Raw genomic sequence first — 107,956 nt, 5'->3', positions numbered from 1 at the left:
TTGTTATTTTAGGCATTTTATTCCAATGGCTTTTCCCCGGTGCAGCTGTGGGGGCAATTCCCCGGTTCCAGCCGCGCCGGAATTTTCCACAAAAGGAGGGGATTCGGTGGAAACCATCGGTCTTTATGTCCATGTGCCCTACTGCGTGTCTAAGTGCCCATACTGCGACTTTTACTCCTTGCCGGCGGGGGAAGAGGGGATGGACCGGTATACCCAGGCGGTGATCCGCGCCCTGAAGGACAACCCCTTCGGCCCCCGGAACGCCGACACCCTCTACTTTGGCGGCGGTACCCCCATTTTATTGGGGGCCCGGCGGCTGGGGGCCATCCTGGAGGCGGCCTCATCCCAATACGGCCTCAGCTCCGGGAGCGAGATCACCCTGGAAGCCAACCCCTACTCCACCCTGCAGGGCACCCTGCGGGAGCTGAAGGCAGCGGGGTTCAACCGGGTTTCCTTCGGCCTCCAATCGGCCATCCCCTCCCAGCTGAAAATCCTGGGCCGCCGCCACACGGCGGAAGATGCCAGGACCGCGGTGGAGGACGCCTTCCGCGCCGGGTTCCAAAATGTCTCCCTGGATTTGATGCTGGGTATTCCACAGCAGACGGCGGAAGATGTGGAAACTTCCATCCAGTTCTGCGCCGATACCGGGGTACAGCACATCTCGGCCTACCTTTTGAAGATCGAGCCGGGCACCCCCTTCGCCGCCCGCTACCGGGAGGAAGACTTTGACCCCGATCTTCAGGCGGACATCTACCTGCGGGCGGTGGACCGGTTGGAGTCCCTGGGCTACCGGCAGTATGAGATCTCCAACTTCGCCCGCCCCGGGTTCGAAAGCCGCCACAACCTGAAGTATTGGCTCCTAGAGCCTTATTTGGGCGTCGGGCCTTCGGCCCATTCCTGCCTGGACGGCCGGCGGTTCTATTTCCCCCGGGATGTGGAATCCTTTTCGGCTGCTCCATCCCCCTTTTCCCTGGCGGTAGACGACGGGCCCGGCGGCTCCTTGGAGGAGTACCTGATGCTCCGGCTGCGGCTCACCCAAGGGGTTTCCCTCCGGGAGGCACAAATCCGCTACCCCCAGTTTGACCCCGCCGGGTTTATCCGCCGGGCAAGGCCGCTGGAGGCCGGGGGCTTCCTGTGGGCCACCGAAGAGGGCTTTGCCTTGACCCCCCAAGGGTTTCTCGTCTCCAACGAAGTCATCGCCCGGCTGATTCTATCCGAATCCACCAACTGCAATTAAAAAGGAGGCGTTTTCTATGGTTTCCATCACACCCTGGATGGAGGAGTTCACTGCAGCTGTCCGCGCCGCATTTGGCGAGCGGGTCTACTGTATCGGATTGCAGGGGAGCTACGGCCGGGGCGAGGCTGGCCCGGACAGCGACATCGACGTGGTGGTCATCCTGGATCAACTCAGCCCCCGGGACATCAAGGACTACCAGTCCCTTTTAGCCGCCCTCCCCCACCGGGCAGAGGTCTGCGGGTTTCTCTCCGGCAAAGGGGAGCTGCTGGGCTGGGAACCCTCCGACCTCTTCCAGTTCTACCACGACACCACCCCGGTCTGGGGGAGCCTAGATGAACTTCTCCCCCGCATCGGCCCCGAAGATGTGGACCGGGCTGTGTGCATCGGCGCCTGCAACATCTACCACATGTGCGTCCACAACATGCTCCATGAACAGGATCCTTCCATCCTGAAGGGGCTGTACAAATCAGCGGCCTTTGTCCTCCAGGCCAAGCACTTTGGGGTGACCGGCCAATACCTGCGCCGGCAGGGGGACCTTCTCCCCCTCCTTTCGCCGGAGGACCGGGGCATCCTGGAAATCTCCCTCGCCCTCAAAAAGAGGGATTTGGCCGAAGGGGAGCTGGAACCGCTGTCGGAGAGGCTGTTCCTTTGGGCAGGGGCTTTGATCCGAAAAGGGGCATGATCTATCCATGAAAAAACCGGGCTGGGGATGAAATCCCAGCCCGGTTTTTGCCATGAAAGGCGTTATTCTTCTATAAAGGTAAACCGCTGGATGGCTTTGCCGTCCCGCTCCACCAGTTCGTTCCACATGGAGGCGGGGCGAACCCATATGCCGCCCTCCCCGTACAGAGCTTGGTAGACTACATAGGGTTCCAGGGTCTCACTGTGGGTAGCGGTGTACAGCACCCGGTATTCCTTGCCTTTAAAGTGCCGGTACCGGCCGGGGCGTATGGTCTCTTCCAACGGGGGTTCCTCCTTTTCCTATCCGGTTATTTCAGCGGCCCAAAATTGTCAAGGGGCCAAAGGGTAAAGTGGGCCTGGCCGTAGACCTTCTCTGCCGGGATATAGGGGTCTTCCCAGAACCGGGCATCCAACGAGCCGCTCCGGTTGTCCCCCAGGAAGAAATAGCTCCCCTCAGGCACTTCAAAGTGGCCGCTGACCCCTGAGTGATAGACCACATACTCTTCGTTGAGCAGCTCGCCGTCGATGTAGACCTGGCCGTCGTCGTCGATGTCCACCGTCTCCCCCGGCAGGCCGATGCAGCGCTTAATCAGCATCTTGTCCAGCTCGTCAGAGTAAAAGGCGATGATGTCCCCCCGCTCCACCCGTTTTTCTGGGTTGTGGATGCGGGTTGCCACCAGCCAGCTTTTTTCGTCGATGGTGGGGATCATCGAGCCGGTGGGCACCCGGATGAGGAACGCCACATTTTTGACAAAGAACAGGACAACGATGATCTCCAGCACCACCGGGATGACCCATTCCTTCATAATTTTTCGGAACTTTTGCTGATTGTCCATACTGCGCCTCCAAGGCCGTCAAAATTCTCCCCTATACGGGCACCGGGGGAAGGGCTTTGGCCAATCCCCCGGGATGAACGAGGGCAAACCGGGGCTTAGTCCAGCTTGAGGACCGCCATAAACGCCTCCTGGGGCACTTCCACCGAGCCCAGCTGGCGCATCCGTTTTTTGCCTTCCTTTTGTTTTTCCAACAGTTTCTTTTTCCGGGTGATGTCGCCGCCATAGCATTTGGCAAGGACGTCCTTGCGCATGGCCTTGACCGTCTCCCGGGCGATGACCTTGCCGCCGATGGACGCCTGGATGGGCACCTCAAACAGCTGGCGTGGGATGTGTTCCTTGAGCTTTTCCGCCATTTTGCGGGCCCGGCTGTAAGCTTTGTCCGCGTGGACGATGAAGGAGAGGGCGTCCACCACCTCCCCGTTGAGGAGGATGTCCAGCTTGACCAGCTTGGAGGGCTGGTAGCCCGCCAATTCGTAGTCGAAGGAGGCGTAACCCTTGGTCCGGGATTTGAGTGCGTCGAAGAAATCGTAGACAATCTCATTGAGGGGCAGCTCATAGTGGAGCTCTACCCGGTCGGTGTCCAGGTATTTGGTGTCGAAGTAGACGCCCCGCCGCTCCTGGCACAATTCCATAATGTTGCCGATATACTGGCTGGGGGTAAAGATGCTGGCCTTGACCATCGGCTCCTCCGCCGAGGCGATGAGGGCTGGGTCGGGGTAGTTGGTGGGGTTGTCGATCTCCACCGTCTCCCCGTTGGTCAGATGGATCTTATACACCACGCTTGGGGCGGTGGTGATCAAGTCCAAGTTGTATTCCCGCTCCAGCCGTTCCTGGATGATCTCCATGTGAAGCAAGCCCAAAAAGCCGCAGCGGAAACCAAAGCCCAGGGCAACCGAAGTCTCCGGTTCATAGCTGAGGGAGGCATCGTTGAGCTGCAATTTTTCCAGGGCGTCCTTTAAATCGGGGTATTTGGCGCCATCCACCGGGTAGATGCCGGAAAACACCATGGGGTTGACCTTGCGGTAACCCGGCAGGGCCTCTAGGGCAGGGTTGTCCGCATCGGTGACAGTGTCGCCCACGGCGGTATCCTGCACCGTTTTGATGCTGGCGGCGATATAGCCTACCTGGCCGGCGTAAACCTCCTTGGCGGGGCGCAGGCTGGTTGGGGTCAGGTACCCGGTCTCCACCACGGTGAACTCTGCGCCGGTGGACATCATGCGGATGCGCATGCCGGGGCGGATGACCCCATCCATCACCCGGACATAGACGATGACCCCTTTGTAACTGTCATAATACGAGTCGAAGATGAGGGCTTTGAGGGGGGCGTCCTCCTCCCCTTTGGGGGCGGGGATGTCGGCGACCACCCGCTCCAGCACCTCTTCGATGTTGATGCCATTTTTAGCGGAGATCCGGGGCGCATCCAAGGCGGGGATGCCGATGACATCCTCAATTTCCTGGGCCACCCGCTCCGGGTCGGCAGAGGGCAGGTCGATTTTGTTGATGACCGGGACGATCTCCAAATCATGCTCCACGGCCAGGTAGGTGTTGGCCAGCGTCTGAGCCTCAATTCCCTGGGAGGCGTCCACCACCAGGACCGCCCCCTCGCAGGCGGCCAGCGACCGGGAGACCTCATAGTTGAAGTCCACATGGCCGGGGGTGTCGATCAGGTTCAGGTCATACTCCTTGCCATCCTTAGCGGTGTAGAGCATCTTGACCGCACGGGCCTTGATGGTGATGCCCCGCTCCCGCTCGATGTCCATATTGTCCAGGAGCTGTTCCTCCATGTCCCGCTGGGCCACGGTGGAGGTGCACTCCAAAAGCCGGTCGGCCAAAGTGCTTTTGCCGTGGTCGATGTGGGCAATGATACAAAAGTTACGGATATTTTCACGTCTGTTGGACATTGTTGTTACTCCACTTTCTATTCTGCTTGAATGTTATGTAGATCCGGGGAACCCCTTCCGGTATCCCCATCATCTGCCTGCGGCCAGGATGTTTCCCCGACGCCTGCAATGCAATCATTGTAGCACATATTCCCGCCCCAGCGCAATTGCCGCTTTGTAAATTCTCCCTGCATTTCCCCTACTTTTACGGGATTCGGGGCTTCGCCAAAGCCAGCACCCCCACGGTGAACCGCACCGACCGGGGGATAAAGACGGTGGGGTATTGCTCCACCAGATGGCGCAGCTGTTCCAGGGGGGTGATGCGGAAGGAGAACTCCTTGCCGGAAAGGGAGAGCCGCAGCGTCTCCCCTTCCCGGGCCAATTCCACCCAACCGTCGGCGGGGAGGGCCTGACTGGCTTGGTATCCCACGGCGGTCATCCCCGCTATCCCACCCACAAAAAGGAGGGTCAGAAAAAAGGCGGCGGCAAAGCCCCGCAGTTTTTGTCTCATTGGTCTTTCACATCCTTTTGCTTTCTTAAAACACAGTTTACAAGAGGGCCGGAGGCATCCCCGGCCTGACTATGCAAGGCGCTACGCCCCCTACACCCCCAGCTCGTGGAGGAGGTCGGCCAGGGATTGACCCACCAGTTCCGCCGTATAAATGGCTTCCTCTAAGGTGTTGGCCTGGCTGCCGAATTCCAGCAGCAGGGAGCCTGGGGCCAGATCCTGGTTGTACTTGCGGTAGCAGAACATCACCGGGCGCATCAGGGTGGGGGAATCGGTCTCCACCGCGTCCACCAGCCGGCCGGCAAACCGGAGGTTTTCACTCCAACCCGGCATATTCATGGTGCCGTCGTCACACCCGGCAATGATCATCAGCTGGGCCGCCTTTCGCCCATTGATCACTGTGGTGGGTTTGACAATTAAGGTGTCGGTGCGCTGGATACCGTCCCGGTGGACGTCCAGCACGATGCGAATGCTGGGGTTTTGGGCCAGGTGCTTTTTGATGGTTTCAGCACTGCGTTGGTAGGAGCCGTTGTAGGACGGGTAATCGTGCTGCGTGGCGTCGTGAATGACCCCAATGCCATTTTCCTCTAACTTCTTGGCCAAGGCATTGCCCACTGCTACCATATTCTCACTGTCGTCGGTGCTGCGCCAGCCGTTGCGGGTATCGTAATAGCCGGTGTCATACTCCTCATAGCTCTCGGTGGCATGGGTGTGGATGATCAGCACCTGAGGTCCGCCTGGCACAAGCCCCAGATCGATGGGCTTCTCCAGTTCGGCGGCGATTCGCTCCCCTGTGAGTTTGGTATAGTTGCGGATTCTCCCGTTGCCTGCCGCGATCAGCGCCGCGCCTCCGGCCCCGGAAAGGTCCTCTTCCGATATGTTGCCCCGGTATCTCTCCTCAATTTCAGGGGGCGGATCTTTTTTCTTTTCCGGCTGGGCACTGCTGGAATTTTCACTGGGCTTGGGGGAGGGCACCGGCGTTTCCAGCAGGGGATCGGGGACTTCATCCTTGGTGAACAATTCGGAATTGAACCGCTCCTCCAACAGGGCGATCCCCCCTTCAGGCATGGATAACGCCACCGAGAGGAATGCCGCCTGGCGGGTCAATTCCTCCAGGGCAGGCATTGCCGCAGTGGAGGAGATCCCCTTGGCCAGGGGCAACATCATAAGGCCCGCTGCCAAGAGGGCTAGAACTGATAGGATTCCCTTGGGATTTGTCTGTCTTTTCCTTCTCAACTGTCCACCCTCCACGTCCGCTGCACTCGGTCTGAAGCGACCTGTCTACCCTCATGGATATTCAGTTCACCCGGCGGATATGACAAGCCCTTACCTGGGGATTTTCTCCCCTAGCGGGGTGGGCGCAGGCCAGCCAGTTAGGCCAGCAGGTAGGTGATCTCCTCGGCAGAAAGGTCCGGCTGGAGGGCCAGATTGATGGCCATGGAGATGAGTTTTGCCCCCCGCTCCACCATCTGGTCCACCTCCCGGGGGGTGACCATCATCGACCGGCCCTGGGGCTGGAACATCTGACGCAGCTGCTCCATACTCTCTTCGCTGGTTCCCTCCGGCCGGTATAACAGGTCAAAGGCCAGGGTCTCCCCATCTACCACCGTGGGGATGCCCATAGAGATCACCGGTACCCCCAAAGTCTCCTGACTCAACTCTTTGCGGCGGTTGGCCACGCCGGAACCGGGGGCGATGCCGCAGTCCGCCAATTGGATGGTACACCCCAGCCGGGAGAGGGACCGGGCCGCCAAGGCGTCGATGGCGATGACCGCCGCCGGCTCTATCTCCCCTACCACCGACCGGATGATCTCGCCGGTCTCCATGCCTGTTTGGCCCAGCACCCCGGGGGCCAGGGACGCCACCGGCCGCAGGGAGGAAAGGCCGCTCTCCTCCATAAGGCGCCCTTCAAAATGGCGGGTGGCCAGCACGTCGGAGATCACCAAGGGGCCCAGGGCGTCGGGGGTGATTTCCCGGTTGCCCAAGCCCACCACCAAAACTGTCCCCTCCTGGGGCAGTAGGCGGCGCAGCTCCCCGGCGATGGCGGCTGCTTCCCCAGTCCGGGCTTCAGCCAGGTCGCTGGGGGAGGAAAGCTCTGCTGTGATATACCGGCCCACCGGCTTGCCGATGGCCTGGGCTGCCTCCCGGGTTTTTACCTCCACTGCGGTAAAAGAGAGCTCTCCCCCCCGGTATTGGTCAATTTCCACCCCTTTTTGGGGGATTCCCCCCTCTATTTTTGTGCTTTCGATGGCCAAATCTGTGCGAATTCCCATTGAACTGACCGCTCCTTTATGGTAAAATATTTTTGTCTGAAAAATTGAAAAATCTTTCAGATCCAGTTGCAATTCCATTAAAAAAATGGTATTATAACTTGTACTGTCATGTAGAGTAAGGAGGTGTAACGATGCCGAACATCAAATCTGCTAAGAAAAGAGTCAAGGTGATTGCCACCAAAACCCAGCAGAACAAAGCTACCAGATCCTACCTGAAAACCGTTCTGAAGAAAGCGGATGTCGCTCTCTCCACCGGAGCCGAGGATAAAGAGGAAGCTGTTAAGCTTGCAATAAAGAAAATTGATCAAGCTGCCGCCAAAGGCCTGCTCCACAAAAACTGCGCAGCTAGAAAGAAGTCCAAACTGGCCAGCAAGCTGAATGCAATTGGCTAATGGACTTTAGATCCTGCATCAAGGCAAAATCAAGCAGCCTCGCAGCCGTGTGCGGGACTGCTTTTTTGCGTCCTTTGACGCCAACAAAATCCCCTAGGGCGAGAAAATACAAAGCGGACCGCTGTGACCACCTGTGTCATGCCGTCCGCTTTTTTGTTTACGCCTTATCGCCGGGCTTGAAGATCAGGGCGACCAACAGGCCGAAGAACACCGCGGCGCCGATGCCGGCGGAAGAAGCGGTGAAGCCCCCGGTCAACGCCCCCAGGAGCCCTTTCTCCTGGACGGCGGTCTTCACCCCTTTGGCCAAAAGGGAGCCGAATCCAGTCAAGGGGACGGTGGCCCCCGCCCCGGCAAATTCGATGAGGGGCTGATACACACCCAGGCCGCCCAAAATCACGCCGGCCACCACAAAGGAGACCAAAATTCGGGCAGGGGTCAGCTTGGTGTAGTCGATGAGCACTTGGCCGATGGCACAGATGGCGCCGCCCACCACAAAGGCCTTCAGATATTCCAAAAACAGTTCCATATTACATACCTCCTGCGGTGGATGGGCGGGTTTTGGTGTCGTCGTCCGCCGAAAGGTGGATCAAATGGGCAATGCCGGGGATGGATTCCCCCTGCTGCACACTGGTGGGGCTTAAAAGGGCACCGGTTGCCACGAATAGCATGTTTTTGATCCGCCCGTCCTTGACTGCGGGAAGGATATAAGAACAGAGCACCGAGGCGCTGCACCCGCAGCCCGAGCCACCGGCGTGGACGTCCTGGGTCTCCCGGTCGTAGATGAGCAGGCCGCAGTCGGCCTGTTTTTTGCCCAGGTGATAGCCCTCCCGCTCCAAAAGCTGGTGGAGCAGATCGGAACCCACCTGGCCCAGGTCGCCGGTCAAAATCAGGTCGTAGTTATCCGGGACGGTGCAAGTGTCCTCAAAGAAGCGCTTGATGGTCGCCGCCGCCGCAGGGGCCATAGCCGCGCCCATGTTGTTGGCGTCTTTGATGCCCAAGTCCTCAATACAGCCCAGGGTCACCGCCTTAATATAAGGGGGGGACACCCTCTCCCCCACGATGGCCGCGCCGGAGCCGGTGACTGTCCACTGGGCCGTCAGGGGGCGCTGGCCGCCGTATTCCAAGGGGAAGCGGTACTGCCGCTCTGCGGTACAAAAGTGGGAGGATGTGACGGCGATGGTTTTTTTCATCGCCCCGCCGTCCACCATGAGGGCGGAGAGGGCCAGCCCTTCCGCCATGTTGGAGCAGGCTCCGTAAATCCCCACAAAGGGGATGCCCATCTCCCGCAGGCCAAAGGTGGCGCCGATGCACTGGTTGAGCAGGTCGCCGGCAAACACACAGTCGATATCCCCGGTGCTCAGCTGGATTTTGGACAGGGCCTTATTGACCGCATCCTTCTGGAGGCGGCTCTCCGCCTTTTCCCAGGACTTTTCCCCAAAGGTAGTATCTTCGTTGATAATGTCAAAATAACTGGCGAGAGGCCCCTCCGATTCCTTTTTGGAGCCGATGGCGGCGTAGGCCAGCACCGATGGCGGGTTGTCCATCCGGTAGGTGTATTTTCCAAGTTTAGACGACATCGCGTTTCCCTCCTTTAATACAGTTTAAACAGGAATATAATGATGCCGTATACGATGCTGGCACTAATGCCGTACACAATAACCGGCCCGGCGATGACGAACATCTTGGCCCCCAAGCCCAAGATCATCCCCTCGCTTTTGAACTCCAGCGCCGGGGAGACCACAGCGTTGGCAAAGCCGGTGATGGGGACCAGGGTTCCTGCGCCGCCGTGTTTGGCGATTTTATCATAGATTTTTAGCCCGGTCAGCAGGGCGGAGAGAAAGACCAAGGTCACGCTGACCACCGCCCCTGCGGTATCCTGCTCCATTCCCATCCCCTGGTAGGTATTGCTCAAAAACTCGCCCAAGGTGCAGATGATTCCGCCGATGAGAAAAGCGTAGGGGATGTTGATATAGCTCTTGGAAGGGGGCGATGCCTTCTTGTTGAGCTGTTCATAGTCCTTGTTGGTCATGGTTTTTTCACCTCATTGTTCTTTTAAACGGGATGCGTTCGCCGTTAGTGTATCCTACTTTTCAAAAACTATGTAAGAATCCCCGCCGCCGCAGGGTGGAGTGAGGGTGGCTGTATTTACCGAAACGGAGATTCGGCAAATTTCGCTGTTTTTCATCCGATGGCGCTCCTCAGAGGGGAAATCCGCAAAAATCCTATCGCAATTTCCCTGGGGTTTTGCTATAATAAAGTAGTGTTTCAAACAGCTTTTATACCCATTGGTTCCCTTGCCTGGCACACCGTTGATTTGTGGATGCCACGGCACAAACGCCGCCCCATGGCTGTTTTGGAAAGATGGGTTTGCGGCAAACCACAAAAATTTTTTAGGCGGCTTGGCCCGTCGGAGCGCCCGCCTTCCGGCGGGGTGGGCGTTGCCATCCCCAGCGCCGGAGAAATGGCGGGTAATGTTTCTATGTCGCTGATTCACCTGTGTGTCACCCGGCCGCTGACCCCTCCGGTGGAGGGCACCGACCTGGTGATTTTTTCCGATATCAAAAACTATGTCGCCCAGTGGGACAACCAGAATTTTTTGGCTTCCTGTAAAAAGTATGCCCAAAGTTATGGGGTTTACCTGCTCACTAGCCGGGTGGTGGCCGACGGCTACCTTTGCCTCTTTTTGTTTGACGACAAGGGGAAGATCATCGGCGGGCAGCGGGCGGTATCTCTCAACCTCTCCTACCGGGGGACGCTTAGCCGCTCCACCGACCTGAATATCGTCCGCACGAAGTTCGGCAACCTGTTCTTGGCGGTGGATGTGGACATCTACCGGCCGGAAATTCTGCGGGCAGCAGCCCTATCCGGGGCGGAGATCATCCTCTCCAGCCAGTTCATCCCCCTCTATGACTACCAAAGCCAAAAACTGGGCCAGCTGGCCTTCCAGGCGGCGGACAATGGGGTGTATATCGTCAATGTCAGTAATGCCAGCACCTCGGTGATCGCCCCGGTGGAGACCGCCTCCTGCCCTGGCGGTTTTTTGGTGCGGGAGGACGATTCGGTCCCCCTTTTCTATTCACTGGACACCGGTCTGTATAAAAAAAGCAGCGACCCCGCCTCTCCCCTTGCCAGGCTGCGGCCAGCGCTGTATGAAAAATACGCATCCTATTTGGGGAGGTGATCGTTGTGCTGCCTGTCAAACTGAAATTGTCGTCCTTTGCTATCTCCTTGAAGTTTTCCCCCCGGCGGGTGGAACACATCGTCGCCAAAAAGAACAGCGAACGGTCCCAAAATCTCGCCGCCTGCTCCCGGGATGGGGTGCGGGTAGGGGCCGCCCAGGTGGAGGTCCGCCGGTACCGCACCTTGGCCGAATACGTGGAGGATATGGACCGGTATGTGGCCAAAGCGGTCCACGCAGGGGCGCAGATTGTCGCCTTCCCCCACGGCTGCGGCCTTCTGCCCATCGGCATCACTCCCTACTTCGACACCCTGCTGGAGGAGCTACAGCGGGTAAAGGACAATTCTGAAGAATTGACCGCCCTTCTCCTACAGCTGCTGGATGAATTTTCCTCCAGCCTCCAGGAGATTTTCCTCACCACCTTCTCCGCCCTGGCCAAAGCCTATGGGGTATATATCATGGCGGGGAGCACCTATGTGCTGGAGGGGGACAAGCTTTACTGCCGCTCCTACCTCCTGGATGAAAACGGCTTGGTGCTGGGCACCCAAGACCTCCTGCACCGCAGCCCCTTGGAAAAAGCCTTGGGCGTTGTGCCAGGGGAGGAGATCCGGGTGTTTGACACCAAAGCGGGCAGGGTGGCTATCCTCATCGGACAGGACGGCCGCACCTTGGAACCACTGCGCATCGCCCGGGGTATGGGGGCGGAGATCATCCTCTCCCCGTCAGGGAGCCTCACCCCCCGGCAGGAATCCTTGGCCGATTGGGGCTACAAGGCGGCAGCTGACGCCTTGGCTGTCTACATAGCGGCGCCGGTGCTCTCCGGCACTATGGGGGTCCGCTTCTGTGGGAGAGCGGCCTGCTACGGCCCCTTGAACATCACCAAAGAGCGGGACGGCATTGTAAACCAGGTGATCTGCGATGACGCAGGCGGCCTCATCGTCTCCCGCCTCAACCTAGAACAGCTCTATGCCGGGTTCGACGCTTACACCGGCGACTCCAACCCGGAATTCATCAAGACCCAGCTGATGAGTGCCTATCAAAAACTGACCAAACGGCTATAACCGCCCGGCCCTCCTAGTTTGGGAGGGCCCTTTTCCTGTGCCAAAGCAAAAAGGGAAAACCTGTGTTAGTTTTCCCCCCTGTTTTACAAAACATTGGCCTCAAAAGATGGGGAAACCTTAATTTTTTATGAATCCAGGCCCCAACGGTTGCATCCTTTTGCGGGAAAATGCTACAATATTTTAAGGGGTTATACCGTTTCGCCCGAGGGCTATAAATTGCCTTCAGGAGACGAAATGCGCCCCCGATCCCCTAAAATACCCAACGCTGCCCTCGCAGCGGGAAAGCCCGAATACAGATTTTTTCCCCGGCGGCTGCCTTATAGCCGTGTTGTCATAAAGGAATTGCCATGAAAAAACGATTTTTAGCGCTGTTTTTGGCGCTTTTCTTTGTCTTCTCCCTCGCCGCCTGCCGCAGCGGTAAGGACGACAGCCTGATATTGCGGTACGACCTTTCCGGGCAGGTGTCCAGCCTCGACCCCCAATTCACCACCAGTGCCGACGCCCGCACCGTCCTCTACAACGCCATGGAGGGGCTGTACCGCCTGTCCGAGGCCGGGGACCTTATCCCCGCTGGAGCCAGCGGGCACACCCTCTCTGCCGACGGGAAAACGTATACCTTCACCCTTCGCCAGGACGCCAGGTGGTCGGATGGCTCCCCGGTCACCGCCAAGGATTATGTCTTTGCCTTCCAGCGGATGTTCCGCACCGACTCCCTCTCCCCTCACGCCGGAAAGTTCGCCTCCATCGAGGGGGCTTCCGCCCGCATGGAAGGCACTGCCCAGCCCCTGGGGGTTTCCGCCTCCGGAGACTACACCTTGGTGATCCGCTTGACCGAAGCGGACCCCCTCTTTTTGCAGCGGCTGGCCGACCCGGCCGCCTTCCCCTGTAAGGAGGATTTTTACAACGAAAGCAAAGGCCGGTACGGCCTCTCCACCCAGACGCTCCTCTCTAATGGACCCTTCGTGGTGAAAAGCTGGGACAACAGCGCCTCTATCACCCTGCGGCCCAACGACCAGTATTCCTCCCAAGAGGAGTCCACCATCGATGGGGTCAATTTTTTCATCGGGCGGGAAAACCCCCTGGAACAGTTCACCTCCGGCAAGAGCGACGCCATCTGCCTGAGCCGGGAGGAATACCTCTCTTTGGGCGGTTGGAATTCTGCCTCCCCACGGGAGGATACGGTTTGGCTCCTGGTGTTCAATACCCGCCATGCCCCCTTCCAAAATGAGACGCTGCGCCGGGCCATCCTCTCCCCCATCGACCGGGAAGCCCTTTCGGATGCCCTGCCGGAGGATATCGACTCTCCCGACGGGTTGATCCCCGCCGCAGTCCGGCTGGCTGGGCAGCCCTACCGGGAGTTGGCCGGCAACGCCGTGTTCCTCTCCTCCCAGGAGCCCCGGGACCTGCTGATCGCCGCCCTCGGGGACCTAGGGCTAGAAAAACTGCCTCGGACCGCCCTCTCCTATCCGGCGGATGCTGGAGTAGAAGATGCCGCCGCCCTGCTGCAAAAAGCCTGGGGAGAGAGTCTGTCCCTCTACGCCAACCTAACCCCCCTCCCCAAAGAGGAGCTGAATACCGCCATCCAATCCGGTGAGTTCGATCTGGCTCTTGTGCCCATCTCCAACCGAGGGGATGGGCACAGGGAGTTTTTGGCCCAGCTGTCCCAGCTGTTTGGCTGGCAAGAGGAAGAGTACCTTTCCCTTCTGGAGGAGGCCCAGCGGGCTACCTCCGCCAAGGCCATGGCTGCCGGATACCACCGAGCGGAGGAATGGCTACTGGAGCATTGCTACGCTTTGCCGGTAGGGGCCTCTTCCTCCTATGAAGCCACCAACCAGGATTTGGAGGGGATCACCTTCCTGCCGGATGGCACCCCCTTCTTCAAACTGGCACACCGCAAATAGAAACAAGGGGCCGCTATGGCCCCTTGCTTTCCATTGGAGGATCTTTTATGGAGTCTCTTTCCATCTATGGCACCCCCTATCAGTTTTCCAGCTCCATCCGGCAGGATAAGCTTCTGCGGGACAGCTTTAACCAGCTGACCCAGCTCACCTTTGGGTTTGACTTTTCCGCCTGGCACAGAGCCGGCCTGTGGACCGACGGGTACCAGCCCCACTGCCTTATAGCAGATGGTCAGGTTGTGGCCAACATCTCAGTCAATCGAATGACCTTTTGCTGGGAGGGGCACCCCCTTTCCATGATCCAGCTGGGGACGGTCATGACCCGCCCGGATTTCCGGGGCAGGGGGCTCTCCCGGTACCTGATGGAACGCATCCTCCAGGTATATGGGGGAACCGTTGACCTCATCTATCTTTTTGCCAACCACACAGTGTTGGAATTTTACCCAAAATTCGGGTTTTCCCCTGTGGAAGAGACACTCTTTTCCCGGGAAATGCCCGCCCCCAGCGGGGAAGTCCCTCGCAGGCTGGATGCCGATGCCGACTTTTCCCTGCTCCTGGAGATGGTCCAGCGAGGCAAACCCCAGGGGGCTTTCCCCATGGTGGGGAATCGGGAACTAAGCCTCTTCCACCTGTTGGGCCCATACCGGGACTGCCTCTACCTCCTGCCAAACCTGGACGTTTTGGCGGTGGCGGAATACCAAGGGGGCTCCCTCCTTCTGTGGGAAGTTTTCTCTCCGCAGAAGCTGTCCATCGGCCAGGTGCTTGCCGCCTTCTCCCAGCCGGGTATTTCCCGGGCCATATTGGGATTTCCCCCAAATGGGCTGGGGGGCTATGCCCTCTCCCCCCTTCCGGGCGGCGATGATATGTTGTTTGTCCAGGGCCCCGCAGAGGAACTCCTCCGAAAACAGCCTTTCCGGTTTCCCGCCCTTTCCCACGCATGACGGCAAAAACACGCAAAAAAGCCCACCGTTTTAAAACGGTGGGCTTTTTTATGCTTAAAAGATCGAACTAGATAAGCTCGATGATAGCCATCTCAGCTGCGTCGCCGCGGCGAGGACCGATTTTGATGATGCGGGTGTAGCCGCCGTTGGTCTCCTTGTATTTGGGAGCAATCTCATCAAAAACTTTTTTCGCAACGGTCTCTTTTGTGACAAAAGAGTACACCTGACGCTTGGAGTGGAGATCATCGTTCTTAGCCGTAGTAATCATTTTCTCGGCCATAGCACGAACCTCTTTGGCTCTGGTAACTGTAGTCTCAATCTTACCGTTTTCCAGCAGATAAGTGACCATAGCTCTCAGCATAGCCATTCTATGATCTGTGCTTCTGCCCAGTTTTCTGGTACCTGGCATCGAATTCACTCCTTTACCTGTGCTTCGTAGGAACTATGTTATTCTTCTTCCTTGCTAAGGTTAAAACCCAAGGACTCTAGCTTGCTGATTACCTCTTCAAGGGATTTCTTTCCGAGATTCCGAACCTTCATCATCTCTTCGGGAGATTTGTTGATCAGATCGTTGACGGTATTCACGCCAGCGCGTTTCAAGCAGTTAAATGCACGAACAGACAAGTCAAGCTCTTCAATGGTCATCTCAAGAACTTTTTCTTTCCCAGTGTCCTCTTTCTTTTCCATGATCTCGGTAGAGCTCACCTCGTCGGAAAGGTCGACGAAGTGGTTGAGTTGCCTATTGAGGATCTTGGCAGCCAGACTGACGGCTTCCTTCGCGGAGATGGTTCCGTCGGTCCAGACTTCGATTGTGAGTTTGTCGTAATCGGTAATCTGTTCCACTCGGGTGTTTTCAACGGTGTAGTTGACCTTGAGCACCGGGGTGTAGATGCTGTCCACAGCCAGGGTGCCAAGGGGCGCTTTCTCCAACTCCAGGGTTTTGTTCCGCTCAGCGGAGACATAGCCCTGGCCCTTTTTCAGGGTGATTTCCATGTGGAGTTTGGCGCCTTCGCCCAAAGTAGCAATATGCATGCTTGGGTCTAAAATCTCGACCTCAGCATCGGTCTCGATGGAACCAGCGGTCACTTCGCACTCGCCCTCGGCGTCGATGACGACGGTCTTAGGGCCATCGGTGTAAAGCTTGGCGGTCAGCCCCTTGATGTTCAGGATGATTTCGGTGACATCCTCCTTCACGCCGGGGATGGTCGAGAACTCGTGTTGGATGCCGTCAATCTTCACAGAAATAACGGCAACACCAGGAAGCGAGGAGAGCAGCACCCGCCGCAGGCTATTGCCCAAGGTTGTGCCGAAACCTCTGTCGAGGGGCTCTGCCACAAATCTGCCGTAGGTGCCGTCAGATTTGAGCTCAGCGGTCTCGATTTTTGGTTCAATAATTTTTACCATGTTCTGATACCCTCCTTTAGAAGCAGAAGAGGCTTCTGCTGTACAATTCGCATTCCCATGCTGATTCAATTAGAGGCATTACTTACTGTACAGCTCGACGATCAGATGCTCTTCGACGTCGAGGTCGATGTCCTCTCTGTTCGGAAGGTTGACAACCTTGACCTGCAGTTTTTCTTTGTCCGCATCCAGCCACTGGGGCACGGGGCGGGCGCCGCAGGATTCCACGATTGCCTTGATCTTCTCACTGGATTTGCTCTTATCGCAGACAGCGATTACGTCGCCGGCTTTGCACAGATAAGAAGCGATGTCCACTCTCTTGCCGTTTACAGTGAAGTGGCCGTGGCCAACCAGCTGACGGGCCTCTTTTCTGGAAGAAGCGTAACCAGCTCTGTAAACGATGTTGTCAAGGCGGCTCTCCAAAATGCGGAGCAGGTTTTCACCAGCCACGCCGGCTCTGCGCTCAGCCATATTGAAGTACTCGGCAAACTGGCTTTCCAGAACGCCGTAGTAGCGTTTGGCAGTCTGTTTTGCGCGCAGCTGGGTGCCGTACTCGGAAACTTTTTTCCGGGCTTTGCCGTGCTGGCCAGGGACAGAAGCTCTGCGGGTGACCGCGCACTTATCGGAATAGCATCTCTCGCCCTTGAGGAACAGCTTTTTGCCCTCGCGGCGGCAGAGTCTGCATACCGAACCGGTATATCTTGCCATTGAATTGCACCTCCTGATAAAAACTGTTATACGCGCCGTCTTTTGGGTGGGCGGCAGCCGTTGTGGGGAATGGGAGTAACATCTTTGATCATGTTGACTTCCAGACCGGCGGCCTGCAGCGCACGGATAGCGGCCTCACGTCCAGCACCTGGACCTTTAACATAAACCTCAACCGATTTCAGGCCATGCTCCATAGCAGCTTTGGCAGCGGTTTCGGCCGCGGTCTGCGCTGCGAAGGGGGTGGATTTCTTGGAGCCTCTGAAGCCCAAGCCGCCCGCGCTGGCCCAGGACAGAGCGTTGCCCTGAGTGTCGGTAATGGTGACGATGGTGTTGTTAAAGGTAGATTGGATATGAGCGGCGCCGCGCTCAATATTTTTACGCTCGCGACGCTTGCGAGTAGTGGCCTTCTTAACGTTAGCCTTTGCCATCTCTCGTATCCCTCCCTAATTACTTCTTCTTGTTGGCGATTGTTTTCTTCGGACCTTTTCTGGTACGGGCATTGGTTTTGGTTCTCTGCCCTCTTACGGGGAGGCCTCTTCTGTGGCGGACGCCGCGGTAGCAGCCAACCTCGACCAGTCTCTTGATGTTCAGGGCGGTGTCTCTTCTCAGGTCGCCCTCAACAACGAGATGTTTGTCGATGTATTCACGCAGCAGAGAAACCTCGTCCTCGGTCAGATCTTTCACACGGGTATCGGGGTTCACGCCTGTGGATTTTAAGATGTCGTTTGCTGTCTTGCGACCAATACCGAAGATATAGGTCAGACCAATTTCAACTCGCTTCTCTCTTGGCAAGTCAACACCAGCTATACGAGCCATATTCCTGTTGCACCTCCATTGTATCGGTTTTGCACAATCCCATTGCGCTGTGGGCGCTTCGGGCGTAAATTCTTTTAGCCCTGGCGCTGTTTATGCTTCGGGTTCTGGCAAATAACCATAATGCGGCCTTTGCGCTTAATCACTTTGCATTTTTCGCAGATGGGCTTAACGGAAGGTCTTACTTTCATTTTGAAACTACCTCCTTATATAGCCTAAAACGGGTTCTATTTGGAACGCCAGGTAATGCGTCCCTTGGTTAAATCATATGGGGAAATCTCAACGGTGACTTTGTCTCCAGGCAGGATTCGGATAAAGTTCATCCGCAGCTTGCCGGAAATGTGGGCAAGCAGCCTGTGGCCGTTGGTCAGCTCCACCAGGAACTGGGCGTTGGGCAGGGCCTCAACAACGACGCCTTCGATCTCGATCACGTCTTCTTTGGACAAGCTATATTCCTCCTTCGCTTGGCAGTTTGCCATAGTTAAATGGATGCAGGGCTTCCCGCAGTTTTTTGTCGGTGGTAAGGGTGTCCACATCCAGTCGGGTATTGGTCCCGCGCAGGTGTTTTTTCCGCTTCCGCTTAGGCTTTTCCAGCTTTCGCTCCTTGCCGTCGGCGATGAAGGCGAAATCCCCTTCCATCTCCAGCACCACGTAGAACCGGTCTGCGTCGTGCCCGGCGATAGACCGGACAACGCTGCCTTTTTCAATGGTCATCATGAAGCGCCCCTTCTCTTATGGCCGGGTCAGGATAACAGGGCCTGACTCGGTGATGGCGATGGTGTGCTCAAAATGAGCCGAAAGGCTGTGACTTGCCGTGACCACAGTCCACTGGTTGGAGAGGACTTTGATCTTCTCACCAACCAGGTTGACCATGGGCTCGATGGCAATGGTCATACCCGGCATCAGCCGGATCCCTCTGCCAGGGGTCCCGTAATTGGGCACCTCTGGGTCTTCATGGAGTTTTGTTCCCACGCCATGGCCTACATACTCTTTGACGACGGCATACCCGAAAGATTCCACGTAGGACTGCACTGCGTATCCCACGTCGCCCAGGCGTGCGCCCGGAACCGCTGCTTGGATCGCCCGGTTGAGGCTCTCCTTGGTGACATCCAGGAGCTGTTGTGCTTCGCTGGAGATGCTGCCAACTGCAAAGGTGTACGCGTTGTCGCCGTGATATCCCTTGTAATAGGCGCCCACGTCTACGCTGACGATGTCGCCTTCCTGGATGACACGGGGACCGGGAATTCCGTGGATGAGTTCATCGTTGACCGAGATGCATGCGCTGGCGGGGAAGCCTCCATATCCTAAAAACGATGGCACAGCGCCCCGCGAACGGATGAAATCGTGGATGGCGTGGTCAATCTGGGCGGTGGTAATACCGGGCCGGATGACCTCGCCCGCACGCTGTAAAGCTTGCGCTGAGATTCTGCACGCCTCAAGCATAGGCGTCAATTCTTTTTTGGTCTTAAGCACTACCATGGCTTAAGCCTCCACAGCTTCAATCACCTTTGCGGTAATCTCGGCTACCGAGCCTTCGCCTTTCACCACATAAAGCTTGCCGGCTTTTTTGTAGTACCCCTCCAGGGGTTCGGTTTGCTCATGGTATACGCTCAAGCGCTGTTTGATGGTCTCCGGCCGGTCGTCCTTGCGGATGACCAGGGCGCCGCCGCATTTTTCGCAGAGGTCGCCTTTGGCGGAAGGTTTGTTGTCGATGTGGTAGCTTGCGCCGCACTTTTCACAAACCCGGCGGCCGGAAAGCCGTTTTTCAATCACTTCATCAGCCACGTCGATGTCGATGGCCTTGTCGATGATGATCCCCATCTGGTCCAGGGCCTCAGCCTGAGGAACCGTCCGGGGGAAGCCATCCAGAATGAAGCCGTTTTTGCAGTCATCCTTCGCCAGGCGCTCTTCGATGATCCCGATGACCACATCGTCGGGTACCAGCTGGCCGGCGTCCATAAAGGACTTGGCCTTAAGGCCCATTTCAGTACCGTTTTTCAGCGCCTCGCGGATGATGTTGCCGGTGCTGATGGTGGGGATGTTCAGTCGTTCACTTAAAATCTCTGCCTGGGTGCCTTTACCGGCACCGGGGGCGCCAAGAAGAATCAGCTTCATATTCATGCACGTTCCTTCCTAACGGTTTATTCCAGGAAACCTTTATAGTGACGCATCATCATCTGAGACTCCAGCTGTCTCACAGTATCCAGAGCAACACCAACGACGATGATAACTGTGGTACCGCCCAGGGCGATGTTCATCTTGGTGATGGCGCCGACTGCGATGGGCAGGGTGGCGATAATACCAAGGAACAAACCGCCGATCACGGTGATCTTGGAAACAATCCGGGCAATAAAGTCCGCGGTGGGCTTGCCGGGACGAATTCCAGGGATGGCTCCGCTGTTCTTCTTCAGGTTGTTGGCGATTTCAATAGGATTGTACTGAATCGCCACATAGAAGAAGTTAAAGCCCATGATCAAGATGAAGTACAAAATGGCATAGGAGGCGGTATCGTAGTTGAACCAGCTCAGGAAGGTGGCAAACCAACCAGTTGCGTTAGGCATAAATCCTCTGATCATACCGGGGATGCCCAGCAGGCTGCTGGCGAAGATAACCGGCAAAACGCCTGTCATATTGACCTTGATCGGGATATGGGTGGATTGACCGCCGTACATTTTCCGGCCGACAACCCGTTTTGCGTACTGAACCGGGATTCTCCGCTCGGCGTTGGTCATCAGCACGATGAAAGCGATGACTGCGATGAAGAGAACCAGGATCAGGGGGACGCTGATAAAGTACTTAGATTCACCAGCCATGGCCAGCCGCATGTATTTCCACACTTCGCCGACCAAGGCGGGACCTCTGGAAACGATACCGGCAAACAGGATCATCGAGATGCCGTTGCCGATGCCCTTTTTGTCGATCTGTTCACCCAGCCAAACCAGCAGGCATGAGCCGCCGGTAAAGGTCAGGATGATAACCGCCGCAGTAAACATCCCCACGCCGCCGTCCACAAACTGAACCGCATTGAAGTTCTTCAGCATCAGGTAGTAAGCAGTTGCCTGCAGAAGGGCCAAGGCCACCATGGTGTACCGGGTGATCTTCTCCAGGCGCTTTCTTCCCTCCTCGCCCTCCTTGGCCAGCCGCTCCAGAGCGGGGATGGCCACGGTGAGCAGCTGGATCACAATGGAAGATGTAATGTGGGGCGAAATGCTCAGCGCAAACAAGGTGCACTGGGCGAACGAACCGCCGCTCAGGATGTCCAGGTAGCCCAGCAGGTTGCCGCTGGTGTGGATCATCGCCGAGATTGCCTCGGGGTTCAGGAAGGGCACGGGAATAGCCGCGCCGATCCGGAAGATGGCAATGATCATCAGTGTGTAAAGAAGTTTTTTCCTTAAGTCAGCAATTTTCCACGCATTTCTTAGGGTCTGAAACATCCTTACATCACCTCTGCTTTACCACCGGCTGCCTCGATTTTCTGCTTAGCAGACGCGGAAAAAGCAGCGACATTCACTGTCAGCTTTTTGGTGATCTCGCCTCTTCCCAGGACCTTGACGCCGTCAAGGGTCTTTTTGAGAAGGCCGGCATCGATCAATGCCTGTGCATCCACAACAGCGCCGTCCTCAAAACGGTTCAGGTCGCTGACGTTGATGGTGACATAGTGGGTGGCGAAGATGTTTACAAAGCCTCTCTTGGGGATACGTCTCTGTAAAGGCATCTGACCGCCTTCAAAACCGGGCCGAATGCTGCCGCCGGAGCGGGCTTTCTGGCCCTTGTGGCCTTTGCCGGCTGTTTTACCGTTGCCGGAACCAGCACCTCTGCCTTTGCGGAAAGCAGCTTTGGTGGAACCCGGGACGGGAGAAAGCTCATGCAATTTCATGTTACCTGCACCTCCTTGCCTTACGCTTCAGTTACCTCGATGAGGTGGGAAATTTTCTTAATCTTGCCCTTGGTGGCCTCGTTGTCGGGCTGGATGGTCTCCTGGCCGATCTTGCGCAGGCCGAGGGACTTGGCAGTGGCGATCTGGTCGTCTTTTCTGCCCACAAGACTTTTTACAAGTTTGATCTTAAAAGCCATTTGAGCGTCCCCCTTAACCTAAGATTTCTTTGACGGATTTGCCGCGGATGGCAGCAACTTCATCTACGTTTCTCAGAGAAGCCAGGCCCTGGATGGTGGCGGAAACCACGTTGCAGGGGTTGTTGGATCTCAGGCACTTGGTGCGGATGTCGCGGATACCGGCAACCTCCAGAACCGCACGGACGGGGCCGCCGGCGATAACACCGGTACCTTCGGGGGCGGGCATCATGAGAACCCGGCCAGCGCCGAACTCGCCGACGATTTCGTGGGGGATGGTGGTACCCTTCAGCGCTACTTTGTGAAGGTTCTTCTTTGCGTCTTCAATTCCCTTGCGGATTGCGTCAGGAACCTCAGAGGCTTTGCCAAGGCCGAAGCCCACGGTGCCGTTGCCGTCGCCGACAACCACCAGAGCTGCGAACTTGAAGATACGACCGCCCTTAACCGTTTTCGATACGCGGTTGATGGCGACGACTCTCTCTTGGAGATCCAGTGTGGAAGCGTCTATACGAGCCAAAGTATTCCCTCCTCCTTAGAATTTGAGGCCGCCCTCGCGGGCACCCTCTGCCAACTCTTTGATACGGCCGTGATAGATATAGCCGCTGCGGTCAAACACGACCTCGGAAATACCCTTCTCGATAGCTCTCTGCGCCAGAGTCACGCCGATCTTGTGAGCTGCTTCCTTGTTACCGCCGTTACCTTCAAAACCTTTGTCCATTGAGGATGCAGACGCCAGGGTGACGCCGTTTACATCGTCAATCAGCTGGGCATAGAGGTGTTTAGCGGAGCGGAAGACATTCAGACGGGGGCACTCTGGAGTGCCGCTGATCTTGGCACGAACTCTTGCATGCCGTTTCAGCCTTGCTTTATTGCTATCAGGCTTTTTCACCATGTCGATTCACTCCTTTAATTACTTCTTGCCTTTACCAGCTTTACCTTCCTTGCGGATGATAGTTTCGCCAACGTACTTAATACCTTTGCCCTTATAAGGCTCGGGAGGACGTTTCTCGCGAATCTCAGCTGCAAATTGTCCAACCTTCTGCTTGTCGGCGCCATGGACAATAATTTTGTTTGGTGCAGGCACGTCAATTGTAATACCATCAATTTCAGGCATGATCACCTGATGGGAGAACCCAAGGGTCATCACCAGGTTTTTGCCCTGTTTTGCTGCGCGGTAGCCGACGCCGTTGATCTCCAGCTCTTTGCTGAAGCCTTCGGAAACGCCTTGAACCATGTTTGCAATCAAAGTTCTGGTCAGTCCGTGCAGACTTCTGTGCTCTTTTTCATCGGAAGGACGGGTTACAACAACCGCGCCATCCTCCACAGCGATCGCCATATCGTGGTGGAACTCCTGGGTCAGGGTAGCTTTGGGGCCTTTGACAGTGACCTCATGGCCATTGACCTTTACTTCCACACCAGCGGGAATCGCAATGTGTTTTCTACCAATACGAGACATCTATTTGCACCTCCTTACCAAATGAATGCGAGCACTTCACCGCCGACCTTCTCTTTACGAGCCTCTTTGTCGGTCATGATGCCCTTAGAAGTGGACAGGATCGCAATGCCCAGGCCCTTCATAACGCGGGGCATGTCCTCGCAGCTGGTGTAAATGCGCAGGCCGGGTTTGGAAACTCTGCGCAGACCAGAGATAACCTGAGTCTTGTTGGGGCCGTATTTGAGAACAATACGGATCACGCCCTGCTTGCCGTCCTCAACGACGGTGTAGCTTTTAATATATCCTTCCTCCAACAGAATGCGGGCAATGGCCTTCTTCATGTTGGAAGCAGGGATGTCTACTGTATCATGTTTTGCAGAATTTGCATTTCTGATACGAGTAAGCATGTCAGCGACTGTATCGGTGATATGCATGCCGTCAACCTCCTTTGCTCGTGCTTACCAGCTAGCCTTTTTCACGCCCGGGATCTGGCCTTTGTAAGCCAGTTCTCTGAAGCAGATACGGCAGATGCCAAATTTCCGAAGATAGGCATGGGGTCTGCCGCAGATTTTGCACCGGTTGTATGCGCGAGTGGAAAATTTCGGTGCTTTTTGCTGTTTTACGATCATAGACGTTTTAGCCATGAAATTTTTCCTCCTACTTCGCAAATGGTGCGCCCATGAGAGTTAAGAGCTCCCGGGCTTCTTCATCGGTTCTGCCGGTGGTTACGAACACAATGTCCATACCGCGAACCTTGTCAACTTTATCGTAATCGATCTCAGGGAAGATCAACTGCTCTTTCAGGCCGAAAGCGTAGTTGCCTCTGCCGTCAAAGCCGTTGGGGTTGATCCCTCTGAAGTCACGAACGCGGGGAAGAGCGACATTGAAGAGCCGATCCAAGAATTCGTACATTCTGTCGCCTCTCAGGGTCACTTTTGCGCCAATGGTCATGCCCTCACGGAGCTTGAAGTTCGCAACGGATTTTTTCGCTTTGCAGGGAACGGCTTTCTGGCCGGTGATTTTGGCCAGGTCGCCCATGATGGCTTCCACAATCTTCTGATTGTCTCTAGCCTCACCGCAGCCTACGTTGACGACGATCTTCTCAAGCTTGGGAATCTGCATGACACTCTTGTAGCCGAACTTTTTCATCAAAGCGGGGGCTACTTCATCAGTGTAGAATTTTTCTAATCTTGCCATGTTCTCTCCTCCTTCACTTAGAATGTCTCGCCGCATTTTTTGCAAAGACGCTCTTTCGTTCCGTCGGCAAGGATTTTATGGGCAAGTCTTGTAGGTTTGCCGCACTTGGGGCAAACAAGCATAACCTTGCTTGCGTACAGCGCGCCCTCCGCTTTCACGATACCGCCGTTTTCGCCAGCTCTGCGGGGCTTCACATGTTTGGTGACCATGTTGCAGCCTTCGACGATAACCTTCTGCTCTTTGGGGCTGACCTCAAGAACCTTACCCTGCTTGCCGTTGTCTTTGCCGGACAGAATGACGACTGTGTCGCCCTTTTTTACATGAAGTTTGTTCACTGTCGACACCTCCATTACAGCACTTCAGGTGCGAGGCTCAGGATTTTGGTGTAATCCTTATCGCGCAGCTCTCTGGCCACTGGCCCAAAGATACGTGTGCCTCTGGGGTTTTTATCATCACGGATGATAACCGCGGCGTTTTCGTCAAAACGGATGTAAGTGCCGTCATCTCTTCTTACGCCTTTTGCGGAACGAACGATTACTGCTTTGACAACATCGCCTTTTTTGACAACGCCGCCAGGTGCAGCTTTTTTAACGGAAGCGACGACTACGTCGCCAATATTGGCATATCTCCTACGGGAACCGCCCAACACTCTAATGCACATAAGCTCCTTAGCGCCAGTGTTATCGGCAACCTTGAGATAGGTCTGCATCTGAATCACGATGCGTTCCTCCTTTCGGTTCACTAACTTACCAGTACCGCCGCCCTATTGCGGCGGCAACTACCCGCAACCGTTTTATGCGGGCGCTTAAATTAGCAACATAACAACCTTGTTAAGGTTCCTATTTCGCTTTTTCGATGATCTGGGAAACTCTCCATCTCTTGTCTTTGGACAGGGGGCGGGTTTCCATAATCTCCACCTTGTCGCCGATGCCGCAGGCGTTTTGCTCGTCATGGGCTTTCAGCTTGATGGTGCGTTTGATGATCTTTTTGTAAAGAGGGTGTCTCACATTGTCTTCGATGGCGATGACGACGGTTTTGTCCATCTTGTCGCTGACGACTTTGCCAACCCTAGTTTTTCTGAGGTTTCTCTCGCTCACAGCTTTGTCCTCCCTCCCGAATTACTGCACGTTTTTAAATTCTTTCTCCCGGATAACAGTTTTCACTTTGGCGATGTCCTTTTTGACAACAGCCAAGCGGGAAGGGTTATCCAGCTGATTGATCGCGTGCTGGAAGCGCAGGTTGAAAAGCTCGGCTTTGAGGTCGGACAGCTTTTCGTTCAGCTCTGCAACCGAAAGTTCCCTAATCTCAGCAGCCTTCATTACTCTTCACTCCCCTTTTCTTCCTTGACAACGAATTTGCACTTGATGGGCAGCTTGTGAGCGGCGAGACGCATAGCCTCTCTTGCCAGCTCCTCGCTGACGCCGCCGATCTCAAACATAACGCGGCCGGGTTTTACAACGGCGACCCAGTACTCGGGGCTGCCTTTACCGGAGCCCATGCGGGTCTCAGCGGGTTTCTCGGTGATGGGCTTGTCGGGGAAGATCTTAATCCAAACCTGACCGCCACGTTTGATGTAACGGGTCATGGCGATACGAGCCGCCTCAATCTGGTTGGAGGTGATCCATGCGGGCTCCAGAGCCTGCAGACCGAACTCACCGTAGGTGACAGTGTTGCCTCTCATGGCCTTGCCTTTCAGGCGGCCTCTGTGAACTCTGCGGTATTTAACTCTTTTGGGCAGAAGCATTATTTGTTGCCTCCTTCCTTACGAGGTTTCTTGACTTCCTGCAGAACCTCACCTGCATAGATCCAGACTTTGACGCCGATCTTGCCGTAGGTGGTGTCCGCCTCAGCAAACCCGTAGTCGATATCGGCACGCAGGGTCTGCAGCGGGATAGTTCCTTCGTGATAATGCTCGGTCCGGGCGATTTCAGCACCGCCAACGCGGCCGGAAACCTGAACCTTAATGCCTCTTGCGCCCAGCTTCATGGCACGACCGATGGCCTGCTTCATAGCGCGGCGGAAGGAGACACGGTTGACCAGCTGTGCGGCGATGTTTTCAGCGACCAGCTGGGCATTTTTATCGGGTTGTTTGACCTCGACAACGTTGATGAAAACGTTGAGCTTCTCGGTCTTGCCCTTGTTGACCATCTTCTCAACCTGGGCTTTGAGCTTCTCAATCTCAGCACCGCCCTTACCGATGACAATGCCGGGTCTGGAGCAGTGGATATGAATGCGGATCTTTGTGGCGTCACGCTCGATCTCGATGCGCGGAACACCCGCCTCGAACAAGGTCTTCTTGAGGAATTTACGGATGTTGTAATCCTCGACCAAGGTATCGCCGAAAGCGTTGTCCTTAGCAAACCAGCGGGAATCCCAATCTTTGATGACACCCACGCGCAAGCCGTGTGGATTTACTTTTTGGCCCATGATTTACCTCCTCTTCCAGCTTATTCTTTCTCTTTCAGAACGATGGTGATGTGCGAAGTTCTCTTGAGAACTTTAAACGCTCTACCCTGCGCTCTGGGTCTGATTCTCTTGAGAATGGGTCCGGGGCAAACAAAGCACTCGGCAACATAGAGTTTGTTCTTATCCATGTTGTGGTTGTTCTCCGCGTTTGCCATGGCCGATTTCAGGAGCTTTTCCAGTGGCTCACAAGCAGCCTTGGGGGTCAGTTTCAGTGTAGCCATTGCCACGTCGACCGGCTTGTTCCGAATCAGATCAAGCACGATCTGCACCTTGCGGGGTGCAATGCGGGCATAATTTAAATAAGCCCTTGCTTCCATGTGTTAATCCTCCTTTCGGCCCGGTTACTTCCCTGTATTGGATTTCTTAGAGCCGGCATGACCTCTGTAGGTTCTGGTGGGGGCGAACTCGCCCAGCTTATGTCCAACCATATCTTCGGTGACATAGACCGGAACGTGTTTGCGGCCGTCGTGAACAGCAAATGTGTGCCCAACAAAATCAGGGAAAATGGTGGACGATCTGCTCCAGGTTTTGAGAACTTTCTTCTCGCCGGCAGTGTTCATTTCTTTTACTCGAACCAGCAGTTTCGGCTGGACGAATGGTCCTTTTTTAACACTTCTGCCCATTGTTCATCTGCCTCCTTTCAGCACGCCTTACTTGTCGTTGCGGCGTTTGACAATGTACTTGTCGGAGCGGTGATGTTTCGCTCTGGTCTTGTAGCCCAGTGCGGGTTTACCCCAGGGGGTAACAGGACCGGGACGGCCCACAGGGCTCTTGCCCTCACCACCGCCGTGGGGGTGGTCGCAGGGGTTCATGACAGAACCGCGGACGGTCGGTCTCCAGCCCATGTGACGTTTCCGGCCGGCTTTGCCGATGTGGACGTTCTCATGGTCGATGTTGCCGACCTGGCCGATGGTGGCCATACACTCGACAGGTACGTTTCTCAGCTCGCCGGAAGGCAGGCGGATCAGCGCGTAAGCGCCTTCTTTTGCCATCAGCTGGGCCTGGATGCCAGCGGCTCTAGCCAGCTGGGCGCCTTTGCCAGGGTACAGCTCCACGTTGTGGATGAAGGTACCAACGGGGATGTTGACAAGGGGCAGGGCGTTGCCGGCCACGATGTCGGCGCTAGCACCGGAAACCACTTTGTCGCCGACCTTCAGGCCGTTGGGAGCAACGATATAGCGTTTCTCGCCATCCTCGTACTGAACCAGGGCGATGTGAGCGGAGCGGTTGGGGTCATATTCCAGAGTCAGAACGGTGGCGCTCATGTCCACTTTATCTCTCTTGAAATCGATTACGCGGTATTTTTTCCGGTTGGCGCCACCACGGTGCCGAACGGTAATTCTACCCAAGTTGTTGCGGCCGGAGTTCTTCTTGATCTCTTCAAGAAGACTTCTTTCAGGAGCAACCTTCGACAGGCCTGTGTAATCGGTCACGGTCATCTGACGGCGGCCAGGCGTTGTCGGCTTAAAGCTCTTAATAGCCATTACAGTTTCACTCTCCTCATAACGGTTTTGCGGGATTTATGAGTTATCCCATACACTGCGCAAGCGCGCATTACATCATGCTCTCAAAGAATTCAATGCCCTTGGAATCAGCGGTCAGGGTGACGATGGCCTTTTTCCAATCGGGGCGGTAGCCCTGGTGGGCGCCCATTCTCTTCGCTTTGCCTTTGCAGTTCATGGTGTTGACTTTGGCAACTTTGGTGCCGGCAAAGAGAGCTTCGACTGCCGCGGCAATCTCAATTTTGTTGGCATCTTTGGCGACCTTGAAGGTGTACTTCCGGTCGGCGATGCCAGACATGCTAGCCTCGGTGATGACGGGCTTCAGGATAATGTCCTGTGCAGCTTTCATTATGCGTACACCTCCTCAATCTTAGCTACGGCATCTTTGGCCACGATGAATTTGTCGTAGTTGAGGATGTCGTACACATTCAGGGTGTTGACCAGAGCGGTCTTGACGCCGGGAATGTTGTTTGCGCTGGCGATGAGTTTTTCATCCACGCAGGGCATAACGATCAACGCTTTTTTATCTGCACCCAAAGCTTTGAGCATGTTGACAACCGCTTTGGTTTTGTAACCGTCTACAGCGATGTTGTCCACAACGATCATGTTGTTCTCCAAAACTTTGGAGGAGAAAGCGGATTTGATAGCCAGTCTCTTCACTTTTTTGTTCAGAGTGTAGCTGTAATCGCGGGGCTTGGGGCCCAGGGCAACGCCGCCGTGTCTCCACTGGGGAGCGCGGATGGAACCCTGTCTTGCATGTCCGGTGCCCTTCTGTCTCCAGGGTTTGCGGCCGCCGCCTCTGACTTCGGTCCGGGTCAGGGTGGACTGGGTGCCCTGGCGCTGGTTTGCAAGGTAATTCACAACTGCAGCGTGCATAACTGCGGTGTTGGGCTCAATCCCGAAGATGGCATCCGAAAGGGTCATCTCGCCGACGCTTTTGCCAGCCATATCAAACACTGTAACCTGTGCCATTGTGTTTTCCTCCTTCCTTACGCCTTCACGCTGTCGGTGATGAACACTACTCCGCCTTTGGGGCCGGGAATAGCGCCTCTAAGCGCGATCAGGTTGTTCTCGACATCGACCTTTACCACGTCCAGGTTCTGAACGGTGACCCGCTCAGCGCCCATGTGGCCGGGGAGGCCTTTGCCCTTGTAGACTTTGGACGGAGTGGAGTTAGCACCCATGGAGCCCGCATGTCTGTGAACAGGACCTGTACCATGTGTCTCTTTCAATCTGGAATACCCATGGCGTTTGATGGAACCGGCAAAACCTTTACCTTTGCTGGTGCCGCAAACATCCACGGCGTCGCCGACGGCGAAGGTGTCAGCCTTGATGATGTCGCCTACATTGATGGAAGAGCAGTCATCCAGCCGGAATTCCCGCAGCACTCTCTTGAGGGCGACGTCAGCCTTTGCAAAGTGGCCTTTCATGGGCTTGTTTGCATTTTTCTCGCTCTTGTCGCCGAAACCGATCTGCACGGCTTCATAACCGTCGTTTTCGATTGTCTTCTTCTGAACGACAACGCAAGGGCCTGCCTCAATGACAGTGACGGGGATTACTTTGCCTTTTTCGTCAAAAAGCTGGGTCATGCCAATCTTTTTGCCTACGATGCATTTTTGCATGTTTTCCTACCTCCTAAGGTTATTGGTTGGCGTCTTTCTGCCAACTTGACCCGCTGCCAAGACCTGTTTTTGAGATTACAGCTTAATCTCGATCTCGACACCGGCAGGGAGCTCAAGACCAGTGAGGGCTTCCACGGTTTTGTTGGAAGGTCTCAGGATGTCAATGAGTCTCTTGTGGGTTCTCATCTCAAACTGCTCACGGCTGTCTTTGTACTTGTGCACAGCGCGCAGGATGGTGACGATCTCTTTCTCGGTGGGCAGCGGGATCGGGCCGGATACCCGGGCGCCAGTGCGCTTCGCGGTCTCCACGATCTTCTCTGCTGCGGCATCCACCAACTGATGATCGTAACCTTTCAGTCGGATGCGGATTTTTTCTTTGACTGCCACTTTCATCGCCTCCTTGATAATTTGACTCGTTAGCGACGCTTTCTATACTGAACACCCCGCCGTGTGTTTCGCGGCCTGGCATAGAAAAAACCGGATAAACTTATGCCATTTTTGACACAGTTTAGCCGGGACTTTCGGTTTGTTTTTGACGCAAACCCATACCATTCCGCAGGGAAACACCCTTCGGTGACATAATGTCAGTATTTAAAGTCGCCCGGTTTAAAATCGGACATACTCAGCGAAAATTCCCCGCAAACAGCGGCCACCTCTCGCTTCATCGCATATCTGGTACCCTTTTACAGGGTGCCTGTGCAGTCACGCCTTATTATAATACATGATTCCGGGGCCGATTGCAAGGGTTTTTTCGCATTTTTTCGCGATTTTGGCGATTTTCTATTTTCGTTGGTTCCGAAGAAGATTCTAGGAACAATTTGTATACTTTATACAAAGGAAAAGGAGACTTTATCCAAGGGTACCACTTCTTAGGGTAGTTACCCTGGAACCCTGGTCTCCTGGGGCTTCCAGCCCCCGCACCCCAAGCCTAGGCAAGATTCCATCTTGGAATTGGTTTTATGGGGCGCTGCACGCCCCCAAACCCCCGTGGTTCCTTTCTGACGAGAGAAAGGAACCAAAGCTCGCCGGGGAGACCCCGGCCCCCCTTCGCGGCAATTAGTACGCTCGGAAAATCCTTCTTAGAGGCTCTCCACGCCTCGAGCGAAGGATTTTTCCGCTAACGCGGATGCCCTCGCGGGGCTGTAAAGAGTCTATTTTTCTCGGTAGCCACCCCCGGCAGAGGGGGATTTTTAAGGGGGGCCGGACTTCGCCTGTGCCGCGAGTAGTTCGGCCCCCCTTAAACACGCTTTTGGGTCCAGGGCCTTTTTCGTGCAAAAAGGCGCCTGGCCGGGGGTGCGGGGGCTGGAAGCCCCAGGAAGCTAGGTTACAGGGAAGCCTTCCCTGAAGAAAAAAGAAAACCCACAGCCAGGTTTGGGTGGCCATGGGTCTTATTGGTCTGTTTCATCTTGAGGGGCGCGTTTTTCGGCAGTGCGGATGGAATGGATTTGGGCCTTCACCGATGTAAGAACATCCTTTTGATAAACCGGCTCCAGCGCGGCGAGTAATGCCGTAACTTCACGAACATCTGAAAGAGGATCCCTCTCAGAAAGCAGGTAATCAGTCGTTGTGCCCAACGCCTTAGCTAGGTCTCGAAGGGTAGTTACTGATACTCCTCTTCTACCCTTCTCAATTTCCATAATGGTAAAGTCGGTAACACCGACTGCTTTTGCCAAATCCGCTCTTGAAATTCCCATTCCCTCTCTCAAAGAACGAACACGGCTGCTCAACGAAGAAATAATTTCCGGGTCGCCAACTTTCTTTGCCATACCATCACCTACCTTTAAGTATATGATAGTATGTACTGTTAAGATTGAAAATCTGGTTGAAAGTACTTATTTTAAGTACTATAAAGCTTGTGTCTCTGACATTTTTCGATTATAATACAAGTAAACTGACACGATACCTATAAAAAAGGAGGTTTGGCAAGATGGAGCAAGACCTTTCTATTCTCACTCCATTGCAAAAAGAGGTTTACCAATGGAAGGTAGAGCAAAAAAAGAGCTATAAAGGGGTAGCTGAGGAGCTGGGCCTTTCCCCCGATGTCGCCCGGAGGGTCTATCTGCGGGCCTGCCGCCGTCTGCGGGAGTGGAAGAATTACCATTTGGATCACCCGGAAAACGATGAGCCAGTGGCCATCCCCTTTACCCGTGGGGAACTGGAAGTCCTTCTAGGAGCGCTGCACGCCTTTGAAAAACGGCTCCTGAGACCTATTCGCCGCAACGATACCGATCCCTATGGCATGCTGCCCTACGCCGGGCTGGTAGCCGGGGAGCTCTGCGAGCGGATCCAGCTGCACCTCTATGGAGAGATTCAGCGCCACACCAAACTCCGCCCCGATGAAACCAGTGAAATCACCCTGATGGATAACTTCCTATAAGGGCGCCGGGACTTCATTTCGCCGCAGCCATGTGCTATACTAGGGGAAACAACCAAAGCAGCCACCCCCAAAGGAGGTTTTCCCGATGAGTAAAGTTCCCTCTCCCCGCCTGCCCAAGAAGCTGCGCCGCACTGTGGTATTTTGTGCAGCTTTAGCCGCTGTGTTCAGCTTGATCTCCGCGGCGATCCACTCCATGACCCTTTTGCGGATCAATTCCGTATTGAGCCAAGCCCAGCGGGCCTTCCCCAAGCTGGAGGAGGCTGCCGAGCTGTACATCCAAGCCAACAAAGCCCCCTCTGCCCGGGAGAAGAAAATGGTTTTCCCCCAGGCAAAAAGCCCAGAGAAAAAGGGCTGATTCCTCAAACAGGCATGCCAAGGTTTGGCCGCGAAGAGCAAATAAGCAAAAAAGGGAGCCCATCCGGTGGATGGGCTCCCTTTTGGTTTTATTTAATAGGCTTTGCCCCAAACCACCATGGATTTGGCGGGCTTGCCGCAGCAGACGCACACGTCGGAGAGATGCTCCTGCTCAAAGGGCATGCAGCGGCTGGTGACGCCGGCCTGCTCTTTCAGCTTCATCTCACACTCCAAGTCGCCGCACCACATGGCTTTGATAAAGCCGGATTTCTCGTTGGCCAGCTGGATCATCTCCTCCATGCTGGTGGCGGTGTAGGTGCGGTTCTCCCGGTTCTCCAGGGCCCGCTGGTAGAGGCCGTCGTGGACGGCTTTCAAAAGCTCGGGGATTTTCTCCTCCAGCTGATCCAGGGGGACGATGGTTTTTTCCCGGTTGTCCCGGCGGACCAGGACACACTGGTTGTTTTCGATGTCCTTGGGGCCGATCTCCAGCCGCAGGGGGACACCTTTCATCTCATACTGGGCAAACTTCCAGCCGGGGCTGTTGTCGCTGGCGTCGCACTTGACCCGGCAGATGGCCGAGAGGCGCTTGCGGAGCTCTTCGGCTTTGTCCAAAACGCCCTCCTTGTGCTGGGCGATGGGGACGATGACCACCTGGATGGGGGCCACCGCGGGAGGCAGGGCCAAGCCGTTGTCGTCGCCATGGGTCATGATGATGGCGCCGATGATCCGGGTGGACATGCCCCAGGAGGTCTGGTGGGGGTAGGCGGGTTTGTTGTCCCGGCCCTGGAAGGTGATGTCAAAGGCCCGGGCAAAGCCGTCCCCGAAGTAGTGGCTGGTGCCGCTCTGGAGGGCTTTGCCGTCGTGCATCATGGCCTCGATGGTGTAGGTGGCCTGGGCGCCGGCGAACTGCTCTTTCTCAGTCTTACGGCCTTTCAGCACCGGGATGGCCAGGTATTCCTCGCACATCCGGGCGTAGATGTTCAGCATCCGCTCGGTCTCGGCCATGGCCTCCTCGGCGGTTTCATGCATGGTGTGGCCCTCCTGCCACCAGAACTCGGTGGTCCGCAGGAAGGGGCGGGTGGTTTTCTCCCACCGCACCACCGAACACCACTGGTTGTACAGCATGGGCAGATCCCGGTAGGAGTTGATGATGTGGGAGTAGTGCTCGCAGAACAGCACCTCGGAGGTGGGGCGGACGCACAGCCGCTCAGTCAGCTTCTCTTGGCCGCCCTGGGTAACCCAGGCGACTTCAGGGGCAAAGCCCTCCACATGGTCCTTCTCCTTCTGCAGCAGGCTTTCCGGGATGAGAAGGGGCATCATGACGTTTTCATGGCCGGTTTCTTTAAACATGCCATCCAAAATATCCCGGATATTTTCCCAGATTGCACAGCCGTAAGGCCGGATGATGGTGCACCCCTTGACGCTGGAATAGTCGGCCAGGTCGGCCTTGCGCACCACGTCGGTGTACCATTTGGCGAAGTCCACATCCATTGAGGTGATGGCTTCCACCATCTTCTTTTGCTCTGCCATAGCGTTTCCTCCGATTCTTTTATCGTTCGCTCGCAAATTGCGATGGGTTTTTATAGAATATCTTTCATTATATCGGGTTCCCCAGCAAAATTCAAGGCCACAGGCCGGTTTGGATCCCTCTTTTGCCAACAAAAAAGGGCGCACCAGCGTGCGCCCCACGGCTTGACATCCCCTTATTGGGCGATGTTGTCCTCGATGTACTTGACGACGTCGCCGACGGTTTTGATGTTCTCAATCTCCTCGTCGGGGATCTCGATGTCAAACTCGTCCTCCAGGCTCATGACCAGGTCCACAACGTCCAGGGAATCAGCGCCCAGGTCGTCGGCGATGGAAGCCTCCATGGTGACAACGCCTTCTTCCACATCCAGCTGGTCAACCAAAATGTCCTTTACTTTCTCGAATACCATATACAGGTTCCTCCTCGATACATTTTCTGTGATTCCAGTTGCCGGCGCACGGCAAACCTTAGGAATTGTATGGCGGCAGAGCCGCCGGGGGTGCAGCGAAAAAATGGCTGCAGAAAAGCATTTTTTGGCCTTAGATCGGGCTATTCCAAGAACTGGCCGATCTTACGAAACTTATCATACCTGTTTTGCAGCAATTTATCAATAGGAATTTTAAGATAATTTGAAATTGTTTGAGAAAGGTAATCGTCGATGGCCCTGGCCATCCCGGCAGGGTCGGCATGGGTCTCCGGTTCTGGGATGATGGTTTCCGCGATCCCCAGTTCCAATAGGTCCTGGGCGGTGATCCGCAGCATTTCGGCGGCCTCCTTCTCCCGGGAGGGGTCTTTCCAGAGGATGCTGGCGCAGCCCCGGGGGGAAATCACCGAATAGACGGCGTTTTCCATCATGGCCAGCTGGTCGCAGACCCCCAGGGCCAAAGCCCCGCCGCTGCCCCCCTCCCCCAGCACGATGGAGAGGATGGGGGTTTTTAGAGTCATCATCTCATAGAGGCACCGGGCGATGGCTTCACCCTGACCTCGCTCCTCCGACTCCATGTCGCAGAAGGCGCCGGGGGTGTCGATGAACAAAATCACCGGCCGGCGGAATTTCTCTGCCTGGCGCATCAGCCGCAGGGCTTTGCGGTACCCTTCGGGATGGGGCATGGCGAAGTTGGCCCGCTTGTTCTCCTCCAAGTTGCGGCCCTTCACCTGGCCGATCACCGTCACCGGGGTGCCCCGGTACCGGGCGATCCCCCCCAGGATGGCCGGATCGTCCCCGTACAGCCGGTCCCCGTGGAGCTCCACGAAGCCGTCAAACAAAAGGGGGATGTAGTCCCGGATGGTGGGCCGGTTTTTGCTTCGGATCAGTTCAATCCGGTCCCATGTGGTCATCTTCTCTCACCTCCCCGGTGCAGGGCCAGCAGGTGGCCCAGCGCATGGCGCAGCTCCCCCCGGCTCACGATTTCATCCACAAACCCGTGGCTTCTCAAAAACTCCGCCGATTGGAAATCCTCCGGCAGCTTTTGCTTGATGGTCCCTTCGATGACCCTTCTCCCCGCAAACCCGATGAGGGCCCCGGGCTCTGCCAGGATGATGTCCCCCAGGGAGGCAAAGCTGGCGGTGACCCCGCCGGTGGTGGGGTCGGTGAGCACCGTCACATACAAAAGGCCGGCGTCGCTGTGGCGCTTGGCCGCACCGGCAGTTTTGGCCATCTGCATCAAGCTGAGCATTCCCTCCTGCATCCGTGCGCCGCCGCTGGCGGTGAAGAAGACGATGGGCAATCCCTTTTCCAGGGCGGTTTCAAAGGCGCGGGTGATCCGCTCCCCGGCGGCCGAACCCATGGAGGCCATCATAAACCGGCTGTCCATCACCCCGATGACGCAAGGGCTTCCCTGGATGGAACAGATCCCGGTGACCACGGCGTCCAACAGGCCGGTGGCCCGGCGGGTGTTCTCCAGTTTGCGGGGGTAATCCTCAAAGCCGATAGGGTCGCAGGCCATCAGGCTGCCATCCAGCTCCCGGAAGGAGCCGGGGTCGGCGGTGAGGCGGACCCGCTCCCAAGCGGTGAGGCGGGCGTGGTGGCCGCATTTGCGGCAGACTTTGCCGTTTTCCTCAAACTCATCCATCAGCATCACCGCCCGGCACTTGGGGCATTGGAACAAGAGGTTCTGGGGCACATCCATGTCGGAGGTCTTTTTCTTCCCCTCCACGGCGGCCCGCTTTTTTACCTTGCCGAACAAATCTTGCAGCACCTAGGATCCCTCCTTCCAGTTACGGCTGGTATTGGAACCGGCCGCTCATCAAATATCCGTTGTCGTACTCCCCCGATTGGAACTCCGGGGTGCCGATCAATTGAAGCTGAAACTCGATGTTGGTGTCCACCCCATCCACCAAAAACTCCGCCAGGGCCCATTTCATCTTGGCGATGGCCTCCTTGCGGGTGGGGGCGAAGGCGATCAGCTTGCCGATCATCGAATCGTAGTAGGGCGGGATGGTATATCCCGCGTAAACCGCGCTGTCGATGCGGATGCCAGGCCCGCCGGGCAGGTACAGCCCCTCGATCTTGCCGGGGCTGGGCCGGAAGTCCAAGGCCGGGTTCTCGGCGTTGATCCGGCACTCGATGGCGTGGCCCCGCATCTCAATGTCCTTCTGGGCAAAGGGGAGGGGGTGGCCGTCAGCGATGAGGATCTGCTGCTTCACCAGGTCCACCCCGGTCACTGCTTCCGTTATGGGGTGTTCCACCTGGATGCGGGTATTCATCTCCATAAAATAGAAATGGCCGCTCCGGTCCAGAAGGAATTCGATGGTCCCTGCCCCTTCATAGCCCACCGCAAGGGCGGCTTTGACGGCGGCTTCCCCCATCCTTTGGCGGAGGGGTTCGTCCACCGCTGGGCTGGGGCATTCCTCCAGTACCTTTTGGTTGCGGCGCTGCATGGAGCAGTCCCGCTCCCCCAGGTGGACGGCGTTCCCCTGCCGGTCGCAGAGGATCTGGATTTCCACGTGACGGGGGTTTTCGATGAACTTTTCCAGGTAGATGCCGTCGCTGCCGAAGAAACTTCCCGCCTCCTGTTTGGCGGCCAGGATAGCCCCTTCCAGCTCATCGGGGGAAAGGACCTTCCGGATGCCCCGGCCGCCGCCCCCGGCGCTGGCTTTGACCATCACCGGGTAACCGATCTCCCCGGCGATCTTTTTGGCTTCCTCCACCGAGGAAATCTCCCCGTCGGAGCCGGGCACCACCGGAACCCCGGCGGCCTTCATGGTCTTTTTCGCCTGGGCCTTGTCCCCCATAGCATCCATGGCCTCGGGACTGGGGCCGATGAAGGTCACCCCGCACCGGGCACACAGCCGGGCAAAGGCCGCGTTCTCCGACAAAAAGCCGAAGCCCGGGTGGACTGCATCCGCCCCGGAGAGGTCGCAGGCGGCTAAGATCGACTGCATATTCAAATAGCTGTCCTTAGAGGGAGCGGGCCCCACACAGACCGTCTCATCGGCGATCTGGGCGTGGAGGGCGGTGCGGTCCGCCTCGGAGCAGACAGCCACCGTGGGGATGCCCAGCTCCCGGCAGGTGCGGATGATCCGCACCGCGATCTCCCCCCGGTTGGCGATTAACACTTTGGAAAACATGGCTTTTTCCTCCCGCTACCGGTCGCCCAAGGCAAAGGTGATCTCCGCCGTGACCATCCGCTTGCCGTCGCAGGTGGCGGTGGCTTTCCCCACCCCGATGGAGCCCCGGTTTTTGATCATCTCCACCTCCAGGCGCAGGGTCATCCCCGGCTCCACCGGCTTGCGGAATCGGGCGTTGTCAATGCCGGCAAAGAGGGCCAGCTTGCCCTGGTTCTCCGGCAGGGAGAGGGCGCAAACCGCCCCGGCCTGGGCCAGCATCTCAATGACCAGCACGCCAGGGGTCACCGGGTGGCCGGGGAAATGGCCCCGGAACCAGTCCTCATCCTCCCGGATGTGCTTGGTGGCCACCACCCGGATGCCGGGCTCCAATTCTTCCACCGTGTCGATGAGGAGGAAGGGGTCCCGGTGGGGGATGATCTCCTTGATCTGTTCCTGATTGTACAGCGGCATGGGGCGCCTCCTATTCCAGCCGCAGGATGGGCTGGCCGTATTCCACCGGGTCGCCGTCCTGGACATAGTATTCGGCCACCACCCCGTCGAACTCGCTGGCGACCTCGTTCATCAGCTTCATGGATTCTATAATATAGAGGGTATCCCCCTTCTTCACCTGGGACCCCACTGGCGCAAAGGCCGGCTTCTCCGGCGCAGGACGGGAATAGAAGGTCCCTACAATGGGGCTTTTTACCTCCCGGCCCGCGGGCTTCTGAGGAGCCCCTTGGGGAATTTCCTGGGGAATGGGCACAGCCCCAACAGCCGCCGGAACCGGGGTTGCTTGGCGCTGTTCCCCCTGGATTTCCAGCTTAAAGTCCCCCTGTTCGATTTTAAAGGAGGACAGGTGCTTCTCAGACACCAGCTCGATCAAATCCCGGATGGAGTCCGGGGTGAAATTCAGTTCGCTCATGGTCTATTCCTCCCAATGTTTCAAGAGAAGGGCGGCGTTCTGCCCGCCGAAGCCCAGGGAGTTGGAGAGGGCATATACCGCCTGTTTCTCCCGGGCCATTTTGGGGATGTAGTCCAGATCGCACTCCTCGTCGGGCACCTCTAAATTGGCGGTGGGGGGCAAAATTCCCTCCTGGAGGGCCTTGGCGGTGAGGATGGCCTCCACCCCACCGGCCGCTCCCAGCATGTGGCCGGTCACCGACTTGGTGGAGCTGACGGCCAGCCGGTAGGCATGCTCCCCAAACACCCGTTTGATGGCAGCAGTCTCCACCAGGTCATTCAGGTGGGTGCTGGTGCCGTGGGCATTGATGTAATCCACCGCCTCCGGGGCGACGCCCGCTTCCGACAAGGCGAACTCCATGGCTTTGGCGGTTCCCTTTCCCTCGGGGTCGGGGCTGGTCATGTGGTAGGCGTCGGCGGTGGCGCCATAGCCCACCACTTCTGCGTAAATTTTAGCCCCCCGGGCTTTGGCGTGTTCCAGTTCCTCCAGCACCAGGATGCCGGAGCCCTCGCCGATGACAAAGCCGCCCCGCTCCTTGTCAAAGGGGATAGAAAGGCGGTTGGGGTCCTCCCCCGTGCAGAGGGTTTTCATATTGTCAAACCCGGCGATGGGCAGCAGGCTGATGGTCGCCTCCGCCCCCCCGGCCAGGGCCGCGTCTAAGTAATTGTTTTTGATGGCGTGAAACGCCTCGCCGATGGCAGTGGTGCCCGAGGCGCAGGCGGTCACCGCAGCGAAGTTGGCTCCCTTGTAGCCGAACTCCATGGCAACGGTGCCGGGGGCCATGTTGGCGATCATCATGGGGACAAAGAAGACCGATACCTTCCCCGGCCCTTTTTCCAGCATTTTGCGGTGTTCCTCCTGGATGGTGTCACAACCGCCGATGCCGCTGCCGATGATTACGCCCACCCGGTAGGGGTCCAAGTCCGAAAGGGAGCCGGCGTCGGCCATGGCCTGTTTGGCGGCGGCCAGGGCAAACTGACAGTACCGGTCCATCCGGCGGGCGTCTTTTTTGCCGATGCCGAAGGCGGCGGGGTCCCAATCCTCAATGGCGGAGACCAGCTTGACCCCCACGTCCTTGGGGTCGAAATAATTGGACAGCGGCGTGAAATGGGGGCGGCCCAGCCGGGCGCTCTCCCACAGGCTGTCCACCGATAGGCCGGCGGGTGTCACCGCGCCCATGCCTGTGATGACAACTCTTCTCATGCTCTTCCTACCTCTCTCTTACAGCATCATGCCGCCGTCCACCTCAATCACCTGGCCGGTGATGTAGGAGGCATCCTCCGAAGCGAGAAATGCCACAGCGGCGGCCACTTCCTCTGCCGAGCCAAACCGCTTGAGGGCAGTGGTGGCGGTGACAGTGTCCTTCATCTCTTGGGGGAGATCCTTCGTCATGGCGGTGTCAATAAAACCGGGGGCCACCGCGTTGACGGTGATGCCCCGAGCCCCCAGCTCCTTGGCGGCGGACTTGGTCATCCCCACAATGCCGGCCTTGGAGGCGGCGTAGTTGACCTGCCCGGCGTTGCCGTAAAGGCCCACCACCGAGGAGAGGTTGACAATTTTACCGCTTTTCTGGCGCATCATCACCGATCCAGCGTGGCGCATCATGTTGAAGGCGCTTTTCAGGTTGGAGGCGATGACTTGGTCGAACTGCTCCTCCTTCATCCGCACCAGGAGGCCATCCCGGGTGATGCCCGCGTTGTTGACCAGCAGGTCGATGGAGCCAAACCGCTCCTTGACCTCTTTCACCAGGGTTTCGCAGGCGGCAAAGTCGGAGACGTCGGCAGCAAAGCACTGGGCTTCCACCCCAAAAGAACGGCACTGTTCTGCGACAGGCTCCCCTTTCTGGGCGCAGGATTCCGGTGTGCGGCAGTGGACTGCGACGTTATATCCCTCTTTGGCAAGGCGCAGGGCGATGGCCGCGCCGATCCCCTGGCCGGAGCCGGTGACGATTGCTGTTTTAGCCAAGTGTAATCCCCCTCTTCTCGGTGAATGTTTTCAGGTATTCTTCGGTGGAGGCCATCAGATCCCCCACAATTTTCGCCGCAGGCTGAATCTCTTTGACCATCCCGGCGATCTGGCCGGACATGAAGGTCCCCTCCTCCATGTTGCCATCCTGCACCGCTTTGCGGTAGGAGCCGACGGTGGCGTTCTCAATGGCTTCAAACCCGGCATCCGCTTTCTCCATCTCCAGGATCCGGCGGGTAAATTTATTTTTTAAGGAGCGCACCGGATGGCCGTTGGCCCGGCCGGTGACCACCGTGTCGGTGTCCTTTGCATCTAAAACCAATTGCTTATAGTCGGGATGGGCAGGGGATTCCTGGGCACAGATAAAGATAGTCCCCAACTGGACCCCTTCTGCCCCCAGCATCAAGGCAGCCGAAACCCCCCGGGCATCGGCAATCCCCCCGGCGGCAATGACAGGGATGTTCACCGCATCCGCCACCTGGGGCACCAGGGCCATAGTGGTCAGTTCCCCAATGTGGCCGCCCGCCTCGGTCCCTTCGGCGATGACGGCGTCGGCGCCTGCCCGCTCCATCCGGCGGGCCAGGGCCACCGTGGGCACCACCGGGATGACCTTGATCCCCGCGGCCTTCCAACCTTCGATGTATTTGCCCGGNCAGGGAGAGGGCGCAAACCGCCCCGGCCTGGGCCAGCATCTCAATGACCAGCACGCCAGGGGTCACCGGGTGGCCGGGGAAATGGCCCCGGAACCAGTCCTCATCCTCCCGGATGTGCTTGGTGGCCACCACCCGGATGCCGGGCTCCAATTCTTCCACCGTGTCGATGAGGAGGAAGGGGTCCCGGTGGGGGATGATCTCCTTGATCTGTTCCTGATTGTACAGCGGCATGGGGCGCCTCCTATTCCAGCCGCAGGATGGGCTGGCCGTATTCCACCGGGTCGCCGTCCTGGACATAGTATTCGGCCACCACCCCGTCGAACTCGCTGGCGACCTCGTTCATCAGCTTCATGGATTCTATAATATAGAGGGTATCCCCCTTCTTCACCTGGGACCCCACTGGCGCAAAGGCCGGCTTCTCCGGCGCAGGACGGGAATAGAAGGTCCCTACAATGGGGCTTTTTACCTCCCGGCCCGCGGGCTTCTGAGGAGCCCCTTGGGGAATTTCCTGGGGAATGGGCACAGCCCCAACAGCCGCCGGAACCGGGGTTGCTTGGCGCTGTTCCCCCTGGATTTCCAGCTTAAAGTCCCCCTGTTCGATTTTAAAGGAGGACAGGTGCTTCTCAGACACCAGCTCGATCAAATCCCGGATGGAGTCCGGGGTGAAATTCAGTTCGCTCATGGTCTATTCCTCCCAATGTTTCAAGAGAAGGGCGGCGTTCTGCCCGCCGAAGCCCAGGGAGTTGGAGAGGGCATATACCGCCTGTTTCTCCCGGGCCATTTTGGGGATGTAGTCCAGATCGCACTCCTCGTCGGGCACCTCTAAATTGGCGGTGGGGGGCAAAATTCCCTCCTGGAGGGCCTTGGCGGTGAGGATGGCCTCCACCCCACCGGCCGCTCCCAGCATGTGGCCGGTCACCGACTTGGTGGAGCTGACGGCCAGCCGGTAGGCATGCTCCCCAAACACCCGTTTGATGGCAGCAGTCTCCACCAGGTCATTCAGGTGGGTGCTGGTGCCGTGGGCATTGATGTAATCCACCGCCTCCGGGGCGACGCCCGCTTCCGACAAGGCGAACTCCATGGCTTTGGCGGTTCCCTTTCCCTCGGGGTCGGGGCTGGTCATGTGGTAGGCGTCGGCGGTGGCGCCATAGCCCACCACTTCTGCGTAAATTTTAGCCCCCCGGGCTTTGGCGTGTTCCAGTTCCTCCAGCACCAGGATGCCGGAGCCCTCGCCGATGACAAAGCCGCCCCGCTCCTTGTCAAAGGGGATAGAAAGGCGGTTGGGGTCCTCCCCCGTGCAGAGGGTTTTCATATTGTCAAACCCGGCGATGGGCAGCAGGCTGATGGTCGCCTCCGCCCCCCCGGCCAGGGCCGCGTCTAAGTAATTGTTTTTGATGGCGTGAAACGCCTCGCCGATGGCAGTGGTGCCCGAGGCGCAGGCGGTCACCGCAGCGAAGTTGGCTCCCTTGTAGCCGAACTCCATGGCAACGGTGCCGGGGGCCATGTTGGCGATCATCATGGGGACAAAGAAGACCGATACCTTCCCCGGCCCTTTTTCCAGCATTTTGCGGTGTTCCTCCTGGATGGTGTCACAACCGCCGATGCCGCTGCCGATGATTACGCCCACCCGGTAGGGGTCCAAGTCCGAAAGGGAGCCGGCGTCGGCCATGGCCTGTTTGGCGGCGGCCAGGGCAAACTGACAGTACCGGTCCATCCGGCGGGCGTCTTTTTTGCCGATGCCGAAGGCGGCGGGGTCCCAATCCTCAATGGCGGAGACCAGCTTGACCCCCACGTCCTTGGGGTCGAAATAATTGGACAGCGGCGTGAAATGGGGGCGGCCCAGCCGGGCGCTCTCCCACAGGCTGTCCACCGATAGGCCGGCGGGTGTCACCGCGCCCATGCCTGTGATGACAACTCTTCTCATGCTCTTCCTACCTCTCTCTTACAGCATCATGCCGCCGTCCACCTCAATCACCTGGCCGGTGATGTAGGAGGCATCCTCCGAAGCGAGAAATGCCACAGCGGCGGCCACTTCCTCTGCCGAGCCAAACCGCTTGAGGGCAGTGGTGGCGGTGACAGTGTCCTTCATCTCTTGGGGGAGATCCTTCGTCATGGCGGTGTCAATAAAACCGGGGGCCACCGCGTTGACGGTGATGCCCCGAGCCCCCAGCTCCTTGGCGGCGGACTTGGTCATCCCCACAATGCCGGCCTTGGAGGCGGCGTAGTTGACCTGCCCGGCGTTGCCGTAAAGGCCCACCACCGAGGAGAGGTTGACAATTTTACCGCTTTTCTGGCGCATCATCACCGATCCAGCGTGGCGCATCATGTTGAAGGCGCTTTTCAGGTTGGAGGCGATGACTTGGTCGAACTGCTCCTCCTTCATCCGCACCAGGAGGCCATCCCGGGTGATGCCCGCGTTGTTGACCAGCAGGTCGATGGAGCCAAACCGCTCCTTGACCTCTTTCACCAGGGTTTCGCAGGCGGCAAAGTCGGAGACGTCGGCAGCAAAGCACTGGGCTTCCACCCCAAAAGAACGGCACTGTTCTGCGACAGGCTCCCCTTTCTGGGCGCAGGATTCCGGTGTGCGGCAGTGGACTGCGACGTTATATCCCTCTTTGGCAAGGCGCAGGGCGATGGCCGCGCCGATCCCCTGGCCGGAGCCGGTGACGATTGCTGTTTTAGCCAAGTGTAATCCCCCTCTTCTCGGTGAATGTTTTCAGGTATTCTTCGGTGGAGGCCATCAGATCCCCCACAATTTTCGCCGCAGGCTGAATCTCTTTGACCATCCCGGCGATCTGGCCGGACATGAAGGTCCCCTCCTCCATGTTGCCATCCTGCACCGCTTTGCGGTAGGAGCCGACGGTGGCGTTCTCAATGGCTTCAAACCCGGCATCCGCTTTCTCCATCTCCAGGATCCGGCGGGTAAATTTATTTTTTAAGGAGCGCACCGGATGGCCGTTGGCCCGGCCGGTGACCACCGTGTCGGTGTCCTTTGCATCTAAAACCAATTGCTTATAGTCGGGATGGGCAGGGGATTCCTGGGCACAGATAAAGATAGTCCCCAACTGGACCCCTTCTGCCCCCAGCATCAAGGCAGCCGAAACCCCCCGGGCATCGGCAATCCCCCCGGCGGCAATGACAGGGATGTTCACCGCATCCGCCACCTGGGGCACCAGGGCCATAGTGGTCAGTTCCCCAATGTGGCCGCCCGCCTCGGTCCCTTCGGCGATGACGGCGTCGGCGCCTGCCCGCTCCATCCGGCGGGCCAGGGCCACCGTGGGCACCACCGGGATGACCTTGATCCCCGCGGCCTTCCAACCTTCGATGTATTTGCCCGGGTTTCCGGCACCGGTGGTGACCACCGCTACCTGCTCGTCGATGACCATTTGGGCTACTGCCGGGGCGTTGTCGCTCATCAGCATAATGTTGACTCCAAAGGGCTTGTCGGTGAGGGACTTGGTCTCCCGGACCATTTCCCGCACCACCTCCACCGGGGCGTTGGAGGCGGCGATGATGCCCAGGCCGCCCCCTTCGGATACGGCCGCGGCCAGTTTGGCGTCGGCAATCCAGGACATGCCGCCCTGGAAAATGGGGTACTCAATCCCCAGAAGCTCAGTCAGTTTGGTTTTCAGCATGGCGTATTTCCTTCTTTCCTCGTTACTCCCAGCGCAGCAGCACCGCGCCGCTGGTCAGCCCCGCGCCGAATCCCACGGCACAGACAAGCATCCCCGGCTGTATTGCACCCTTTTGAAGGGCCTCGTCCATGGCGAGGGGGATGCTGGCGCTGGAGGTGTTCCCCAGCTGCTCCAAATTCAAATAGGCCCGCTCCATGGGCAGACCCAGCAGCTTCATAGCGGTTTCCACAATCCGAACATTGGCCTGGTGGGGGATTACAAGATCTATCTCCTCCACCTCAATCCCTGCCTGGAAACACGCGGCGCGAACCTCCTGGGCCATTGTCTTGGTGGCAAAGCGGTAGACCTCCCTGCCGTTCATGTGGAGCTTCTCCCCCTGGAAAATCTCCGGCATTTCCGGCGCCAGGGCTGGGTCGGCAAAGGGGTTTTCCGCTGGTTCCCCGTGGGCAGCATACAGAGAGCTCGCCCCCATGCCGTCGGCGGACAGATGGGAGGAATAAAGGCCCTCCCCCCGCTCCACCACACAGGCAGAGGCCCCATCCCCAAAGAGGACACAGGTGGAACGGTCGGTGTAATCGGTGATGGCGGAAAGCCGCTCGGCGCTGATGATCAGGACACGGTCCACCCCTCCGGTGTACAGATACCGGCGGGCCATGTCCAAAGCGGCCACAAAACCGGAACAAGCACAGTTGAGATCCAGGGCAAAGGCATTGTGGGCCCCCAAATGGGCCTGGGCGATACAGGCCAGAGCCGGGGTGTAATATTCTGGGGTCACGGTGGTGAACAATATCAAGTCGATGGAAGCGGCATCTATCTTTCCCCGCTCCAAAGCGTCTCTGGCCGCCAGGACTCCCATCCACCAGGTGGGTTCCCCGCTGGATACCCGCCGCTCCCGCACCCCGGTGTGGGAGACGATCCACTCGTCGCTGGTCTCCACCAGCCGCTCAAAATCCTGATTCTTCACCACTTGGGCGGGCAGATAGCACCCCATGACGCTGATGTGTATTCCCTGCATACCCTGCCTCCTTTTCTAAAAATGAAGCTTGACAAAAAGTGTAACAACCGTTACAATATTTGTCAAGCCCTAAATTGTTTGAAGTTCAAAGTTTACCTGCAAAAAATGTTCCGCTAAAGGCGGAATTCTTTTCCATAATACTTTGATATTCAAAGTTTGTCAACCTCTTTTTCGTTGGGCAAGGCAAAATGTTACAATTGCGCAACATCTTGCCCTATTGCGCCGCCTTTTTCCTGCTGGGTTGTCTCCCGTTTTGAGACGGACTAGGTTTCCCTCTGTAAGCTTGTCCCACAAGGATTTTCGCTCTGTTTCTTTGGCAATATTGTGCCGCGAAGATCCTGCCAATTTTCAATTTGACGTTTTGGTTCCAACCATCTGCACAATGAGGGTTCTTCCCCACTGGCCGTGTACACGGCCAGTGTTATCATCTTAGGAGGATCGTTTTATGTCAAAAACCGCCTTTTTATTCAGTGGGCAGGGGTCCCAGTACCCTGGCATGGGCAAGGAGCTCTTTGAGCAGTTTCCCGCCTGCCGCCAAGTGTATGAGTGCGCTGGTGATATCCTGGGCTACGACGTGGCCAAACTCTCTTTTGAGGGCAGCGAGGAGGATATCTCCCGCACCATCTATTCCCAGCCCTTGATTTATACCCATTCCATGGCTGCCTACTATGCGGTCCAGGAGATCTGCCCTCCGCCCCAAGGGGTAGCCGGCCACTCCCTGGGGGAGTACGCCGCCCTGACGGTGGGTGGGGCCCTCTCCCTGGAGGACGGCCTGCGGGCTATCTCCGCCCGTGCCAAGGCCATGGACCGGGCTACCCAATCGGCCCGGGGCGCCATGTTTGCCATCTTGGGAAGCGATCTGGAAACGGTGGACAGGGTCTGCCAAGAGACCCCCGGATTTGTTCTTCCAGTCAACCTCAACTCCCCCAGCCAGACGGTGATCGCCGGTGAGGAAGGGCCCGCCGCCCAAGCCGCCGCCACCCTGGCCGCCCAAGGGGCCAAAGCGGTCCGCCTCTCGGTGCAGAGCGCCTTCCACACAACGATGATGGCCCCCGCGGCCCAGGAACTGGAAGAGGCCCTGCAAGCCCTGGATTTTCATCCCCTCGCCCTGCCTTTCTATTCCAACCTGACCGGTGGTAAGTTGGAATCCCTTGATGCCCCCGCTGAATATCTCTGCCGCCACATGGTTTCCCCCGTCCGGTTCACCGAAGAGGTGGAAGCCATGCTAGCCGATGGCTTCACCACCTTTGTGGAACTGGGCCCTGGCCGGGTGCTGTCCACCCTTATCCGCCGCACCCACCGGGAGGCCGTTGTTTTCAATGTAGAGGACGGCAAAAGCTTCGCGAAACTGGCGGCTTCCCTGAAATAGCCCTTGCCCCCGGCCCAAACCCGTGGTATACTAACCACCGGGCCTGCAAATTGGGATGAAAGGGGGCATTTTATGCAAGAAAGAGCCATTGTTCTCAGCGGCTTCATGGGCTGCGGCAAAACCACTGTGGGCAAAGCGCTGGCCGAGGCCCTCTCCCGCCCCTTCTGCGACCTGGACGATGAGATCGCCCGGCGGGCTGGCATGCCTATCCCTCGGATTTTCGACGCCTTAGGGGAGGACACCTTCCGCCAATTGGAGCGGGAGGCCCTTGGCAGCCTCCCTTCCCTGGAAGGGTTTGTGGTGGCCTCCGGCGGTGGGGCGTTCACCTTCCCCGACAACTGGGAAGCGGCCAAAGAGCACGCCCTGGTGGTCTTTCTGGACGCGGACTTCCCTACCTGTTACCACCGGGTCAAGGATTCTGACCGGCCCATTGTCCGGCGCAGCACCCCCCTCCAGCTGGAAGAGCTGTTTCGCTCCCGGTACCCCCTCTATCAAGCCCACTGCCACCGGACGGTGGACGCCTCCCCCCTGCCTCCCCAGGTGGTGAGTTCTATCCGGGCGCTTCTGTAAATGAAAAACCTCCCCAGGAGAGATTCCCCTGGGGAGGTTTCTTGCTTTCTTGGTCCTACAGATCCTCTTCCCGTTCGTCAAATACCACATAGCGGTCTTTGGACTCCTGATAGGCGAAGCTGATGAGTCCGCAGGCCAAAGCGACAGCCCCAAGGGCAGTCAAAGTGAGTTTCATAAGCGTTTTCATTGGGTATTCCTCCTTGCAGTTGCCGTCCTGACCATTTTTCTTACCGGGTAAACGCAAACTCCCCAAAGAACCTTTCCCCATAAGGGTCGATGCTCTGGAAATCCACCGGGAAGAAACAGCCCTGGTGGAAATATGCCTCATCGTCGCAGGTTTTATACAGGTTTCCCCGGACGGTGTCCCCTTGCTGAAACTGATCCCGGCCAAAAATACGCCGGATCTCCCCCCAGGGGAGCAGGTATTGGCCGCCCCAATACACCCCTTGCAGGTCCTCCCCGCACAAAGGGTGGACCTCCACCGGCTGCTCCTCCAGAACCCTGTCCCCCGCCCAGATGGAAAGGCGGGCAGAGCCATTGCCAAAGAGGGCGAGGTCCAGGTGTTTTCTCTGGCCGGGACAGAGGTTCAGGCAGACCCGCTGGACGCTTTTGGGGGAGACCTCCAGCTCAAAGGCCCACAGGTAGAGATGGAGCCCCTCCTCATTGACGCAGAGCCGGAACTGGGCAAAGGGGCGGTAATCCCGTTTTTCCAGGGGATAATTTACAATTTTGCCCACCGGCAACGAATCCAGCTGAGGGCGTCCATCCACAATAGTGATTGGGTATGCCATTGTTTCACAACCTTTTCCTTTGAATTTGTGGAGAGGGGTTCCCTGCCAGCAACCACCTCTTCCATGTGGGGCCTTCGCCGCCGGGCAAGCGCTGTACGGGGCCGGCAGAAAATTCTCCCCAGATTTCTATATTTCATATTGTAGCATGAAACGGTCCGTTTGTCATCGGTATCTAGTATGGCGGATTTGGGACGATTTTCCCACTGGGAGCCGCAAAAATTTTCGCCCTTTCCCCCACTTTATAAAAAGAGGATTTTCCACCAGATCCCCACGGGCGGTGGAAAACCGGCCTTTTCATTGACAGCCCTCTTATCCTGGTTTACAATAAGAGGGAATTTTGACCCCGCAAGGCGGGTTCCCGCTTCCCTTCCGCCATCCACCACCATCCATGAAACAAAGGGGACCTTTATGAAACAGAAAAAACTTCTCTGCGCTTTTCTGGCCGCAACGGTTGCCCTTGGCTTAACCGCCTGCAATTTGGGCCAGTCCGGCAAGACCCAGGAGGCCAGTTACCCCATTACCGTAGGCACCGCCAACCTGGCACAGCAGCCGGATTTTGTCGTCTCCCTCTCCCCCATGCTCACCCGAACGATGGAGGATTTGGGCCTCTCGGGCCGGCTGACCGGGGTCAGCAGCTTTGACCAGGAGCTGACTGCCGATTGGGAGGATTCCCCTGCCTTCTGCGGCACTGCCCAGTTGCCGGACCTGGACGCCATCCGCGGGGCAAAGCCTGCCTTGGTGCTGACCCAAACCCCTTTGGCAGAGCACGACCTGGTAAAGATCCAGCAGATGGGGGCAGAAGTGCTGGTGCTTTCCCCCGCCACCTCCATCGAGGGGATGAAGGAAAACTACCGCCAGCTGTTCCTCGCCCTATGGGGGGAGACAGAGGGCGCCCGCCGGTCGGAGCGGTTCAACCAGTACCTGGACCGCAAAATCCAAAACATCCAAACCGCTCTGGCCCAGTCGGAGACCGAAACTGGCCGCACCGCCCTCTATCTGCGGGAACTGCCCTCCACCGGCGCNCGCCTTTTTCCTGCTGGGTTGTCTCCCGTTTTGAGACGGACTAGGTTTCCCTCTGTAAGCTTGTCCCACAAGGATTTTCGCTCTGTTTCTTTGGCAATATTGTGCCGCGAAGATCCTGCCAATTTTCAATTTGACGTTTTGGTTCCAACCATCTGCACAATGAGGGTTCTTCCCCACTGGCCGTGTACACGGCCAGTGTTATCATCTTAGGAGGATCGTTTTATGTCAAAAACCGCCTTTTTATTCAGTGGGCAGGGGTCCCAGTACCCTGGCATGGGCAAGGAGCTCTTTGAGCAGTTTCCCGCCTGCCGCCAAGTGTATGAGTGCGCTGGTGATATCCTGGGCTACGACGTGGCCAAACTCTCTTTTGAGGGCAGCGAGGAGGATATCTCCCGCACCATCTATTCCCAGCCCTTGATTTATACCCATTCCATGGCTGCCTACTATGCGGTCCAGGAGATCTGCCCTCCGCCCCAAGGGGTAGCCGGCCACTCCCTGGGGGAGTACGCCGCCCTGACGGTGGGTGGGGCCCTCTCCCTGGAGGACGGCCTGCGGGCTATCTCCGCCCGTGCCAAGGCCATGGACCGGGCTACCCAATCGGCCCGGGGCGCCATGTTTGCCATCTTGGGAAGCGATCTGGAAACGGTGGACAGGGTCTGCCAAGAGACCCCCGGATTTGTTCTTCCAGTCAACCTCAACTCCCCCAGCCAGACGGTGATCGCCGGTGAGGAAGGGCCCGCCGCCCAAGCCGCCGCCACCCTGGCCGCCCAAGGGGCCAAAGCGGTCCGCCTCTCGGTGCAGAGCGCCTTCCACACAACGATGATGGCCCCCGCGGCCCAGGAACTGGAAGAGGCCCTGCAAGCCCTGGATTTTCATCCCCTCGCCCTGCCTTTCTATTCCAACCTGACCGGTGGTAAGTTGGAATCCCTTGATGCCCCCGCTGAATATCTCTGCCGCCACATGGTTTCCCCCGTCCGGTTCACCGAAGAGGTGGAAGCCATGCTAGCCGATGGCTTCACCACCTTTGTGGAACTGGGCCCTGGCCGGGTGCTGTCCACCCTTATCCGCCGCACCCACCGGGAGGCCGTTGTTTTCAATGTAGAGGACGGCAAAAGCTTCGCGAAACTGGCGGCTTCCCTGAAATAGCCCTTGCCCCCGGCCCAAACCCGTGGTATACTAACCACCGGGCCTGCAAATTGGGATGAAAGGGGGCATTTTATGCAAGAAAGAGCCATTGTTCTCAGCGGCTTCATGGGCTGCGGCAAAACCACTGTGGGCAAAGCGCTGGCCGAGGCCCTCTCCCGCCCCTTCTGCGACCTGGACGATGAGATCGCCCGGCGGGCTGGCATGCCTATCCCTCGGATTTTCGACGCCTTAGGGGAGGACACCTTCCGCCAATTGGAGCGGGAGGCCCTTGGCAGCCTCCCTTCCCTGGAAGGGTTTGTGGTGGCCTCCGGCGGTGGGGCGTTCACCTTCCCCGACAACTGGGAAGCGGCCAAAGAGCACGCCCTGGTGGTCTTTCTGGACGCGGACTTCCCTACCTGTTACCACCGGGTCAAGGATTCTGACCGGCCCATTGTCCGGCGCAGCACCCCCCTCCAGCTGGAAGAGCTGTTTCGCTCCCGGTACCCCCTCTATCAAGCCCACTGCCACCGGACGGTGGACGCCTCCCCCCTGCCTCCCCAGGTGGTGAGTTCTATCCGGGCGCTTCTGTAAATGAAAAACCTCCCCAGGAGAGATTCCCCTGGGGAGGTTTCTTGCTTTCTTGGTCCTACAGATCCTCTTCCCGTTCGTCAAATACCACATAGCGGTCTTTGGACTCCTGATAGGCGAAGCTGATGAGTCCGCAGGCCAAAGCGACAGCCCCAAGGGCAGTCAAAGTGAGTTTCATAAGCGTTTTCATTGGGTATTCCTCCTTGCAGTTGCCGTCCTGACCATTTTTCTTACCGGGTAAACGCAAACTCCCCAAAGAACCTTTCCCCATAAGGGTCGATGCTCTGGAAATCCACCGGGAAGAAACAGCCCTGGTGGAAATATGCCTCATCGTCGCAGGTTTTATACAGGTTTCCCCGGACGGTGTCCCCTTGCTGAAACTGATCCCGGCCAAAAATACGCCGGATCTCCCCCCAGGGGAGCAGGTATTGGCCGCCCCAATACACCCCTTGCAGGTCCTCCCCGCACAAAGGGTGGACCTCCACCGGCTGCTCCTCCAGAACCCTGTCCCCCGCCCAGATGGAAAGGCGGGCAGAGCCATTGCCAAAGAGGGCGAGGTCCAGGTGTTTTCTCTGGCCGGGACAGAGGTTCAGGCAGACCCGCTGGACGCTTTTGGGGGAGACCTCCAGCTCAAAGGCCCACAGGTAGAGATGGAGCCCCTCCTCATTGACGCAGAGCCGGAACTGGGCAAAGGGGCGGTAATCCCGTTTTTCCAGGGGATAATTTACAATTTTGCCCACCGGCAACGAATCCAGCTGAGGGCGTCCATCCACAATAGTGATTGGGTATGCCATTGTTTCACAACCTTTTCCTTTGAATTTGTGGAGAGGGGTTCCCTGCCAGCAACCACCTCTTCCATGTGGGGCCTTCGCCGCCGGGCAAGCGCTGTACGGGGCCGGCAGAAAATTCTCCCCAGATTTCTATATTTCATATTGTAGCATGAAACGGTCCGTTTGTCATCGGTATCTAGTATGGCGGATTTGGGACGATTTTCCCACTGGGAGCCGCAAAAATTTTCGCCCTTTCCCCCACTTTATAAAAAGAGGATTTTCCACCAGATCCCCACGGGCGGTGGAAAACCGGCCTTTTCATTGACAGCCCTCTTATCCTGGTTTACAATAAGAGGGAATTTTGACCCCGCAAGGCGGGTTCCCGCTTCCCTTCCGCCATCCACCACCATCCATGAAACAAAGGGGACCTTTATGAAACAGAAAAAACTTCTCTGCGCTTTTCTGGCCGCAACGGTTGCCCTTGGCTTAACCGCCTGCAATTTGGGCCAGTCCGGCAAGACCCAGGAGGCCAGTTACCCCATTACCGTAGGCACCGCCAACCTGGCACAGCAGCCGGATTTTGTCGTCTCCCTCTCCCCCATGCTCACCCGAACGATGGAGGATTTGGGCCTCTCGGGCCGGCTGACCGGGGTCAGCAGCTTTGACCAGGAGCTGACTGCCGATTGGGAGGATTCCCCTGCCTTCTGCGGCACTGCCCAGTTGCCGGACCTGGACGCCATCCGCGGGGCAAAGCCTGCCTTGGTGCTGACCCAAACCCCTTTGGCAGAGCACGACCTGGTAAAGATCCAGCAGATGGGGGCAGAAGTGCTGGTGCTTTCCCCCGCCACCTCCATCGAGGGGATGAAGGAAAACTACCGCCAGCTGTTCCTCGCCCTATGGGGGGAGACAGAGGGCGCCCGCCGGTCGGAGCGGTTCAACCAGTACCTGGACCGCAAAATCCAAAACATCCAAACCGCTCTGGCCCAGTCGGAGACCGAAACTGGCCGCACCGCCCTCTATCTGCGGGAACTGCCCTCCACCGGCGCCACTGGAGGCACCCTGGAAGGGGAGCTGCTGGAACTATTGGGCTTTGAAAACGCCGCTGGGTCCGATTCTGGCTGGAAGATTTCCGAGGGCCTCACTCCCGACGTGGTCTTCTACAGCAACACCCTCTCAGCAGACGGGGTGAAAACTGCCTACCCCAATGCCCAGCTCATCGAGGTGGATCCTCTTCTCTTTGAGCAGCAGAGCCCCAGCCTCCTGTTCCAGCTGTTCCGCTTGGGACACGAAGTATACCCGGACAGCTTTGTTATCACCCCGGAGGAAGACCCGGAGGTATTCTAACCACCCTTGCCACGCAGATGGGGAGGGGGCCGTATGGCCCCCTCCCCTTTTTGTCGTCTACACGCCCAAAATCCAAAAATCACACCTTGGTTCGGGGCTTTCCACCAACCACTGCTCCACACCGTCAAAAAACGCCCGACGGGTGGGCTCCTTCTCCAAACAGGCTTCCCGGACGGCTTTCCACTGCTCCACGGTCACCCGTTGGGGACCGTAGTAAGCAAAGGCGGGAAAAACCCGGTTCAGGTAAGGCCCCAACTCCCACAGGCTTTCCGCATCCACATAGAGGGAGTCGGTCCGCCAGTGCTGGGGGGAAGACTCGTCATACCCATAGGCAAATTCATAGACATCGTGGCCATGCTGCTCCATCTCATTAAAATGCATCAGCCTCAAGGCTATCCTCTTTCCTCTTGGTCCTTTAAAAAGGTTTCGATGATGTATTTGGGCCGGGCTTTGACCTCTTTGTAAATCTTGCCTACATATTCGCCCACCATTCCAAGGGCCATCAGCTGGATGCCCCCCAGCAGCCAGAGGGAGCCGCAGAGCACCCCAAACCCGGAGACGCCCCATCCCAGCAGCCACAGCACCAGCAGCACCAAAAGGGCCAGGCCGGAAATACCGGTCATCAGCACCCCCAGCCCCAGGATAAAGGAGATGGGCTTGACGCTGAAAGAGGTGATGCCGTCAAAGGCAAAGGAGAGCATCTTTTTTAAAGGGTATTTGGATTCCCCGGCAAACCGCTCGCTGCGCTCGTAGGTCACCACCGCGGATTTATAGCCGATTAAAGGGACAATGCCCCGCAAAAACAGGTTGACCTCCCGGAACTGGGCAAGTCCTTCCAGCGCCCGGCGGCTCATCAGCCGGTAGTCGGCGTGGTTGTCCACAATGTCCACCCCCAGGGCCTGCATCACCTTATAAAAGCCCTCGGCGGTGGTCCGTTTGAACCAGGTATCCGTCTCCCGCTTGGAGCGCACCCCGTAGACAATGTCGCAGCCATTTTGGTATTCCAGTACAAACCGGTCGATGGCATCCACATCGTCCTGGAGGTCGGCATCCAGGCTGATGGCCATGTCGCACAACTCTTTGGCGGTCATCAGCCCAGCCAGCAGGGCGTTTTGATGCCCCTTGTTCCGGGAGAGCTTCAGCCCCAGGAACCGGGGATCCTCCTGGTGGAGGCGGGAGATAATCTCCCAGGTTTTATCCCGGCTGCCGTCGTCCACAAATAGGATGCGGCTTTTTTCATCCACCAAGCCCTCCAAGACCATCCCCTCCAGCTTTTCCTTCAGCCGGCGGGATGTCTCGGGCAGGACTTCTTCCTCATTGTAGCAGGGCACCACCAAATATAAGGTATCCATGGGGTCTATTCCTCCTTGTCGTCCGGGGATTCCTCCGGCTCGCTGCCTTTGTCCTTCTCCTCCAGGAACTCCTCCAAGGGCAGCTGGGTGGAAGCCGCTGGGGCGGGCTTTGCTTTTTTGTTGATGAAGAGGTAGCAGCCCAGTACCACCAGCCCGCACAAGCTGACGATCGCGCCATTTTTCAGGCCAGGGGTGTGGTAATCAAACCGGATCTCCGCCTCCCCCGCCGGAACCCGCACCGCCATAAAGCCGATGTTGGCCTTCTCGATGAGGGCTTCCTCCCCATTGACGGTAGCGCTCCACCCCTCGTCATAGGGCACGCTGAAGAACATCAGGGTTTCCTCCTCCAGGTTGGAGCGGGCGGTAAAACCCCGGTTGTCAATCTGGAAATCGTAGCAGGAAAGGGCCCTCCGGTCCTCCACCGCCTCAGTGAAACCATCGTAGTTGAACTGGCTATAGGGGACCTCCCCCACAATTTCCAGGATATCCTGGTTGCGGGCGATGGCCAGGTTGTCCAGCTGGACTGCCCGCATCATCATGTGGGAGCGGACCTCGTTGTCCCCCTCCCCCAACAGGAAGTTGTCGTAGCACTGGGTGTAGCCAAAGCCCATGGGCAGGAAGTTCTCGTTCTCATAAATGTCATAGTCCAGCACCGAATCGTAGTATACAAACCCGGGCATGATGTCCTCGGCGTCGGGCTCGTCGTTCTTCACAAAGAACCACCGCACCGACAAAAGGGAGCGCAAGGGGAAATATTCAATCCCCGGCTTTGAGGAGACGTCCCGCTTTACCCCGACCTGGGGGTAGAACTCCATAATGGAGGCGGGGACAATGCTGTGGAACGCTTGGATGTTGGGCAGGTGCCAATACATCCCCAGGTTGTCCATGCTGTCATAGAGGTCGCTGCGGGCAAAAGGCTCCTCCGGCAGATGGATGGCATACCGGCCATCCAGGGCGGTTTCCCGAATCCATGTTGTATAATCCGACCGGGTCTTGCCCATGGCGATGAAGGTGATGGGATAGCCGATGCACATCACCGACAGGGAGATGAGCAGCATCTTTTTGAATTTGGGGTTATCCCGCAGCCGGATCAGCAGGTAGGTGAGCAGGAGGCCCGCCGCTGCGATGAGCACATACACCCAGAACCGGTCGGGGTATTTCATCAGGCCGAATTTCAGCTCCCCTTTCACCTTTTTGGGGGTGAATCCCACCGCGATCACAAAGACAGCAGTGATGCCCACCGTCCACTTGATGCCCTCGGTGTAGTTGATCTTTCGATTCTCCAGGGCAATCACCGTGGCGACACACATAATCAGCACCGGCATATAGAACCACCGGGCATAGTAGGAATGGTTGAACAGGATAAAGGCGCTGTTGAGGCCGGGGATCACCGCCATAAACAGGGAAAGGAGCAAAATCCGCTTGATCCAGCTCTTTTTTACCGAACACAGGTAGGCGATGACGCCGGTCATCGAGACCATGGGCAGCCACGCCGCAGTGGAGGACCACTTGGCCCCGTGATCGGGGAAGAAGTTGGGGCTGCTGGGCAGCTCCGGCGGGAAGAAGAAGCACTGCAAAATGGCAGGGAGCCGCTGCTCGTTGTCAAACACCCAGAACCACCAGCCCATCAACAGGTTGTCGGTCCCGGTGCGGGGGTTTCCCAGAATGGCCAGCACCGATGGCAGCAGCAGGAACATGGCGATCATCAGCCCAACCACCGATTCAAATGCCAGGGTGATGAACTTTTTCACCGTCATGCCCCAGTCCCGGTCCGCCATGCGGATAAAGACATAAAGCACCACAAACACCACTTCACCGATGAAGAACCAGTAGTTGACCAGGCAGTTGATGGCCACTGTGATGGCAAACAGCCCTTTGCGGTTGTTTGTTACCAGCTCCTCCACCCCGATGAGCAAGAGGGGGAAGAACACAATCACCTCATGGAAATGGTTGAAAAAGATGTTGTACACCGCAAAGCCGGAAAAGGCGTAGAGGATCGAGCCGATCACCGCATAGTATTGATCTTTCACAAACCGCTTGATGTAGAAGTAAGAGGTCAAAGCGGCACAGGCGGTTTTGAGCATCAGCAGCGGCCCGATGAGGAACGGTACCGCCTCGGTTGGGAACGGGAGGGTCAGCCAGAAAAAAGGGCTGAACAACAGGTAAAAGCTATAGGAGCCGATGAAGTTGGCCCCCAAATCGGTGTACCAGTTCCAGGCGATGTCCCCGGATCGGATGGCCTCATGGGCCAGCTTATAGAAAGGAATCTGCTGGACGTTAAAGTCCCCGTAGAAGAAAAAGATCCCCTTGTCGTAGATGATAAATGGCAAAAACACCACCGCGGCCAGCGCCAAGGTGATGAAAAACGCCTGATAATGGCCCTTTTCTTTGATCTTTTGCAGCAAAATCCATGCCCTCCTATATTTCAATACTGTCAATCTGTGAATCCCTTCGCCAGATGGGACCTTTCAAAGCAACCCTGCGATTATTGTAGCACAAAACCGGGCTTCCAATCATCCCTTTGCCCTGCTTTTTTCGAAAAAAGGGCATTCCGCTATACAGGTGGCAGATTCTTCCTGTTTTCCTGCATGCCATCCCCGATTTTGCCCTTTTCTTTTCCTTTTGCCCCCAGCGTGCTATACTAGACGATAGGAAGAGAGGGGCATCCCTCCACTTACAACAACACCTTGTTTCTGGCAACAGAAACTGCTATAGAATAAAAAAGGAGGTTTTTCCATGAACGAATCAATGAAAACCCTGTTAAACCGCCGCAGCGTGCGCTCCTTCCGGCCGGAACAGCTGCGGGAGGAGGACTTGGCCGCTATCCTGAAGGCCGGCACCTACGCCCCAAGCGCCATGGGCAAGCAGCCCGCCGTGATGGTAGTGGTGCAGGACGAGGCCACCCGCAGCCAGCTTAGCCAGATGAACGCCGCCATCCTAGGCAAGCCGGGCACCGACCCCTTCTACGGCGCCCCCACTGTGGTGGTAGTCCTTTCTCAAGGCGGCTGCGTCGTGGAGGACGGCAGCCTGGTGATGGGCAACCTGATGAACGCCGCTGCTGCAATAGGGGTGGGCTCCTGCTGGATTCACCGGGCCAAAGAGGAGTTCGCCTCCCCGGAAGGCAAAGCCCTGCTGCAAAAATGGGGTCTCAGCGAAGATTATATCGGGGTGGGACACTGCATCCTTGGCTACCCTGATGGGCCGCTTCCCGAGGCAAAGCCCCGCAAAGCGGATTATATTGTCCGGGTTTAACCCACAAAAAAGGAGAGAGGCATCTGCCTCTCTCCTTTTTTCTTATGAATCTATCATTCTTCCTCGCGGCTGGCATTGGCGGTCAGATGGCCGTCCACACAATCCACGGTGATGTGTGTGCCCGGTAGCGGGTCGTCCCGAAGAATCAGTTTGGCCACCATAGTCTCCACCTGGCTCTGGAGGAACCGCTTCAGCGGACGCGCGCCGTAAATGGGGTCGTAACCCTCCTCCACCACAAAATCCTTGGCGGCGTCGGTCAGGGAAATCGTCAGCTGTTTATCCTTCAGCCGGCGGGAGAGATCCTGGACCAAAAGGTCTACAATGGAGCGGATCTCCGCCTTGGTCAGAGGTTTGTAGAAGACGATCTCATCCAGCCGGTTGAGGAACTCGGGCCGGAACTGCTGCTTCAAAAGGCCCTGTACCCGGTCTTTTGCCTCCTGGGTGATCTCCCCGTCGGGGCCGATGCCCTCCAGAAGATAACTGGAACCCAGGTTGGAGGTGAGGATGATGACAGTGTTTTTAAAGTCCACCACCCGGCCTTGGGAATCGGTGATCCGGCCGTCGTCCAGCACCTGCAAAAGGATGTTGAACACATCGGGATGGGCTTTTTCCACCTCGTCAAACAGCACCACCGAATAGGGTTTGCGGCGGACTGCCTCGGTCAGCTGGCCGCCCTCCTCATACCCCACATATCCGGGAGGCGCTCCGATCAGGCGGGACACCGAGAATTTCTCCATATACTCGGTCATATCGATCCGCACCATGCTGCGCTCATCGTCAAAAAGGGCCTGGGCCAAGGCTTTGGCCAGCTCGGTCTTGCCCACACCGGTGGGACCCAGGAACAGGAAGGAACCGATGGGCCGGTCAGGGTCCTGGATGCCCGCCCGGGATCGGAGGATAGCCTCAGTCACCTTGGTAACCGCTTCATCTTGGCCGATGACCCGTTGGTGGAGGATGTCCTCCAGGTGAAGCAGCTTCTCCCGCTCCCCTTCCATCAGCTTGGAGACGGGGATGCCGGTCCAGCGGGCCACAATCCGGGCAATCTCTTCATCGGTGACCTTGTCCCGCAGCAGGCCGGAGGAACCTTTGGCCTTCTCGGCGATGGCTTCCTCCTCCGCCAGTTCCTTCTGGAGGGCGGGGAGCCGGCCGTATTTCAGTTCGGCGGCCTTGTTCAGGTCGTAGCTGCGCTCAGCCCGCTCCATCTCGGCACCCAGCTGTTCGATTTCCTCCCGCAGCTTCTGCACCTTGCCGATGGCGCCTTTTTCATTCTCCCACTGGGCCTTCATCTCTTTGAACTGGGCCCGCAGGTCGGCCAGCTCCTTCTGGATCTCCGAGAGATGTTCCTGGGAGAGGTGGTCGCTTTCCTTTTTCAGGGCTGCTTCCTCAATTTCATGCTGCATGATCTTCCGGGAGATCTCATCCAGCTCGGAGGGCATGGAGTCGATCTCGGTGCGGATCATGGCGCAGGCTTCATCCACCAGGTCGATGGCTTTATCCGGCAAAAACCGGTCGGTGATATACCGGTTGGAGAGGACGGCGGCGGCGATCAGCGCCTGGTCCTGGATCTTCACCCCATGGAACACCTCATACCGCTCTTTCAGCCCCCGGAGGATGGAGATGGTGTCTTCCACTGTGGGTTCATCCACCATCACCGGCTGGAAGCGGCGCTCCAAAGCCGGGTCTTTTTCGATGTACTGGCGGTACTCGTCCAAGGTGGTGGCGCCGATGCAGTGGAGCTCGCCCCGGGCCAGCATGGGCTTTAGCAGGTTGCCCGCGTCCATGGAGCCTTCGGTTTTGCCCGCGCCCACAATGGTGTGCAGTTCGTCGATGAAGAGGATGATCTTGCCCTCGCTCTTCTTCACCTCGCCCAGGACGGCTTTCAGCCGTTCCTCAAACTCGCCCCGGAACTTGGCGCCGGCGATGAGGGCGCCCATGTCCAGCGAAAAGATGGTGCGGTCCTTCAGGCTGGCGGGCACATCCCCCCGGACAATCCGCTGGGCCAGGCCCTCGGCGATGGCGGTTTTACCCACGCCTGGCTCGCCGATGAGCACCGGGTTGTTTTTGGTCTTCCGGGAGAGGATGCGGATCACATTGCGGATCTCCGCATCCCGGCCGATGACTGGGTCCAGTTTGTGGTTCCGAGCCTGTTCCACCAGGTCGGAGCCGTATTTTTTCAAGGCGTCATAGGTTTCCTCCGGGTTATCGCTGGTGACCCGGGAGCTGCCCCGGACGGTGGCCAGGGCTTCCATAAACTTATTTTTATCCACCCCGAACACCCGGAAGATCTCTTTCAGGTCGCTGTTGGGGTTTTCGATCAGCGAGAGCATCAGGTGCTCTACCGAGACGTATTCGTCCTTCATGTGTTCGGCCTGGCGTTCTGCTTCGTTCAGCACCCGGTCTACGTCGGAGGAGACATAGATTTTATCCATCGGGCGGCCGGGGCCGGAGACTTTGGGCAGCTTCTCCACCGACCGGGTCAGCTGGGCCAGCATGGCGTCTGTGTCCACATTCATTTTGCGCAGCAGCTGGGCAATCAGTCCATTCTGCTGGGAGAGGAGGGCACAGGCTAGATGCTGCTCTTCGATCTGCATATTCTGGTATTCGGTGGCAAGGGCTTGGGCCGCCTGCACCGCTTCCAGGGATTTTTGGGTCAATTTTTGAGCGTTCATCGCAATTCCTCCCTCAAACTGAGTGATATTCTATAAAACGGTTCTTTCCCGGGAAAGATAGGACCGGTATTCTTGTTCCACTGCGGCCCGGGCCGCCTGGCAATCGTCCAGATGGTTAAAATACACCTTGAGCAGGTGGTCAAACATGCGGATGTAATCGGTGATGGCCCTGGCCAGCTCCTCGCTGCCGATCTCCCCTCGGGGGAGGAAAAACTGGCGGCAATACCGCCCTTCCTGCACCTGGCAAGGGATTCTCCCCCCGGGGAACCGGGAGCCGATGTAGTGGGTCTCCAGCTGGATCCACAGCTGGTAAAACCCGGTCAGGGATTCCAGCAATCCTTGGCTTTGGGTGCGGGCGGAGACCCGCAGCTCCCCGATGGCCGGACGAGGGGCCCGGTAAAGTTCCACCGCATAGCGCAGGGTTGGCTTGTACTTGTACCGCAGAGGGCTTTTAATGGAGAGGATAGCATCGGATGGCTGGGTGTTCACCTGGAAGGCGTCCATGCCGTCCATCAGCGCTTCCACCTGGGAGAAAATTTCCCGCATCCGCATCTCTGGTGTTACAAAGGAAACCGCTTCCGCCAGGATTTGGTTGATCAAAGCCGACCGGCTGGTGTTCTGCTGGTAGGCCAGGCGGTCCACCGCCTCCACCACATCGTCACTGAGCACTAGGCTGTATACGCTTCGGTTCATGGGTACCCTCCTTTCTACAGATATTATTGTACTGCCGAAAAAATAATTTGTCAATGATATTATATAATATTAATTTCAAATTATTATTCTATTCAAATTTTATTCACGACAAAAAGAGGAGGACCGCTTTCGCGGTCCTCCCTTATACTATGTGGTTGTTATCTGCCCAAAAAGCGAACCGCAAAGGCCGCAAAAAACTCCACAATGCGGCGGAAGGCGCTCTCGTCCAAGTCAAAGGTGGGGTTGTGGTGGTTTCCGCTGGTGCCGGGCCGGGTGCAGCGGGCTCCAGTGTCACAGTAAAAACCGGGGAACGCCGCCAGGAACTCAGCGTAGTTGTCCGAGCCGCAGGTGGGGTCATGGGGCGGGGCCATCACAAAGCCCACCGACTGGGCCACCTCCCGGCCGATGGCAGCCATTTCGGGGTCGTTGATCACCGGAAGGGGGGAGGATGGCGCATGGGTGACCACCGCTGTAGTGCCGTAAGCCTTGGCGGTGTTTTCCGCCACCATGCGGATCCGCTCCAGCAGTTTGTCGTTGTCCCCATACTTAAAGAAGCGGATATTCCCCCCGATCTTCACGCTCTGCGGCACGATGTTGTTGGCGCTGCCCCCGTGGATCTGGCAAGGGCTGATGACACAGGTGTCAAAGGGGTTGTGGTATTGGGCGGGAATGCTGGCGATTCGCAACAGGATGTCGCAGGCGGGCTTGATGGGGTCCACCGCCTTGTCGGGGCGGGAACCATGGCCGCCCACCCCCTTGACCTCGATCTCAAACAGCTCAGCGCCGGCCATCAGCGGGCCATCCGGCAGGTGGATGACACCGGCGTCGCTTCCTCCGTCCAGATGGGTGCCGATGGAGCAGTCCACCCCACCCTGTTCCTTCAGGTACTGGACGATCTCCCCAGCACCGCCGCCCACTTCTTCCGCCACCTGGAAGCAGAAATAGATCTTGCCGGTCAGCTCCTCCTGGATCTGGGCCAGGACTTTGGCGGTGCCCAACAGCATAGCGGCGTGGCCATCGTGGCCGCAGGAGTGCATCACCCCGTCAACCTTGCTGCAATAAGGGGTGGTTTTGTCCGCTTCCTCCATGGGTAAGGCGTCAATGTCCGCCCGGATGGATAGGGTCTTGCCCGGCCGGCCGGTATCCAAAAGGCCCACCACATTGCCGCTGCCTACCGTCTCATGGGGAATGCCCAGTTTGTCCAGCTCCTCCCGGATGCGGGCGGTGGTGCGCACCTCGTGAAAGGAAATTTCCGGGTTGGCGTGGAACTCCCGGCGCATGGCGATGACATAGGGCTCCACTTCTTGGGTGAGCTTGTATAAATCCATCTTAATTCCTCCTTTGTCCACTGTTTTTTCAGCTCTCCTACGTAGATATATCCAGTATACGATACCCTATGGGGATTGTCAATTTCACAAGGACAAAGGTTCCCCAGCAGCATACAGCCCCTGGTATTTCCCTTGGAAAATGAAAAAGGCCATGAGCGTCCGCCCATGGTCTTTTGTCAACTGCTAACAGTGTCAAACAGGTTTTCTATTTTATGGTAGTGCCGGGGTAATAGTGTTCCAAAATCTCTTTGTAGGTGTACCCTTCCGCCGCCATGCCGTTGGCGCCAAACTGGCTCATCCCCACTCCGTGGCCATAGCCGTAGGTGGTAAAGACAAACTTTCCAGAGCGGTACTTCACCTCAAAACAGGTGGATTTCAAACCGAAGTTCAAAAGCTGTTCCCGGATGCCGCGGCCGTTGATCAGGGTTCCCTTGGGCACCTTGCCGCCTTGGGATTTGTACTCGCCGCCCAAGTAGACCCGGCCCACGTATCCACCCGGCTCCAGCCGGTCCTCGTCGATCTCAATCCAGTCTTCGGGGTCGCCATATTCCTCCAGGTCGATGCCATAGGTGTCCAACACCAGCTCGGCAAAGGCATCCCGGCTGATAGTGTAGGTGTTCTTGTAATAGGGGGAATCCTCATCCCAGGGGCTGTCCACCGACACCAGGTAAGGGAGCGCTGTGCCCCAAACCGATTGGCTGGTAGTGGTTTTGCCCGCGCCGGTGGAATGGTACACGGTGTTGGCGATTCTGCCCTTGTAATACACCCCCTCGCCGATGACCGACGAAACCGCCCGCTCCACGGCGGGACTGATATCCTCCCGCAGGATGACGCTGGGGCTGACCCCCTTGGCGTTGTTGTATTTTATGTAGCTGTAGGTCGCCACTGCCTGGGCCTTAGTGGCCTCAGGCAGCAGGTTCCCACGGGATTCGTTCTGCACAATCTGACTGACGATGGTATAGGCGTCGTCCTCCACCACCTCTCCCCCGGATGTCACCGAAAGGCGGTCGTCCTCATCGATGTCCGGGGGTTCCTCCTCCGGCTCGTCTTCAACCGGTTCAATGACGTCGATCTCCGAAGAAGAGGGCTCCTCTGGTTCCTCCGGCACACTGCTGGAAGAGGGGGGCAGCTCACTGGAACTGGATTCCGGCGGCAGGCTGGAACTGGAGGAAGGCGCCTCGCTGGAGCTGGATGCTGGAGGCTCACTGCTGGAAGACGGGGCTTCACTGGAGCTGGATACCGGCGGAACCGAGCTAGAAGAAACCGCTGGCGCACTGGAAGAACTATTTGGTGCGCTGGAACTGCTCGCCGGCGGCTGGCTGCTGGAAGAGCTGCTGGGCGCGGCGGAGCTGGAGGAGGGGCGATGGGTGGCGGCATTTGCCGGCTTGTTTCCCCCGTAGGTCTGGTACCAGATGTCCGGCATCAGGGGATTGGGGTTCATCTTGGCCCCGGAGGTGTCCACTGTGGCGCTCTCCCCGTGGCGGACCTTTCGAGCCACCACCGCCAAACGGGCGTCCGTGAACTCATAGGTGCAGGTGGAGAGGGTCAGCAGTTCGTCGCCATACTCCACATCCACCCCGGTGTCGATGAGGGAACGGTTGTAGATTTCATCTACAAATTTATAAAAATCGTTTTCATCCGCTGCATTTAAAAAATTGTGGTATTCAAAGGATTCGGCGGCGCTGGCCACAAATACCGAGACGATTTTGTAGTCCGCCTCCTGGAACACCGAGTCAAAGGTGATCACCGGGTGCTCCTTATAAAAGTCCAGCTTCTGGTATTTGACAATGTCGCCGAACATCTGGCCATCCCGCATGTTGTGGCCGTAGATCACCAGGTTGTCATCCGGCGAATTGAGGCTGTTGCGGAAATCCAGGAAGGGGGTTCCATGGCGGTTCTGTTTGTCATTGAAGTCCCTTTTGAGATAGTACTCGTTGTCCTTGCCCTGAACCACTGGGAAGTTGATCAGGGTGCCGGGGATCTCCAGCCAGCCCACCAAATCCGGGTTGATGTCATAGAGGGCCGCAAACCGGGGAAGATACCCTTCGGGGTACCCGGAAACCGAGACGTCCGAATTGTCCTTGATCCCCTCCAGCCGGTCGATCATCGATTTGTTTTCATAGGCGGTGTAGTAATAGTGGGCAAGGTAGGTCCCCGCCCCCAGGAAGCAAACCATCGCCGCTAAAAAAACCAGCTTGCGGATCTTCTCCCCCAAGGGGTCCTCCTTACGGGGCAGGATAGCCGCCCGCATCCGGGTGAGGAAGGAAGCTTCCCGCAGGTCGGGGGTATCCCGCTCCGGCGGAGGGGGCGGGGGTGCCGCCATCCTGCCCAGACGTTCCTCCAATTGGGGAAGGAACCCATCGCAGAGGGCTTGGGCGTCCTTGCGGGTACCGGCCACCGCGGTGAGCCGCACCCGGGTACTTCCCCCCCGGCTGTAAGCGCTGACCGCCAGCCCTTCTGGGACCGGCAGGTCGGTGAGGCAGAATTCCACCTCTTGGGGGGTGTGGGGGGATTCCACCGTCTGGGTGGCCGAAAACACCCCGGCGAATTTGGCGGCATAGGGGAGCACCCCATCCAGCACCAAAGGCCAGAGCTGTTCCTCCTCCCCCGGCAGCACGATGACGCATTGCTTCCCGGCGGAGATGGCGAACCCTGGGGTCAGGCCCCCGGGGGACAGAGGAAACACCACGCAGACTTCAGGGAGGTTCGCCCCCTCTTGAACCTTGTCGTCAAAGGGGATCCCCCGGCGCAGGCATTCCCGCTGGATAGCTTCTAAAGTAGGCATGTGAAGAAGGGTGGGCAGATCCAACCCTTCGCACAAGGTGGATTTGATGGTGGGTTCGGGGTCAATCCCCCCCACAGCGAGGATCATGTCGCTGCGCTCCATGGCTTCGGTCAGGGCATTTTGAAGTGCTCCTTGATTCTGTCCGCATTCTGTCAGATGGTTCAGCTGTACGCCGAACAAGGCCAGCTCCCGTTTCAGGACGCCGGCCAGGGCGCTCTCCTGGCTCCCCAGGCAGGGGGCCGACAGGCTGAGTATCTCGGCTATCATGGGTGAATCCTCCTTTGGATATGGGTTGCCCCTTCCGAAACGTTCCCCCTATTGGGGATCAATCCGAAGGCGCTCGGCCCCTTCCACCGCTTCCTCCAGCATGGGGGCGAAGTCAAAGGCGGCTTCCGCCTCCTCCACCATGGCCAGTTTGGGCCGGGTGCGGGGGTGCTTGGGGGTGAAGACGGTGCAGCAGTCCTCATAGGGCAGGATGGAGGTCTCAAAGGTGTCGATCTTCCGGGCGATGCGGATGATCTCCTCTTTGTCCATGCCGATGAGAGGCCGCAGCACCGGCATCTGGCAGGCCACGTCGGTGCAGGCGATGGCCTGGACCGTCTGGCTGGCCACCTGGGCCAGGCTCTCGCCGGTGATGAGGGCGGCGCAGTCGCTGCGCTGGGCCAGCTTTTCGGCGATCTTCATCATCATACGGCGCATAATCACGGTGAACAGCTCCTCCGGGCAGTTGTCCCGGATGGCTTCCTGCATTTTCGTAAAGGGGACGATAAACAGCTGCATCCGGCCGCAGTAGGCGCTCATCTTCTCACAGAGGGTGATCACCTTCAGTTTGGCTCGCTCGCTGGTGTAAGGGGGGCTGACAAAGTGGACCGCCAGCACCTCCATCCCCCGTTTGGCCATCATATAGCCGGCCACCGGGCTGTCGATGCCGCCGGAGACTAGCAGCATAGCCCGGCCGCTGGTGCTGACCGGCATGCCGCCTGCCCCTTCGATCTGCCCGGCGTGGATGTAGGCGGCGAAATCCCGGATTTCCACCATGACGGTGACCTGTGGGTTGTGGACGTCCACCGTCAGACCCGGGAACTGTTCCAACAGGTAGCCGCCCAGCTCGGTGCAGATTTGAGGGGTGTTCATAGGGAAGGTCTTGTCCGATCGCTTGGCCTCCACTTTAAAGGTGCTGGCCTCTGACAGGGTCTCTTTCAAATATTCCACCGTTTTTGCCTTGATATCCTCAAAATCCTTCTCCACAATACAGGCGCGGGTCAGGGCCGCAATGCCAAACACCTTGCGGACCCGGTCCACCGCCTCATCCAGGTCGATGCCGTCCTCCTGGGGCTCAATGTACATGGTGGATTGGGCTTTATAGCAGCGGAACTTTCCCAAATCCGCCAGTTTGCGGCGGATGTTTTTCAGCAGCACGTCTTCAAAGGTGGTGCGGTTGAGGCCTTTTAGGGCGATCTCCCCGTTTTTGATCAAAATAAGCTCTTTCATCGTCTATTCCTCGCTAACGTCCCGACGGCCTCCTTGAGGGCGTCAATCAACTGGTCGATGTCTTCTATGGTGTTGTCCGTGCCGAAGCTGATCCGCAGGGCGGAGTCAATCCGGCTCTGGGATAGGCCCATGGCCCCCAGCACATGGCTTTTCTCTCCCCGGCTGCAGGCGGATCCGCTGGAGACGTAGATGCCCTTCTCCTCCAAAAAGTGGAGCAGGATCTCCGACCGGAACCCCTCCACCGACAGGTTGACGACGTAGGGAAGGCCCTCCAGGGGGGAATTTATGGCAATGCAACCGACCTCCTCCGCCCGGGCCAGCAGGTGGGCCCGCAGCTCCTCCATCCTCTGAAGGTTCTCCCCCATGTGGGAGGCGGCTTTTTCGGCTGCAAGGCCGAAGCCGCAGGCCAAGGGCATATTTTCGGTGCCGGGGCGCAGGCCGTTCTGCTGGTGGCCGCCCCACAGCTGGGGGAGAACCTTAACCCCCTTTTTCACATAGAGGGCGCCCACCCCTTTGGGGGCGTGGATCTTGTGGCCGCTGACGGTCATCAGGTCCACGTCCCACTTCACCGGCTTGAGGGGGATTTTGCAGAACGCCTGGACTGCGTCGCAGTGGATGAGGGCATTGGGCGCTTTTTTGCGGATGCCTTTCACCGCCTCTGCCACCGGCAGGATGGTGCCCACCTCGTTGTTGACTGCCATCAGGCTGACCAGGATGGTGTCTTTGTCCACCGCTTCCAGGAGGTTTTCCAGGGTGATGATCCCCCGGCTGTCCGGCTTCACATAAACCGCCTGGAATCCCTGTTCTTCCAGCTGGCGGAAGGGGGCCAGCACCGCCGCGTGTTCAAAGGCGGTGGTGACGATTTTGTTGCCCCGGCGCTTTTTGGCCTGTGCCCCGCCGAAGATGGCCAGGTTGTCCGCCTCAGTTCCGCCGGAGGTGATGGTGATGCACCCGGGGTCGCAGCCCAGGACAGCGGCGATCCGCTTAAGCCCCTTTTCCCATTCCAGCTGGGCCATCAGCCCCCGCCGGTGGAGGGAAGAGGGGTTGCCGTACTGGTTTACCATCACATCTGCAATATAGCTGGCCACTTCCGGGTCAGTCCTGGTGGTGGCACTGTTGTCTAAATAAATTTCCCGCAAGGCACTTGCCTCCCTTTTCGTCCCTTGGCTCTGGGCAGCAGCGGAAAAAAGTGGCTGTCCTTGCCGGTTGGCGCGGATTTTTAAAATGTTCGGTTCTAGGTTATTATAGCAGAAAACCGGCGGCTTTCAAATGTTCCAGAGGCATTTTACATATTTTTAATGAAATGGGGTAAATATAACAGCGAGTATTACAATTTTCTGTCAGAACGGATTCCTCCGGCTGGCAAAACCAGAATTTTTTTGTTTGGAGGCATAGCCATGGACAAAAACATGTCAAAAAGCGATAAACTCCGGGCCGGCATTGTGGTGGGCACCTTAGCCGCCGCTTTGGTGGTCACGGCGGTACTTGGATTCTGGCAGGCGAACAAATACCGCCGCCAACTTGAGATGACCTATCTGCGCTCGCTGGAGGAGCTTTCCAGCTATGTGGCGGACATTTCCTCCACCCTCAACAAAGGGGTTTACGCCGGTTCCCCGGCCCAGATGACCTCCCTTTCGGCCAAGCTGTGGCGGGACGCAGGATCGGCCAAGGCGTCCCTCTCCGCCCTGCCTTTAGAGGAACTGGACCTGACGGACACCTACCGGTTCCTCTCCCAGGTGGGCGATTACGCCATGACCCTCTCCCGAAAGGTGGCCAACAGCCAGGAGCTGACCGAGGAGGAACTGCGCAACCTGGATACCCTGTGCACCTATGCCCAGAACCTCAATGAACAGATTAACGCAGTACAGGGCCGGGTCAGCAGTGGGGAGATCCCCTTGGACCGGCTGGCCGCAGTCTCCGTCCAGAAGGGCAACGGCGCCGACGGCGAGCAGCAGCAGGCGGGCGGCGGCGGATTTGAAGAGCTGGAAAACAGCTTTGATGGCTATCCCCGCCTCATTTACGACGGGCCCTTCTCAGACAACATTTTGGACCGCCAGCCCCGCCTCACCAAAGGACAGCCGGAGATCAGCCAGGAGAACGCCCAGAAAAAGGCCGCCCAGGCGGCTGGGGTCAACCCCTCCGCCCTCACCTTTGAGGAGATGGAAAACTCCACCATGCCCTCCTACTGTTTCGGCGGGGACAACATCAACATCGGCGTCACCAAAAACGGCGGTTTTGTCACCTATCTGATCAATGGCAGGGATATTGGGGACAAGACCATCGACTCCAAACAGGCCATCAGCATCGCCCGCAAGTATCTGGAAGGGCTGGGCATCGAATCCATGCGGGAGACCTACTACGAAATTGCCAATAACATCTGTACCATCAACTTTGCCTACCAGCAGGATGGGGTCGTCTGCTACACCGATCTGATAAAAGTGGGTGTGGCCATGGACAATGGGGACATCGTCTCCCTGGACACCCGTGGCTATATCGTCAACCACCAGAGCCGCCAGATTCCCGCCCCCGCTCTCACCCGGGAAGAGGCCATGGAGAAGGTCAGCAAAAACCTGTCCGTTCAATCCGCCCAGCTGGCGGTCATCCCCACTGCGGGCCTTAACGAGGCGTTTGTCTACGAATTTAAGGCCACCGGCAAAAACGGGGAGCATGTCCTCTCCTATATCAACGCCTTAAATGGGGTGGAGGAGCAGATCCTCATCCTCATCGAGACCGAAAACGGGGTGCTGACTGTTTAGGCAAACTCCCCCTTTTCTTTGGACAGCAGACACACATTTTGCCCAAAGCGGGGAAAATCTCCTCCTTCCCCTGCCCTAGCCATCCCCAGGCCTTGCATTTTCCCCCCCAGGCGGGTATGATGGTACCAATTTCATCTGTTTGGGGAGGATTGTATGGCCCAGCGTGCATTTATCAAAAAAGGCGACCTGATCTTTGTCCTGGCCTTTTTGGCTTTTGTAGCCGGGGTTCTCTGGTACCGCCAGACCCAGCCCCCCGTCGAGGGCAACTGGGCGGTGGTGACGGTGGACAGCCAGGAAGTGGCCCGCTATGAACTGTCCGCCCACCAGGAGAGCCACTTGGTGGACCTCTCCCCCTATGGGGTAGAGGTGGAATTGGAATTGGTGGATCACCAAATCCGATTCCGCGAATCGGACTGCCCGGACCACATCTGTGTCAACACCGGCTTTATCTCCCAGGAATTCCAAAGTGCGGTCTGCCTGCCCAACAAGACGGCCATCGCCATCTACACCCCAGAGGATTTGCCCCCTCATCCTTAAAAGCGGTAAAAAAACAAGAAGGAACCGGCCCACGATCCGGTTCCTTCTTGTTTTTATGGTGAAACCCAAAGAGGGGTTGCTGGTGGATGGTATGGGGTTACTTGGTCTGCCCGCTGCTTTCATGGCAGTGGCAGCAACCGCCGCAGCCGTCTTTCCCGCCGCAGCCCACGCAACCTCCCTGTTTTTGGCAGCGGATCACATACCGTGCGGCCAACAGGACAATTCCCAACAGGATTGCACCGATGATATAGGTTGCCATACAAAAGCCTCCTTTGCAGACACATAGATTGTACAAAACGCTCGCTTATGCTTCAACTGTGTCAACCGAGCGCAGACGGGTAGGTTTTTCCACATAGCCTTTGCGGAAGAGCAGCCACAGGTAAACCACCAGGATCACCGCCGCAATGGCCGTACCGATGGAGAAACCGGCAGCGCCGGTGAACAGCAGGCCGAACTGGTACAGCATAAAGGACATGGTATAGGCGAACACCGTCTGATAGCCGATGGCGAACCAAGTCCATTTGGCGTTGTTCATCTCCCGTTTGATGGCGCCGATGGCCGCAAAACAGGGGGCACACAGCAGGTTAAACACCAGGAAGGAGTAGGCGGACAGGGCGGTGAAGTGCTGGGCAATGGCTCCCAGTTCCCCAAAGGCGCCTTCCTCGACCAGCTCCAAAGCGTCGCCAGCCACCGCATAGATGGTGCCCAAGGCGCCGACCACCTCTTCTTTGGCCACAAGGCCCAGGACAGTTGCCACAGCGGTCTGCCAGTTTCCAAAGCCCAAGGGGGCGAATACGGGGGCGACCACTGAGCCGATGGAGGCCAGTACCGAGGCGTCGATGTCGTCCACCATGCCAAAGGTGCCGTCCACAAAGCCGAAGCTAGAGGTGAACCACACAAAGATGGAGGAAAGAAGGATGACCGTGCCGGCCTTTTTAATAAAGGAAGAGCCTCTCTCCCAAGTGCCCCGCAGGACATTTTTTACCGTGGGCAGGTGGTACTGGGGCAGTTCCATGACAAAGGGGGCGGGGTCGCCGGCAAACAGCTTGGTCTTCTTGAGGATGATGCCGGAGATGATGATAGCCGCCACGCCGATAAAGTATGCAGAGGGCGCCACCCACCAGGCGCCGCCGAAAAGAGCGCCGGCGATCAGGGCCACAATGGGCATCTTGGCGCCGCAGGGGATAAAGGTGGTGGTCATGATGGTCATTTTACGGTCCCGATCCTGCTCAATGGTCCGGGAGGCCATAATGCCGGGGACGCCGCAGCCGGAGCCGATCAGCATGGGGATAAAGGATTTGCCCGACAAGCCGAAGCGACGGAAAATCCGGTCCATGATGAAGGCGATACGGGCCATGTAGCCGCAGTCTTCCAAGGCACAGAGCATCAGGAACAGAACCAGCATCTGGGGCACGAAGCCCAGGACGGCACCTACACCGCCGACGATGCCGTCTACAATCAGGCCAGTGAGCCAATCGGCGCAGCCAATGCCCACCAGGAAGCTCTCCACTGCGGGGGAGATCCACTCGCCGAACAGGGTGTCGTTGGTAAAGCCGGTGAGGAGATCACCCACGGTGCTCACCGAGATGTAGTAGACGAAGAACATCACCACGGCGAAGATGGGCAGGGCCAAAAACCGGTTGGTGACAATGCGGTCGATTTTATCGGAGGTGCTCAGGCCGCCCCGTTTTTTCTTGACACAGGCTTTGATCACCTTGGCGATGGCGTTGTACCGCTCGTTGGTGATGATGGACTCGCTGTCGTCGTCCAGTTCTTCCTCGCAGGAGGTTATGGCCTTTTCCAGCTCGGCCAGGGTCCCCTGGGGCAGTTTCAGGCTTTCCAGCGCCTTTTCATCCCGCTCAAACAGCTTGACAGCATACCAGCGCTTGTTCTCTTGGGCGATGAAGTTGTCGGCAATTTCTCCAATTCTGTCCAAGGTATCCTCCACCGGTTTGGAGAAGACGTGCTGCGGGGTGGTCTTGCCGCCCTGGAGGGCCATTTTAACCGCCGCCTCCGCAGCCTCCATGGAGCCTTCGTTCTTGACCGCCGAGGTCTCAATCACCTGGCATCCCAACAGGTCGGAAAGCTTTTTGGTGTCGATGACATCGCCGTTTTTCTTGACGATATCCATCATATTGAGGGCGATGACCACCGGGATGCCCATCTCGGTCAGCTGGGTAGTCAGGTACAGGTTCCGCTCAATGTTGGAGCCATCCACCAAGTTGAGGATGACATCCGGGTGCTCCCCAATCAGGTAGTTCCGGGTGACCACCTCTTCCAAGGTGTAAGGGGAAAGGGAATAGATGCCGGGCAGGTCGGTGATGATGACATCTTTGTGCCCTTTGAGCTTGCCTTCCTTCTTTTCCACTGTGACGCCCGGCCAGTTGCCCACAAATTGATTGGACCCGGTCAGGTCGTTGAACATCGTTGTCTTACCGCAGTTGGGGTTACCTGCCAACGCAATGGTAATTGCCATACGGAATTCCTCCTCTAATTTGAGATTGTTCTGTCAAAATTTGTAGTTAGTAAAAGCTAACCACAAGAGATAAAAAACAGCCGCACAATGGGGTGCCGCCTGTATTGCAGCCATCTTTTTTTGCGCTGGGCCTGTGGTGCATCTGTGCCCAGCCCTGATGGGATCTCTTAGGTATTACTCCACCAGGATGTTGGCCGCGTCCCCTTTGCGGATGGAAAGCTCATAGCCCCGCACCGTGATCTCCACCGGATCGCCCAGAGGGGCTACCTTGCGCACATAGATCTGGGTGCCCTTGGTGATGCCCATATCCATAATACGCCGCTTAAGGGCACCTTCCCCTTCCAATTTCTTAACCATGACCGTCTGGCCAATGGGGATTTCCCGCAATGTTTTCATAGTGATCCCTTCTTTCTCAAAACTGCCGCACTGTCGTTTTACTGGTGCACAATGATCCGGCTGGCCATGCTCTGGCTCAGAGCAACCCGGGTGTCCTTGACGTTGACAATCAGGTTGCCTCCCATCTGAGAGATGACGGTTACAGGGCCGCCTACCACAAAACCCAGGCTCTCCAAAAAGCGCTTGGTTTCATCCTTTCCGTGGATCTCTTTTACCGTGGCCGGTTGGCCGGATGGTGAAAAAGTCAATGGCATAATCATGGTCACTCCTCTTCCGTTCGCATGGCGAACCATTCTTGGGAACTCAGATGGTTAGTGATGACTAACCCGTTCTGCAGTGTAGTTTACCATTGCTAACCCCACTTGTCAACAATTTTTGAAAGATTTTCTGTCCGCCCTTGCCCCATTTCTGCGCCTATGCTAAAATAGTAAGGCATAGGCAACTACCAATTGTTTGATGTTACAATTTTGTTTGCCTTGGCAAACTTGCTCGGAATGGAGGATGCTTTTTGAAGACCAACGAATCCGCAGAAAACTATTTGGAAACCATTTTAATGCTCAAAAAGGAAAAAGGGGCGGTGCGCTCCATTGATATTGTCCATCAGATGGAGTTCACCAAACCCAGCGTCAGCCGGGCTATGGCCCTCCTGCGGGAAAAAGGCCAGATCACCATGGATAAGGAAGGCTGGATTGAACTGACCGACGACGGCCGGGAAATCGCCGAGCGGATCTACGAGCGGCACCTGTTGATGACCGAGTGGCTCATCGCATTAGGGGTCTCGCCAGACGTCGCCGCAGAGGATGCCTGCCGCATTGAGCACGACATCAGCGAGGAGACCTTCCGCCAGTTGAAGGCCCATATTCAAAAACACCAATAATATTGGGGCGGGTATCCATTTGGATGGGTCTCTGGCGAAGCTGCAGAGTTTATAAGAGGTACCACAATATTTTTTCTCTCTGCAAAGAAGATGCGCCCTTTTGGCGAGCGCGCATACATGGAGCGCAAACTAAGCCTTTTGTTCGCGGAAAAAATAAGTTCCCCTTGGGAACCGCCCCTGCGCCTGGCCGCATCGGCCTGGCGGCGCCCCAAAAATTTTATAAAATATCTTGACTTCTGTTTTTCGCTGTGCTAGGATGAGGTTGCGGTTAGATATCACTAACCAAAGGGAGGCTTCGGTTCTTCCTTTTTCTACTCCTCAAAGGTTAGTATATGCTAACCATTTGGGATTTGACTGCGTAAAAAGGAGATGACTCTTGTGGCCCTCACTCCATCCGCGACACGATACCTTCTGGCCATCTACCAGCTAAGCGATGGCGGCCACGCTGTCCGTTCGGTGGACGTGGCGCAGGAGCTCTCAGTGGCCCGGGCCAGCGTGGTCAAAATGCTGCACCGGTTGGTGGCCGACGGTCTTATTCAGAAGGAATATTACGGCAACATTCAGCTAACCCCGGCGGGCATTCGGGAAGCAAACCGAATCTACACCTTATTTGCCATCTTGGAACACTTTTTCTCCAACTCCCTGCAGGTGAGCGAAGAATCTGCCAAACAAGATGCTATCTCCTGCCTATGCTTCCTTTCAGAGGAGAGCCTGGAGCAATTGACTCTGCTATCCCTCCCAGAAGAAGGAAAGGTCCCCCTGCCCTCCCTTCTCATTGAATAACGATTTCCGCCTTTTGTTTCTGCTTTCTGGAAGGCGGATACGCTCCTGTTTGCACAGCAAACAAAAAAACAGCCATCCCGTGGTGGGATGGCTGTTTTTTTGTTGTTCGTTATGCGGCCAATCCGTTCAGCTGGGCGGCCAGCTCCTCCAAAGAGGCGATCTCCTCCTGAACCAAGCGGTCCAGCAGCTGGGCCTGGCGGGCCTCCGCTGCCTTGAGGGCGGCGATCTCTTCGGTGTAATCCGCCCCTTCAGTTCCGGCTTTGTCCTGCACGGCATGGATCACGTCGAATAGATCCTCGTGGCCAACTACCCGGCCGGCGCCCCACATCAGGCGGTCAGCAGGCTGGTTCAGCACATAGTCGGTGAAGTAGGTGAAGGTCTCCTTGTCAAAGTCATAGGCATACCAGTTGTTGTCCACCCCGTAGAGGTATTCATCCAAGGCGGCCTGGCCGTTACCGGCTTCCAGAGAGGCAATCGCGCCTTTCAGGTTGGCCAGGTTGTTCTGGGCATGCTGGTGGGGGAAAATGGAGGAATCCTCCCAGGTCAGGCGGACCAGATCGTCCTGGGCCAGCTTAAAGGTGGCAAGCACCCCATCCCCCAGGGCAGAGGACCCATCCAAAATCTCCTGGGCCTTGGCTTCATCCCCCTGATGGAGGGCGTCAGCGTAGGAGGCGTTGACCTCAAACACTTTGTCTCCGGCGGCCTTGGCGGCCTCAGAAGCGGCGGATACCGCAGCCAGCAGGGCCTCGCTGTCCACCTTATAGGCGGCGAAAATCTCCTTGTCCACACTGTCACCCAAAGCGGCAAACCGGGCGGAGAAATCCAAGGGGGAGACGGCGCAGTGGTCGTACTCCATCACCATCAGCCCATACATGTAATGGTGGAAGAGGAATGCCTCCCGGCTGTAGGTGTCCTCGTTGTCAAACTGGGAGTGGTAGATGCTGGAGGAGAAATCCCCCCGCAGGGCGTTGACGCTGGCGGGGATGCCGGCGATAGAGATGGAGAAATCATCCGACCAGGTCTGGGTGGGGACGATGATTTCCACCCCGCCGGGGAAAACGCCCTCCACGGTGGGGATGGTGGGCAGGAAGCCTTCCATAAACCGCTTCAGCTCATAGGAGGTGCGGATGGAATCGGTGTCCCCTATACTGAGGGCAGGCATCTCAAAGTTGATGTTGGCGATGACCTTGCCCGCCCATTCGGGATGGGCCTCAAACACCTGCTTATAGGCGCCGGTAGACCAGTCGTACCGGGTGTTGGTCATCCCCCATTCCTCTGCGGCCATAGCACAGAAGACCAGGGTCTTTTCCGGCTGGTAGCCACTGTCCACCAAGCCCTTGGCAATGCCCATCATCAGGGCGATGGCGGCGCTATCATCCTGGAAGCCGTCGAAGTAAGCGTCGTAGTGGGCGCTGACCATCACCATGGCATCTGGGTCTTTTCCGGGGATCATCCCCACGATGTTGTAGCTGGTGCCGTCCAACCCCACCTCGCTTTTGGCGTCAAAGGTCACGGTGATCTCCCCGTTTTCTGAGGCGGCAATGGCCTCTTTCAAAGCGCCGGCGTCGGTCTGGGAGATGGAGAAAGCAGGGGCGTCAGCCGGGCCGCAGACATCCTGGGCATTGAGGGCGTCGGGGCTGATCTCGGCATATCCGCCATCCTGCATGGCGAGAACCGCCGCAGCGCCCTTCAAATGGGCCTGGTAGGCAGGGTAGTTGATCCACCAATCCTCGCTCTGGTTGATATCTACAAGCACAAGCTTACCGGTGACATCCAGCGGCTCCAAGTCGGCAGCAGTGCCCCTGCCAGCATACACTACGGTGTATTCCCGGGGGCCCTGGGTGTCAAAGTTGGTGTGGTACCCGCCAAGCACGGCGGTTTTCTCCTGGCCGTCAGCGGCCTGGAAGGTAAGGTCGGCTTTTTCAAAGGTCCAAGTGTCCAAGGTGATGGCGTCTTTGGTCACATTCTGAAGACCAATCTTCTCCATCTCCTCTTTGAGCATCTCCCCGGCGGCAATCTCCGCTTCGGAGCCTGCGGTGCGGTAGCCCAGCTTCTCGTTGGTTTTGAACTCGGTCAGTTTTTTGGTGAGTTCATAGGAGTAGTCCACGTCCACCTTGTCTAGGTAGGCCTGCTGCTCCGCCCGGTAGGAGGTTTCGGGCTGGCTGGAAGTTCCACCGTTCTGCCCGCTGCATGCGGTGAGCGCCAATGCGGCCGCTGCGAGGAATGCTGCGATTCTCTGGATTTTTTTCACTTATCAACATCCTTTCTAAAATTGGGTTGTATCACACATCATACAATAAAATGGCGAGATTGCAAGGATTTTATGAATAATTTGTTTTGTCGCCATTCATTTTTTCCAATTGCGATTATTTTTTCCCTGAAATAAGGCCAAATTTTTCTGTATTCTCCAAAAAAGCCCACTGTCTTGCAGGATGATGGCACTGGGATATTCTTTGTTTGTGGTTCCTTTCACAAATTCTCCCCATCTGGGAAACGCAAAAAATCCCCCTGGGAATCCAGTGGATTCCCAGGGGGACAATGTGGGGGGATGGCAGGAGAACAGGCTTCCCCTATACAGTCTCTTTGGTGATAGCTTCGTTGATATAGTCCTCCACAATCTTGCCGTCGATGATCCGCACTACCCGGCGGGCGGAGGCTGCAATCTCATTGTCGTGGGTAATCAGCACAATGGTGCGGCCTTCCCGCCACAGTTCCCGCAGGATGTTCATCACGTCCACGCCAGACTTGGTGTCCAGGTTGCCGGTGGGCTCATCGGCTAAGATCATAGGCGGACGGGCGGCAATGGCCCTGGCGATGGCAACCCTCTGCTGCTGGCCCCCGGACATCTGCATAGGGCGGTGGGTCAGCCGTTTTTCCAACCCCACCCGGGTCAGCGCCTCCACCGCAAGCCGCTTGCGTTCCTCTTTGCCCATACCGCGGTAGATGAGGGGCAATTCCACATTCTCCACAGCATTCAAGCTGGGGATCAGGTTAAACCCCTGGAAGATAAAGCCGATCTTCTTGTTGCGGATGTCCGAGAGCTCATCGTCCCCCAGAGTGGCCACATTGACTCCATCCAGATAATATTCCCCGCTGGTGGGAACATCCAGGCATCCCAGCATATTCATAAAGGTGGATTTGCCGGACCCGGAATGCCCGACAATCGCCACAAACTCCCCATCCTCAATGGAAAGGTTGATGCCATCCAGCGCCCGTACCTCATTTTCGCCGGGGTTGTAGATTTTATACATGTCCTTGATTTCAATCAGTGCCGCCACGCAAACACATCCCATCTGTTAAAGTCTATCCCCTATAGTATGCTGTGCTCAAGGGCGATTCAACCATATTCTGTGAACATTTTAGATTGTAAGAAAACCGAAAACCTTTCTTTCGGTTTCCATTCAAAATCCCCCCCTCACAGGCCGTGAGGGGGGGCAAGAAAAGACTCCCTTATATGGTTTTCATCTGTCTCCAGCGGCCGCTCTTCCAGCGCAAAAGGAAGATCGCCGCCCGGACGTTTTCATCTATAGCAAAGGCAATCCACATCCCCACAAGGCCCATCCCTTGGTGGATGCCCAAAAACCAGGCAAGCCCCACGGCGATGATCCACTGGCTGGCAATGCCCACCGCCACCGGGTATTTGACATCCCCCACCGCTTGGAGGTTGCGCACCAACACGATGTTAAAGCTCCGCCCGATTTCCAAAAACACCTCCACTAGCATCACTTGGGCCCCCAATGCGACAATCTGGGGGTCTTTGCTCAAAAATCCATAGATGGGCCTTGCGAACAGCCATAGCACCAAGGTGATCCCCACCGTCACCGGGACAAAAGTCTTTAAAATATGGCGGTTCTCCCGGTCGGCACCGTCAAAGTCCCGAGCGCCAATGTGGTATCCCACCAAAATCTGGCCCGCTTGGCTCACCGCCTGGATCAGGGTATAACAAACCTGGGCCAGCATGTTGGCATACATGCGGGTGGTGACCACATAAGCCCCCAGAGTGTTGACAAACACGAGGCTTGTCATCTGGGAGAGGTTGTAGGAAAGGCTCTCCCCGCCTGAGGGGAGGCCAATGCCCAGCAGCCGCAGCAGCAAATCCTTGGGGAACGGCTTCAAAAGGGAAAGGCGGATTTTCTCCCCCCGGACATTGGCGTAGAAAGCGGCGATCATCATTCCCATGCCGGCGATGCGGCACAAGGTAGTGGAGATGGCCGCGCCCGCCGCACCTAGGGAGGGAACCGGCCCCATCCCGCCGATGAGGATGGCATTGCCCACGATGTTGATCAGGTTGATCACCCCGGTGGACAGCATGATCACCAGCATCCGGGCATGGGCCCGCAGGAATGCGCTGAAGGTGAGCATCAGCGCCTGGAAGGGCAGGGAGAGGCCGGTGATCAGCAGATAGCTGCGCGCTTCGGGGAGGAGTTCTGCCGGGATCTGCATCCAGGCGAGGATAGCGCCGCCGCCAAAGTAGACCATCCCTGCCAAAACCAAACTGACAAAGAGGTTCATCAGGGCGGAGAGGGTGTAGATCTGGCTTACTTTGTGCAGATCCCCCGCCCCCAGATACTGGCTGATTAAAATAGTGGCTGCCAGGCTGATGACGCTGAACGTCAGAATCAAAATGGTGATCACCTGGTTGGCGTTGCCCACTGCGGCGACGGCGGTGGTGTTGTATTGGCTGAGCATCACTTGGTCCACATTTCCCACCAAAAGCTGCAGCAGCAGTTCGATGAAAATAGGCCAGGTCATGGACAAGAGGGAATGGGGCTGGGCGACTGGACGCTCCATAAGACGGTCCTCCTTTGCCGGGCGCGGGCCCGGAAATTGATTGCCGGGGATACTTTTTCTTTCAAAACGACTTGTATTATACAATGGCAAATCGGAATTGAAAAGATTCAGAATCCCCCGATCTTTTCCCGGATACTGCATATTTTTTAGGCATTTCGCCCGCGGAAGCATTTGTGCAGATTCCCCAGGACTTTCCTGCAAATTTTGTGTGATCTTTGCAGTCCCTTCCTCGTTGCTCCTCACTACTTGGTTTTCCTTCCATTTTTGGGCAAGTTCCCCATCCTTTTTCTTGCAACTGGGCTGTTCTTTGTTTATAATAGAAGGGAATCCCCGCCGGCCCCAGTTGGAGTGGATCGTCCGGGAACCTGCTCGATTTTTCCGATTCATCGGGAACTCACCATAGCTATTTGACAAAGGAGGATACATACCTATGCAAACTATTTTGGAACAGGCAAAAGCCCTCGCCCCCGAAATCATCTCCTGGCGCCATCAGATTCACATGCAGCCCGAAGTGGGCCTTGATCTCCCCAAAACGGTAGCCCTCGTCACCGAGGAATTGAAAAAAATGGGGTACGAGCCCCAGGAGTGCGGCGGCGGCGTTGTCGCCGTCCTGGACAGCGGAAAGCCTGGCAAAACCCTTCTGCTGCGGGCGGACATGGACGCCCTGCCCATGGATGAGGACTCCGGCGAGGCTTTCTCCAGCCAGGTTGCCAAATCGGCCCACACCTGCGGCCACGACACCCACACCTCCATGCTGCTGGGCGCCGCCAAGCTGCTGATGGACAACAAAGATAACCTTGCAGGCGGTAAGGTTAAATTCATGTTCCAGCCTGGTGAAGAAGGCCACGGCGGCGGCCATAAAATGGTGGAGGCTGGCGTTCTGGAAAACCCCCATGTAGATGCTGCTATGGGCTTCCACTCCTTCGCCGGCCTGGATGTCCCCACCGGCCATGTGGTGTATTCCCCTGGCCCAGCTATGGCCTCCTGTGATATGTTCACCATCACCGTCACCGGCAAAGGCGCCCATGGCGCACGCCCTGAGGCCGGTGTCGACCCTCTGAACATCCTCTGCCATATCCACGGCATGCTCCAGACCATCAACAGCCGGGAGCGCAAACAGCTGGAGCCCATGGTCTTGACCCTCGGCCAGCTGGTCTGCGGTGATGCTCCCAACATTATCCCCAATGAAGGGTATATGAGAGGCTCTATCCGCGCCTTCAGCGAGGAATCCCGCCAGCTGTTTATCCGCCGCCTCAATGAAATTTCCAAAGGGGTGGCCGAATCCCTGGGCGGCACCGCTGTGGTGGACTGCCAATCCACCGGACTTGCCACCGTCAATGACCTGACCGTAGGCAGCGAAATGGAAGGTTACCTGAAAGAGCTCCTGGGCGACGACCACGTCTCCACCTGCGAACCCTCTATGGGCTCCGAGGACTTCTCCGAAGTCATCAGCCGGGTGCCCGGCGTGTTTATGCGCCTTTCCCTGGGCTCCTGTGAGGAAGGTTACTGCTTCGGCGGCCACCATCCCAAGGTACGTTTCAACGACGAAGGCTTATATCTCGGCTCCGCCTGCTTCACCCACTGCGCTCTGCGCTGGTTGGAGGAGCACAAATAACCAAAACAAACAGCAAAACTCCCCTGGGGACATACCCCCAGGGGAGTTTTCTTACTGAATGGGCAAACACGGCTACTGGGGCTGATCCCCTTCCGCCAGGGCTGCGGCTTTGGCCTCCATTGCCTTTTGAGCTTCCTTTTGGTCCACAATCACATAGTAGATCAAACCGGCGATCATCACCGCCGCACCCACATAGGTCATGGGCTTGGGCACCTCCCCTAGGAGGAAGAAGGCCACAATAGCGGTGATAAACGGCCCCGCCAGGTTGATGACCGAGGCAGTGACAACATTGATGTACTTCATCGCCCAAATGGGGGCGGTGTGGCAGAACAGGGTGCAGAACCAGCTGAGGATTGCCATATAAAAGACCGCTTTTAAGTTGAGGCGGAAATCCGCGCCGGTGAGAAGGCCATAGACCCCAGTGATAATAGTCCCCAGGCAGTAGTCTACCCCCAACAGGGGCAGCAGGTCCAATTCCTTGCGCACTGCGCGGGCGAACACCTGGTTGCCGGCATTGAGCACAGCAGAGGTCATAATGAGGGCGATGCCCAAGGCGCTTCCGCCGACGCCGCCTCCCAGTTCATCCGCACCGATGATAAAGACGCCTGCCAGGCAGATGGCCACCCCCACCAAGGCCCGGGCCGAGGTTTTTTCATGGAGGAATACCCACGCCATCACCACCACAAAGATGGTGGTGCAGTTGCCCAGGGTGTTGCAGATAAAGGCTGACGTGCCTTGGTTGAGGGCCTCTGCCCAGGCAATTAAGGCAAAGGTTTTGCACATGGAATACCCGATGACCTGAAGCCAGGAGGTTTTGGTCATGGCCTTGACCTTCTCCCGATTTTCCCATTTGGAGAAGAGCACCGGCAATACCAGCACCGAGACAAACAGCAGCCGGTAAAAGGTGATAACCGCAGCATCCACCCCGGTTTGGATGATGAGTTTGATCAGCGGGGAGATGAAGGAACCTACGACCATGCCCAAGACACAGACCAGGTAGACTTTAAAGACCCCTCTTTGTTGGTTTTCCAATTCCGTTACCTCCCAGATTGTTTCATTCTGCTTTCTAACTGTTGGAACCGCGATAAGATGAGTATATCAATTTTGCAGAGTAAAGTAAATTGACGAATGCTCCAAATGCCCTACCCCTTTCTGGAGCTTGCGACAAATTCCCTGGGGAATTTTTGCCCATCCTTCCCCCAAGCAACCCAAGTTCCGGATGGAGTGAAACCCTGCGGGGCGTTTTTGTGGAGCATTCAAAACAAAAAATAGGCCCATATTTCATTGTTTTGCAAAATGGGGAAGTGGAGCCCAAAGAGCTTCTTCCCTTACGACGGGGAATCCCTGGCGGCTAAACTCCTATTTTGGCTACAAGACCGGCGCGCAAACCAATGAAACCCCCGGAGGGCAGCATTGGTGCTGCCCTCCGGGGGTTTCATTGGTTTCATCCAGGGGGAGCTCCATTTCCCTGCCTTTTTCCACAGCAGGAGGAGGGAATCGTGGAAAACCCCTCTGGTATTTTTTATAACTCCTCCAAAATCCGCTTGCGGGATTGGTCGTACTCCTCCCGAGTGACCAGTCCCTTTTGGTACAAATCCTCCAGCCGGCGAAGCCTCTCCTCTGGGGAATGGATCGAAGCATTCCCTTGGGGGAAGTCATCCTCCACCACAATCGTGTGGGTGGCGACCCCCTTCTGTGAAAATACATTGATTCCATTGACCACGGCAATGGCGCCGGCGCCCAGCGTCCAAAAAATGCCAAAGGGGCCCAAGGTGGGAATGACCACAAACAAGCCGATCCCCACAAAGATACAGCCCACGATCAATCCCAAGACGGAACCCGCTTTTCCCGGCTTAACTTGGATGTTTTTGGCCACAGGCAACCCCCTCCTACTCTGCAAAGAATGTTTGGAATAAACCATCCTCGCTGGGGGAGTGGGTCACGTAGCCCACCGCAACAGCTGGACCGGCGGCCTCTTTGACCGCTGCTGCCCCTTCGGGGCCGAACGCCCCGCAGAGCTCCACCGCACCCAGCCCTTGTTCCGCCACGAGGCAGCGGACGGTGTCGCAGCCCTCCTGGAGGGAGCGCACTGGCACAAACAAGGTGTCCATCCGCTCCCCAGGGAGGGTACGGGTTTCCTCCGGGCCCTGGTCGGTCATCAAAAGAAAGGCAAAGACCTTTTTCATTACAGCTCGACCTCCAGGCCGATCCCCTGTTCTTTGGCTTTTTGATAAATCAGATATGCGCTGGCCAGGTCCTCCACCGCGATGCCCACTGTCTCAAACATGGTAATTTCTTCAGCGGTCTTGCGGCCTTCCAGTTTGCCCAGCAGGATTTCACCCACTTCGCCGACCACCTTGTCGGCGCTCCACTCCCCTGCGTTCATGGGGATGACCAGGTCTCCGCCGTCCCGCAGGGCAGCTTCGGTCTTATCCACATAGACCCGGGCCTTCTGCACAACGCTTGTCGCCATCTCCCGGGCGACAGGGGAACAAGCGCCCACCGCGTTGATGTGGACGCCGGATTTCAGCCACTCGCCCTCCACAATGGGCTCCTGGGCTTTGGTGACGGTGCAGAGGATATCCGCATCCACCACAGCTTCTTTGGCGGTCTTGCAGGGGATGAAAGTAATGTTGGGGTAGGCTTTGGCCATCTCTGCGCAGTAGGCATCCACCGCTTCGGGGACAATATCCCAAATATATACCTTTTTAATAGGGCGCACCAAGGAGATCGCTTCCACATGGGCCCGGCCCAGTTTTCCAGCCCCTAGGATGCCAAGAACCGAGGCATCTTCCCGGGCCAGAAGGCGGGTGGCACTGGCGCTGGTGGCAGCGGTGCGGATGGTGGTGATGCACTCGGCACCCACAATGGCGATCAGGCTGCCAGTCACCGTGTCAAAGATGGGCACAATGCCCTGGGCGGTGCCATTTTTGCGGGCCTCTGGGCCAGGGAAAATGGTGACTTTGCTGCCGGTGATCTCCTTGGTGTCAATGGTGGAGGGCATTCCGGCAAGGATGTTGCCGTTTTTATGGTGGATCATCGACCGCTGCAGCATGGTGATAGCTCCGGCGGAGACATCCCGCAGCACCTCATCCATGGCGGCGATGCAGTCGCCCATCTTTAAAAGGCGTTCCGCCTCAGCATTGCTGACCAGTAAAGTCTTGCTCATAGTGAATCCTCCTGTCTAATGTCAAGTTTCTTCTTGCTAACCAATTTGGTTCTATTATACCATTTTTGCAGTAGAACACAAGAGGATTTGGGCAAAAAGAGAAGAGACCCGGCCTTGCGGCCGAGCCTCTTCTTCAGTGAGGAAAGAAAGTTATTGAAATGGAAGTGAAAGGAACTAGCGCATGAAATCCCCCATGACCCGGGCGGCGTTTTTCCAGGCTATTTTTTCAATCTCATCGTCGGTGAAGCCATCCCAGTGGAGCTGGTCAAAGAGGAGGCCAACCTCTTGAAGTTCAAGGCCGTTTTCAAAAACGCCTTCGCCTATAGAATTTCAAACCAACAAAGCGCTTTTTCGAGTTTTAATTGCCCCCGAAGTCCTAATTATTTACCTCAAACACAATTATTCGCAGCGAACTGACAAAATTATATTAAGCACATTAATAAAATTTTTAGAATATATATGCAGCCGAATAGCTTGGATAAATCTCAATTTTAAGGTTTATTAAAATGTTAACTTTCTAAACAATATCTGTCAAGGGGTTTTGAAAAAATTTATCAAAACAATAAATCAGGTTTGTACTTTCTGGTATTTTTGACTAGAATCTCATTGTATCTCCTGTGCTTTACAACGGGGAAAAATATGGTACAATAAAAATATACAAATTAAGGATGTGAAATTATGCTGCAAATAGATGAAATGGACCCATCCCAATCCATCAACGACTTGTTTCAGCCACTTTACCAAAGAGCCAGCAATATCTATACCTTTGTGGCATTGCGCAATCAGGCCGATGAAATCAGCCGGGATTACGGCACTGGCGAACTGAGCAACATGACCGAGGCCCACCTGGTCATCGATATCTGCGATCATGAAGGCGCCACCGTCACCGAGCTGGCAGAAATGTCCTGCCGCACCAAGAGTGCCATCTCCCAGATCATCGCCAAGATTGAGAAAAAGGGCTATATCACCCGCAAACGCTGCAAAAGCAATTACCGGGTGTACCACTTCTATCCCACCGAAGAGGGGCTGCGCCTCTGCCGCCAACACAAGATTTACGATGTACAGATGATGTTGGCCACTAACGAGCGGCTGCTAAAATTTTGTACCCAGGAGGAGATTGACGCCTTCTACAAAGTTCTCCACTACCGTTGTATCGATCTGAAGGAGAGGCTCGATACAGACCGCAAAGCGAGCATGGAAAAAGAAAAGGCCGCCAAGTAGAGGGATTGCCCCACTAGTCGGACGCCAATTCAGCAAAACCCCCGGGAATAGATTTCCCGGGGGTTTTTTGGATGGATTTGCGGGGGGCTTGCCCCTTTTTGTCGCTTTCTGTTTATCTGCTAATAATAAAAGGCCAATATTGCTTTTTTCTATGGATATTCGGCTTATTAGTTAAGAAACTTATCAAAACTTCTCCCTTTTGGTTCATAGGGAGATACCGTTTTTATCTACTTACCCAAACAAGGGGATTTCACCCCTATGACGGGCGGGGATCCCCTTTCCGCAGCAGAACACAACGATGGGGAGGCCCTAGGGCCTCCCCGTCAATTTTCCTGTTGTTATTGATGGTTTGCCAGCCAGCTCATAGCGGTATAGGCATAGACGGCGCTGCCCACCGGCAGGCCCTCTTCATTAAAGCAGACCTTGGGGTTGTGGCCGCCATAAGTATAGCCTTCGTCGTTGCTGCCCAGGCTCACCCGCAGGTAGCTGCCGGGAACTGCCAACATCACCTCGGAAAAATCCTCCGAGCCCATGCCCGCCGGGATGCAGTGGACCTTATCCTCCCCCAGCATCTCTTTGACGTAGCCCACCAGCTCGTCGGTCTGGGGAATGTTGTTGATGGTGGGGGCCATCTCGGTGGTCCACTCGATGTCCACCTTGCCGCCAAATGTGGCGGTGATACCCTCTACAATCTCGATGAACCGGCGTTTGGCCAGCATCCGCACATCCTGGTTAAAGGCCCGGATGGTGCCACTGATAAAGCCGCTGTTGGGGATGATGTTGCAGGCATCGCCGGCCACCAGCTGGCCAATGGTCAGAATGAGGGGCTCCTGCTGGGGCCGCTCCCGGCTGTTGATGGTCTGCAATGCGGAATGGATGTGGCACAGGATGTTGATGGGGTCGATGCCGTTTTCCGGCCGGGCGCCATGGGCCCCTTTTCCAGTGACGGTGATCTTAAACGCATCCGCACTGGCCATAGAAGGGCCGTTGCAGTACATCACATGGCCGGTGGGGTGCTCCTGGGCGGTGGCGCTATGGATCCCCATAGCGGCATCCACCTTGGGGTTTTCCAAAATGCCGGCCGCTATCATTTGTTTGCAGCCGTTGTATCCTTCTTCACCGGGTTGAAACATGAACTTAACTCTGCCCTTGACCTTGTCCTTATTCTCCATCAGAATTTTGGCCGCACCCAGCAGCATGGCGGTGTGGGTGTCGTGACCGCAGGTGTGGGCCGCTTTAGGGTTCTTGCTGGAAAAAGGCAGGCCGGACTCCTCTGCCATAGGCAGGGCATCCATATCCGCCCGCAGCAGGAACACCTTTCCATTGGGGTCCCCCTCCAGAACGGCGGTGACGCCGCCGCCGCACTCAGTGGGCTCGTAGCCCATCTTTTTCAGCTCCGTCATCACATAGGCGCTGGTCTCGGGGAGCACCGCGCTGACCTCAGGGTTTTCATGGATGTGGCGCCGCCAGGCGATGATTTCCGGTTTGAGCTCCTCTGCCCGTTTGAGAATGTCGTTCATATTTGTTTCCTCCCGGTAGTATTCGCTGTTTAATGCGTTAAAGTATACGTTCATTATACCATTCTTGTCGGGGATTGCAAGGCTCAGGGGCCGATTTTTGCAGTTTTCCCATTTTAAATGAATTGCTTCATCCCACCTTGTGGATAATTCACAATTTAAAGTGTGAAAGCGACAATATTATAACCTGTGACCCTCCGCCCTACCCCGGATCCCCGCCTTCTCCCCCAGCCATTGCCATAAAAAGGCCCTGGGATGCGCCCAGGGCCTTGCTTGGAATTACTGATTGTTTTTGAGCCATTCTTTTGTACAGTGGAAGAAAAGGGCGGTGCCCAAAGGCATAGCGGATTCATCAAAATCCGCCTTGGGGCTGTGGACACTGTAGGGGTAACCCTCCGCCTCATTGCCCATGCCCAGCCAGAAGAACCCGCTGGGCACCCGCAGAGAGACCTCTGCATAATCCTCAGAACCCATGCTGGCGGGCAGTTCCACCAGGCGCTCGGGCGGGACGATCTCCTGGATGGAGCGGAACAGCTCCCCGGCCACCTTGGGATCGTTGATGGTGGCGGCGGTGCCAGCCTTAAAAACCACCTCCGCCTTGCCTCCCAAAGTGGAGGCCACCCCTTGGGCGATCTCCACCAGCCGCCGTTTGACAAACTGGCGGACTTCCTCGTTGAAGGCGCGAATGGTTCCGGACATGGTGCCCTCGGCAGGGATGGTGTTGGGCGCATCACCAGCGGAAATCTGCCCGATGGTCAGCACCACCGGTTCCTGCTGGGGCCGCTCCCGGCTGTTGATGGTCTGGAGGGTATCGTGGATGTGCATCATAATGTTAATGGGGTCGACGCCCTCCTCCGGGCGGGCGCCGTGGCCGCCTTTGCCGGTGACCTTGATCTCAAACACATCGGTGGAGGCCATGATGGGGCCCATGCGGTACCCGATCTGGCCGGAGGCGATCACCTGGCCCACGTTGCAGTGGAAGCCCATGGAAGCATCCACATGGGGATTTTCCAGGATGCCGGACTCAATCATCAAAAGGGCGCCGCCAGGGCCTTCCTCATTGGGCTGGAACATGAATTTGACCCGGCCACAGAGTTCTTCCCGATCCTCCATCAACAGCTTGGCCGCGCCCAGCAGCATGGCGGTATGGATATCGTGGCCACAGGTGTGGGCCGCGCCGGGGTTCTGGCTTTTAAAGGGGTGGTCGTTCTCCTCATCCATGGGCAGGGCATCCATATCCGCCCGCAGCAGGATAGTCTTTCCCGGTTTTCCCCCTTCCAGTACCGCTACCAAGCCCCCTTCGCAGATGGGCTGAGGGTCATACCCCATCTCCCGCAGCCGGGCCTCCACAAAGGCGCAGGTCATAGGCAGGTTGGTGCCCAGCTCTGGGTGCTGGTGCAAGTACTGCCGCCACTCGGTCAATTGGGGCAACAACGCGGTTGCCCGCTCCATGGGATCATGCATACAGAAACCTCCTCACAGCAATTGGTTTGATGGCTTTCCTTTCTATCCTCACCGGCAGCGCGGGCCGGAACTAGGTGTGCTCTCCGCCCTTTCCCCTTGGATGTATCCTTTCTTTGATTTATCTGAAACATGATAAATTTTCTTGCATCTCGATTAATTTTTATTTCTACATTCATTATACCAACATCCCCCTGGTTTTCCCAGAAGAATTGAGGATTTTTCCACCTTCCCGGCTGGAAATCAGCACCACGCCACAACACAATCTCTCCCCTTTGGTCACCCTGCCCAAAGGCAAAGGGCTCTCCAAGGTGTTCTTCCCCAACAGAAAACGCGCGGAAGACTAGATCTTCCGCGCGTTTATTACCCCGTGATCGGGGAACCCCGCCCCAGTCAGCTGGCCGCCAGGGTACCCTGGGCCGCCTCACTGGGCCGGACCATGCAAAATTGCTTCAAGGGGAAGTGTTTTTTCACCACTTCGAACAGATGGAACCCATAGTGCCTATAGATTTCCAGGTTCCGCTGGTTGTGGGTCTCCAAGGAAACCTCCATGCCGTTTTCATCGGCAAAGGCGAGGACCGCTTTCATCAGCCGGCTCGCCACACCCTGCCCCCGTTTGGAGGGCCGCACTGCAAAGTACACCACATGCAGCCGGGGCGCTTCGCCCAAATCTTCGGTCCACTCGGAGTTGAGGTACTCCTGCCCCCGGATAAAATTCCACAGGGTTTTGCAGGAGGGGTCCTCCTCCAGCAGGAGCGCCGCCGTCTTCCAAGAGGCAAACATCTCAACAATACGGCGGCGGACCCCGTTTTGGGGCTCCGTCTCATCCGATACGATGATGATGCCGTTCATCTCCGGACTGTCGGCGTATACATGGCAGGTTTGAAACAATTCGTCCAGATCACACTGAAAAAGTCCCGGCAGAAGTCGTTTTCGCATTGTTTTTTGCGGGATTAGCTGGCAGTACAAAGGATCTTCCGCAAAGCATTGGGTCAACAGATCCGTCAGCTTGTCGGCATCCTTTTGATCCACCGGATACAGTTGGTCGATCTTCAAAATTTCACTCACCTTTTTTATTGTAGGACCAAAGAGGGAAGTTCTTTCCATTTGGGCCGTTTACCGAATCATGTTGGCATAAGGCAAGTTATTTAATATTCATATTCCCACCCCTGATTCAGATTTGCCGGGAGGGAATTTCATGGTCTCTGGACTGTTTTCATTATAGCATTTGGCCAGGCGGGGCGGCAATCCACGCCTGCCCTCCTCTTGCGCCAGGTTTTGGAAGATTCCCACAGCATTCACCGGGGATTCTTTGATTCCTTGGCCTTCTTCTTTATTTCCCCGATTCTCTCCGGTTTCCTCTGACCCCTCAGCCGGGGTGGAATTCTTTGGCCTGCCGGGATGGAAATCGGTGGGCATGCCTTGAAATTCTATCTTCAACCCGCTAGAATAGATGGGTACCTTCCCTGCTGTTGCCGGTTTTTTGGCAACGCCCCGCCGGGGATATCCCGGTTATAACAGCAGCGCTTGCAAGGGATCATTGGGGAAGTTTTTTATATGAGGAGAACCGCCATGCAAAAATTGATGGGCTATATGCGCAAAGCCATAACCGAATACAACATGCTGGAGGATGGGGACAAGGTCGCCGTCGGGGTCAGCGGGGGCAAGGATTCCGTCGCCCTGCTTACCGCCTTAGCCTGGATGCGCAGTTATCTGGGCATCGACTACAGCCTGGTTGCTATCACCTTAGACCCCCAGTTCGGCGGGGTACCAGGGGATTTTTCCGCCATTGAAGAGCTCTGTTCCCGCCTGGATGTCCCCTACATTTTAAAGCGCACGGAGATTGGGCAGGTGATCTTTGATATCCGGGACGAGAGCAACCCCTGCTCCCTCTGCGCCCGGATGCGCCGGGGCTGCCTCCACGACACCGCCAAAGCCGCGGGCTGCAATAAAATCGCCTTAGGGCATCACTACGACGACGCGGTGGAGACCTTTGTGATGAACCTGTTCAACGAGGGGCGGATCGGCTGCTTTTCCCCGGTCACCTATCTTTCCCGCAAGGATCTGACCATGATCCGGCCTATGGTCTTTGCCCCAGAGAACGACATCCGCAAGGCAGTAAAGCACGAGGGCCTGCCGGTGGCCAAGAGCAGCTGCCCCGTGGATGGGGTCACCACCCGCCAGTGGACCAAGGATTGGCTCCGGGCCATGGAAAAGGAACACAAAGGCCTCAAACAGCGGCTGTTTGGCGCCATGAAACGGGCCCATGTCAGTGAGTGGTGATTGGCCTCGGCTAGGAATTTTGCCGATTTCCCGGTTGATTTTTCCACAGGTATTTGGTATACTAATTGTTGCATCCCAAGGTTTGTCCCCTCTGTGTCAATTCCAGCGGGGAAGATCGCTAAGAAGGATGTGCCTCTTCTTTTCCCATTGAGGGGAAAACTATATGGAAGCGTATCGAAGTGGTCGTAACGAGAACGACTCGAAATCGTTTTGTCTGTGATGAGCAGGCACGTGGGTTCGAATCCCACCGCTTCCGCCAAAGCCAAAATAGCAGTATCCTCTAATGGGGGATACTGCTATTTTTACTCTTATTAATTTTAAATCCCAATAGAGATATGATGGTGTCAAAAGGAGGAGATTTATGAAGAAACTTCATTACCTATGTTTTCTGATGCTTATAAGTTTGGTATTTACCGCTTGTACCGCAACGGGAAATAATTCCGTGCCCTCTTTGCCGCAAAGCTCACAGGAGACGCCGGCAGAAGATAGCAGCGCACAAAGTGCCCAGGAACCATCTGAGCAGCCCGTAGATCACAAGGAGGAACAAAGTAAAACGGAAAGTCAAGCTGATGCTCCAGAAGAACCGGTTAGCATGAATGGAGAGTATCCGATTTCCCCCGCAGATTACCAAAAACTGCTTGGAAAAGGAATGGACGTGGATTGGTCAAAAACCAATCAGGGACGAAAATACTATAATACACAAGCGGCAATTGATTTTTCCGAAGCAGGTATTTCTCATGTGCGAATCCGTATTGCAGACAAGGCCACAGACGATCTTTTAGAGGGACTAGATCGACAGATTGAGGATTGCCTAGCGAATGGGATCATCCCGGTGATTGCTTATCAAGCAGACGAATTTAAGAATGATCCCAGTGAAGAAAATATTCAAGAGGTTGTGGATTGGTGGACAAAGGTTGCAAAACGCTATCAAGATACCTCCTATTTATTGTCGTTTGACCTGTTGATTGAATCTACTGATGCACTAAATAAACAGCCTGATAAATTGAACGAAATCTATGAGCAGCTTGTGACAGAAATCAGAAAGACAAATCCGAATCGGATTATTATGATTTCTCCTAGGCTGCGCTCTGATGCAGCTTATCTGCATGAATTGGAAATCCCCACAGATCATAATGACTATCTTATGGCGGAATGGCATTTTTATGCCGCAGGCCCCAGCAAAACAAATGACCGTAAGTTGTGGACCACTGGAACTGAGCAGGAGCGTTCTCTGATTGATGAGAAGATCCAGCTTGCGCTGGAATGGCAGCAGGAAACAGGGATTCCCACTTGGGTAGGAGCATGGATGCCAGGAAATTATAACGATGGGAATGACTATACAATTGAGGAGCAGGTTGTCTTTTCCAGTTACATGACCCAACAGTTAACAAATGCTGGTATCCCGTTTGCTGTCAACTCAGACACAAAATTTTATGACAGAAAGTCTAATAAGTGGATTCCCACAATGATGCCTGTATTCGACTGTATTTATAGCTGATCACAGAGGACAACAAACAAAAATAAGGGGTTAAGTTGCTATCCCGTTTCTTCTCTAAAATGTATATCGTTTTTAACCGCCCTTTCTGGAATTTTCTTGCCTGTCCGCTATATTTCATACAATCTATGCCCAATAATTATAGGGCACAAATATGGCCGATTTCAAATTCACCTCAAACTTTAAAACATCTGTAAAGGCCGAACGGTATGAAAATTGTGAAATGACCGTTCAATAAGGAAGGAGCTAAAAATGAACTTTCAAGAACCATCCATGTTTGATTTGCTGATCGAAGCCCATATTGGGTTGGACCGTCAAGGCCCTGGCAGCTCGGAGATGACGCGCCGCGCCCTGGGATTTGTGGATAATCTAGATGCGAATTTCCGCATCGTTGATTTGGGCTGCGAAAAAAGCGCTTCTTGAAAAATATCCTGGCAGCGAAACGGTCAAAGCTTATGTGGCAGGCGGCAAATACGAAGCGAAGCTATACTCTAAGTATAAACCGTATTATGGTTACGTCTTTTATATTGGGAAGAACGCATAACGGCAGTTTCGCTGCCAGTATGCAGCGGCGAACACCTTATATGGACAGAGCCCATTTGGCAAGGCCGCCGGCAGAAGCCGGCGGCCTTGCCTCTTTTCCTGGATTGTTTGGTTCAAAACGGTTCTAAAGGCCGTACTCCCCCTATTTGACTCCCTATCCCCCATGGGATATACTGAAAAAAAGTCCCACAAAACGAGGTGTTTATATGGTAATCCGGCGCCTTACCCCATCCGACGACATCGACCATGTCAGCCGCGTCTATGCCCGAAGCTGGAAAACAGCCTACCAAGGTATTGTTCCACAGGAATACCTGGACTCCCTCCCGGAAAACCGGTGGTCCCCTTTCCTCGCGGAAGACCCCTCCCAGTTGTGGCTGGCCTGCGAAGGGGAGGAAATCATCGGCGCATCCACCTACGGCCCCACCCGGGATGGGGCTATGCCCGGTTGGGGGGAGATCGTCTCCATTTACCTTCTCCCAGAATTTTATCGCCGGGGAATTGGCTCAAAACTGTTTAAAGCTTCCTTGGAGTCGCTGGTTTCTATGGGATACAGCGACGTCTACCTGTGGGTATTGGAGGACAACCATCCTGCCCGGCGGTTTTACGAGAAAAACGGCTTCCAATGCAATGGGGATGCCCTCTGCGACACCATCGGCGGCAAGGAACTGCGGGAGATCCGGTATATCCTCCATCTGGGGAAATAGGTAATTGGGAGCAATTTGCCCGCTCTGGGATGGCTTTCCTTGACTTCTCCTCCGGCAAGATGCTACAATGATCGCAAGCGATCATTGGGGGAAATCTCCCTCTCCTCGCTGTATATACACAAACAAAAAAGCTGTAGTTCGGAAACGGGTGCAAATCCCGTGCGGTCCCGCCGCTGTAAGGGCCAAGTCCTCCTGCTGGATGCCACTGGGAAACTGGGAAGGCGCAGGAAAGACGCTGGGAAGGCCCAAGCCAGAATACGGACAGCTTTTTTCAGGGAAGGCGCCTCTTGCGAGCGACAAAGGCAGCCGGTTGGGCGGGGAAAACTCCGCCTTATTGGTGTTGTTGAGACCTCCGGCGCAGAGTAAGCCGGGGGCCTTTTCCATTTCTGGCAGGTTGTCCCAGCAAGAGTCATGGCCCTGCCATCCCCTGCTCCACGCGGCGGGCGCGCCTTCCCTTTTCATTCACACCAGCCAAAAAACGACGCGGAGGATTTTTATGGAACAGCAAGCGATTTTAGTGGTCAGTTTCGGCACCAGCCACGACGGCACCCGGGAAAAAACCATAGGCGCCTTGGAGCGGGAGGTGGCTAGTGCCTACCCTTCTATCCCAATTCGCCGTGCTTTCACCAGCAAGGTGATCCTCCGGGGGCTGGAGCGGCGGGGAATCCAGGTGGATTCGGTCCCCCAGGCCCTGGACAAATTGGTGGAGGAAGGGTTTTCCAACGTGGCTGTCCTCTCCTCTCATCTCATCCCCGGGGAAGAGTATGACAAACTCCGCGCCCTCATCGAGGAATACCGCCCCCGCTTTCCATCCCTTTCGCTGACTGCCCCCCTCCTGCACACCACCGGGGATTTGCTGGCAGTGGCCAAGGCGGTCCTAGACCGGCACCCTGTCGCAGAAGGGGAGGCTCTGGTGCTGATGGGCCACGGCACTTACCATCCGGCCAACAGCATCTACCCTGCCCTGGACTTCGTCTTCCGGGACCTTGGCCGGGAGGATGTCTTTGTGGGCACGGTGGAGGGCTACCCGGAGGTGGATTCGGTGCTGCGGCGGCTGCAAAGGGCCGGGTACACCAAAGCCCTCCTTGTTCCGCTGATGCTGGTGGCCGGGGATCACGCCATCAACGACATGGCCGGGGAAGAGCCGGACAGTTGGAAAAACCAGTTGGAAGGGGCCGGCATCGCCGTCCGCTGCGCTTTGGAGGGGCTGGGGGAAGTCCCCGCCATCCGGGAGCTGTACCTCTCCCACCTGCGGGAGGTTTTGTAGGAGGATTTTCCTTTCCCTCACAGGCTTTTTTTGGTACAATGGTTCCATAGCAGGACAAAACGGCGCCCAAAGACCGCATGCTGCGGTCTTTTCTTTTAAAAGGGGGGATTTTCTTGGCATTTGAACAATATTTGCAGCGGGGCCGCCAAAAACTGCGCTGTGGATACACCACCGGCGCTTGCGCCGCCTTAGCGGCAAAGGCCGCCGCCAAAATGCTGCTGACCCAGCAGATGGCGCAGGAGGAAACCCTTGTGTTACCCAAGGGTTTGGCCGTCACCGTGCCCATAGAAGAAGCAGCCTTTTCCCCCTCTTTCGCCTCCTGTGCCGTCCGCAAGGACGGGGGGGACGACTGCGACGCCACCCATGGCCTTCTCATCTATGCCAGAGTCTCCCCCTGTGCCCACCCCGGTGTGGAAATCGACGGAGGCCAAGGGGTGGGCCGGGTCACCCGCCCCGGCCTGGATCAACCGGTGGGGGCTGCGGCCATCAACTCCACCCCCCGGCGGATGATCCGGGAGGAGGTGGAGGCAGTCTGCCGCAGTTTGGACTACCAAGGCGGCCTCTCGGTGGTGATCAGCACTCCAGGCGGGGAAGCGGTCGCCCAGAAGACCTTTAACCCGGTGCTGGGCATTGAAGGGGGGATCTCCATCTTGGGCACCAGCGGCGTAGTGGAACCCCAAAGCCTTCAAGCCCTCTTAGACACCATTCAAGTGGAGCTAAAGATGCATGCCGCCGCCGGCTGCAAAGAGGTCATCTTCACCCCTGGCAACTACGGGGAGGACTTTTTGAAGGCCCATCCTCCGGTCCGGGAAATCCCGGTGGTAAAAATCTCCAACTTTGTGGGGGATTCCCTAGATTTTGCGGTGGAGATGGGTTTCACCCAGGTGTACCTGGTGGGCCACCTGGGCAAATTTGTCAAGCTGGCCGCCGGGGTGATGAACACCCATTCCCGTTATGCCGACGGTCGGCGGGAGGTCTTTGCCGCCCATGCGGGGATGGCTGGGGCCAACCAGAACTGCATCTGCCAGCTGATGGAAGCCCCCACCGCCGACCAGTGCCTCGCCATTTTGGAAGACGCCGGCCTTCGGGAGCCGGTTCTCGATTCCATTTTCAAACAGATTCTCTACCACACCCGCCGCCGGGCCGATGGGGTCCAGGTGGAGGCGGTGGTTTTCAGCAACCAATCCGGCGCACTCGCCTACAGCGAGGAGGCGGGCCGGTTATTTCGTTTGTAACAAAGGAGGGCATCCGCCCATGAACAAAGGCGTTTTCTGGGGGGTCAGCGTTGGCCCCGGTGACCCTGAACTCCTCACCCTGGCCGCCCAAAAGGCCATCCTCCGCTGCCCGGTGCTGGCGGTGCCCCGCACCAAAGGGGAACACATGCTAGCTCTTTCCATCGCCCAGGGGGCGGCGGACCTCTCAGACAAGGAAATCCTCCCCTTGGATTTTTTGATGACCACCGACCCCAAAGCCCTCACAGAAAATCACCGGCATCTGGCGGGGCTGGTCGCCCAAAAGCTGGACCAGGGTCTGGATGTGGCCATGCTCAACCTGGGGGATGCCTCCATCTACGCCACCTTTTCCTACCTGATGGAGCTTCTGGCTGGGGACTATGAGGTGAAGGTCATCCCTGGGGTGCCCAGCTTCTGCGCAGCTGCAGCCGCCGCCAGGTTCCCCCTCACCACCATGAACCAGCCTCTGCACATCCTCCCCGCCGGCAAGGAGGGGATGGAGGAACAGCTGACCCAGCCGGGCCGGTTTGTGCTGATGAAAAGCGGCCGGCAGCTCCCCCGGGTCCAGGAGGCTCTGCGCCAGGCCGGGCTCTATGAAAAATCAGTTCTAGTGGCCGATTGCGGCCTCCCCAGCCAGGCCATTTACGAAAATTTGGACGACATCCGGGAAAACCCTGGGTATTTTACCACCATCTTGGTAAAGGAGTGACAGCGATGGTCCATTTTGTAGGGGCGGGCAGCGGCGCCGCCGACTTAATCACCCTGCGGGGGGCTAGGCTCTTGGGCGAGGCCGACGTGGTTGTCTATGCCGGGAGCCTAATCAACCCAGAACTTCTGGAGCTGACCCGGCCGGGGTGCTCCCTGTACAACAGCGCCAAAATGACTTTGGAGGAGGTCCTTTCGATCCTTCAACAAGCGGAAAGGGAGGGCAAAACCGCCGTCCGCCTCCACACCGGAGATCCCTGCCTCTATGGGGCCATCCGGGAACAGATGGACGCCTTGGATGCCCTTGGCATCCCCTGGGCAGTCTGCCCGGGGGTTTCCAGCTTCTGCGGGGCGGCGGCAGCCTTGGGGGCAGAGTACACCCTCCCCGGTGTGAGCCAGAGCGTCATCATCACCCGGATGGCGGGGCGCACCCCAGTGCCGGAGCGGGAATCCATCGCCGCCCTGGCAGCCCACGGCAGCACCATGGTGGTGTTTTTGAGCGCCGGCCTGCTGGAGGGGCTCCAGGCCCAGCTGATGGAGGGGGGCTATGCCCCTGACACCCCGGCGGCCATCGTCTATAAGGCCACCTGGCCGGAGGAAAAAGTCCTGCGCTGCCAGGTCTCCAGCTTGGCAAAAACCGCTCAGGAAAACGGCGTCGACCGGACTGCCCTCATCCTGGTGGGCCGTTTTTTGGAGGGAAGTTACGACCGCTCCCGGCTCTATGACCCCACCTTCACCACCGGCTACCGCCAAGGAAAGGACGGGGCAGAGGCATGAAGCTGGCCATCCTCTCCTTCACCGCAACTGGCAAGCAGCTGGGGGAGCGGCTTTGCCGCCTTCTCACCGCCCAAGGCCACCAGGTGGCCGCCAGTTCCACCAAGGCGGGGGCCGACCTCCACTCTTGGACGGCAGCCTGGTTTACCGATGCCGACGGTCTCATCTACATCGGGGCGGCGGCCATCGCGGTTCGGGCCATCGCCCCCCATCTAAAGAGCAAAACCACCGACCCCGCCGTCCTCTGTGTAGATGAGCTGGGGCGGTTTGTCATTCCCCTCCTGTCCGGCCACATTGGCGGGGCCAACAGCCTGGCCCGCCAGATCGGGGCCCTTTTGGGGGCCACGGCGGTGATCACCACCGCCACCGACCTCCACGGCCTGTTTGCCGTGGATACCTGGGCCAAATCCCAGGGGCTGGCTCTGCGCAATGCCGAGGCCATCAAACGGGTCTCCGGCAAGCTACTGGATGGGGAAACCGTCCGGGTATTCAGTGAATTCCCGGTGGCCGGAGCCCTGCCTGCTGGGCTCCTCCTGGTTGGGGAGGAAGAACCGTGCGACCTCTATCTGGGCATCCATCCCTGCCCTTTCCCGGACGCCCTCCAGCTCATCCCCCCCATTGTGTGTGCCGGAATGGGCTGCCGCCGGGGCATTGTCCAGGAAATCTTGGAGCGATCTCTGCGGTCTGCCTTCCAGGCGGCAAACCTCTGCCCCCAAGCGCTGGGGAAGATCGCCTCCATCGACCGAAAAGCCGGGGAACCGGGCCTTCTCGCCCTTTGCCATAAACTGGGCCTCCCCTTTCTCACCTATACCGCCGGGGAACTTATGGGAACCCCTGGCAGCTTCACCCCTTCCCCCTTTGTGGAGGCCACAGTGGGGGTGGACAACGTCTGCGAGCGCAGCGCTGTCCAGGGAAGCGGCGGGCGGCTCCTCCTCCCCAAACAGGTAGGGGACGGCGTCACCGTGGCGCTGGCCGCAGCTCCCTATCAAGTGGATTTTTCGACAACTAACACCTAAAGGAGGTTGATCCCCATGAAACAGCTGACCGTAGTTGGCCTCGGCCCGGGCGGCCCCCAGGGACTGACCGCCCAGGCACAGGAAGCCCTGGGGGAAGCGGATCTGATCTGCGGCTACACCGGCTACATCGACCTGATCCGGGAGTATTATCCAGATAAGGAGCTGCTTTCTACCCCCATGACCCAGGAGATCGCCCGGTGTCGGGCTGCTTTGGAGGCCGCCGGCCAAGGCCGCCGGGTGGCCATGGTATGCAGCGGGGATCCTGGCGTCTACGGGATGGCTAGCCCCATCCTGGAACTGGCGGAGGAATTCCCCCAGGTGGAAGTGGAAATCCTCCCCGGAGTGACCGCCGCCACCAGCGGGGCCGCCTTGCTGGGCGCACCCTTGACCCACGATTTTGCGGTGATCTCCCTCAGCGACCGGCTCACCCCCTGGGAACTGATCTTAAAGCGGCTGCGGCTGGCTGCCCAGGGGGATTTTGTCCTCTGCTTATACAACCCGGTGAGCAAGTCCCGCCCTGACCATTTGAAAATCGCCTGCGACGCCCTGCTGGAGGTCCTCCCCGGCGACCGGCTCTGCGGCTGGGCCCGGAACATCGGCCGGGCAGGGGAGGAATCGGCCATCCTCACCCTTGGGGAGCTGCGGGAGACGGACAACCTGGACATGTTCACCACCGTGTTCATCGGCAACAGCTCCACCCGCCGGGTGGGGGATCGGCTGGTCACCCCCCGTGGCTACGGGATGAACCAGTAAGGGGGGAACTTTATGAAAGTAACACTGTTGGGCGTCGGCATGGGGAATGGCTCCCTGACCACCAAAGCCCAAGCCGCCCTGGGGGAAGCGGATGTCCTTCTGGGGGCCAGGCGAGTGCTGGATAGCATCCCCGGCTTCTGCGGGGAGCGGGTCGCTACCTATGCCTCAGGGGAGATTCTCTCCTTCCTCCAAAGCCACCCCGGATGCCGCCGGGCAGTGGTGGCCTACAGCGGCGACACCGGCTTTTACAGCGGTGCGCGGCAGCTCCTCCCCTTGTTGGAGGAGCACGGCATCCCAGTAGAGGTGCTTCCCGGCATCTCCACGGTGCAGGCCCTCGCGGCCCGGCTGGGGATTCCCTGGCAGGAATTTTGCCTGGTCAGCGCCCATGGGGTGGATACAGACGTCCTCGCCCCGCTGCTCAACCATCCATCGGTTTTTTACCTCACTGGGGGGAAGTGGACCCCCGGCGCCATCTGCGGGGAGTTCTGCCGGGCGGGCCTGGGGGACACCCTAGTGACGGTGGCCTCCAACCTCTCTTACCCGGAAGAAGAAGTGGTCACCGCCACAGCCAAAGAGATCGCCCATCGGCCGTTCCCCTCTTTAAGCGCCCTCCTCGCCCGGCGGCAAAAACCGTCCTTCCGGCGGGAATTTGGCTCTTTTGGCATCCCCGACAGCGCCTTTCTGCGGGGAGAAGTCCCCATGACCAAGGCGGAGGTGCGGGCGGTTATCCTCTCCAAGCTGCGCCTTTCCCCCCACAGCGTCGCCTACGACGTGGGGGCGGGCACCGGGTCGGTTTCGGTAGAAATGTCCCTTGCCGCCCACTGGGGCAGGATCTACGCTATAGAGGAAAATCCCGCCGCCCTGGAGCTGATCGCCGCCAACCGGGAGCGCTTCGGCGCTTACAACCTGGAAGTGGTTCCTGGCCGGGCGCCGGGTTCTTTGAAACCCCTCCCCCCGCCTGACGCGGTGTTTGTAGGCGGCTCCAAAGGGGAGCTGCAAGGGATTCTGGAGGCTGTGCTTGAAAAAAACCCCCGGTGCCGGGTGGCAATCAGCGCTGTGACTCTGGAGACCCTCGCCCAGGGAACAACCCTCCTCACCCGGCTGGGCTTATCCGGCGCAGAGTGGGTCCAAATCGGGGTGAGCCGGGCCAAACTCCTGGGCAGCAGCCATCTTTTGATGGCGCAGAACCCCATTTTCCTGCTGGCAGCAGGTGGGGAGGAACCCTCTTGGTAATTCCACCTGGCGGGGGAATCCCTGCCTTTCTTTGTCCTCGAAAGGAGGATATTTTATGGACACAACCCCTATTTTTATCGGGGAAATCCCCGCCCTCCTGTGGGGTGCCCCCTCCAGCCAGCTGATTGTGGCGGTCCACGGCAGCGGCTCCCACAAAGGGGATGAGGTCATCGCCCTGCTGGCCCGGGAGGCAGTGCCCAAAGGCTACCGGGTTCTCAGTTTCGACCTCCCGGAGCATGGGGACCGCCAAGGCCATCCCGCCCTATGTAAGGCGCAGACCTGTGTCCCGGAACTGGTTCAGGTCATGGCCTACGCCCAAACCCTGGCCTCCCACATCCGGCTATTCGGGTGCAGCTTAGGAGCATATTTCGGCCTCCTCGCCTGCCGGGGATTCCCCTTGGAGCAGGCCCTGTTCCTTTCCCCAGTGGTGGATATGGAGCGGCTCATCGGGAATATGATGGGCTGGTTCCAGGTCACCCCCCAGCAGCTGGAAGCAGAGGGGGAAATTCCCACCCCTATGGGCCAAACCCTGTATTGGGACTATTACTGTTATGTAAAGGGCCATCCCATCGACCAGTGGGATGCCCCGACTGCCATCCTGTGCAGCTCCCAGGATACCCTAAGCGAGCCGGAGGTGGTGCATGCCTTTGCCCGGCGGTTCTCCTGCGATTTGCAGGTTCTGGAAGGCGGGGAGCACTTTTTCCACACCCCCCAGCAGCTGGCCGTCTATCGGGATTGGCTGTCACGTCATATAGAGCCAGTAGTCTAAAAGGCAAAAGGGCACCCGTTTCTACGGGTGCCCTTTTGCTGCGCCTAGGCCCTCTTGTCTCTTATTGCATGAAATGAAAACAATTTTTGAGGAAAATGTTAATTTTAGCACTCTAGTGTTGACAGTGCTAAATCCCGGTGGTATTCTAAAGGCGTACCAAGGAAAGGGGCCCAGAAAGGTCCCCCCTGGCAGGCAATATCCATCGTGAATAGGAGGAATGAAGTATGTTGCCTAGCATCTTTGGAGAAAACTTGTTTGATGATTGGTTTGAATCCCCCATTGAAAAAACCTTTTTTGGGGAACGCAACCCTCTGTATGGCAAACACGCCAAGAACTTGATGAAAACCGATGTACGGGAGACCGATTCCAGCTATGAGCTGGCCATCGACCTGCCTGGTTTTAAGAAAGAGGACATTCAGGCCCAGCTGAAAAATGGTTACCTAACCATCAGCGCATCCAAGGGTCTTGATAAAGATGAGACCGACAAAGAAGGCCGTTACATCCGTCAAGAGCGTTACACCGGCCAGTGCTGCCGCACCTTCTATGTGGGGGACGGCATCTCCCAAGAAGAGATCCGCGCCAAATTTGAGGACGGCATCTTGAAGCTGTCTGTCCCCAAGAAACAGCCCAAGGCCATCGAATCCAGCCAGTACATTTCCATCGAAGGCTAACAAGAAAGAGCCCGGCAATTGTTGCCGGGCTCTTTCTATCCCCCCAATCAGCGTTTCCCCATAATAGAACAAAAGGGCCAGGCAAAAGCCTGGCCCTTTTTCTCCATTGGGAAACGGTTGGGTAGTATCCTATTTGCAGTTACAGCTCTTCGCCGCATTTTTTCAGCAGCTGGGCCCACTTCTCGTCAACATCCTTCTGGATCTCGGCGATCAGAGCTTCGTTGCCGGGTTTGAACAGGTGTCTGAACCGGCCCTGGAGCTTCAGGAACTCCTCGATGGGCAGCTTGTTCTTGGGACGGTAGGACAGCTTCCAAACGCCGTTCTCCACCTCAAACAGAGGCCAGAAGCAGGTCTCTACAGCCATCTTGCAGACGGTCATCATGTCCTCAGAGGGGTATCTCCAACCTCTGGGGCAGGGAGCCATGACGTTCAGGAAAGCCGCACCAGGGGTGTGGATGGCCTTGTAAGCCTTCTCATGCAGGTCTTTGAAGTTGCCGATAAAGGTGGTCTGGGCCACATAGGGGATGTCGTGGGCGGCGATCACCGCAGCCAGGTCTTTGCGGGACTGAGCCTTACCAGGGCTGCATTTGCCCACGGCAGAAGTGGTGGTCTCGGCATATTTGGGGGTGGAGGAGGCTCTCTGGATACCGGTGTTCATGTATGCTTCGTTGTCGTAGCAGACATACACCATATCGTGGCCGCGCTCCATGGCGCCGGACAGGGACTGGAAGCCGATGTCGTAGGTGCCGCCGTCGCCGCCGAAGGCGATGAATTTATATTTCTCGTTCAGCTTGCCTCTCTGGGTCAGCGCGCGGTAGGCGGATTCCACACCGCTGCAGGTGGCGCCGGAGTTCTCAAACGCCGCGTGGATAAAGGAATCGTTCCAAGAGGTATAGGGATACATGCAGGTGGATACCTCCAGGCATCCGGTGGCGCTGGTGATAACCGCTTTTTCATCGGCGTCCAGCGCACGAAGCACACCTCTTACGGCGATACCGGCGCCGCAGCCGGCACACAATCTGTGGCCGCCCGACAGACGCTCGGGTTTGCTCATCTCTTCTTTAAAGTTGTAAGCCATGCCTGTCGCCTCCTTATTCTCTTACTCCCAGGTACTGGTAACCTGTGGGGATTGCATCGGTTTTGACAACCTCTTCCAGCTTGCCGAAGGCGCACTTGATGTCGTCCACCTTCACGTCGCGGCCGCCCAGGCCGTAGACAAAGTTGATGGCCTTCACATTGTTGCAGACGCCGAACATAGAAGCGCGGACGTCAGCGCCCAAGGGGCCGCCGATGTCGGAGAAGCTCTCCGCCTTGTCCATGATAGCCACAGCCTTGACGTTCTTCAGGGCGGCGGCGATCTCCTCGCCGGGGAAGGGGCGGTACACGCGGACTTTGATCAGGCCGGCTTTGACGCCCTGGGCTCTGAGCTCATCCACAGCGTCCTTAGCAGTGCCGGCAGAGGAGCCGATGATGACCATGGCATACTCGGCATCTTCCATCTTGTACTTCTCGATGAAGCCGTATTTGCGGCCGGTCAGCTCCTCGTATTCCTTGGCGACGTCCAGGATGACCTTCTTGGCGTTGTGCATGGCGACAGCCTGCTGTTTTTTATGCTCCATGTAGTAATGGACGGTGTCGTAGGGGCCGACAGACAGGGCCTCGGCGGGGTTCAGGAGGCATTTCTCCGGCTTGTACTCGCCGACAAACGCCTTGACCTTCTCATCCTCCAACAGGGTGATGTTGTCCACAGCGTGGCTGGTGATAAAGCCGTCCTGGCAGGCCATAACCGGCAGCAGAACGTCTTTGTGCTCACCGATGCGGAAGCTCATGATGTAGTTGTCGTAGGCCTCCTGGGCGTTCTCAGCATAGATCTGGATCCAGCCGGCATCCCGGGCGCCCATGGAGTCGGAATGGTCGTTGTTGATGTTGATGGGGCCGGACAGGGCGCGGTTGATGCAAGCCAGCACGATGGGCAGGCGGCAGGAAGCGGCCACATACAGCATCTCCCACATCAGGGCCAAACCACAGGAAGAGGTGGCGGTGATGGTTCTGGCGCCGGCGGCCTCGGAGCCGATGGAAGCGGACATTGCGCTGTGCTCCGACTCAACGGGGACAAAGATGGTGTCGATCTGGCCGTTGGCGACATACTGGGAGATAAACTGTGGAATCTCGGTGGAAGGGGTGATGGGGAATGCGGGCATAACATCGGGGTTTACCTGCCGGATGGCATAGGAGACCGCCTCGTTGCCCGATAATCTCTCTCTGATTGCCATGTTCTCTCCTCCTTAGTCTTTGTTAAAGGTAATTGCCTTGAAGGGGCAGACTTTGAAGCAGATGCCGCAGCCTTTGCAGTGGTCATAATCAAAGTCCCCTCTCTTGCCGTCTACCACCGGGATAGCGCTGTCGGGGCAGACCGGTACGCACAAGAGGCACTGTTTGCAGTTTTCAGGAACGAACACGGGGGTAGCGGTTCTCCACTCGCCGGTGTTGAAGAAGTGGGAGTTGCCGGAACCGTAGATGTCACCACCGGGGGTGAGATCGGCGTAGGCACTTTTTTCGTGGATATCTTTCATCAAATTTTCTTTAGCCATTGCACTGAACCTCCTTCAGGGAGACTTCGAGGGCCTTCATATTGCCCGCGATGACTTCGGGTTTGGAAGCGAATTTGTGTTTGAAGGAAGCTTCCATGTTCTCCAGGAACAGCTTCTCATCCATGAAGCCGCTCGCTTTCACCGCAGCAGCCAGCATGGGGGTGTTGGGCATGTTTCTGCCGATGCACTCGATGGAGATCTTCTTGGCGTCGATGGTATACACCTTGCCGGTGTAGCCCTTCAGCTTGGCGCGCAGCTCGGCGGGGTCTTTGGCGGAGTTGATGACGATACCGCCCTCCGGTTTCAGGCCAGCGGTGACGTCGACAGAGTCCAGCAGGGTCTCATCCACAACCACCACGTAGTCGGGCTCGTAAATGTTGGAGTGTACGCGGATGGGCTCATTGGAGAGGCGGTTGTAGGCGGTGATGGGCGCGCCCATTCTCTCCGGGCCGTACTCTGGGAAGCCCTGGATGTAAAGACCGGTGCTGAAAGCAACGTCTGCCAGCAGGAGAGACGCGGTCTTAGCGCCCTGTCCGCCTCTGCCATGCCAACGAATTTCTGTTAGCTTTTTCATCATGTTTCCCCTTTCCATGAATGGTTTTTAGCCTATTAAATTCAATGAAATTTAATAATTTAATTCTATTCTACACGATATTTTTGACTTGTCAAGGGCGCAAGGGGAATCTATCCCCCGGCCCTTCCATTCGTTGTCAAATTCGACTGTTTTCTTCCAATTTCAGCGATATTCCCTGTTTAAACCGACGGTTCCTTTTTCTCTACTACTTCCCCTCCGCCCTGCATAGCTGGATGGTTTTGGCAGTTTTTTGCCCTTGAACGAGATTCTCTCTTTTTCGACAGGGGATTCTGCTGCATTTTCCCGGCCTCTGTCCATACTCCGCTGACAGAATGCACCAACTTTGTATGTTTTCTGGGAACAAACCGACTGCACCCATTCTTACGTTTTTACGTTCAAATTAAATCACATTAAATCGATGTTGGTTTCGTCAAATTTGGTGTTTTCCTTCTGTGCAATCTGCCTTCCAGGAAAAGGGAAAGCCCGATGTCCCAATGTGTGCCCTGGCATCCGCCACAAAAGGTGCTCTCACCCGGCACCGGTATCTGCCCGGATGCAACAGACCTGCAAATTTCGCATCCATCTCCCTTCCTGCCCTGGCGGATGGCTCCATTTCCCTCTCTCTGTCGGCAACTCCCCTAAGGGGCCGGGTAGTTCCCTCAACAAAACCAGAGCTGTCCAGACCTAAACCGCGGGAAAGCCCCCTTTCCAATACGCAAAAAGCTCCCCCACCGCCGCCAAGGCTAAGTAGGGGGGCTTTTTCTCGTTGTCTACAGCAAGGGGGCCGCTGTGGCGATGACCACCCGGGCCTCCTCCTTCCCCCGGTTCAGCCACCCGTGGCGGCTGCGGGGAGGGATGCGGGCACTGTCCCCCGGCAGGAGATGGTACTCCTGGTCGTCCATAAACAGGGTGACCTCCCCGGCCTGTACCAGGCAGACCTTCTCGCTCTCACTGACCATGGAGCGGTCGGTGGAGCCGTGGAAAGGGGATAGGTACATTTCATAAAAGGAGAGTTCCCCCGAGGCATCGGGGGTCAGCAGACGGTACGACCCTTCGGTGATCTGGGGGGTGACGACAGTCTTCCGGTCCTGGGGGCGGACCACCACTTCCTCTTTGTGGCTCTCCCCCATAAAAAAGTAATAGAGGGGGGTCTCCAGCGCGGCGGAGAGGGCTTTTAACGTGTTGATGGAGGGGTTGGCTAGGTTGCGCTCCATCTGGCTGAGCATTGAGGGGGAAATCCCCACCAGCCGGGAGAGCTCCTTGATGTTGAGCCCCTTCTGCTGCCGGTATGCCTGGATCTTCTCCCCGATGTTGACGGCGTCCAATTCCCGTTTTTCCATTGGCCTACTGGATGTCGTCTTTCAGGTTGATGACAAACGCCGCTGCCAGTTTGGCCCTGGTAAAGAGGGACTCCACCTCGGCATACTCATTGGGAGCGTGGTTCCAGGAACCCTTGGTGCCCAGGGCGTCCACCACCGGGATCCCCTTGGAAGCGACAATACAGGAATCGGACCAGCCTCCCACCTTGTGGGCGGAGAGCTGGCCGGGATAGCCGATCTCCTCGGCAGTGGCCTTTAAAACCTCCAGCAGTTTCATATTGCCTTCGCTGCAGGGCATGGGAGTGGCGGCCCTTTCCCAGGTGAGGGTAGTTTTGGTGCCGTCCACAAAAGTTTTGGCGCAGATGGCCTCCACCTTAGGCCGCAGCTCCTCTAGGGCATCCATGGTGACATATCGCACATCGACCTTTACCGTGCAGCAATTGGGAACGGCATTGACCACGGTGCCGCCGGTGATGAGGCCCACATTGACGGTGGTACCCTTCTCAAAATCATTGAGGGCCTGGAGCTCGATGATCTTGTGGGCCATTTCCAGGATGGCGCTGCGGCCTTTTTCCGGGGAGTTGCCCGCATGGGCGGCCACCCCCTCCACCTCTACGGTGAAGTTGGCCGAGCCTTTGCGCTCCACCACGATGCCGTCGTGGGGATAGCCGGTCTCAAAATTGAGGGCGGCCATCGCCCCTTCGCACTCGTCCAGGTGAAGCTGGGTGCCGGTGGAGTTGACATGGCCGGGCTCCTCGTCGCCGGTGTAGAGGAACTTGATGGGCCGCTGGTCATAGCCTGCTTCTTTCAGTGCCTTCATGGCGTAGAGGCCAATAATCAGGCCGGACTTCATATCCAGCACGCCGGGGCCGTAAGCCATGCCGTCCTTGATGGTAAAGGGGCGTTCTTTGGTGACACCGTCCTCATTGAATACCGTGTCCATATGGCCCAGGAACAGAAGGGGTTTCTCCGGCCGGCCCTCTCCCCACAATCCGATCAAGGAGTTCCCAGCCTTTTCCATCTCCTCCACCCGGGTCTTGACCCCGGCCTTTTCCATCTCCTCTTTCAGGCGGGCGCAGACTTTATCCACCCCGGCCTTCTGCTGACTGCCGCTTTCAATCATCACCAGTTCTTCCCACAA

125 protein-coding genes, 1 tRNA gene, 2 pseudogenes and 1 riboswitch (1 of these 129 only partly in view) are annotated in these 107,956 nt (G+C 57.0%); of the genes and pseudogenes, 37 read left to right on the top strand and 91 right to left on the bottom strand.

Annotation, left to right across the window (positions count from 1 at the left end):
• Positions 1-106: 106 nt before the first annotated feature.
• Together hemW and BQ5353_RS07370 are read left to right on the top strand one after the other, a co-directional pair.
• Positions 107-1,237 (top strand): radical SAM family heme chaperone HemW, encoded by a 1,131-nt coding sequence (hemW, locus tag BQ5353_RS07375; protein WP_054331356.1) that lies wholly within the window; start codon positions 107-109, stop codon positions 1,235-1,237.
• A gap of 16 nt (positions 1,238-1,253) precedes the next feature.
• Positions 1,254-1,919: a nucleotidyltransferase domain-containing protein gene (locus tag BQ5353_RS07370; protein WP_054331355.1), complete on the top strand. Its 666-nt coding sequence runs from the start codon at positions 1,254-1,256 to the stop codon at positions 1,917-1,919.
• A gap of 62 nt (positions 1,920-1,981) precedes the next feature.
• Here the strand turns inward: BQ5353_RS07370 and BQ5353_RS07365 are convergent, their stop codons facing one another.
• The 6 genes from BQ5353_RS07365 to gpr all read right to left on the bottom strand — a co-directional run bounded on the left by BQ5353_RS07365 (position 1,982) and on the right by gpr (position 7,415).
• Entirely contained in the window at positions 1,982-2,200 is a 219-nt protein-coding gene (locus tag BQ5353_RS07365; protein ID WP_071427607.1) for a DUF1653 domain-containing protein, read from the bottom strand.
• Positions 2,201-2,226: 26 nt separating this feature from the next.
• Positions 2,227-2,754, bottom strand: a complete 528-nt coding sequence (lepB, locus tag BQ5353_RS07360) for a signal peptidase I (RefSeq protein ID WP_054331354.1) — start codon at positions 2,752-2,754, stop codon at positions 2,227-2,229.
• Between the two features lie 95 nt (positions 2,755-2,849).
• The gene (gene lepA / locus BQ5353_RS07355; RefSeq protein ID WP_071427605.1) at positions 2,850-4,655 is read right to left on the bottom strand and encodes a translation elongation factor 4; all 1,806 of its coding nucleotides are present in this window, start codon (positions 4,653-4,655) and stop codon (positions 2,850-2,852) included.
• A gap of 184 nt (positions 4,656-4,839) precedes the next feature.
• The gene (locus BQ5353_RS07350; RefSeq protein WP_054331353.1) at positions 4,840-5,145 is read right to left on the bottom strand and encodes a hypothetical protein; all 306 of its coding nucleotides are present in this window, start codon (positions 5,143-5,145) and stop codon (positions 4,840-4,842) included.
• Between the two features lie 90 nt (positions 5,146-5,235).
• Complete coding sequence (gene spoIIP / locus BQ5353_RS07345) at positions 5,236-6,378, bottom strand: stage II sporulation protein P (RefSeq protein WP_195254423.1); 1,143 nt, start codon at positions 6,376-6,378, stop codon at positions 5,236-5,238.
• Between the two features lie 137 nt (positions 6,379-6,515).
• The gene (gene gpr, locus BQ5353_RS07340; RefSeq protein ID WP_071427601.1) at positions 6,516-7,415 is read right to left on the bottom strand and encodes a GPR endopeptidase; all 900 of its coding nucleotides are present in this window, start codon (positions 7,413-7,415) and stop codon (positions 6,516-6,518) included.
• A 131-nt stretch (positions 7,416-7,546) separates the two neighbouring features.
• Here gpr and rpsT point away from each other — a divergent pair, with 131 nt between their 5' ends.
• Positions 7,547-7,807, top strand: coding sequence for a 30S ribosomal protein S20 (gene rpsT / locus BQ5353_RS07335; protein WP_054331349.1), 261 nt, complete (start codon positions 7,547-7,549; stop codon positions 7,805-7,807).
• Positions 7,808-7,964: 157 nt separating this feature from the next.
• Here rpsT and spoVAE read toward each other — a convergent pair whose 3' ends face one another.
• From spoVAE to spoVAC, 3 genes are read right to left on the bottom strand one after another with little or no spacing between them, the layout of a single operon-like run.
• Positions 7,965-8,333 carry a stage V sporulation protein AE gene (gene spoVAE, locus BQ5353_RS07330; protein WP_353532310.1) on the bottom strand — a complete coding sequence of 123 codons (369 nt, stop codon included), beginning with the start codon at positions 8,331-8,333 and terminating at the stop codon, positions 7,965-7,967.
• Between the two features lies 1 nt (position 8,334).
• Positions 8,335-9,384 (bottom strand): stage V sporulation protein AD, encoded by a 1,050-nt coding sequence (gene spoVAD, locus BQ5353_RS07325; RefSeq protein ID WP_054331347.1) that lies wholly within the window; start codon positions 9,382-9,384, stop codon positions 8,335-8,337.
• Between the two features lie 14 nt (positions 9,385-9,398).
• The gene (gene spoVAC / locus BQ5353_RS07320) at positions 9,399-9,836 is read right to left on the bottom strand and encodes a stage V sporulation protein AC (protein WP_054331346.1); all 438 of its coding nucleotides are present in this window, start codon (positions 9,834-9,836) and stop codon (positions 9,399-9,401) included.
• A gap of 450 nt (positions 9,837-10,286) precedes the next feature.
• On the opposite strand from spoVAC, the gene BQ5353_RS07315 reads away from it, so the two are divergent.
• The 4 genes from BQ5353_RS07315 (at position 10,287) to BQ5353_RS07300 (ending at position 14,885) form a co-directional block, all read left to right on the top strand.
• On the top strand, positions 10,287-10,988 hold the full coding sequence (locus BQ5353_RS07315) for a nitrilase-related carbon-nitrogen hydrolase (RefSeq protein WP_054331345.1): 702 nt from the start codon (positions 10,287-10,289) through the stop codon (positions 10,986-10,988).
• 5 nt (positions 10,989-10,993) lie between these two features.
• On the top strand, positions 10,994-12,046 hold the full coding sequence (locus BQ5353_RS07310; protein WP_054331344.1) for a nitrilase-related carbon-nitrogen hydrolase: 1,053 nt from the start codon (positions 10,994-10,996) through the stop codon (positions 12,044-12,046).
• A gap of 347 nt (positions 12,047-12,393) precedes the next feature.
• Positions 12,394-13,947 (top strand): peptide ABC transporter substrate-binding protein, encoded by a 1,554-nt coding sequence (locus BQ5353_RS07305; protein ID WP_054331343.1) that lies wholly within the window; start codon positions 12,394-12,396, stop codon positions 13,945-13,947.
• 47 nt (positions 13,948-13,994) lie between these two features.
• On the top strand, positions 13,995-14,885 hold the full coding sequence (locus tag BQ5353_RS07300; RefSeq protein ID WP_071427600.1) for a GNAT family N-acetyltransferase: 891 nt from the start codon (positions 13,995-13,997) through the stop codon (positions 14,883-14,885).
• Between the two features lie 67 nt (positions 14,886-14,952).
• Here the strand turns inward: BQ5353_RS07300 and rplQ are convergent, their stop codons facing one another.
• From rplQ to BQ5353_RS07135, 33 genes are all read right to left on the bottom strand, one after another.
• Positions 14,953-15,294 carry a 50S ribosomal protein L17 gene (gene rplQ / locus BQ5353_RS07295; RefSeq protein WP_071427598.1) on the bottom strand — a complete coding sequence of 114 codons (342 nt, stop codon included), beginning with the start codon at positions 15,292-15,294 and terminating at the stop codon, positions 14,953-14,955.
• A 38-nt stretch (positions 15,295-15,332) separates the two neighbouring features.
• Positions 15,333-16,289 (bottom strand): DNA-directed RNA polymerase subunit alpha, encoded by a 957-nt coding sequence (locus BQ5353_RS07290; protein ID WP_054331341.1) that lies wholly within the window; start codon positions 16,287-16,289, stop codon positions 15,333-15,335.
• A 78-nt stretch (positions 16,290-16,367) separates the two neighbouring features.
• Positions 16,368-16,994 carry a 30S ribosomal protein S4 gene (gene rpsD / locus BQ5353_RS07285; protein WP_071427596.1) on the bottom strand — a complete coding sequence of 209 codons (627 nt, stop codon included), beginning with the start codon at positions 16,992-16,994 and terminating at the stop codon, positions 16,368-16,370.
• Between the two features lie 26 nt (positions 16,995-17,020).
• Positions 17,021-17,422: a 30S ribosomal protein S11 gene (gene rpsK / locus BQ5353_RS07280; RefSeq protein WP_054331339.1), complete on the bottom strand. Its 402-nt coding sequence runs from the start codon at positions 17,420-17,422 to the stop codon at positions 17,021-17,023.
• A gap of 19 nt (positions 17,423-17,441) precedes the next feature.
• Positions 17,442-17,810 (bottom strand): 30S ribosomal protein S13, encoded by a 369-nt coding sequence (gene rpsM / locus BQ5353_RS07275; protein ID WP_054331338.1) that lies wholly within the window; start codon positions 17,808-17,810, stop codon positions 17,442-17,444.
• 74 nt (positions 17,811-17,884) lie between these two features.
• Complete coding sequence (rpmJ, locus tag BQ5353_RS07270) at positions 17,885-17,998, bottom strand: 50S ribosomal protein L36 (RefSeq protein ID WP_054331337.1); 114 nt, start codon at positions 17,996-17,998, stop codon at positions 17,885-17,887.
• A 36-nt stretch (positions 17,999-18,034) separates the two neighbouring features.
• The gene (infA, locus tag BQ5353_RS07265) at positions 18,035-18,253 is read right to left on the bottom strand and encodes a translation initiation factor IF-1 (RefSeq protein WP_054331336.1); all 219 of its coding nucleotides are present in this window, start codon (positions 18,251-18,253) and stop codon (positions 18,035-18,037) included.
• Between the two features lies 1 nt (position 18,254).
• The gene (locus BQ5353_RS07260) at positions 18,255-18,524 is read right to left on the bottom strand and encodes a KOW domain-containing RNA-binding protein (RefSeq protein WP_231357981.1); all 270 of its coding nucleotides are present in this window, start codon (positions 18,522-18,524) and stop codon (positions 18,255-18,257) included.
• Between the two features lie 15 nt (positions 18,525-18,539).
• Positions 18,540-19,286: a type I methionyl aminopeptidase gene (gene map, locus BQ5353_RS07255; protein ID WP_071427594.1), complete on the bottom strand. Its 747-nt coding sequence runs from the start codon at positions 19,284-19,286 to the stop codon at positions 18,540-18,542.
• 3 nt (positions 19,287-19,289) lie between these two features.
• A complete protein-coding gene (locus tag BQ5353_RS07250) occupies positions 19,290-19,922 on the bottom strand; it encodes an adenylate kinase (RefSeq protein WP_054331554.1) in 633 nt (210 codons plus the stop codon).
• Positions 19,923-19,948: 26 nt separating this feature from the next.
• Entirely contained in the window at positions 19,949-21,241 is a 1,293-nt protein-coding gene (secY, locus tag BQ5353_RS07245; protein ID WP_054331334.1) for a preprotein translocase subunit SecY, read from the bottom strand.
• Positions 21,242-21,243: 2 nt separating this feature from the next.
• Complete coding sequence (gene rplO / locus BQ5353_RS07240; RefSeq protein ID WP_054331333.1) at positions 21,244-21,684, bottom strand: 50S ribosomal protein L15; 441 nt, start codon at positions 21,682-21,684, stop codon at positions 21,244-21,246.
• Between the two features lie 20 nt (positions 21,685-21,704).
• Positions 21,705-21,881, bottom strand: coding sequence for a 50S ribosomal protein L30 (rpmD, locus tag BQ5353_RS07235; protein WP_054331332.1), 177 nt, complete (start codon positions 21,879-21,881; stop codon positions 21,705-21,707).
• A gap of 13 nt (positions 21,882-21,894) precedes the next feature.
• The gene (gene rpsE, locus BQ5353_RS07230) at positions 21,895-22,395 is read right to left on the bottom strand and encodes a 30S ribosomal protein S5 (protein WP_054331331.1); all 501 of its coding nucleotides are present in this window, start codon (positions 22,393-22,395) and stop codon (positions 21,895-21,897) included.
• Between the two features lie 15 nt (positions 22,396-22,410).
• Positions 22,411-22,770: a 50S ribosomal protein L18 gene (gene rplR / locus BQ5353_RS07225; RefSeq protein WP_071427592.1), complete on the bottom strand. Its 360-nt coding sequence runs from the start codon at positions 22,768-22,770 to the stop codon at positions 22,411-22,413.
• An 18-nt stretch (positions 22,771-22,788) separates the two neighbouring features.
• On the bottom strand, positions 22,789-23,334 hold the full coding sequence (rplF, locus tag BQ5353_RS07220) for a 50S ribosomal protein L6 (RefSeq protein WP_054331329.1): 546 nt from the start codon (positions 23,332-23,334) through the stop codon (positions 22,789-22,791).
• 14 nt (positions 23,335-23,348) lie between these two features.
• Positions 23,349-23,747 (bottom strand): 30S ribosomal protein S8, encoded by a 399-nt coding sequence (gene rpsH / locus BQ5353_RS07215; RefSeq protein ID WP_054331328.1) that lies wholly within the window; start codon positions 23,745-23,747, stop codon positions 23,349-23,351.
• Positions 23,748-23,771: 24 nt separating this feature from the next.
• Positions 23,772-23,957, bottom strand: a complete 186-nt coding sequence (locus BQ5353_RS07210) for a type Z 30S ribosomal protein S14 (protein ID WP_054331327.1) — start codon at positions 23,955-23,957, stop codon at positions 23,772-23,774.
• A 13-nt stretch (positions 23,958-23,970) separates the two neighbouring features.
• Positions 23,971-24,510, bottom strand: coding sequence for a 50S ribosomal protein L5 (gene rplE / locus BQ5353_RS07205; RefSeq protein ID WP_054331326.1), 540 nt, complete (start codon positions 24,508-24,510; stop codon positions 23,971-23,973).
• A 17-nt stretch (positions 24,511-24,527) separates the two neighbouring features.
• A complete protein-coding gene (rplX, locus tag BQ5353_RS07200) occupies positions 24,528-24,845 on the bottom strand; it encodes a 50S ribosomal protein L24 (protein WP_054331325.1) in 318 nt (105 codons plus the stop codon).
• A 14-nt stretch (positions 24,846-24,859) separates the two neighbouring features.
• Positions 24,860-25,228 (bottom strand): 50S ribosomal protein L14, encoded by a 369-nt coding sequence (gene rplN / locus BQ5353_RS07195; RefSeq protein ID WP_054331324.1) that lies wholly within the window; start codon positions 25,226-25,228, stop codon positions 24,860-24,862.
• 121 nt (positions 25,229-25,349) lie between these two features.
• Entirely contained in the window at positions 25,350-25,607 is a 258-nt protein-coding gene (gene rpsQ / locus BQ5353_RS07190) for a 30S ribosomal protein S17 (RefSeq protein ID WP_054331323.1), read from the bottom strand.
• A 21-nt stretch (positions 25,608-25,628) separates the two neighbouring features.
• Positions 25,629-25,829, bottom strand: coding sequence for a 50S ribosomal protein L29 (rpmC, locus tag BQ5353_RS07185; protein WP_054331322.1), 201 nt, complete (start codon positions 25,827-25,829; stop codon positions 25,629-25,631).
• Complete coding sequence (gene rplP / locus BQ5353_RS07180; RefSeq protein ID WP_054331321.1) at positions 25,829-26,254, bottom strand: 50S ribosomal protein L16; 426 nt, start codon at positions 26,252-26,254, stop codon at positions 25,829-25,831. The genes rpmC and rplP overlap by 1 nt, the downstream gene beginning before the upstream one ends.
• Positions 26,254-26,937, bottom strand: coding sequence for a 30S ribosomal protein S3 (rpsC, locus tag BQ5353_RS07175; protein WP_054331320.1), 684 nt, complete (start codon positions 26,935-26,937; stop codon positions 26,254-26,256). Before rpsC ends, rplP begins: the two co-directional genes overlap by 1 nt.
• A 20-nt stretch (positions 26,938-26,957) precedes the next feature.
• Positions 26,958-27,293: a 50S ribosomal protein L22 gene (rplV, locus tag BQ5353_RS07170; protein WP_054331319.1), complete on the bottom strand. Its 336-nt coding sequence runs from the start codon at positions 27,291-27,293 to the stop codon at positions 26,958-26,960.
• 24 nt (positions 27,294-27,317) lie between these two features.
• A complete protein-coding gene (gene rpsS / locus BQ5353_RS07165; RefSeq protein ID WP_054331318.1) occupies positions 27,318-27,599 on the bottom strand; it encodes a 30S ribosomal protein S19 in 282 nt (93 codons plus the stop codon).
• A 27-nt stretch (positions 27,600-27,626) separates the two neighbouring features.
• Positions 27,627-28,460 carry a 50S ribosomal protein L2 gene (gene rplB, locus BQ5353_RS07160; protein WP_054331317.1) on the bottom strand — a complete coding sequence of 278 codons (834 nt, stop codon included), beginning with the start codon at positions 28,458-28,460 and terminating at the stop codon, positions 27,627-27,629.
• Between the two features lie 70 nt (positions 28,461-28,530).
• The gene (rplW, locus tag BQ5353_RS07155) at positions 28,531-28,827 is read right to left on the bottom strand and encodes a 50S ribosomal protein L23 (protein ID WP_071427590.1); all 297 of its coding nucleotides are present in this window, start codon (positions 28,825-28,827) and stop codon (positions 28,531-28,533) included.
• On the bottom strand, positions 28,827-29,450 hold the full coding sequence (gene rplD, locus BQ5353_RS07150) for a 50S ribosomal protein L4 (RefSeq protein ID WP_054331316.1): 624 nt from the start codon (positions 29,448-29,450) through the stop codon (positions 28,827-28,829). Before rplD ends, rplW begins: the two co-directional genes overlap by 1 nt.
• A 17-nt stretch (positions 29,451-29,467) precedes the next feature.
• Positions 29,468-30,100: a 50S ribosomal protein L3 gene (rplC, locus tag BQ5353_RS07145; RefSeq protein WP_054331315.1), complete on the bottom strand. Its 633-nt coding sequence runs from the start codon at positions 30,098-30,100 to the stop codon at positions 29,468-29,470.
• Positions 30,101-30,175: 75 nt separating this feature from the next.
• On the bottom strand, positions 30,176-30,487 hold the full coding sequence (rpsJ, locus tag BQ5353_RS07140) for a 30S ribosomal protein S10 (protein ID WP_054331553.1): 312 nt from the start codon (positions 30,485-30,487) through the stop codon (positions 30,176-30,178).
• Positions 30,488-31,488: 1,001 nt separating this feature from the next.
• The gene (locus BQ5353_RS07135) at positions 31,489-31,866 is read right to left on the bottom strand and encodes a helix-turn-helix domain-containing protein (protein ID WP_054331314.1); all 378 of its coding nucleotides are present in this window, start codon (positions 31,864-31,866) and stop codon (positions 31,489-31,491) included.
• Positions 31,867-32,027: 161 nt separating this feature from the next.
• Here BQ5353_RS07135 and BQ5353_RS07130 point away from each other — a divergent pair, with 161 nt between their 5' ends.
• A complete protein-coding gene (locus BQ5353_RS07130; RefSeq protein ID WP_071427587.1) occupies positions 32,028-32,477 on the top strand; it encodes a sigma-70 RNA polymerase sigma factor region 4 domain-containing protein in 450 nt (149 codons plus the stop codon).
• A gap of 85 nt (positions 32,478-32,562) precedes the next feature.
• Positions 32,563-32,832, top strand: coding sequence for a hypothetical protein (locus tag BQ5353_RS07125; RefSeq protein WP_054331312.1), 270 nt, complete (start codon positions 32,563-32,565; stop codon positions 32,830-32,832).
• Positions 32,833-32,924: 92 nt separating this feature from the next.
• Here the strand turns inward: BQ5353_RS07125 and proS are convergent, their stop codons facing one another.
• The 16 genes and pseudogenes from proS to BQ5353_RS07050 all read right to left on the bottom strand — a co-directional run bounded on the left by proS (position 32,925) and on the right by BQ5353_RS07050 (position 46,137).
• Positions 32,925-34,361 (bottom strand): proline--tRNA ligase, encoded by a 1,437-nt coding sequence (proS, locus tag BQ5353_RS07120; RefSeq protein ID WP_071427585.1) that lies wholly within the window; start codon positions 34,359-34,361, stop codon positions 32,925-32,927.
• A 173-nt stretch (positions 34,362-34,534) separates the two neighbouring features.
• Positions 34,535-34,768, bottom strand: a complete 234-nt coding sequence (locus BQ5353_RS07115; protein WP_054331311.1) for an acyl carrier protein — start codon at positions 34,766-34,768, stop codon at positions 34,535-34,537.
• Between the two features lie 140 nt (positions 34,769-34,908).
• Positions 34,909-35,697, bottom strand: a complete 789-nt coding sequence (locus tag BQ5353_RS07110) for an acetyl-CoA carboxylase carboxyltransferase subunit alpha (RefSeq protein WP_054331310.1) — start codon at positions 35,695-35,697, stop codon at positions 34,909-34,911.
• The gene (gene accD, locus BQ5353_RS07105; RefSeq protein WP_054331309.1) at positions 35,694-36,557 is read right to left on the bottom strand and encodes an acetyl-CoA carboxylase, carboxyltransferase subunit beta; all 864 of its coding nucleotides are present in this window, start codon (positions 36,555-36,557) and stop codon (positions 35,694-35,696) included. Before accD ends, BQ5353_RS07110 begins: the two co-directional genes overlap by 4 nt.
• A 19-nt stretch (positions 36,558-36,576) precedes the next feature.
• Complete coding sequence (gene accC / locus BQ5353_RS07100) at positions 36,577-37,929, bottom strand: acetyl-CoA carboxylase biotin carboxylase subunit (protein WP_071427583.1); 1,353 nt, start codon at positions 37,927-37,929, stop codon at positions 36,577-36,579.
• 15 nt (positions 37,930-37,944) lie between these two features.
• On the bottom strand, positions 37,945-38,379 hold the full coding sequence (fabZ, locus tag BQ5353_RS07095) for a 3-hydroxyacyl-ACP dehydratase FabZ (RefSeq protein ID WP_071427581.1): 435 nt from the start codon (positions 38,377-38,379) through the stop codon (positions 37,945-37,947).
• A gap of 10 nt (positions 38,380-38,389) precedes the next feature.
• Complete coding sequence (locus BQ5353_RS07090) at positions 38,390-38,830, bottom strand: acetyl-CoA carboxylase biotin carboxyl carrier protein (protein WP_054331308.1); 441 nt, start codon at positions 38,828-38,830, stop codon at positions 38,390-38,392.
• A gap of 3 nt (positions 38,831-38,833) precedes the next feature.
• The gene (fabF, locus tag BQ5353_RS07085; RefSeq protein WP_054331307.1) at positions 38,834-40,072 is read right to left on the bottom strand and encodes a beta-ketoacyl-ACP synthase II; all 1,239 of its coding nucleotides are present in this window, start codon (positions 40,070-40,072) and stop codon (positions 38,834-38,836) included.
• An 18-nt stretch (positions 40,073-40,090) separates the two neighbouring features.
• Positions 40,091-40,834: a 3-oxoacyl-[acyl-carrier-protein] reductase gene (gene fabG, locus BQ5353_RS07080; RefSeq protein WP_054331306.1), complete on the bottom strand. Its 744-nt coding sequence runs from the start codon at positions 40,832-40,834 to the stop codon at positions 40,091-40,093.
• Positions 40,827-41,486, bottom strand: a pseudogene (locus tag BQ5353_RS07075) (DUF561 domain-containing protein); the annotation flags it as partial. The gene fabG (BQ5353_RS07080) and the pseudogene BQ5353_RS07075, both read right to left, overlap by 8 nt.
• Position 41,487: 1 nt before the next feature.
• A pseudogene (locus BQ5353_RS12420) lies at positions 41,488-41,718 on the bottom strand (3-hydroxyacyl-ACP dehydratase FabZ family protein); the annotation flags it as partial.
• A gap of 10 nt (positions 41,719-41,728) precedes the next feature.
• On the bottom strand, positions 41,729-42,169 hold the full coding sequence (locus BQ5353_RS07070) for an acetyl-CoA carboxylase biotin carboxyl carrier protein (protein WP_054331308.1): 441 nt from the start codon (positions 42,167-42,169) through the stop codon (positions 41,729-41,731).
• Positions 42,170-42,172: 3 nt separating this feature from the next.
• Positions 42,173-43,411 carry a beta-ketoacyl-ACP synthase II gene (gene fabF / locus BQ5353_RS07065; protein ID WP_054331307.1) on the bottom strand — a complete coding sequence of 413 codons (1,239 nt, stop codon included), beginning with the start codon at positions 43,409-43,411 and terminating at the stop codon, positions 42,173-42,175.
• 18 nt (positions 43,412-43,429) lie between these two features.
• Positions 43,430-44,173 (bottom strand): 3-oxoacyl-[acyl-carrier-protein] reductase, encoded by a 744-nt coding sequence (fabG, locus tag BQ5353_RS07060; RefSeq protein ID WP_054331306.1) that lies wholly within the window; start codon positions 44,171-44,173, stop codon positions 43,430-43,432.
• Positions 44,166-45,119, bottom strand: coding sequence for an enoyl-[acyl-carrier-protein] reductase FabK (gene fabK, locus BQ5353_RS07055; RefSeq protein ID WP_054331552.1), 954 nt, complete (start codon positions 45,117-45,119; stop codon positions 44,166-44,168). Before fabK ends, fabG (BQ5353_RS07060) begins: the two co-directional genes overlap by 8 nt.
• Positions 45,120-45,144: 25 nt before the next feature.
• Entirely contained in the window at positions 45,145-46,137 is a 993-nt protein-coding gene (locus BQ5353_RS07050) for a 3-oxoacyl-ACP synthase III family protein (protein WP_071427576.1), read from the bottom strand.
• Positions 46,138-46,582: 445 nt separating this feature from the next.
• Here BQ5353_RS07050 and BQ5353_RS07045 point away from each other — a divergent pair, with 445 nt between their 5' ends.
• On the top strand, positions 46,583-47,506 hold the full coding sequence (locus BQ5353_RS07045) for an ACP S-malonyltransferase (protein WP_071427572.1): 924 nt from the start codon (positions 46,583-46,585) through the stop codon (positions 47,504-47,506).
• Between the two features lie 72 nt (positions 47,507-47,578).
• Positions 47,579-48,076, top strand: coding sequence for a shikimate kinase (locus BQ5353_RS07040; RefSeq protein ID WP_054331303.1), 498 nt, complete (start codon positions 47,579-47,581; stop codon positions 48,074-48,076).
• A 55-nt stretch (positions 48,077-48,131) separates the two neighbouring features.
• Here the strand turns inward: BQ5353_RS07040 and BQ5353_RS13405 are convergent, their stop codons facing one another.
• Positions 48,132-48,263, bottom strand: coding sequence for a hypothetical protein (locus BQ5353_RS13405; protein ID WP_267888279.1), 132 nt, complete (start codon positions 48,261-48,263; stop codon positions 48,132-48,134).
• Positions 48,264-48,303: 40 nt separating this feature from the next.
• A complete protein-coding gene (locus BQ5353_RS07035) occupies positions 48,304-48,867 on the bottom strand; it encodes a hypothetical protein (protein WP_054331302.1) in 564 nt (187 codons plus the stop codon).
• A 177-nt stretch (positions 48,868-49,044) separates the two neighbouring features.
• Here BQ5353_RS07035 and BQ5353_RS13485 point away from each other — a divergent pair, with 177 nt between their 5' ends.
• From BQ5353_RS13485 to BQ5353_RS07020, 3 genes are all read left to right on the top strand, one after another.
• Positions 49,045-50,100: an ABC transporter substrate-binding protein gene (locus tag BQ5353_RS13485; RefSeq protein WP_143117182.1), complete on the top strand. Its 1,056-nt coding sequence runs from the start codon at positions 49,045-49,047 to the stop codon at positions 50,098-50,100.
• A 12-nt stretch (positions 50,101-50,112) separates the two neighbouring features.
• A complete protein-coding gene (locus BQ5353_RS07025; protein WP_071427572.1) occupies positions 50,113-51,036 on the top strand; it encodes an ACP S-malonyltransferase in 924 nt (307 codons plus the stop codon).
• A gap of 72 nt (positions 51,037-51,108) precedes the next feature.
• Positions 51,109-51,606: a shikimate kinase gene (locus tag BQ5353_RS07020; RefSeq protein WP_054331303.1), complete on the top strand. Its 498-nt coding sequence runs from the start codon at positions 51,109-51,111 to the stop codon at positions 51,604-51,606.
• A 55-nt stretch (positions 51,607-51,661) separates the two neighbouring features.
• On the opposite strand, the gene BQ5353_RS13400 is transcribed toward BQ5353_RS07020, so the two are convergent.
• A complete protein-coding gene (locus BQ5353_RS13400) occupies positions 51,662-51,793 on the bottom strand; it encodes a hypothetical protein (RefSeq protein WP_267888279.1) in 132 nt (43 codons plus the stop codon).
• Between the two features lie 40 nt (positions 51,794-51,833).
• Positions 51,834-52,397: a hypothetical protein gene (locus tag BQ5353_RS07015; protein WP_054331302.1), complete on the bottom strand. Its 564-nt coding sequence runs from the start codon at positions 52,395-52,397 to the stop codon at positions 51,834-51,836.
• Between the two features lie 408 nt (positions 52,398-52,805).
• Between BQ5353_RS07015 and BQ5353_RS07010 the strand changes: the two genes are divergently transcribed.
• Positions 52,806-53,717: an ABC transporter substrate-binding protein gene (locus BQ5353_RS07010; RefSeq protein WP_054331301.1), complete on the top strand. Its 912-nt coding sequence runs from the start codon at positions 52,806-52,808 to the stop codon at positions 53,715-53,717.
• 57 nt (positions 53,718-53,774) lie between these two features.
• On the opposite strand, the gene BQ5353_RS07005 is transcribed toward BQ5353_RS07010, so the two are convergent.
• Genes BQ5353_RS07005 through BQ5353_RS06995 form a run of 3 tightly spaced genes read right to left on the bottom strand, consistent with a single transcriptional unit; the run spans position 53,775 to position 57,474 of the window.
• Positions 53,775-54,107 carry a hypothetical protein gene (locus tag BQ5353_RS07005; RefSeq protein ID WP_054331300.1) on the bottom strand — a complete coding sequence of 111 codons (333 nt, stop codon included), beginning with the start codon at positions 54,105-54,107 and terminating at the stop codon, positions 53,775-53,777.
• A 2-nt stretch (positions 54,108-54,109) separates the two neighbouring features.
• Positions 54,110-55,069, bottom strand: coding sequence for a glycosyltransferase family 2 protein (locus tag BQ5353_RS07000; protein WP_054331299.1), 960 nt, complete (start codon positions 55,067-55,069; stop codon positions 54,110-54,112).
• 5 nt (positions 55,070-55,074) lie between these two features.
• The gene (locus tag BQ5353_RS06995; protein WP_054331298.1) at positions 55,075-57,474 is read right to left on the bottom strand and encodes a YfhO family protein; all 2,400 of its coding nucleotides are present in this window, start codon (positions 57,472-57,474) and stop codon (positions 55,075-55,077) included.
• A gap of 331 nt (positions 57,475-57,805) precedes the next feature.
• On the opposite strand from BQ5353_RS06995, the gene BQ5353_RS06990 reads away from it, so the two are divergent.
• Entirely contained in the window at positions 57,806-58,321 is a 516-nt protein-coding gene (locus tag BQ5353_RS06990) for a nitroreductase family protein (protein ID WP_054331297.1), read from the top strand.
• A 53-nt stretch (positions 58,322-58,374) separates the two neighbouring features.
• Here the strand turns inward: BQ5353_RS06990 and clpB are convergent, their stop codons facing one another.
• From clpB to BQ5353_RS06960, 6 genes are all read right to left on the bottom strand, one after another.
• Positions 58,375-60,990 (bottom strand): ATP-dependent chaperone ClpB, encoded by a 2,616-nt coding sequence (clpB, locus tag BQ5353_RS06985; RefSeq protein WP_071427570.1) that lies wholly within the window; start codon positions 60,988-60,990, stop codon positions 58,375-58,377.
• 30 nt (positions 60,991-61,020) lie between these two features.
• Entirely contained in the window at positions 61,021-61,683 is a 663-nt protein-coding gene (locus BQ5353_RS06980) for a ribbon-helix-helix domain-containing protein (RefSeq protein ID WP_071427569.1), read from the bottom strand.
• A gap of 158 nt (positions 61,684-61,841) precedes the next feature.
• Positions 61,842-63,011 carry a M20 metallopeptidase family protein gene (locus BQ5353_RS06975; protein ID WP_054331294.1) on the bottom strand — a complete coding sequence of 390 codons (1,170 nt, stop codon included), beginning with the start codon at positions 63,009-63,011 and terminating at the stop codon, positions 61,842-61,844.
• A 205-nt stretch (positions 63,012-63,216) separates the two neighbouring features.
• Complete coding sequence (gene srtB / locus BQ5353_RS06970) at positions 63,217-66,063, bottom strand: class B sortase (protein ID WP_054331293.1); 2,847 nt, start codon at positions 66,061-66,063, stop codon at positions 63,217-63,219.
• 48 nt (positions 66,064-66,111) lie between these two features.
• A complete protein-coding gene (thiI, locus tag BQ5353_RS06965; RefSeq protein ID WP_071427567.1) occupies positions 66,112-67,287 on the bottom strand; it encodes a tRNA uracil 4-sulfurtransferase ThiI in 1,176 nt (391 codons plus the stop codon).
• The gene (locus BQ5353_RS06960) at positions 67,284-68,426 is read right to left on the bottom strand and encodes a cysteine desulfurase family protein (protein ID WP_071427566.1); all 1,143 of its coding nucleotides are present in this window, start codon (positions 68,424-68,426) and stop codon (positions 67,284-67,286) included. The genes thiI and BQ5353_RS06960 overlap by 4 nt, the downstream gene beginning before the upstream one ends.
• 258 nt (positions 68,427-68,684) lie before the next feature.
• Here BQ5353_RS06960 and ypeB point away from each other — a divergent pair, with 258 nt between their 5' ends.
• Together ypeB and BQ5353_RS06950 are read left to right on the top strand one after the other, a co-directional pair.
• Positions 68,685-70,043 (top strand): germination protein YpeB, encoded by a 1,359-nt coding sequence (gene ypeB / locus BQ5353_RS06955; protein WP_054331290.1) that lies wholly within the window; start codon positions 68,685-68,687, stop codon positions 70,041-70,043.
• A gap of 153 nt (positions 70,044-70,196) precedes the next feature.
• Entirely contained in the window at positions 70,197-70,580 is a 384-nt protein-coding gene (locus BQ5353_RS06950; protein WP_054331289.1) for a NusG domain II-containing protein, read from the top strand.
• Between the two features lie 97 nt (positions 70,581-70,677).
• Here the strand turns inward: BQ5353_RS06950 and BQ5353_RS12735 are convergent, their stop codons facing one another.
• The 4 genes from BQ5353_RS12735 to BQ5353_RS06935 form a co-directional block, all read right to left on the bottom strand.
• The gene (locus BQ5353_RS12735; RefSeq protein WP_143117180.1) at positions 70,678-70,839 is read right to left on the bottom strand and encodes a FeoB-associated Cys-rich membrane protein; all 162 of its coding nucleotides are present in this window, start codon (positions 70,837-70,839) and stop codon (positions 70,678-70,680) included.
• A gap of 45 nt (positions 70,840-70,884) precedes the next feature.
• Positions 70,885-73,056 carry a ferrous iron transport protein B gene (gene feoB / locus BQ5353_RS06945; RefSeq protein WP_071427565.1) on the bottom strand — a complete coding sequence of 724 codons (2,172 nt, stop codon included), beginning with the start codon at positions 73,054-73,056 and terminating at the stop codon, positions 70,885-70,887.
• 174 nt (positions 73,057-73,230) lie between these two features.
• Positions 73,231-73,452 carry a FeoA family protein gene (locus BQ5353_RS06940; RefSeq protein WP_054331288.1) on the bottom strand — a complete coding sequence of 74 codons (222 nt, stop codon included), beginning with the start codon at positions 73,450-73,452 and terminating at the stop codon, positions 73,231-73,233.
• Between the two features lie 38 nt (positions 73,453-73,490).
• On the bottom strand, positions 73,491-73,706 hold the full coding sequence (locus BQ5353_RS06935) for a FeoA family protein (RefSeq protein ID WP_174884171.1): 216 nt from the start codon (positions 73,704-73,706) through the stop codon (positions 73,491-73,493).
• 254 nt (positions 73,707-73,960) lie between these two features.
• Between BQ5353_RS06935 and BQ5353_RS06930 the strand changes: the two genes are divergently transcribed.
• Together BQ5353_RS06930 and BQ5353_RS06925 are read left to right on the top strand one after the other, a co-directional pair.
• Positions 73,961-74,329 carry a metal-dependent transcriptional regulator gene (locus BQ5353_RS06930; protein ID WP_074026317.1) on the top strand — a complete coding sequence of 123 codons (369 nt, stop codon included), beginning with the start codon at positions 73,961-73,963 and terminating at the stop codon, positions 74,327-74,329.
• 378 nt (positions 74,330-74,707) lie between these two features.
• A complete protein-coding gene (locus tag BQ5353_RS06925) occupies positions 74,708-75,112 on the top strand; it encodes a metal-dependent transcriptional regulator (RefSeq protein WP_162273117.1) in 405 nt (134 codons plus the stop codon).
• 109 nt (positions 75,113-75,221) lie between these two features.
• Here the strand turns inward: BQ5353_RS06925 and BQ5353_RS06920 are convergent, their stop codons facing one another.
• The 3 genes from BQ5353_RS06920 to BQ5353_RS06910 all read right to left on the bottom strand — a co-directional run bounded on the left by BQ5353_RS06920 (position 75,222) and on the right by BQ5353_RS06910 (position 79,903).
• The gene (locus BQ5353_RS06920; RefSeq protein ID WP_083386435.1) at positions 75,222-77,363 is read right to left on the bottom strand and encodes a M28 family peptidase; all 2,142 of its coding nucleotides are present in this window, start codon (positions 77,361-77,363) and stop codon (positions 75,222-75,224) included.
• 319 nt (positions 77,364-77,682) lie between these two features.
• Positions 77,683-78,363 carry an ABC transporter ATP-binding protein gene (locus tag BQ5353_RS06915; protein ID WP_374044674.1) on the bottom strand — a complete coding sequence of 227 codons (681 nt, stop codon included), beginning with the start codon at positions 78,361-78,363 and terminating at the stop codon, positions 77,683-77,685.
• Positions 78,364-78,562: 199 nt separating this feature from the next.
• On the bottom strand, positions 78,563-79,903 hold the full coding sequence (locus tag BQ5353_RS06910; RefSeq protein WP_071427560.1) for an MATE family efflux transporter: 1,341 nt from the start codon (positions 79,901-79,903) through the stop codon (positions 78,563-78,565).
• Positions 79,904-80,333: 430 nt separating this feature from the next.
• Here BQ5353_RS06910 and BQ5353_RS06905 point away from each other — a divergent pair, with 430 nt between their 5' ends.
• Positions 80,334-81,518, top strand: coding sequence for a M20 metallopeptidase family protein (locus tag BQ5353_RS06905; protein WP_071427557.1), 1,185 nt, complete (start codon positions 80,334-80,336; stop codon positions 81,516-81,518).
• A gap of 72 nt (positions 81,519-81,590) precedes the next feature.
• Here the strand turns inward: BQ5353_RS06905 and BQ5353_RS06900 are convergent, their stop codons facing one another.
• The 4 genes from BQ5353_RS06900 to BQ5353_RS06885 form a co-directional block, all read right to left on the bottom strand.
• Positions 81,591-82,550, bottom strand: a complete 960-nt coding sequence (locus BQ5353_RS06900; RefSeq protein ID WP_071427556.1) for a DMT family transporter — start codon at positions 82,548-82,550, stop codon at positions 81,591-81,593.
• Positions 82,551-83,040: 490 nt separating this feature from the next.
• Entirely contained in the window at positions 83,041-83,394 is a 354-nt protein-coding gene (locus BQ5353_RS06895) for an SHOCT domain-containing protein (protein WP_083386433.1), read from the bottom strand.
• Between the two features lie 13 nt (positions 83,395-83,407).
• On the bottom strand, positions 83,408-83,704 hold the full coding sequence (locus tag BQ5353_RS06890) for a DUF6506 family protein (protein ID WP_071427551.1): 297 nt from the start codon (positions 83,702-83,704) through the stop codon (positions 83,408-83,410).
• Positions 83,704-84,687, bottom strand: a complete 984-nt coding sequence (locus BQ5353_RS06885; protein WP_071427549.1) for an ornithine cyclodeaminase family protein — start codon at positions 84,685-84,687, stop codon at positions 83,704-83,706. The genes BQ5353_RS06890 and BQ5353_RS06885 overlap by 1 nt, the downstream gene beginning before the upstream one ends.
• Before the next feature lie 678 nt (positions 84,688-85,365).
• Here BQ5353_RS06885 and BQ5353_RS06880 point away from each other — a divergent pair.
• Positions 85,366-85,908: a MarR family winged helix-turn-helix transcriptional regulator gene (locus BQ5353_RS06880; RefSeq protein WP_054331279.1), complete on the top strand. Its 543-nt coding sequence runs from the start codon at positions 85,366-85,368 to the stop codon at positions 85,906-85,908.
• A 338-nt stretch (positions 85,909-86,246) separates the two neighbouring features.
• Here the strand turns inward: BQ5353_RS06880 and BQ5353_RS06875 are convergent, their stop codons facing one another.
• On the bottom strand, positions 86,247-87,428 hold the full coding sequence (locus BQ5353_RS06875; RefSeq protein ID WP_071427547.1) for a M20 metallopeptidase family protein: 1,182 nt from the start codon (positions 87,426-87,428) through the stop codon (positions 86,247-86,249).
• 276 nt (positions 87,429-87,704) lie between these two features.
• Positions 87,705-88,889 (bottom strand): M20 metallopeptidase family protein, encoded by a 1,185-nt coding sequence (locus BQ5353_RS06870; protein ID WP_071427545.1) that lies wholly within the window; start codon positions 88,887-88,889, stop codon positions 87,705-87,707.
• 113 nt (positions 88,890-89,002) lie between these two features.
• Here BQ5353_RS06870 and BQ5353_RS06865 point away from each other — a divergent pair, with 113 nt between their 5' ends.
• Entirely contained in the window at positions 89,003-89,233 is a 231-nt protein-coding gene (locus BQ5353_RS06865; protein WP_054331277.1) for a hypothetical protein, read from the top strand.
• A gap of 46 nt (positions 89,234-89,279) precedes the next feature.
• Here BQ5353_RS06865 and BQ5353_RS06860 read toward each other — a convergent pair whose 3' ends face one another.
• Positions 89,280-89,942 (bottom strand): GNAT family N-acetyltransferase, encoded by a 663-nt coding sequence (locus BQ5353_RS06860; protein WP_071427544.1) that lies wholly within the window; start codon positions 89,940-89,942, stop codon positions 89,280-89,282.
• 516 nt (positions 89,943-90,458) lie between these two features.
• Between BQ5353_RS06860 and BQ5353_RS06850 the strand changes: the two genes are divergently transcribed.
• From BQ5353_RS06850 to BQ5353_RS06790, 14 genes are all read left to right on the top strand, one after another.
• Positions 90,459-91,169 (top strand): tRNA 2-thiocytidine biosynthesis TtcA family protein, encoded by a 711-nt coding sequence (locus tag BQ5353_RS06850; protein ID WP_071427543.1) that lies wholly within the window; start codon positions 90,459-90,461, stop codon positions 91,167-91,169.
• A 165-nt stretch (positions 91,170-91,334) separates the two neighbouring features.
• Positions 91,335-91,428, top strand: a tRNA-Ser gene (locus BQ5353_RS06845).
• Between the two features lie 102 nt (positions 91,429-91,530).
• Positions 91,531-92,667, top strand: coding sequence for a glycoside hydrolase family 5 protein (locus BQ5353_RS06840; RefSeq protein WP_071427542.1), 1,137 nt, complete (start codon positions 91,531-91,533; stop codon positions 92,665-92,667).
• 249 nt (positions 92,668-92,916) lie between these two features.
• A complete protein-coding gene (locus tag BQ5353_RS12905) occupies positions 92,917-93,087 on the top strand; it encodes a hypothetical protein (RefSeq protein ID WP_153801621.1) in 171 nt (56 codons plus the stop codon).
• Positions 93,088-93,413: 326 nt separating this feature from the next.
• A complete protein-coding gene (locus BQ5353_RS06835; protein WP_054331273.1) occupies positions 93,414-93,911 on the top strand; it encodes a GNAT family N-acetyltransferase in 498 nt (165 codons plus the stop codon).
• Between the two features lie 114 nt (positions 93,912-94,025).
• A riboswitch (cobalamin riboswitch) is annotated at positions 94,026-94,192 on the top strand.
• A gap of 215 nt (positions 94,193-94,407) precedes the next feature.
• Positions 94,408-95,178: a sirohydrochlorin cobaltochelatase gene (locus tag BQ5353_RS06830; RefSeq protein ID WP_054331272.1), complete on the top strand. Its 771-nt coding sequence runs from the start codon at positions 94,408-94,410 to the stop codon at positions 95,176-95,178.
• A 113-nt stretch (positions 95,179-95,291) separates the two neighbouring features.
• Positions 95,292-96,413: a cobalt-precorrin-5B (C(1))-methyltransferase CbiD gene (gene cbiD / locus BQ5353_RS06825; RefSeq protein ID WP_071427541.1), complete on the top strand. Its 1,122-nt coding sequence runs from the start codon at positions 95,292-95,294 to the stop codon at positions 96,411-96,413.
• Positions 96,414-96,432: 19 nt separating this feature from the next.
• The gene (cobI, locus tag BQ5353_RS06820; protein WP_054331271.1) at positions 96,433-97,119 is read left to right on the top strand and encodes a precorrin-2 C(20)-methyltransferase; all 687 of its coding nucleotides are present in this window, start codon (positions 96,433-96,435) and stop codon (positions 97,117-97,119) included.
• Positions 97,120-97,124: 5 nt separating this feature from the next.
• Entirely contained in the window at positions 97,125-97,892 is a 768-nt protein-coding gene (gene cobM / locus BQ5353_RS06815) for a precorrin-4 C(11)-methyltransferase (protein WP_071427540.1), read from the top strand.
• Positions 97,889-98,905: a cobalt-precorrin 5A hydrolase gene (locus BQ5353_RS06810; protein WP_071427539.1), complete on the top strand. Its 1,017-nt coding sequence runs from the start codon at positions 97,889-97,891 to the stop codon at positions 98,903-98,905. Before cobM ends, BQ5353_RS06810 begins: the two co-directional genes overlap by 4 nt.
• Positions 98,906-98,920: 15 nt before the next feature.
• Positions 98,921-99,658 carry a precorrin-3B C(17)-methyltransferase gene (gene cobJ / locus BQ5353_RS06805; protein WP_054331269.1) on the top strand — a complete coding sequence of 246 codons (738 nt, stop codon included), beginning with the start codon at positions 98,921-98,923 and terminating at the stop codon, positions 99,656-99,658.
• Between the two features lie 12 nt (positions 99,659-99,670).
• Positions 99,671-100,891, top strand: a complete 1,221-nt coding sequence (locus tag BQ5353_RS06800) for a bifunctional cobalt-precorrin-7 (C(5))-methyltransferase/cobalt-precorrin-6B (C(15))-methyltransferase (RefSeq protein ID WP_071427538.1) — start codon at positions 99,671-99,673, stop codon at positions 100,889-100,891.
• 55 nt (positions 100,892-100,946) lie between these two features.
• On the top strand, positions 100,947-101,660 hold the full coding sequence (locus BQ5353_RS06795; protein WP_054331268.1) for an alpha/beta hydrolase: 714 nt from the start codon (positions 100,947-100,949) through the stop codon (positions 101,658-101,660).
• Positions 101,661-101,884: 224 nt separating this feature from the next.
• Positions 101,885-102,331, top strand: coding sequence for an Hsp20/alpha crystallin family protein (locus BQ5353_RS06790; RefSeq protein ID WP_054331267.1), 447 nt, complete (start codon positions 101,885-101,887; stop codon positions 102,329-102,331).
• A 139-nt stretch (positions 102,332-102,470) separates the two neighbouring features.
• Here the strand turns inward: BQ5353_RS06790 and BQ5353_RS06785 are convergent, their stop codons facing one another.
• The 6 genes from BQ5353_RS06785 to BQ5353_RS06760 all read right to left on the bottom strand — a co-directional run.
• Positions 102,471-103,409: a thiamine pyrophosphate-dependent enzyme gene (locus tag BQ5353_RS06785; RefSeq protein ID WP_054331266.1), complete on the bottom strand. Its 939-nt coding sequence runs from the start codon at positions 103,407-103,409 to the stop codon at positions 102,471-102,473.
• A 13-nt stretch (positions 103,410-103,422) separates the two neighbouring features.
• Complete coding sequence (gene porA, locus BQ5353_RS06780; protein WP_054331265.1) at positions 103,423-104,604, bottom strand: pyruvate ferredoxin oxidoreductase; 1,182 nt, start codon at positions 104,602-104,604, stop codon at positions 103,423-103,425.
• 12 nt (positions 104,605-104,616) lie between these two features.
• Positions 104,617-104,922 carry a 4Fe-4S binding protein gene (locus BQ5353_RS06775; RefSeq protein WP_054331264.1) on the bottom strand — a complete coding sequence of 102 codons (306 nt, stop codon included), beginning with the start codon at positions 104,920-104,922 and terminating at the stop codon, positions 104,617-104,619.
• Positions 104,915-105,496: a 2-oxoacid:acceptor oxidoreductase family protein gene (locus BQ5353_RS06770; protein WP_054331263.1), complete on the bottom strand. Its 582-nt coding sequence runs from the start codon at positions 105,494-105,496 to the stop codon at positions 104,915-104,917. Before BQ5353_RS06770 ends, BQ5353_RS06775 begins: the two co-directional genes overlap by 8 nt.
• A 770-nt stretch (positions 105,497-106,266) precedes the next feature.
• Positions 106,267-106,836 carry a helix-turn-helix domain-containing protein gene (locus tag BQ5353_RS06765; protein WP_054331262.1) on the bottom strand — a complete coding sequence of 190 codons (570 nt, stop codon included), beginning with the start codon at positions 106,834-106,836 and terminating at the stop codon, positions 106,267-106,269.
• Between the two features lie 4 nt (positions 106,837-106,840).
• Positions 106,841-107,956, bottom strand: partial view of a M20 family metallopeptidase gene (locus BQ5353_RS06760; RefSeq protein WP_054331261.1) — the 3' portion only. 63 nt of this gene lie beyond the right edge of the window; 1,116 of the gene's 1,179 nt are visible here — the last part of the coding sequence; its start codon lies beyond the right edge, outside the window; it ends in the stop codon at positions 106,841-106,843.

This window comes from Merdimmobilis hominis, from assembly GCF_900104615.1.
Classification (GTDB): domain Bacteria; phylum Bacillota; class Clostridia; order Oscillospirales; family Ruminococcaceae; genus Merdimmobilis; species Merdimmobilis hominis.
This window is presented reverse-complemented; position numbering and strand designations above follow the sequence as displayed.

What these genes read in the sequence shown, in the direction of transcription:
- BQ5353_RS13405 (WP_267888279.1), bottom strand. Translation starts at nt 48,263, where the DNA reads ATGAAAACGCTTATGAAACTCACTTTGACTGCCCTTGGGGCTGTCGCT.
- BQ5353_RS07020 (WP_054331303.1), top strand. Translation starts at nt 51,109, where the DNA reads ATGCAAGAAAGAGCCATTGTTCTCAGCGGCTTCATGGGCTGCGGCAAA.
- BQ5353_RS06870 (WP_071427545.1), bottom strand. Translation starts at nt 88,889, where the DNA reads ATGCATGATCCCATGGAGCGGGCAACCGCGTTGTTGCCCCAATTGACC.
- porA (WP_054331265.1), bottom strand. Translation starts at nt 104,604, where the DNA reads ATGGCAATCAGAGAGAGATTATCGGGCAACGAGGCGGTCTCCTATGCC.
- BQ5353_RS07125 (WP_054331312.1), top strand. Translation starts at nt 32,563, where the DNA reads ATGAGTAAAGTTCCCTCTCCCCGCCTGCCCAAGAAGCTGCGCCGCACT.
- rpsT (WP_054331349.1), top strand. Translation starts at nt 7,547, where the DNA reads ATGCCGAACATCAAATCTGCTAAGAAAAGAGTCAAGGTGATTGCCACC.
- BQ5353_RS07040 (WP_054331303.1), top strand. Translation starts at nt 47,579, where the DNA reads ATGCAAGAAAGAGCCATTGTTCTCAGCGGCTTCATGGGCTGCGGCAAA.
- spoVAE (WP_353532310.1), bottom strand. Translation starts at nt 8,333, where the DNA reads ATGGAACTGTTTTTGGAATATCTGAAGGCCTTTGTGGTGGGCGGCGCC.
- map (WP_071427594.1), bottom strand. Translation starts at nt 19,286, where the DNA reads ATGGTAGTGCTTAAGACCAAAAAAGAATTGACGCCTATGCTTGAGGCG.
- rpsS (WP_054331318.1), bottom strand. Translation starts at nt 27,599, where the DNA reads ATGGGCAGAAGTGTTAAAAAAGGACCATTCGTCCAGCCGAAACTGCTG.
- BQ5353_RS07035 (WP_054331302.1), bottom strand. Translation starts at nt 48,867, where the DNA reads ATGGCATACCCAATCACTATTGTGGATGGACGCCCTCAGCTGGATTCG.
- BQ5353_RS06840 (WP_071427542.1), top strand. Translation starts at nt 91,531, where the DNA reads ATGAAGAAACTTCATTACCTATGTTTTCTGATGCTTATAAGTTTGGTA.
- BQ5353_RS06915 (WP_374044674.1), bottom strand. Translation starts at nt 78,363, where the DNA reads ATGTATAAAATCTACAACCCCGGCGAAAATGAGGTACGGGCGCTGGAT.
- rplB (WP_054331317.1), bottom strand. Translation starts at nt 28,460, where the DNA reads ATGGCTATTAAGAGCTTTAAGCCGACAACGCCTGGCCGCCGTCAGATG.
- BQ5353_RS06830 (WP_054331272.1), top strand. Translation starts at nt 94,408, where the DNA reads ATGGAACAGCAAGCGATTTTAGTGGTCAGTTTCGGCACCAGCCACGAC.
- BQ5353_RS06795 (WP_054331268.1), top strand. Translation starts at nt 100,947, where the DNA reads ATGGACACAACCCCTATTTTTATCGGGGAAATCCCCGCCCTCCTGTGG.
- srtB (WP_054331293.1), bottom strand. Translation starts at nt 66,063, where the DNA reads ATGATAGCCGAGATACTCAGCCTGTCGGCCCCCTGCCTGGGGAGCCAG.
- BQ5353_RS07045 (WP_071427572.1), top strand. Translation starts at nt 46,583, where the DNA reads ATGTCAAAAACCGCCTTTTTATTCAGTGGGCAGGGGTCCCAGTACCCT.
- clpB (WP_071427570.1), bottom strand. Translation starts at nt 60,990, where the DNA reads ATGAACGCTCAAAAATTGACCCAAAAATCCCTGGAAGCGGTGCAGGCG.
- spoVAD (WP_054331347.1), bottom strand. Translation starts at nt 9,384, where the DNA reads ATGTCGTCTAAACTTGGAAAATACACCTACCGGATGGACAACCCGCCA.
- BQ5353_RS06770 (WP_054331263.1), bottom strand. Translation starts at nt 105,496, where the DNA reads ATGAAAAAGCTAACAGAAATTCGTTGGCATGGCAGAGGCGGACAGGGC.
- thiI (WP_071427567.1), bottom strand. Translation starts at nt 67,287, where the DNA reads ATGAAAGAGCTTATTTTGATCAAAAACGGGGAGATCGCCCTAAAAGGC.
- rplR (WP_071427592.1), bottom strand. Translation starts at nt 22,770, where the DNA reads ATGGTGAAAAAGCCTGATAGCAATAAAGCAAGGCTGAAACGGCATGCA.
- BQ5353_RS06810 (WP_071427539.1), top strand. Translation starts at nt 97,889, where the DNA reads ATGAAGCTGGCCATCCTCTCCTTCACCGCAACTGGCAAGCAGCTGGGG.
- proS (WP_071427585.1), bottom strand. Translation starts at nt 34,361, where the DNA reads ATGGCAGAGCAAAAGAAGATGGTGGAAGCCATCACCTCAATGGATGTG.
- BQ5353_RS07115 (WP_054331311.1), bottom strand. Translation starts at nt 34,768, where the DNA reads ATGGTATTCGAGAAAGTAAAGGACATTTTGGTTGACCAGCTGGATGTG.
- BQ5353_RS07025 (WP_071427572.1), top strand. Translation starts at nt 50,113, where the DNA reads ATGTCAAAAACCGCCTTTTTATTCAGTGGGCAGGGGTCCCAGTACCCT.
- BQ5353_RS07210 (WP_054331327.1), bottom strand. Translation starts at nt 23,957, where the DNA reads ATGGCTAAAACGTCTATGATCGTAAAACAGCAAAAAGCACCGAAATTT.
- BQ5353_RS06775 (WP_054331264.1), bottom strand. Translation starts at nt 104,922, where the DNA reads ATGGCTAAAGAAAATTTGATGAAAGATATCCACGAAAAAAGTGCCTAC.
- spoVAC (WP_054331346.1), bottom strand. Translation starts at nt 9,836, where the DNA reads ATGACCAACAAGGACTATGAACAGCTCAACAAGAAGGCATCGCCCCCT.
- BQ5353_RS07070 (WP_054331308.1), bottom strand. Translation starts at nt 42,169, where the DNA reads ATGAGCGAACTGAATTTCACCCCGGACTCCATCCGGGATTTGATCGAG.
- lepA (WP_071427605.1), bottom strand. Translation starts at nt 4,655, where the DNA reads ATGTCCAACAGACGTGAAAATATCCGTAACTTTTGTATCATTGCCCAC.
- cobM (WP_071427540.1), top strand. Translation starts at nt 97,125, where the DNA reads ATGGTCCATTTTGTAGGGGCGGGCAGCGGCGCCGCCGACTTAATCACC.
- rplP (WP_054331321.1), bottom strand. Translation starts at nt 26,254, where the DNA reads ATGCTTCTGCCCAAAAGAGTTAAATACCGCAGAGTTCACAGAGGCCGC.
- lepB (WP_054331354.1), bottom strand. Translation starts at nt 2,754, where the DNA reads ATGGACAATCAGCAAAAGTTCCGAAAAATTATGAAGGAATGGGTCATC.
- BQ5353_RS06790 (WP_054331267.1), top strand. Translation starts at nt 101,885, where the DNA reads ATGTTGCCTAGCATCTTTGGAGAAAACTTGTTTGATGATTGGTTTGAA.
- rpsH (WP_054331328.1), bottom strand. Translation starts at nt 23,747, where the DNA reads ATGCATATCACCGATACAGTCGCTGACATGCTTACTCGTATCAGAAAT.
- BQ5353_RS06905 (WP_071427557.1), top strand. Translation starts at nt 80,334, where the DNA reads ATGCAAACTATTTTGGAACAGGCAAAAGCCCTCGCCCCCGAAATCATC.
- ypeB (WP_054331290.1), top strand. Translation starts at nt 68,685, where the DNA reads ATGGACAAAAACATGTCAAAAAGCGATAAACTCCGGGCCGGCATTGTG.
- BQ5353_RS07350 (WP_054331353.1), bottom strand. Translation starts at nt 5,145, where the DNA reads ATGAGACAAAAACTGCGGGGCTTTGCCGCCGCCTTTTTTCTGACCCTC.
- BQ5353_RS07250 (WP_054331554.1), bottom strand. Translation starts at nt 19,922, where the DNA reads ATGAAGCTGATTCTTCTTGGCGCCCCCGGTGCCGGTAAAGGCACCCAG.
- BQ5353_RS06910 (WP_071427560.1), bottom strand. Translation starts at nt 79,903, where the DNA reads ATGGAGCGTCCAGTCGCCCAGCCCCATTCCCTCTTGTCCATGACCTGG.
- BQ5353_RS06885 (WP_071427549.1), bottom strand. Translation starts at nt 84,687, where the DNA reads ATGAGCAAGACTTTACTGGTCAGCAATGCTGAGGCGGAACGCCTTTTA.
- BQ5353_RS06990 (WP_054331297.1), top strand. Translation starts at nt 57,806, where the DNA reads ATGAACGAATCAATGAAAACCCTGTTAAACCGCCGCAGCGTGCGCTCC.
- gpr (WP_071427601.1), bottom strand. Translation starts at nt 7,415, where the DNA reads ATGGGAATTCGCACAGATTTGGCCATCGAAAGCACAAAAATAGAGGGG.
- BQ5353_RS06980 (WP_071427569.1), bottom strand. Translation starts at nt 61,683, where the DNA reads ATGAACCGAAGCGTATACAGCCTAGTGCTCAGTGACGATGTGGTGGAG.
- BQ5353_RS07315 (WP_054331345.1), top strand. Translation starts at nt 10,287, where the DNA reads ATGTCGCTGATTCACCTGTGTGTCACCCGGCCGCTGACCCCTCCGGTG.
- BQ5353_RS07130 (WP_071427587.1), top strand. Translation starts at nt 32,028, where the DNA reads ATGGAGCAAGACCTTTCTATTCTCACTCCATTGCAAAAAGAGGTTTAC.
- cobJ (WP_054331269.1), top strand. Translation starts at nt 98,921, where the DNA reads ATGAAACAGCTGACCGTAGTTGGCCTCGGCCCGGGCGGCCCCCAGGGA.
- BQ5353_RS13400 (WP_267888279.1), bottom strand. Translation starts at nt 51,793, where the DNA reads ATGAAAACGCTTATGAAACTCACTTTGACTGCCCTTGGGGCTGTCGCT.
- BQ5353_RS07290 (WP_054331341.1), bottom strand. Translation starts at nt 16,289, where the DNA reads ATGGTAAAAATTATTGAACCAAAAATCGAGACCGCTGAGCTCAAATCT.
- rplV (WP_054331319.1), bottom strand. Translation starts at nt 27,293, where the DNA reads ATGGAAGCAAGGGCTTATTTAAATTATGCCCGCATTGCACCCCGCAAG.
- cobI (WP_054331271.1), top strand. Translation starts at nt 96,433, where the DNA reads ATGAACAAAGGCGTTTTCTGGGGGGTCAGCGTTGGCCCCGGTGACCCT.
- BQ5353_RS06800 (WP_071427538.1), top strand. Translation starts at nt 99,671, where the DNA reads ATGAAAGTAACACTGTTGGGCGTCGGCATGGGGAATGGCTCCCTGACC.
- rpsM (WP_054331338.1), bottom strand. Translation starts at nt 17,810, where the DNA reads ATGGCTCGTATAGCTGGTGTTGACTTGCCAAGAGAGAAGCGAGTTGAA.
- rplF (WP_054331329.1), bottom strand. Translation starts at nt 23,334, where the DNA reads ATGTCTCGTATTGGTAGAAAACACATTGCGATTCCCGCTGGTGTGGAA.
- rplW (WP_071427590.1), bottom strand. Translation starts at nt 28,827, where the DNA reads ATGAAAGCTGCACAGGACATTATCCTGAAGCCCGTCATCACCGAGGCT.
- BQ5353_RS06785 (WP_054331266.1), bottom strand. Translation starts at nt 103,409, where the DNA reads ATGGCTTACAACTTTAAAGAAGAGATGAGCAAACCCGAGCGTCTGTCG.
- BQ5353_RS06880 (WP_054331279.1), top strand. Translation starts at nt 85,366, where the DNA reads ATGCTGCAAATAGATGAAATGGACCCATCCCAATCCATCAACGACTTG.
- BQ5353_RS07110 (WP_054331310.1), bottom strand. Translation starts at nt 35,697, where the DNA reads ATGACCACATGGGACCGGATTGAACTGATCCGAAGCAAAAACCGGCCC.
- rplD (WP_054331316.1), bottom strand. Translation starts at nt 29,450, where the DNA reads ATGGCACAGGTTACAGTGTTTGATATGGCTGGCAAAAGCGTCGGCGAG.
- BQ5353_RS06950 (WP_054331289.1), top strand. Translation starts at nt 70,197, where the DNA reads ATGGCCCAGCGTGCATTTATCAAAAAAGGCGACCTGATCTTTGTCCTG.
- feoB (WP_071427565.1), bottom strand. Translation starts at nt 73,056, where the DNA reads ATGGCAATTACCATTGCGTTGGCAGGTAACCCCAACTGCGGTAAGACA.
- BQ5353_RS06875 (WP_071427547.1), bottom strand. Translation starts at nt 87,428, where the DNA reads ATGAACGACATTCTCAAACGGGCAGAGGAGCTCAAACCGGAAATCATC.
- BQ5353_RS06835 (WP_054331273.1), top strand. Translation starts at nt 93,414, where the DNA reads ATGGTAATCCGGCGCCTTACCCCATCCGACGACATCGACCATGTCAGC.
- BQ5353_RS12905 (WP_153801621.1), top strand. Translation starts at nt 92,917, where the DNA reads ATGAACTTTCAAGAACCATCCATGTTTGATTTGCTGATCGAAGCCCAT.
- BQ5353_RS07370 (WP_054331355.1), top strand. Translation starts at nt 1,254, where the DNA reads ATGGTTTCCATCACACCCTGGATGGAGGAGTTCACTGCAGCTGTCCGC.
- rpsD (WP_071427596.1), bottom strand. Translation starts at nt 16,994, where the DNA reads ATGGCAAGATATACCGGTTCGGTATGCAGACTCTGCCGCCGCGAGGGC.
- BQ5353_RS06935 (WP_174884171.1), bottom strand. Translation starts at nt 73,706, where the DNA reads ATGCCATTGACTTTTTCACCATCCGGCCAACCGGCCACGGTAAAAGAG.
- rpmD (WP_054331332.1), bottom strand. Translation starts at nt 21,881, where the DNA reads ATGGCTTTTAAGATCAAACTTGTAAAAAGTCTTGTGGGCAGAAAAGAC.
- BQ5353_RS07015 (WP_054331302.1), bottom strand. Translation starts at nt 52,397, where the DNA reads ATGGCATACCCAATCACTATTGTGGATGGACGCCCTCAGCTGGATTCG.
- secY (WP_054331334.1), bottom strand. Translation starts at nt 21,241, where the DNA reads ATGTTTCAGACCCTAAGAAATGCGTGGAAAATTGCTGACTTAAGGAAA.
- BQ5353_RS06765 (WP_054331262.1), bottom strand. Translation starts at nt 106,836, where the DNA reads ATGGAAAAACGGGAATTGGACGCCGTCAACATCGGGGAGAAGATCCAG.
- BQ5353_RS06940 (WP_054331288.1), bottom strand. Translation starts at nt 73,452, where the DNA reads ATGAAAACATTGCGGGAAATCCCCATTGGCCAGACGGTCATGGTTAAG.
- BQ5353_RS06975 (WP_054331294.1), bottom strand. Translation starts at nt 63,011, where the DNA reads ATGGATTTATACAAGCTCACCCAAGAAGTGGAGCCCTATGTCATCGCC.
- fabF (WP_054331307.1), bottom strand. Translation starts at nt 43,411, where the DNA reads ATGAGAAGAGTTGTCATCACAGGCATGGGCGCGGTGACACCCGCCGGC.
- rpmJ (WP_054331337.1), bottom strand. Translation starts at nt 17,998, where the DNA reads ATGAAAGTAAGACCTTCCGTTAAGCCCATCTGCGAAAAATGCAAAGTG.
- BQ5353_RS07260 (WP_231357981.1), bottom strand. Translation starts at nt 18,524, where the DNA reads ATGATGACCATTGAAAAAGGCAGCGTTGTCCGGTCTATCGCCGGGCAC.
- BQ5353_RS07135 (WP_054331314.1), bottom strand. Translation starts at nt 31,866, where the DNA reads ATGGCAAAGAAAGTTGGCGACCCGGAAATTATTTCTTCGTTGAGCAGC.
- rplC (WP_054331315.1), bottom strand. Translation starts at nt 30,100, where the DNA reads ATGCAAAAATGCATCGTAGGCAAAAAGATTGGCATGACCCAGCTTTTT.
- fabF (WP_054331307.1), bottom strand. Translation starts at nt 40,072, where the DNA reads ATGAGAAGAGTTGTCATCACAGGCATGGGCGCGGTGACACCCGCCGGC.
- rplE (WP_054331326.1), bottom strand. Translation starts at nt 24,510, where the DNA reads ATGGCAAGATTAGAAAAATTCTACACTGATGAAGTAGCCCCCGCTTTG.
- accC (WP_071427583.1), bottom strand. Translation starts at nt 37,929, where the DNA reads ATGTTTTCCAAAGTGTTAATCGCCAACCGGGGGGAGATCGCGGTGCGG.
- BQ5353_RS07300 (WP_071427600.1), top strand. Translation starts at nt 13,995, where the DNA reads ATGGAGTCTCTTTCCATCTATGGCACCCCCTATCAGTTTTCCAGCTCC.
- BQ5353_RS06890 (WP_071427551.1), bottom strand. Translation starts at nt 83,704, where the DNA reads ATGAAAAAGGTCTTTGCCTTTCTTTTGATGACCGACCAGGGCCCGGAG.
- BQ5353_RS12735 (WP_143117180.1), bottom strand. Translation starts at nt 70,839, where the DNA reads ATGGCAACCTATATCATCGGTGCAATCCTGTTGGGAATTGTCCTGTTG.
- rplQ (WP_071427598.1), bottom strand. Translation starts at nt 15,294, where the DNA reads ATGCCAGGTACCAGAAAACTGGGCAGAAGCACAGATCATAGAATGGCT.
- BQ5353_RS06850 (WP_071427543.1), top strand. Translation starts at nt 90,459, where the DNA reads ATGCAAAAATTGATGGGCTATATGCGCAAAGCCATAACCGAATACAAC.
- BQ5353_RS07010 (WP_054331301.1), top strand. Translation starts at nt 52,806, where the DNA reads ATGAAACAGAAAAAACTTCTCTGCGCTTTTCTGGCCGCAACGGTTGCC.
- BQ5353_RS07090 (WP_054331308.1), bottom strand. Translation starts at nt 38,830, where the DNA reads ATGAGCGAACTGAATTTCACCCCGGACTCCATCCGGGATTTGATCGAG.
- rplO (WP_054331333.1), bottom strand. Translation starts at nt 21,684, where the DNA reads ATGAAATTGCATGAGCTTTCTCCCGTCCCGGGTTCCACCAAAGCTGCT.
- BQ5353_RS07305 (WP_054331343.1), top strand. Translation starts at nt 12,394, where the DNA reads ATGAAAAAACGATTTTTAGCGCTGTTTTTGGCGCTTTTCTTTGTCTTC.
- BQ5353_RS07000 (WP_054331299.1), bottom strand. Translation starts at nt 55,069, where the DNA reads ATGGATACCTTATATTTGGTGGTGCCCTGCTACAATGAGGAAGAAGTC.
- rpsK (WP_054331339.1), bottom strand. Translation starts at nt 17,422, where the DNA reads ATGGCAAAGGCTAACGTTAAGAAGGCCACTACTCGCAAGCGTCGCGAG.
- fabZ (WP_071427581.1), bottom strand. Translation starts at nt 38,379, where the DNA reads ATGCCGCTGTACAATCAGGAACAGATCAAGGAGATCATCCCCCACCGG.
- BQ5353_RS07050 (WP_071427576.1), bottom strand. Translation starts at nt 46,137, where the DNA reads ATGCAGGGAATACACATCAGCGTCATGGGGTGCTATCTGCCCGCCCAA.
- rpmC (WP_054331322.1), bottom strand. Translation starts at nt 25,829, where the DNA reads ATGAAGGCTGCTGAGATTAGGGAACTTTCGGTTGCAGAGCTGAACGAA.
- rpsC (WP_054331320.1), bottom strand. Translation starts at nt 26,937, where the DNA reads ATGGGCCAAAAAGTAAATCCACACGGCTTGCGCGTGGGTGTCATCAAA.